This is a genomic window from Streptomyces sp. NPDC048370, from assembly GCF_043200825.1.
Classification (GTDB): Bacteria; Actinomycetota; Actinomycetes; order Streptomycetales; family Streptomycetaceae; genus Streptomyces.
Window position 1 is genome coordinate 756040 of sequence record NZ_JBICYI010000001.1, and the last position, 112604, is coordinate 868643.

General features: G+C 72.5%; 99 protein-coding genes, 1 tRNA gene and 3 pseudogenes. 46 read left to right on the forward strand and 57 right to left on the reverse strand.

Features of this window, described 5'->3' with window-relative positions:
• Positions 1 to 46: 46 nt before the first annotated feature.
• Entirely contained in the window at positions 47 to 751 is a 705-nt protein-coding gene (locus tag ACGFYP_RS03240; protein WP_393485777.1) for an endonuclease V, read from the reverse strand.
• Positions 752 to 836: 85 nt separating this feature from the next.
• Between ACGFYP_RS03240 and ACGFYP_RS03245 the strand changes: the two genes are divergently transcribed.
• Positions 837 to 1136 (forward strand): YciI family protein, encoded by a 300-nt coding sequence (locus tag ACGFYP_RS03245; protein WP_393485779.1) that lies wholly within the window; start codon positions 837 to 839, stop codon positions 1134 to 1136.
• Positions 1137 to 1225: 89 nt separating this feature from the next.
• Here the strand turns inward: ACGFYP_RS03245 and ACGFYP_RS03250 are convergent, their stop codons facing one another.
• The gene (locus tag ACGFYP_RS03250) at positions 1226 to 2404 is read right to left on the reverse strand and encodes a WD40/YVTN/BNR-like repeat-containing protein (RefSeq protein ID WP_393485781.1); all 1179 of its coding nucleotides are present in this window, start codon (positions 2402 to 2404) and stop codon (positions 1226 to 1228) included.
• A 179-nt stretch (positions 2405 to 2583) separates the two neighbouring features.
• On the opposite strand from ACGFYP_RS03250, the gene ACGFYP_RS03255 reads away from it, so the two are divergent.
• From ACGFYP_RS03255 to ACGFYP_RS03275, 5 genes and pseudogenes are all read left to right on the forward strand, one after another.
• Positions 2584 to 2994, forward strand: a complete 411-nt coding sequence (locus tag ACGFYP_RS03255) for an SsgA family sporulation/cell division regulator (protein WP_393485783.1) — start codon at positions 2584 to 2586, stop codon at positions 2992 to 2994.
• Between the two features lie 361 nt (positions 2995 to 3355).
• The gene (locus tag ACGFYP_RS03260; RefSeq protein ID WP_393485785.1) at positions 3356 to 4990 is read left to right on the forward strand and encodes an ABC-F family ATP-binding cassette domain-containing protein; all 1635 of its coding nucleotides are present in this window, start codon (positions 3356 to 3358) and stop codon (positions 4988 to 4990) included.
• A gap of 227 nt (positions 4991 to 5217) precedes the next feature.
• Positions 5218 to 5310: pseudogene (locus ACGFYP_RS03265) on the forward strand (transcriptional regulator); the annotation flags it as partial.
• Between the two features lie 88 nt (positions 5311 to 5398).
• On the forward strand, positions 5399 to 5611 hold the full coding sequence (locus ACGFYP_RS03270) for a hypothetical protein (protein WP_393485788.1): 213 nt from the start codon (positions 5399 to 5401) through the stop codon (positions 5609 to 5611).
• 207 nt (positions 5612 to 5818) lie between these two features.
• On the forward strand, positions 5819 to 6793 hold the full coding sequence (locus ACGFYP_RS03275) for an acyl-ACP desaturase (protein WP_393485790.1): 975 nt from the start codon (positions 5819 to 5821) through the stop codon (positions 6791 to 6793).
• Positions 6794 to 6877: 84 nt separating this feature from the next.
• Here ACGFYP_RS03275 and ACGFYP_RS03280 read toward each other — a convergent pair whose 3' ends face one another.
• The 3 genes from ACGFYP_RS03280 to ligD form a co-directional block, all read right to left on the reverse strand.
• Entirely contained in the window at positions 6878 to 7159 is a 282-nt protein-coding gene (locus ACGFYP_RS03280) for a WhiB family transcriptional regulator (RefSeq protein WP_393485793.1), read from the reverse strand.
• Positions 7160 to 7194: 35 nt separating this feature from the next.
• The gene (locus tag ACGFYP_RS03285; RefSeq protein ID WP_393485795.1) at positions 7195 to 7962 is read right to left on the reverse strand and encodes a class I SAM-dependent methyltransferase; all 768 of its coding nucleotides are present in this window, start codon (positions 7960 to 7962) and stop codon (positions 7195 to 7197) included.
• A 254-nt stretch (positions 7963 to 8216) separates the two neighbouring features.
• On the reverse strand, positions 8217 to 9236 hold the full coding sequence (ligD, locus tag ACGFYP_RS03290) for a non-homologous end-joining DNA ligase (RefSeq protein WP_393485797.1): 1020 nt from the start codon (positions 9234 to 9236) through the stop codon (positions 8217 to 8219).
• Positions 9237 to 9288: 52 nt separating this feature from the next.
• On the opposite strand from ligD, the gene ACGFYP_RS03295 reads away from it, so the two are divergent.
• The gene (locus tag ACGFYP_RS03295; protein ID WP_393485799.1) at positions 9289 to 10347 is read left to right on the forward strand and encodes an ATP-dependent DNA ligase; all 1059 of its coding nucleotides are present in this window, start codon (positions 9289 to 9291) and stop codon (positions 10345 to 10347) included.
• 39 nt (positions 10348 to 10386) lie between these two features.
• On the opposite strand, the gene ACGFYP_RS03300 is transcribed toward ACGFYP_RS03295, so the two are convergent.
• Positions 10387 to 12300, reverse strand: coding sequence for an AMP-dependent synthetase/ligase (locus tag ACGFYP_RS03300; protein WP_393485802.1), 1914 nt, complete (start codon positions 12298 to 12300; stop codon positions 10387 to 10389).
• 514 nt (positions 12301 to 12814) lie between these two features.
• Between ACGFYP_RS03300 and ACGFYP_RS03305 the strand changes: the two genes are divergently transcribed.
• The 3 genes from ACGFYP_RS03305 (at position 12815) to ACGFYP_RS03315 (ending at position 16685) form a co-directional block, all read left to right on the forward strand.
• Positions 12815 to 13012 (forward strand): hypothetical protein, encoded by a 198-nt coding sequence (locus ACGFYP_RS03305; RefSeq protein ID WP_393486026.1) that lies wholly within the window; start codon positions 12815 to 12817, stop codon positions 13010 to 13012.
• Positions 13013 to 13175: 163 nt separating this feature from the next.
• The gene (locus tag ACGFYP_RS03310; RefSeq protein ID WP_393485804.1) at positions 13176 to 14408 is read left to right on the forward strand and encodes an NAD(P)/FAD-dependent oxidoreductase; all 1233 of its coding nucleotides are present in this window, start codon (positions 13176 to 13178) and stop codon (positions 14406 to 14408) included.
• 189 nt (positions 14409 to 14597) lie between these two features.
• Entirely contained in the window at positions 14598 to 16685 is a 2088-nt protein-coding gene (locus ACGFYP_RS03315; protein WP_393485806.1) for an MDR family MFS transporter, read from the forward strand.
• A gap of 57 nt (positions 16686 to 16742) precedes the next feature.
• Here the strand turns inward: ACGFYP_RS03315 and ACGFYP_RS03320 are convergent, their stop codons facing one another.
• Positions 16743 to 17225 (reverse strand): YchJ family protein, encoded by a 483-nt coding sequence (locus ACGFYP_RS03320; RefSeq protein WP_393485808.1) that lies wholly within the window; start codon positions 17223 to 17225, stop codon positions 16743 to 16745.
• Positions 17226 to 17374: 149 nt separating this feature from the next.
• Between ACGFYP_RS03320 and ACGFYP_RS03325 the strand changes: the two genes are divergently transcribed.
• Positions 17375 to 19171 (forward strand): FAD-dependent oxidoreductase, encoded by a 1797-nt coding sequence (locus ACGFYP_RS03325; RefSeq protein ID WP_393485810.1) that lies wholly within the window; start codon positions 17375 to 17377, stop codon positions 19169 to 19171.
• 13 nt (positions 19172 to 19184) lie between these two features.
• Here the strand turns inward: ACGFYP_RS03325 and ACGFYP_RS03330 are convergent, their stop codons facing one another.
• Positions 19185 to 19571, reverse strand: coding sequence for a VOC family protein (locus ACGFYP_RS03330; RefSeq protein WP_393485812.1), 387 nt, complete (start codon positions 19569 to 19571; stop codon positions 19185 to 19187).
• A gap of 17 nt (positions 19572 to 19588) precedes the next feature.
• Between ACGFYP_RS03330 and ACGFYP_RS03335 the strand changes: the two genes are divergently transcribed.
• Positions 19589 to 20932 carry a 6-phospho-beta-glucosidase gene (locus tag ACGFYP_RS03335; protein WP_393485814.1) on the forward strand — a complete coding sequence of 448 codons (1344 nt, stop codon included), beginning with the start codon at positions 19589 to 19591 and terminating at the stop codon, positions 20930 to 20932.
• Between the two features lie 69 nt (positions 20933 to 21001).
• Positions 21002 to 22906 (forward strand): M64 family metallopeptidase, encoded by a 1905-nt coding sequence (locus ACGFYP_RS03340; protein ID WP_393485816.1) that lies wholly within the window; start codon positions 21002 to 21004, stop codon positions 22904 to 22906.
• A 75-nt stretch (positions 22907 to 22981) separates the two neighbouring features.
• Here ACGFYP_RS03340 and ACGFYP_RS03345 read toward each other — a convergent pair whose 3' ends face one another.
• The 3 genes from ACGFYP_RS03345 to ACGFYP_RS03355 all read right to left on the reverse strand — a co-directional run bounded on the left by ACGFYP_RS03345 (position 22982) and on the right by ACGFYP_RS03355 (position 24975).
• Entirely contained in the window at positions 22982 to 23788 is an 807-nt protein-coding gene (locus ACGFYP_RS03345) for an SAM-dependent methyltransferase (protein WP_393485818.1), read from the reverse strand.
• A gap of 77 nt (positions 23789 to 23865) precedes the next feature.
• The gene (locus ACGFYP_RS03350) at positions 23866 to 24102 is read right to left on the reverse strand and encodes a DUF397 domain-containing protein (protein WP_137992288.1); all 237 of its coding nucleotides are present in this window, start codon (positions 24100 to 24102) and stop codon (positions 23866 to 23868) included.
• Entirely contained in the window at positions 24103 to 24975 is an 873-nt protein-coding gene (locus ACGFYP_RS03355; RefSeq protein WP_393485820.1) for a helix-turn-helix domain-containing protein, read from the reverse strand.
• Between the two features lie 207 nt (positions 24976 to 25182).
• On the opposite strand from ACGFYP_RS03355, the gene ACGFYP_RS03360 reads away from it, so the two are divergent.
• From ACGFYP_RS03360 to ACGFYP_RS03370, 3 genes are read left to right on the forward strand one after another with little or no spacing between them, the layout of a single operon-like run.
• Positions 25183 to 25668 carry an ATP-binding protein gene (locus ACGFYP_RS03360; protein WP_393485822.1) on the forward strand — a complete coding sequence of 162 codons (486 nt, stop codon included), beginning with the start codon at positions 25183 to 25185 and terminating at the stop codon, positions 25666 to 25668.
• Positions 25669 to 25673: 5 nt separating this feature from the next.
• Entirely contained in the window at positions 25674 to 26165 is a 492-nt protein-coding gene (locus ACGFYP_RS03365) for a hypothetical protein (RefSeq protein ID WP_393485824.1), read from the forward strand.
• On the forward strand, positions 26134 to 26844 hold the full coding sequence (locus tag ACGFYP_RS03370; RefSeq protein ID WP_393485826.1) for a class I SAM-dependent methyltransferase: 711 nt from the start codon (positions 26134 to 26136) through the stop codon (positions 26842 to 26844). The genes ACGFYP_RS03365 and ACGFYP_RS03370 overlap by 32 nt, the downstream gene beginning before the upstream one ends.
• A gap of 106 nt (positions 26845 to 26950) precedes the next feature.
• On the opposite strand, the gene ACGFYP_RS03375 is transcribed toward ACGFYP_RS03370, so the two are convergent.
• Positions 26951 to 27035: transfer RNA gene (locus tag ACGFYP_RS03375), tRNA-Leu, on the reverse strand.
• A 256-nt stretch (positions 27036 to 27291) separates the two neighbouring features.
• Here ACGFYP_RS03375 and ACGFYP_RS03380 point away from each other — a divergent pair.
• The gene (locus ACGFYP_RS03380) at positions 27292 to 28560 is read left to right on the forward strand and encodes a DUF2254 domain-containing protein (protein WP_361963030.1); all 1269 of its coding nucleotides are present in this window, start codon (positions 27292 to 27294) and stop codon (positions 28558 to 28560) included.
• Positions 28561 to 28601: 41 nt separating this feature from the next.
• On the opposite strand, the gene ACGFYP_RS03385 is transcribed toward ACGFYP_RS03380, so the two are convergent.
• From ACGFYP_RS03385 to sucC, 3 genes are all read right to left on the reverse strand, one after another.
• Positions 28602 to 30143: an aldehyde dehydrogenase family protein gene (locus ACGFYP_RS03385; protein ID WP_393485828.1), complete on the reverse strand. Its 1542-nt coding sequence runs from the start codon at positions 30141 to 30143 to the stop codon at positions 28602 to 28604.
• Positions 30144 to 30316: 173 nt separating this feature from the next.
• Complete coding sequence (gene sucD, locus ACGFYP_RS03390; protein WP_393485830.1) at positions 30317 to 31219, reverse strand: succinate--CoA ligase subunit alpha; 903 nt, start codon at positions 31217 to 31219, stop codon at positions 30317 to 30319.
• Positions 31220 to 31275: 56 nt separating this feature from the next.
• The gene (gene sucC / locus ACGFYP_RS03395) at positions 31276 to 32412 is read right to left on the reverse strand and encodes an ADP-forming succinate--CoA ligase subunit beta (protein WP_393485832.1); all 1137 of its coding nucleotides are present in this window, start codon (positions 32410 to 32412) and stop codon (positions 31276 to 31278) included.
• A 145-nt stretch (positions 32413 to 32557) separates the two neighbouring features.
• Here sucC and ACGFYP_RS03400 point away from each other — a divergent pair, with 145 nt between their 5' ends.
• From ACGFYP_RS03400 to ACGFYP_RS03415, 4 genes are all read left to right on the forward strand, one after another.
• Positions 32558 to 34255 (forward strand): thiamine pyrophosphate-binding protein, encoded by a 1698-nt coding sequence (locus ACGFYP_RS03400; RefSeq protein ID WP_393486028.1) that lies wholly within the window; start codon positions 32558 to 32560, stop codon positions 34253 to 34255.
• A gap of 16 nt (positions 34256 to 34271) precedes the next feature.
• A complete protein-coding gene (gene frc, locus ACGFYP_RS03405; protein ID WP_393485835.1) occupies positions 34272 to 35531 on the forward strand; it encodes a formyl-CoA transferase in 1260 nt (419 codons plus the stop codon).
• A gap of 75 nt (positions 35532 to 35606) precedes the next feature.
• Positions 35607 to 37724, forward strand: a complete 2118-nt coding sequence (locus ACGFYP_RS03410; RefSeq protein ID WP_393486030.1) for an acetate--CoA ligase family protein — start codon at positions 35607 to 35609, stop codon at positions 37722 to 37724.
• A 119-nt stretch (positions 37725 to 37843) separates the two neighbouring features.
• The gene (locus ACGFYP_RS03415) at positions 37844 to 39229 is read left to right on the forward strand and encodes an OFA family MFS transporter (RefSeq protein WP_393485837.1); all 1386 of its coding nucleotides are present in this window, start codon (positions 37844 to 37846) and stop codon (positions 39227 to 39229) included.
• A gap of 21 nt (positions 39230 to 39250) precedes the next feature.
• Here the strand turns inward: ACGFYP_RS03415 and ACGFYP_RS03420 are convergent, their stop codons facing one another.
• The 19 genes from ACGFYP_RS03420 to ACGFYP_RS03510 form a co-directional block, all read right to left on the reverse strand.
• A complete protein-coding gene (locus ACGFYP_RS03420) occupies positions 39251 to 40354 on the reverse strand; it encodes a sugar phosphate isomerase/epimerase family protein (RefSeq protein WP_393485839.1) in 1104 nt (367 codons plus the stop codon).
• A gap of 49 nt (positions 40355 to 40403) precedes the next feature.
• A complete protein-coding gene (locus ACGFYP_RS03425; protein WP_393485841.1) occupies positions 40404 to 41801 on the reverse strand; it encodes an alkaline phosphatase family protein in 1398 nt (465 codons plus the stop codon).
• Positions 41798 to 42967, reverse strand: a complete 1170-nt coding sequence (gene eboE, locus ACGFYP_RS03430) for a metabolite traffic protein EboE (protein WP_393485843.1) — start codon at positions 42965 to 42967, stop codon at positions 41798 to 41800. The genes ACGFYP_RS03425 and eboE overlap by 4 nt, the downstream gene beginning before the upstream one ends.
• Positions 42968 to 42980: 13 nt before the next feature.
• Positions 42981 to 43832: a TatD family hydrolase gene (locus ACGFYP_RS03435; RefSeq protein ID WP_361962824.1), complete on the reverse strand. Its 852-nt coding sequence runs from the start codon at positions 43830 to 43832 to the stop codon at positions 42981 to 42983.
• Positions 43832 to 44395, reverse strand: coding sequence for an EboA domain-containing protein (locus ACGFYP_RS03440; RefSeq protein WP_393485846.1), 564 nt, complete (start codon positions 44393 to 44395; stop codon positions 43832 to 43834). Before ACGFYP_RS03440 ends, ACGFYP_RS03435 begins: the two co-directional genes overlap by 1 nt.
• Positions 44389 to 45354: a sugar phosphate isomerase/epimerase family protein gene (locus ACGFYP_RS03445; protein ID WP_393485848.1), complete on the reverse strand. Its 966-nt coding sequence runs from the start codon at positions 45352 to 45354 to the stop codon at positions 44389 to 44391. The genes ACGFYP_RS03440 and ACGFYP_RS03445 overlap by 7 nt, the downstream gene beginning before the upstream one ends.
• Positions 45351 to 46346, reverse strand: coding sequence for an SCO3242 family prenyltransferase (locus ACGFYP_RS03450; RefSeq protein ID WP_393485850.1), 996 nt, complete (start codon positions 46344 to 46346; stop codon positions 45351 to 45353). Before ACGFYP_RS03450 ends, ACGFYP_RS03445 begins: the two co-directional genes overlap by 4 nt.
• Positions 46343 to 47473 carry an inositol-3-phosphate synthase gene (locus tag ACGFYP_RS03455; RefSeq protein WP_393485853.1) on the reverse strand — a complete coding sequence of 377 codons (1131 nt, stop codon included), beginning with the start codon at positions 47471 to 47473 and terminating at the stop codon, positions 46343 to 46345. Before ACGFYP_RS03455 ends, ACGFYP_RS03450 begins: the two co-directional genes overlap by 4 nt.
• A gap of 83 nt (positions 47474 to 47556) precedes the next feature.
• Positions 47557 to 51249 (reverse strand): ThuA domain-containing protein, encoded by a 3693-nt coding sequence (locus ACGFYP_RS03460; RefSeq protein ID WP_393485856.1) that lies wholly within the window; start codon positions 51247 to 51249, stop codon positions 47557 to 47559.
• 273 nt (positions 51250 to 51522) lie between these two features.
• Complete coding sequence (locus ACGFYP_RS03465; RefSeq protein WP_393485858.1) at positions 51523 to 52527, reverse strand: sugar phosphate isomerase/epimerase family protein; 1005 nt, start codon at positions 52525 to 52527, stop codon at positions 51523 to 51525.
• A gap of 13 nt (positions 52528 to 52540) precedes the next feature.
• Entirely contained in the window at positions 52541 to 53692 is a 1152-nt protein-coding gene (locus tag ACGFYP_RS03470) for a Gfo/Idh/MocA family protein (RefSeq protein ID WP_393486032.1), read from the reverse strand.
• A 185-nt stretch (positions 53693 to 53877) separates the two neighbouring features.
• Complete coding sequence (locus tag ACGFYP_RS03475) at positions 53878 to 54915, reverse strand: substrate-binding domain-containing protein (protein WP_393485860.1); 1038 nt, start codon at positions 54913 to 54915, stop codon at positions 53878 to 53880.
• A 71-nt stretch (positions 54916 to 54986) separates the two neighbouring features.
• Entirely contained in the window at positions 54987 to 55997 is a 1011-nt protein-coding gene (locus ACGFYP_RS03480; protein ID WP_393485862.1) for an ABC transporter permease, read from the reverse strand.
• Positions 55994 to 57523, reverse strand: a complete 1530-nt coding sequence (locus ACGFYP_RS03485) for a sugar ABC transporter ATP-binding protein (RefSeq protein ID WP_393485864.1) — start codon at positions 57521 to 57523, stop codon at positions 55994 to 55996. Before ACGFYP_RS03485 ends, ACGFYP_RS03480 begins: the two co-directional genes overlap by 4 nt.
• 116 nt (positions 57524 to 57639) lie before the next feature.
• Positions 57640 to 58821, reverse strand: a complete 1182-nt coding sequence (locus ACGFYP_RS03490; RefSeq protein WP_393485866.1) for an ROK family protein — start codon at positions 58819 to 58821, stop codon at positions 57640 to 57642.
• A 267-nt stretch (positions 58822 to 59088) separates the two neighbouring features.
• Positions 59089 to 59736 carry a class F sortase gene (locus tag ACGFYP_RS03495; protein ID WP_393486034.1) on the reverse strand — a complete coding sequence of 216 codons (648 nt, stop codon included), beginning with the start codon at positions 59734 to 59736 and terminating at the stop codon, positions 59089 to 59091.
• Between the two features lie 77 nt (positions 59737 to 59813).
• Positions 59814 to 60509, reverse strand: a complete 696-nt coding sequence (locus ACGFYP_RS03500; RefSeq protein WP_393485868.1) for a hypothetical protein — start codon at positions 60507 to 60509, stop codon at positions 59814 to 59816.
• Between the two features lie 155 nt (positions 60510 to 60664).
• A complete protein-coding gene (locus tag ACGFYP_RS03505; protein ID WP_393485870.1) occupies positions 60665 to 61342 on the reverse strand; it encodes a GntR family transcriptional regulator in 678 nt (225 codons plus the stop codon).
• Positions 61343 to 61499: 157 nt separating this feature from the next.
• Positions 61500 to 62447, reverse strand: a complete 948-nt coding sequence (locus tag ACGFYP_RS03510; protein WP_393485872.1) for a beta-ketoacyl-ACP synthase III — start codon at positions 62445 to 62447, stop codon at positions 61500 to 61502.
• Between the two features lie 220 nt (positions 62448 to 62667).
• Here ACGFYP_RS03510 and ACGFYP_RS03515 point away from each other — a divergent pair, with 220 nt between their 5' ends.
• From ACGFYP_RS03515 to fdhD, 5 genes are read left to right on the forward strand one after another with little or no spacing between them, the layout of a single operon-like run.
• On the forward strand, positions 62668 to 63654 hold the full coding sequence (locus ACGFYP_RS03515; protein ID WP_361962854.1) for a 2-dehydropantoate 2-reductase: 987 nt from the start codon (positions 62668 to 62670) through the stop codon (positions 63652 to 63654).
• Positions 63651 to 65606: a molybdopterin oxidoreductase family protein gene (locus tag ACGFYP_RS03520; RefSeq protein WP_393485875.1), complete on the forward strand. Its 1956-nt coding sequence runs from the start codon at positions 63651 to 63653 to the stop codon at positions 65604 to 65606. Before ACGFYP_RS03515 ends, ACGFYP_RS03520 begins: the two co-directional genes overlap by 4 nt.
• Positions 65587 to 67581, forward strand: a complete 1995-nt coding sequence (locus ACGFYP_RS03525) for an NADH-ubiquinone oxidoreductase-F iron-sulfur binding region domain-containing protein (protein ID WP_393485877.1) — start codon at positions 65587 to 65589, stop codon at positions 67579 to 67581. Before ACGFYP_RS03520 ends, ACGFYP_RS03525 begins: the two co-directional genes overlap by 20 nt.
• Complete coding sequence (locus ACGFYP_RS03530; protein WP_393485879.1) at positions 67578 to 68438, forward strand: 2Fe-2S iron-sulfur cluster-binding protein; 861 nt, start codon at positions 67578 to 67580, stop codon at positions 68436 to 68438. The genes ACGFYP_RS03525 and ACGFYP_RS03530 overlap by 4 nt, the downstream gene beginning before the upstream one ends.
• Before the next feature lie 4 nt (positions 68439 to 68442).
• Entirely contained in the window at positions 68443 to 69291 is an 849-nt protein-coding gene (fdhD, locus tag ACGFYP_RS03535; RefSeq protein WP_393485881.1) for a formate dehydrogenase accessory sulfurtransferase FdhD, read from the forward strand.
• A 157-nt stretch (positions 69292 to 69448) separates the two neighbouring features.
• On the opposite strand, the gene ACGFYP_RS03540 is transcribed toward fdhD, so the two are convergent.
• The 3 genes and pseudogenes from ACGFYP_RS03540 to ACGFYP_RS03550 form a co-directional block, all read right to left on the reverse strand.
• A complete protein-coding gene (locus ACGFYP_RS03540) occupies positions 69449 to 69859 on the reverse strand; it encodes a (2Fe-2S) ferredoxin domain-containing protein (RefSeq protein ID WP_393485883.1) in 411 nt (136 codons plus the stop codon).
• 26 nt (positions 69860 to 69885) lie between these two features.
• Positions 69886 to 70095 (reverse strand): annotated as a pseudogene (locus ACGFYP_RS03545) (isochorismatase family protein); the annotation flags it as partial.
• 79 nt (positions 70096 to 70174) lie between these two features.
• The gene (locus ACGFYP_RS03550; RefSeq protein WP_393485885.1) at positions 70175 to 71236 is read right to left on the reverse strand and encodes a bile acid:sodium symporter family protein; all 1062 of its coding nucleotides are present in this window, start codon (positions 71234 to 71236) and stop codon (positions 70175 to 70177) included.
• 126 nt (positions 71237 to 71362) lie between these two features.
• Here ACGFYP_RS03550 and ACGFYP_RS03555 point away from each other — a divergent pair, with 126 nt between their 5' ends.
• The 7 genes from ACGFYP_RS03555 to ACGFYP_RS03585 all read left to right on the forward strand — a co-directional run bounded on the left by ACGFYP_RS03555 (position 71363) and on the right by ACGFYP_RS03585 (position 80925).
• On the forward strand, positions 71363 to 72229 hold the full coding sequence (locus ACGFYP_RS03555) for a LysR substrate-binding domain-containing protein (protein ID WP_393485887.1): 867 nt from the start codon (positions 71363 to 71365) through the stop codon (positions 72227 to 72229).
• Positions 72230 to 72637: 408 nt separating this feature from the next.
• Positions 72638 to 74467, forward strand: a complete 1830-nt coding sequence (locus ACGFYP_RS03560) for an AMP-dependent synthetase/ligase (protein ID WP_393485889.1) — start codon at positions 72638 to 72640, stop codon at positions 74465 to 74467.
• Positions 74468 to 74577: 110 nt separating this feature from the next.
• Positions 74578 to 75828 carry an ABC transporter substrate-binding protein gene (locus ACGFYP_RS03565; RefSeq protein WP_393485891.1) on the forward strand — a complete coding sequence of 417 codons (1251 nt, stop codon included), beginning with the start codon at positions 74578 to 74580 and terminating at the stop codon, positions 75826 to 75828.
• Between the two features lie 13 nt (positions 75829 to 75841).
• Complete coding sequence (locus ACGFYP_RS03570) at positions 75842 to 78601, forward strand: ATP-binding cassette domain-containing protein (protein ID WP_393485893.1); 2760 nt, start codon at positions 75842 to 75844, stop codon at positions 78599 to 78601.
• The gene (locus tag ACGFYP_RS03575; RefSeq protein ID WP_393485896.1) at positions 78598 to 79425 is read left to right on the forward strand and encodes an ABC transporter ATP-binding protein; all 828 of its coding nucleotides are present in this window, start codon (positions 78598 to 78600) and stop codon (positions 79423 to 79425) included. The genes ACGFYP_RS03570 and ACGFYP_RS03575 overlap by 4 nt, the downstream gene beginning before the upstream one ends.
• A gap of 114 nt (positions 79426 to 79539) precedes the next feature.
• The gene (locus tag ACGFYP_RS03580) at positions 79540 to 80334 is read left to right on the forward strand and encodes an aldo/keto reductase (RefSeq protein ID WP_393486036.1); all 795 of its coding nucleotides are present in this window, start codon (positions 79540 to 79542) and stop codon (positions 80332 to 80334) included.
• A gap of 126 nt (positions 80335 to 80460) precedes the next feature.
• Positions 80461 to 80925 carry an RICIN domain-containing protein gene (locus ACGFYP_RS03585; protein WP_361962887.1) on the forward strand — a complete coding sequence of 155 codons (465 nt, stop codon included), beginning with the start codon at positions 80461 to 80463 and terminating at the stop codon, positions 80923 to 80925.
• Positions 80926 to 80951: 26 nt separating this feature from the next.
• Here ACGFYP_RS03585 and ACGFYP_RS03590 read toward each other — a convergent pair whose 3' ends face one another.
• Together ACGFYP_RS03590 and ACGFYP_RS03595 are read right to left on the reverse strand one after the other, a co-directional pair.
• Positions 80952 to 81848 (reverse strand): class I SAM-dependent methyltransferase, encoded by an 897-nt coding sequence (locus ACGFYP_RS03590; RefSeq protein WP_393485899.1) that lies wholly within the window; start codon positions 81846 to 81848, stop codon positions 80952 to 80954.
• A 62-nt stretch (positions 81849 to 81910) separates the two neighbouring features.
• The gene (locus tag ACGFYP_RS03595) at positions 81911 to 82843 is read right to left on the reverse strand and encodes a cupin domain-containing protein (RefSeq protein WP_393485901.1); all 933 of its coding nucleotides are present in this window, start codon (positions 82841 to 82843) and stop codon (positions 81911 to 81913) included.
• 147 nt (positions 82844 to 82990) lie between these two features.
• Between ACGFYP_RS03595 and ACGFYP_RS03600 the strand changes: the two genes are divergently transcribed.
• On the forward strand, positions 82991 to 83836 hold the full coding sequence (locus tag ACGFYP_RS03600) for an NmrA family transcriptional regulator (protein ID WP_393485903.1): 846 nt from the start codon (positions 82991 to 82993) through the stop codon (positions 83834 to 83836).
• Here ACGFYP_RS03600 and ACGFYP_RS03605 read toward each other — a convergent pair.
• Positions 83793 to 84788, reverse strand: coding sequence for a helix-turn-helix transcriptional regulator (locus tag ACGFYP_RS03605; RefSeq protein WP_393485905.1), 996 nt, complete (start codon positions 84786 to 84788; stop codon positions 83793 to 83795). The genes ACGFYP_RS03600 and ACGFYP_RS03605 overlap by 44 nt on opposite strands.
• Positions 84789 to 84827: 39 nt before the next feature.
• On the opposite strand from ACGFYP_RS03605, the gene ACGFYP_RS03610 reads away from it, so the two are divergent.
• Both ACGFYP_RS03610 and ACGFYP_RS03615 read left to right on the forward strand, forming a co-directional pair.
• On the forward strand, positions 84828 to 85307 hold the full coding sequence (locus ACGFYP_RS03610) for a hypothetical protein (protein WP_393485908.1): 480 nt from the start codon (positions 84828 to 84830) through the stop codon (positions 85305 to 85307).
• Positions 85304 to 85762 carry a hypothetical protein gene (locus ACGFYP_RS03615; RefSeq protein ID WP_393485910.1) on the forward strand — a complete coding sequence of 153 codons (459 nt, stop codon included), beginning with the start codon at positions 85304 to 85306 and terminating at the stop codon, positions 85760 to 85762. Before ACGFYP_RS03610 ends, ACGFYP_RS03615 begins: the two co-directional genes overlap by 4 nt.
• Here the strand turns inward: ACGFYP_RS03615 and ACGFYP_RS03620 are convergent.
• Positions 85749 to 86504, reverse strand: coding sequence for a methyltransferase domain-containing protein (locus ACGFYP_RS03620; protein ID WP_393486039.1), 756 nt, complete (start codon positions 86502 to 86504; stop codon positions 85749 to 85751). The genes ACGFYP_RS03615 and ACGFYP_RS03620 overlap by 14 nt on opposite strands.
• A 30-nt stretch (positions 86505 to 86534) precedes the next feature.
• On the reverse strand, positions 86535 to 86840 hold the full coding sequence (locus tag ACGFYP_RS03625; protein WP_393485912.1) for a 4a-hydroxytetrahydrobiopterin dehydratase: 306 nt from the start codon (positions 86838 to 86840) through the stop codon (positions 86535 to 86537).
• 91 nt (positions 86841 to 86931) lie between these two features.
• On the opposite strand from ACGFYP_RS03625, the gene ACGFYP_RS03630 reads away from it, so the two are divergent.
• Positions 86932 to 87741 carry a helix-turn-helix domain-containing protein gene (locus ACGFYP_RS03630; RefSeq protein ID WP_393485914.1) on the forward strand — a complete coding sequence of 270 codons (810 nt, stop codon included), beginning with the start codon at positions 86932 to 86934 and terminating at the stop codon, positions 87739 to 87741.
• Here the strand turns inward: ACGFYP_RS03630 and ACGFYP_RS03635 are convergent.
• The gene (locus ACGFYP_RS03635) at positions 87731 to 88150 is read right to left on the reverse strand and encodes a hypothetical protein (protein WP_393485916.1); all 420 of its coding nucleotides are present in this window, start codon (positions 88148 to 88150) and stop codon (positions 87731 to 87733) included. The genes ACGFYP_RS03630 and ACGFYP_RS03635 overlap by 11 nt on opposite strands.
• Before the next feature lie 291 nt (positions 88151 to 88441).
• Here ACGFYP_RS03635 and ACGFYP_RS03640 point away from each other — a divergent pair, with 291 nt between their 5' ends.
• The 3 genes from ACGFYP_RS03640 (at position 88442) to ACGFYP_RS03650 (ending at position 91590) form a co-directional block, all read left to right on the forward strand.
• A complete protein-coding gene (locus tag ACGFYP_RS03640; RefSeq protein ID WP_361962907.1) occupies positions 88442 to 89521 on the forward strand; it encodes a mechanosensitive ion channel domain-containing protein in 1080 nt (359 codons plus the stop codon).
• A 94-nt stretch (positions 89522 to 89615) separates the two neighbouring features.
• The gene (locus ACGFYP_RS03645) at positions 89616 to 90293 is read left to right on the forward strand and encodes a beta-glucanase (RefSeq protein WP_393485919.1); all 678 of its coding nucleotides are present in this window, start codon (positions 89616 to 89618) and stop codon (positions 90291 to 90293) included.
• A gap of 91 nt (positions 90294 to 90384) precedes the next feature.
• Positions 90385 to 91590 carry a low temperature requirement protein A gene (locus tag ACGFYP_RS03650; RefSeq protein ID WP_393485921.1) on the forward strand — a complete coding sequence of 402 codons (1206 nt, stop codon included), beginning with the start codon at positions 90385 to 90387 and terminating at the stop codon, positions 91588 to 91590.
• Between the two features lie 43 nt (positions 91591 to 91633).
• Here ACGFYP_RS03650 and ACGFYP_RS03655 read toward each other — a convergent pair whose 3' ends face one another.
• The 6 genes from ACGFYP_RS03655 to ACGFYP_RS03680 form a co-directional block, all read right to left on the reverse strand.
• Positions 91634 to 93487 carry an alpha/beta hydrolase gene (locus ACGFYP_RS03655; RefSeq protein WP_393485923.1) on the reverse strand — a complete coding sequence of 618 codons (1854 nt, stop codon included), beginning with the start codon at positions 93485 to 93487 and terminating at the stop codon, positions 91634 to 91636.
• A 226-nt stretch (positions 93488 to 93713) separates the two neighbouring features.
• Positions 93714 to 93866, reverse strand: coding sequence for a hypothetical protein (locus ACGFYP_RS03660; RefSeq protein WP_361962915.1), 153 nt, complete (start codon positions 93864 to 93866; stop codon positions 93714 to 93716).
• Between the two features lie 50 nt (positions 93867 to 93916).
• Positions 93917 to 94282, reverse strand: coding sequence for a hypothetical protein (locus ACGFYP_RS03665; RefSeq protein ID WP_393485926.1), 366 nt, complete (start codon positions 94280 to 94282; stop codon positions 93917 to 93919).
• Positions 94283 to 94348: 66 nt separating this feature from the next.
• Positions 94349 to 95806 carry an amino acid permease gene (locus ACGFYP_RS03670; protein WP_393485928.1) on the reverse strand — a complete coding sequence of 486 codons (1458 nt, stop codon included), beginning with the start codon at positions 95804 to 95806 and terminating at the stop codon, positions 94349 to 94351.
• Positions 95807 to 95872: 66 nt separating this feature from the next.
• Complete coding sequence (locus ACGFYP_RS03675) at positions 95873 to 98080, reverse strand: phage holin family protein (RefSeq protein ID WP_393485930.1); 2208 nt, start codon at positions 98078 to 98080, stop codon at positions 95873 to 95875.
• 92 nt (positions 98081 to 98172) lie between these two features.
• Positions 98173 to 98577, reverse strand: a complete 405-nt coding sequence (locus tag ACGFYP_RS03680; protein WP_393485933.1) for a hypothetical protein — start codon at positions 98575 to 98577, stop codon at positions 98173 to 98175.
• A 327-nt stretch (positions 98578 to 98904) separates the two neighbouring features.
• Here ACGFYP_RS03680 and ACGFYP_RS03685 point away from each other — a divergent pair, with 327 nt between their 5' ends.
• On the forward strand, positions 98905 to 99678 hold the full coding sequence (locus tag ACGFYP_RS03685) for an MBL fold metallo-hydrolase (RefSeq protein WP_393486041.1): 774 nt from the start codon (positions 98905 to 98907) through the stop codon (positions 99676 to 99678).
• An 11-nt stretch (positions 99679 to 99689) separates the two neighbouring features.
• The gene (locus ACGFYP_RS03690; RefSeq protein WP_393486043.1) at positions 99690 to 100343 is read left to right on the forward strand and encodes a DedA family protein; all 654 of its coding nucleotides are present in this window, start codon (positions 99690 to 99692) and stop codon (positions 100341 to 100343) included.
• On the opposite strand, the gene ACGFYP_RS03695 is transcribed toward ACGFYP_RS03690, so the two are convergent.
• From ACGFYP_RS03695 to ACGFYP_RS03710, 4 genes are all read right to left on the reverse strand, one after another.
• Complete coding sequence (locus ACGFYP_RS03695; RefSeq protein ID WP_393485935.1) at positions 100323 to 101390, reverse strand: MBL fold metallo-hydrolase; 1068 nt, start codon at positions 101388 to 101390, stop codon at positions 100323 to 100325. The two genes, ACGFYP_RS03690 and ACGFYP_RS03695, sit on opposite strands and share 21 nt — an antisense overlap.
• Positions 101391 to 101527: 137 nt before the next feature.
• Positions 101528 to 102760 (reverse strand): aminotransferase class I/II-fold pyridoxal phosphate-dependent enzyme, encoded by a 1233-nt coding sequence (locus ACGFYP_RS03700; RefSeq protein ID WP_393485937.1) that lies wholly within the window; start codon positions 102758 to 102760, stop codon positions 101528 to 101530.
• Positions 102761 to 102818: 58 nt separating this feature from the next.
• Positions 102819 to 104054 (reverse strand): sulfite oxidase, encoded by a 1236-nt coding sequence (locus ACGFYP_RS03705; RefSeq protein WP_393485939.1) that lies wholly within the window; start codon positions 104052 to 104054, stop codon positions 102819 to 102821.
• 165 nt (positions 104055 to 104219) lie between these two features.
• Positions 104220 to 106070 carry a transketolase gene (locus tag ACGFYP_RS03710; protein ID WP_393485941.1) on the reverse strand — a complete coding sequence of 617 codons (1851 nt, stop codon included), beginning with the start codon at positions 106068 to 106070 and terminating at the stop codon, positions 104220 to 104222.
• Between the two features lie 234 nt (positions 106071 to 106304).
• Here ACGFYP_RS03710 and ACGFYP_RS03715 point away from each other — a divergent pair, with 234 nt between their 5' ends.
• The 3 genes from ACGFYP_RS03715 (at position 106305) to ACGFYP_RS03725 (ending at position 108125) form a co-directional block, all read left to right on the forward strand.
• The gene (locus ACGFYP_RS03715) at positions 106305 to 106829 is read left to right on the forward strand and encodes a GNAT family N-acetyltransferase (RefSeq protein ID WP_393485943.1); all 525 of its coding nucleotides are present in this window, start codon (positions 106305 to 106307) and stop codon (positions 106827 to 106829) included.
• Positions 106830 to 106919: 90 nt separating this feature from the next.
• On the forward strand, positions 106920 to 107756 hold the full coding sequence (locus ACGFYP_RS03720; RefSeq protein ID WP_393485946.1) for a methyltransferase domain-containing protein: 837 nt from the start codon (positions 106920 to 106922) through the stop codon (positions 107754 to 107756).
• 21 nt (positions 107757 to 107777) lie between these two features.
• Positions 107778 to 108125, forward strand: a complete 348-nt coding sequence (locus ACGFYP_RS03725; protein WP_393485948.1) for a VOC family protein — start codon at positions 107778 to 107780, stop codon at positions 108123 to 108125.
• A gap of 8 nt (positions 108126 to 108133) precedes the next feature.
• Here the strand turns inward: ACGFYP_RS03725 and ACGFYP_RS03730 are convergent.
• The 4 genes and pseudogenes from ACGFYP_RS03730 to ACGFYP_RS03745 all read right to left on the reverse strand — a co-directional run bounded on the left by ACGFYP_RS03730 (position 108134) and on the right by ACGFYP_RS03745 (position 112074).
• A pseudogene (locus tag ACGFYP_RS03730) lies at positions 108134 to 108692 on the reverse strand (Clp protease N-terminal domain-containing protein).
• Entirely contained in the window at positions 108692 to 108901 is a 210-nt protein-coding gene (locus tag ACGFYP_RS03735; protein WP_361962939.1) for a helix-turn-helix domain-containing protein, read from the reverse strand. Before ACGFYP_RS03735 ends, ACGFYP_RS03730 begins: the two are co-directional and overlap by 1 nt.
• A 265-nt stretch (positions 108902 to 109166) precedes the next feature.
• Entirely contained in the window at positions 109167 to 111128 is a 1962-nt protein-coding gene (locus ACGFYP_RS03740) for a DUF5107 domain-containing protein (RefSeq protein WP_393485950.1), read from the reverse strand.
• A 40-nt stretch (positions 111129 to 111168) separates the two neighbouring features.
• Positions 111169 to 112074, reverse strand: coding sequence for an arginase family protein (locus ACGFYP_RS03745; RefSeq protein WP_361962945.1), 906 nt, complete (start codon positions 112072 to 112074; stop codon positions 111169 to 111171).
• Between the two features lie 68 nt (positions 112075 to 112142).
• Here ACGFYP_RS03745 and ACGFYP_RS03750 point away from each other — a divergent pair, with 68 nt between their 5' ends.
• Positions 112143 to 112475, forward strand: a complete 333-nt coding sequence (locus ACGFYP_RS03750) for a DUF6204 family protein (protein ID WP_393485954.1) — start codon at positions 112143 to 112145, stop codon at positions 112473 to 112475.
• Positions 112476 to 112604 lie beyond the last annotated feature (129 nt).

Here is a 112604-nt window from a genome sequence, read left to right on the forward strand (position 1 = left end):
GCACCAGACCCCGCTCCCTGATCCGGCCTGATCCAAACGAAAGACCCTAGGCCGCACGGAGAGCCCGGCGGCAGAGGGAGTCGGCGTGCCGGGTCGTCTCCGGGATGCGGTAGCGCGGGGCGAGCACCAGAGTGTGGGCGCAGGCGTTGTCCAGGGAGACCCGGTGGCCGACGGAGACGAAGACGGGCTTCACCCCGGCCTGGGTGCGCAGGGCCCGACCGACCTCCTCCGTACCGGACGTACCGGACGCACCGGACGCCAGGAGGGGGCTGAAGTCGCCCCGGTTCGGGCCTGGTTGGTCGTGGTCGAAGACGAAGGGGTTCTTCGCGACGCCGATCGACGGGCGTCCGGTCAGGACGCCCAGGTGGCTCGCGAGGCCGAAGCGGCGGGGGTGGGCGAGGCCGTAGCCGTCGCAGACGAGCAGCCCGGGGTCGGCGGTCAGTCCGGCGAGCACGGCGAGGACCGTGGGTATCTCGCGGAAGGCGAGCAGCCCGGGGACGTACGGGAACGACACCCGGCCGACCGCGGTCGACTCCTCCACCACGTCGAGCGTGCGGGCGTCCAGGACGACGGCCGCGGCGGCGACGAGGTCGCGCTCGTCGTCGTAGGCCACGTCGAGGCCCGTGACATGGCCCGTACCGGGCGCGGGTCCCGGCTCGTCGAGGACGAGCCGCCCCCTCAGCTCCTCCTGGACGGCGCGGGCCGTCGTCTCGTCGGTGGGCCAGCCCTCGGGAACGTCGATGATCGTCATGATGACGGCCACCCTACGGCGCCCCTCCGTCCGACAGGCGAACGGTTTTCCCGCCGCCGACCGGCCGCCGGGTAGCCTGCCGATCATGTTCGTACTGGAATTGACCTACACGGCCCCGGTCGAGCGGGCCGACGCGCTGCTCGACGCGCACGTCGCGTGGCTCGACGCGCAGTACGCCGCCGGCGTCTTCATCGCCTCCGGGCGGAAGAACCCCCGCGACGGCGGCATCGTCCTGGCCGCCGGGGTCGGCCGCGCGGAGATCGAGAAGATCGTGGCGGCCGACCCGTTCACCGTCGAGGGCGTGTGCGCGTACCGGATCACGGAGTTCTACGCGACCAAGACGGCCGAGGCGCTCGCCCCGTACCGCGAGCGGCTCCCTTCCTAGGGCGTGTTTCGAAAGTCCCGCCTGCCTTCCGGGCAGACGGCGCTACTTTCGAAACACGCCCTAGCCCTTTCCGCGAGAGCCCTGGCCCTTCATCGTCCGCCGAGGCGGGCGATCCGGCCCTTCTCGCCCGAGGCCCAGCAGGCCCCGTCCCGCGTGCAGTCGACCGTGTCGTACGAGCCGGTGTCGACGGTCCGCCAGGTGCGGCCGCCGTCCGTCGTCAGGTCCGTGCCGGTCGGGCCGACCGCGAGCGCGGCCATGGGGGCACCTCCCATGCCGTCAAGGCTGTGGGGGAGGGAGTGCGGGAGCCAGGCGACGCCCGAGCGGTACGCGGGCGGCGGGGCGGAGGCGGCGTTCCAGCGGCGCCCGCCGTCGCCGGTGACGGCCGCCGCGTGCGGCGAGGACTGGTCGGCGCGGTAGTCGCCGCCGACGGCGATCCCGTGGGTGCGGTCGCGGAAGGCGAGCGCGAAGACACCGCGCGCCGGATCGCCCGCCGGGATCGTGGATTCCGCGGCGGTCCAGGTCAGGCCCCGGTCGCGGGAGTGCAGCACGCGCGCGGTGGCGCCGCCGCCGGTGGCCAGCCAGACGTCCCTCGGCCCGGAGGAGACCAGGCACTGGCCGCTCGCGGCGAACCCGGCCTCTCCGGGCAGCGCGGCCGGCATCCCGGCGTCGGGCAGCACCGCCCAGGAGCGGCCGCCGTCGCGCGTCGACAGGATGCGGTACTTCCCGTCGACCGGGTCGCTCATGGCGAGGCCATGGCGCTGGTCGAAGAAGGTCATGCAGTCGTAGAAGGCCCGGGGGTCGGTGTTGCGGAAGGACTCCGTCCAGGTGGCTCCGCCGTCGTCGGTCCGCAGCACCCGCGAGGCCTCGCCCTCCCCGATGGCGAGGACCACGGCCCGCCGGGCGTCGAATGCCTCGACGTCGCGCAGCTCCAGCTCCCCGGCCCCGGGCGGCGATACGTTCCGCCAGCTCCGGCCGCCGTCCGTGGTGCGGAGCACCGTCCCCTTGGAGCCCGCGGCCCACGCGGTCCTGCGGTCGACGGCCGCGAGGCCCCGGAAGCGGGCCTGCGTACCGGTCTCCGTCAGCTGCCAACCGGCACCGTACGGCCCGATCTGCGACGCACCGCCGGACGCGGCCCCGGACGCGCTGCCCGAGGCGCCCTCCGACGCGCTCTCCGACGCGCCGTGCGCCGGGACCGTCAGGGCCGCCGCGAGGGCGACTCCGCTCAGCCCCACCGACATCATTCGTCTCGTCTTCCCCTTGGACGTCATGGCGCCGGAAGCTAGCCCACCCCGGTGACCCCGTCCAGACCGCCTCGCGCGGAGCCCGCGCCGTCGCGCGGCGGTGACACAGCTCACGTAACCCCCCAGTGCACGTTCCCGCCCTGTCGTTCGTCTTCCTCTGTGTCAGGGAGACGTCAGGAACCGAAGCCGCGCGACAGGAGCTGGCCTTGTCCACCGTCATCGAGCAGGCCGTTCAGGCCCGACTGGTCGCATCCGCGCCCCGGATGGAAACCGTCCCCGCCACACTGCGGTACGACCGCGAGGATCCCTACGCCGTGAGCATGGCGTTCCCCCCGCCCGCGACGCTGGAGGGCGTCGAGGTGTCCTGGGCGTTCTCGCGCGAGCTGCTCGCGCAGGGTGTCGACGGGCCGGCCGGGCTCGGGGACGTCCGGGTCCGCCCGTACGGGTACGACCGCACCGTCGTCGAGTTCCACGCGCCCGAGGGCGTGGCCGTGGTGCACGTGCTCACCGCCGAGCTGCGGCACTTCCTGCGGCGCTCGCAGCACTTGGTGCCCACCGGTCGCGAGCACCAGTACCTGGACTGGGACGAGGACCTGGCCCACCTCCTGGACGGCTGACGGCAGACGTCCACGCGCGTCTGAAGCTGACCGCGCGCCTCCACCCGCGTCTGAAGCTGACCGCACACCTCCACCCGCGTCTGCGCTCAAAGCCAACCCCGAGCACATCCACCCGCGTTTAAATCGGTTGCCGCCGCCCGGTGCCGGGCGTACCGTCCTGACCTGGCCCTGTTGTCGCCCGATCGGAGAAGGCCGTTGCTCGTCTGAGGATGCGAGACACCGTGCCGCGCGTGCCCCTTGCTGCTTCCACGCAGCGCCGCGTGTGCCGTCTTCGCCCTCGGCGTACGAGCATTCCCGCCTGCCCGCGCCCCGGTGTCTCACCCGTTGCCCCAGCCCGCGCCCATGCAACAGGGAGGCCCCCATGGCGACCCAACCCACCTTCATCACCTGCTCGTCCCTGTCCTTCTCGTGGCCGGACGGGACCGAGGTCCTGGACGACTTCCGGCTCGCGGTCGGCCCCGGCCGTACCGGCCTGATCGGCCTGAACGGCTCCGGGAAGTCGACGCTCCTCAAGCTCGTCGCCGGTGAGCTGACCCCGACCGACGGCACGATCCGTACCGTCGGCGAGGTCGGCTACCTCCCGCAGAACCTGGTCCTGGACACCGCGCTCCGGGTCGACCAGGCCCTCGGGATCGCCGGGATCCGGGCCGCGCTGCACGCCATCGAGGCGGGCGATCCCGCCGAGGAGCACTTCGCCGCGGTCGGCGACGACTGGGACGTCGAGGAGCGGGCCCGTGCCACGCTCGACCAGCTCGGCCTCGGGCACATCGGCCTCGACCGGACCATCGGCGAGGTGTCCGGAGGCGAGTCGGTGCTGCTGCGGCTCGCGGCGCTGCTGCTCGCCCGGCCGGACATCCTGCTGCTCGACGAGCCGACGAACAATCTCGACCTGCACGCCCGCAACCGGCTCTACGAGGCCGTGGACGCCTGGTCCGGAGTCCTCGTCGTGGTCAGCCACGACCGGCAACTCCTGGAGCGGGTCGACCAGATCGCCGATCTGCGCGACGGCGAGGTCACCTGGTACGGCGGCGCCTACTCCGCGTACGAGGAGGCGCTCGCCGCCGAACAGGAGGCGGCCGAGCGGATGGTACGGGTGGCCGAGGCCGACGTGCAGCGGCAGAAGCGCGAACTGTCCGAAGCCCAGATGAAGTTGGCGCGCCGCAAGCGCTACGGCCAGAAGAGCTTCGACAACAAGGTCGTGCCGAAGATCGTCGCCAACGGCCGCAAGGCGGCGGCGCAGGTGTCGGCGGGCAAGCACCGCACCCTGCACACCGAGCGCCTCGCCGAGGCCCGCGAGCGGCTCGACGTGGCGGAGGAGGCGGTACGGGACGACGACGAGATCAGGATCGAGCTGCCGCGCACCACGGTCCATCCGGGTCGCGGGGTGCTCACGCTGCGCCGACTGGAACTGCGGTACGGCGCACGGGTCGGCGGCGAGTTCGAGCTGCGAGGGCCGGAGCGGATCGCGCTCGTGGGCCGGAACGGAGCCGGCAAGACGACGCTGTTGCGCACGATCGCCGGGGAGCTGGAGCCGGTGGCGGGCGAGGTCGAGACCCATGTGCCACTGCGTTTCCTGCCGCAGCGACTCGACGTCCTCGACGACGGGTTGAGCGTGGTGGAGAACGTCACCCGGTTCGCGCCGGAGGCGACGGCCAACGCGATCAGGGCGCGGCTCGCCCGGTTCCTCTTCCGGGGCGCGCGGGCGGATCAGCCGGCCGGGACGCTGTCGGGAGGGGAGCGGTTCCGGGCGACGCTCGCGGCGCTGCTGCTCGCCGAACCGGCACCTCAGCTGCTGATGCTGGACGAGCCGACGAACAACCTGGACATGGCGTCGGTACGGAAGCTGACGGCGGCTCTCGAGGCGTACGAGGGGGCGTTGATCGTGGCCAGCCACGACGTACCGTTCCTGGAATCGCTGGGGATCACCCGCTGGCTGCTGCTCGACGGCGAGCTGCGGCCGACGAGCCCGGAGGAGGTCGGTTCAGCGGTTCACTAAGGCCCAGGACTTCGTACCGCCACCGGGCGTCAGCACCGGGGCGAGTCCCCGGCCCCCGCCGTGCGTGTCGACCGCCGCGGCCAGCAGCCACATGCTGCGGCTGCGGCGGTCGCGGCACTCCTCGGCCGACGGCGCAGGAGCGGGACCGCGGCTGGTGGGAGGAGCACCGCGGACTGCTGCCGCCCGGACTGATCGACATCGCCGAACTCGAGTTCCACGCCTCGGAGTTGCACACCGCCGTCACCACCCACATCCCCGGCCTCCTGCAGACGGAGGAGCACGCCCGGGCCGTCTTCGACACCGCCGACCCACCGCTCCCCGGCCCCGATCCGCAGGAGCGGGTGGCCCTGCGGCTGCGCCGCCAGGAGACCGCCGGCGGCTTTCCCGGCGCGGGGCAGTCGTTCACCTGTGTGGCGGCGCCCGTACCGCAGCTCGACACCGTGCAGCGAGGGCGCCAACTGCTTCCGCTTCGGCCTCGACGACGCGGGCCGCGCCTCCATCGGCTCGCCCCTCACGCCCGGCGCGTACGTGAGCGACTCGATCGAGGCGCTGCGCGCGCTGATCTCCGCCGTGAAGGCCGGGGAGGCCGGGGAGGCCGGGGAGGCCGACCATCTGCTCTGAGTAGCCATGATCGCGCCACACCCCGGCACGCCGGAGCCGTGACCTGCCTCTCCCCACACGGCCACCAGCAGCGCACATAACGGAAGGTAATCGGACATCGTTACGACGGGCTTGGCCGAGGCCTTACGGAGCCTTAACCTACGGTCTCGTAACCTACGAATCCGTAGGTAGTTCCGTAATGCCCTCTCTCCGTCCCCAGGAGTTCCCGTGACGCTCACCTCTCCCCACCTCGGCAGCTCGGCAGGGTGGACCGACGCGCGGCTGCTCTACGCGCTGGAAGAGGTGGTGGAGAAGGAGCTGAACCGGCACCTGAAGGTCACCAAGGACTGGATGCCGCACGAGTACGTCCCGTGGTCGGACGGCCGGAACTTCCCGGGCTTCTTCGAGGACGGCGAGGCCTGGGACCCGTCCCAGTCCAAGGTCACCGAGGTCGGCAAGATCGCTCTCGTGGTCAACCTGCTCACCGAGGACAACCTGCCCAGCTACCACCACGAGATCGCCTCGCTCTTCGGCCGCGACGGCGCCTGGGGCACCTGGGTGCACCGCTGGACCGCCGAGGAGGGCCGCCACGGCATCGTGATGCGGGACTATCTCCTGGCCTCGCGCGCGGTGGACCCGGACAAGCTGGAGCAGTTCCGGATGGCGCACATGAGCGAGGGCTTCGAGTCCGACAACCGGCACTCGATGCTGCACTCGGTCGCGTACGTCGCCTTCCAGGAGCTGGCCACCCGCATCTCGCACCGGAACACCGGCCACCAGTCGGGCGACCCGGTCTGCGACCGGATGCTGGCGCGCATCGCCACCGACGAGAACCTGCACATGGTCTTCTACCGCAACCTGCTGGGCGCGGCCTTCGAGATCGCCCCGGACCTGACCATGCAGGCCGTGCGGGACGTCGTCGTGAACTTCCGCATGCCGGGACACGGCATGCCGGGCTTCGAGCGTATGGCGGCGCAGATGGCGATCGGCGAGATCTACAACATGCGCATCCACCACGACGACGTGCTGCAGCCCGTACTGCGCTTCCTCAAGGTGCTCCAGATCGACGGTCTCGGCCCGGAGGGCCTGAAGGCCCAGGAGGAGCTGGGGATGTACATGAACGGTCTGGACAGCGAGGCGTCCAAGTTCGACGAGAAGCTGGCCGCGCGCAAGGCGCGGATGGCGGCGCGCAAGGCGGGCTGACCCTCCGGAGCATCGCTCGGTGACGGGTGCACGGGCCTCGACGGCCCGGGCACCCGTCTCTCATGTGCCGAGGCGGCGCCTGTCTCACCTGCCGAGCCCGCGGCGCCCGCCGTCCGTGCGCTTGAGCCGCCCCCGCTCCTTCTCCGAGAGACCGCCCCACACCCCGAACCGCTCATCGTTCTCCAGCGCGTACTGGAGGCAGGCCACCCGCCCCTCGCACGCCCCGCAGAGCTGCTTGGCCTCGCGGGTCGAGGAGCCGGGGGCCGGGAAGAAGAACTCGGGCCCGGCCTGGGCGCACAGGGCGTTCTCCTGCCAGGACATGTCGGGGGCGGCCGGGGCGGTCATCACGATGGTGTCGGTCTGCATGGCCGATACGTTGCCTGTCGGCCGTAAACGGTCCCTCAACGTTCGATCAATGCGGCGCGCCGCCCGTCGGGTCGATCGGGTCGGCGGAAGAGACCCGTCCAGAGGAACGCCTCGCCGAAGTGCGGGGAGTCGGCGGGCTCGTCCCGCATCCGGCGCAGTTCGACCTCCGTCAGGTCGGAGAAGATCCAGCGCAGGGACTCCGCCGTGTAGGCGAGCCCGCCGTGCAGACGCGAGTCGCGGTAGAACGCGGCGTCGGGCAGCTCCGAGCCCATCCCGCCGGACGCGAAGCAGGTCAGGGCGAGGTGCCCGCCGGGCGCGAGGAGCCGTTCGAGCAGGGCGAGGTAGCTGACCCGCCGGTGCGGCGGCAGATGGTGGAAGCAGCCCGAGTCGCAGATCAGGTCGTACGGGCCCGTCAGCTCGCTCCCGGCGAGCGCGAAGGCGTCCCCGTGGTGGAACCGCACCTCCGCACCGGCCTCCTCGGCCCGCTGCCGGGCCCAGCCGATCGCCTCGTCCGAGAGGTCCACCGCGTCCACCTCGAAGCCCAGGGACGCCAGATACAGGGCGTTGCGCCCGGGTCCGCAGCCCAGGTCGAGGGCCCGGCCGGGGGCGACCAGGCCGCGCTCGACGTACGAGACGAGGCTCCCGTCCGGCTTCGCGACGAAGAACGGCACCTCCTTGGAGCGGTCGCCGTAGAAACCGTTCCACCAACCGGCCGCGTCGGCGGTCCAGCGGTCGGCCTCCGGCGCGAAGAGCCCGTCGAGGAGCTTCAGCACGTCGTCGACGTCACGTATGTTCCGGTCCATCCGGCACCCCTTTCCCGATGTCTGAACGGTAGGGGAGATCACGACGAAAGCCCAGCTCAGGAGGGGTTTCACGGGGGCGACGCAAGGCTCTGTAGGGCCCTCGGCGGGCGGAGTGCGCGGGGGCCCGTCGGCACACCCGTGACCCCCCACGCGCGCGTGCCGACGCCCCCGCCGGAACCCGCCAGGGGGCCTTCCCGCCGGGCTCCGGGCCGGGTTTTCGGACGGGTCCCGGAAGGCTTTCCGGCCGGCCGTGGTCAGTCGGTCTTCTTCGCCCTGCTCGGCTGTACGCGCTTCGGTTCGCCCGGCATCTTCGGGTACTCCGGTGGGTACGGCAGGTCGCCGAGCCCGTGCTCGGCCTCGTCGCGGCGAGCCGTTTCGAGCAGAGCCTCCAGGCTGAACCGGTGGTCGTCCATGTCGGCGTGGACGTCGCCCACCTCCGCGTACCGGGCCGGCATGGTCTTGATGTCGAAGTCCCGGGGCGTGGCGTCGTCGATCTCGTCCCAGGTCAGCGGCGCGGAGACGGGGGCGTGCGAGCGGGGCCGTACGGAGTAGGCGGAGGCGATCGTACGGTCGCGGGCGGTCTGGTTGTAGTCGACGAAGATCCGCTCGCCGCGCTCCTCCTTCCACCACTTGATGGTCACGCGGTCCGGCATCCGGCGCTCCAGCTCGCGGCCGCAGGCGATGGCCGCGCGGCGGACCTGCGTGAAGGTCCACCTCGGCTCGATCGGCACGAAGACGTGCAGGCCGCGGCCGCCCGAGGTCTTGGGCCAGCCGCGCAGCCCGTGCTCGTCCAGGACGGCGCGCAGTTCGTGGGCGGCGCGCACGGCGTCGGCGTAGTCGGTCCCGGGCTGGGGGTCGAGGTCGATGCGCAGCTCGTCGGGGTGGTCGGTGTCCTCGCGCCGCACCGGCCAGGGATGGAAGGTGACCGCGCCGAGGTTGGCCGCCCACAGGACGGCGGCGGGCTCGGTCGGGCACATCTCGTCGGCGGAACGCCCGCTGGGGAAGGTGATGTGCGCGGTCGGGATCCAGTCCGGGAGGTACTTGGGGGCGCGCTTCTGGAAGAAGGACTCGCCGGTCACCCCGTCGGGGTAGCGCTCCAGGGTCGTGGGCCGGTTCCGTAGGGCGCGGGTGATGCCGTCGCCGACGGCCAGGTAGTAGCTGACCATGTCGAGCTTGGTGTAGCCGGGTTCGGGGAAGTACACCTTGTCCGGATTGGAGACGCGTACGGTCCGCTCTCCGACTTCCAGTTCCACCGCTGCCGTCTTGCTCGCCATGCGTGTCAGCGTAGGGCTCGCCGACATTCCTCGCATACCAGACAATCGGTCCATGGATCTGCCGGTGATGCCGCCCGTGAAGCCGATGCTGGCCAAGGCCGTGAAGAAGATTCCGCCGGGCATGCAGTACGAGGCCAAGTGGGACGGCTTCCGCGCCATCGTGCACCGCGACGGCCCGGAGCTGGTCATCGGCAGCCGTACGGGCAAGCCGCTGACCCGCTACTTCCCCGAGCTGGTCGAGGCGCTGCTCCCCCGGCTGCCGCGGCGGTGCGTGGTCGACGGCGAGATCGTGATCGAGCACGACGGACGGCTCGACTTCGACCGGCTCACCGAGCGCATCCACCCCGCGGACTCGCGGGTACGGATGCTGGCCGGGAAGACCCCGGCCCGGTTCATCGCCTTCGATCTGCTCGCCCTCGACGACGACTCGCTGCTCGACACCCCCCTGACCGACCGGAGGGCCGCCCTGGAGGAGGTCCTGCGCGGGGTCGACGCCCCGGTCCACCTGGCGCCCGCGACGACGGATCCGGGGGTGGCGGCGCGCTGGTTCGAGCAGTACGAGGGGGCGGGCCTGGACGGGGTCATCGCCAAGCCGCTGGATCTGCCGTACCGGCCGGACGCCCGGCTGATGTACAAGATCAAGCACGAGCGGACGGCCGATGTGGTGGTGGCCGGCTACCGCTTCCACAAGAGCGGTCCCGTGGTCGGTTCGCTGCTGCTCGGCCTGTACGACGACGGCGGCACCCTCCAGCACGTCGGCGTCTGCGCGGCCTTCACCGCCAAGCGCCGCGAGGAGCTGATCACCGAGCTGGAGCCGCTGCGGATGGACCCGCCCGACGGGCACCCCTGGGCGGCCTGGGCCGAGGAGGCCGCGCACGCGGGTGCGCGGCTGCCGGGCGCGCCGAGCCGCTGGTCGGGGAAGAAGGACCTGTCCTGGGTGGCGCTGCGGCCGGAGCGGGTCTGCGAGGTGGGGTACGACCACATGGAGGGCGACCGGTTCCGGCACACGGCCCAGTTCAAGCGGTGGCGGCCGGACCGGGCGCCGAAGTCCTGCGGGTACGGGCAGCTTGAGGAGCCGGTCTCCTACGACCTCTCCGAAGTGCTGACGTAGACCCTGTTGATGACGGTGTGTCAGCCATACAGCGTCGCATCAGTCGTACAGCGCGTCGATCTCCGCCCCGAACCCCGCGATGACCGCGTGCCGCTTCACCTTGAGGGACGGGGTGAGCATCCCGTTCTCCTCGCTGAACTCCCCCGGCACGATGCGGAATCGGCGGATCGACTCGGCGCGCGAGACGGCACGGTTGGCGTGGTCGACGGCCTTCTGGACGTCGGCGACCAGCTCCGGGTCCTCGGCCAGCGCGGCCACGGGGGTGTCCGCCGGCCTCTTCCGTACGGCCAGCCAGTGCTGGATCGCCTCCGGGTCGAGCGTCACGAGCGCCGCTATGTACGGGCGGTTGTCGCCGACGACCAGGCACTGACCGACCGGCGGACGGCTGCGCAGCCGGTCCTCCAGGACGGCGGGCGACACGTTCTTGCCGCCGGAGGTGACCAGGATGTCCTTCTTGCGGCCGGTGATGGTGAGGTAGCCGTCCTCGTCGAGGGCCCCGAGGTCGCCGGTGGCGAACCAGCCGTCCCGCAGCACCTCCTGGGTGGCCTCGGGGTTGTTCCAGTACGCGGTGAAGACGATGGGGCCCTTGAGGAGCACCTCTCCGTCGTCGGCGATCCGGACGGCGGTGCCCGGCACGGGACGGCCGACGGTGCCGGGCCGTGGGCGCAGGGGCGGGGTGACCGTGGCGGCGGCGCTCGTCTCGGTGAGGCCGTAGCCCTCGTAGACGAGGACCCCGGCGGCGTAGAAGAAGTGGCTGAGGCGGCTGTCGAGCGGGGAACCGCCGCTGATGGCGTACCGCAGGTTCCCGCCGAGCTCCTTGCGGATCCGCCGGTAGACGAGCAGGTCGTAGAGGGCGTGAGCGGCCGTGAGACCGGCGCCGGGGCGGGCTCCCGTGCCGAGGACATGGCGCAGGGACGCCTCGCCGTAGCGGACGGCTATGGCGTCGGCGCGGTCGAAGGAGGCGCCGCGGCCGAGCTTCTCGGCGGTGGCCCGGCCGGTGTCGTGGATCTTCTCGAAGAGATACGGCACGCCGACGACGAACGTCGGCCTGAACTTGCGTAGTTCGGGGCGGAGTTCGTCGGGCTTGATGCTGGGGAACTGGCCGATCTCGATGCGGGCCATCAGGCAGGCGAGCTGGATGACCCGTCCGAGGATGTGGGCCAGCGGCAGGAAGAGCAGGGTCGAGGCGGGTTGGCCCGTGACCGCCTTGAAGACCGGATGCAGCAGCTCGACCGTGGCGCGCGCCTCGGCGTGGAGGTTGCCGTGGGTGAGGGCGCAGCCCTTGGGGCGGCCGGTGGTGCCGGAGGTGTAGCAGAGTGTCGCCACGGTGTCCGGGGTGAGCGCGGCGCGGCGCCCGGCGGGTACCTCGTCGGCGATCTCGGCCCCCAGGGCGGCGAGTTCGGCCAGCCCACCGGAGTCGGTCTGCCAGGTCCTGACCGGGTCCGGGAGGGTGGCGGCGGCCTCGGCGACGGTGGCGGCGTGCTCGGCGCTCTCGGTGACGACGTGGCGGGTGCCGGAGTCGCGCAGGATCCAGGCGACCTGCTCGGCCGAGGACGTGGGATAGACGGGGACGGTCTGTCCACCGGCCGACCAGATGGCGAAGTCGAGCACGGCCCAGGCGTATCCGGTACGCGCCATCAGCCCGACCCGCCCGCCGGGTTCGACGCCCGCCGCGATCAACCCCTTCGCCACGGCCATGACGTCGCCGGCGAACTCGGCGGCGGTGACGGCTCGCCAGTTCCCGTGCTCCTGGCGGCGCATGACGATCGCGCCGGGGTCGGCGGTCGCGTGGCCGAAGGGGATGTCGGCGGGGGTCCCGGAGGGCGCGGGCCCAGCCGGCAGAGCCGTGTGCGCCTCCCGGACGACGCCGTCCTCCCGCACGAGCCGGACGGGAAAGCGGCCGACCAGATCCGGGCGCTTCCTGGCCTGCTTCAAGTCCTTGCGTACGCCCATGGCGGGGCTCCTGTTCGCGGCATGCGGACGGGGAACGAGCGGGACCTCCGGTTGACCTACCGCCAAGTCAACTTACTCACCCGTAACCAGATTTCAACCTTCCGCGCACGATCGGCCCCGGCGTGGATTCCGTCGGCGGGCCCGTGTCGCCAGGAGTGAGATGCTTCACATCGGCGTGCGGGTCCCCGAGTCCTCGTTCGACGAACAATCAAGCGACTCCGCGAGCCCCGCGCGGAGGAAGATCGGCCCACGCGGCGCGCACCTGCGGGAACACCGCGAGGTGTGGCACGGCGCGGTCCGGGGCCGGGCCCCTTCCATCCGTACACCCCGCCGAACCAGCGCCGGGCCGTTGCCCCACGGAGACAACCCCGTCTCCGAACCAGGAAGCCCATCCTGTACGTATGGATAGGGAAGACCCCGAACCCGTACCCATACCCGGACCCACAAGGACTGACACGTGATCACCTCGCCCTCGCCTCTCGTACCCGTCCCGATCCCCGACCGCGTGGCCGCGATGATCGGGTCCTGCCTGCCGCTGCACGTCCTGCAGGCGGAGGTCGACGCCGACTGCGCGGCGCGCGAGGTGCTGCGGTTCCGGGGACCGCTCTGCGCGGAGGACCGGGCGGACCGGGAGCACGCGCTGTCCGCGCTGGCCCGGGCGAACAAGATCCTGGCCCAGCACCACCCGCTGCTTCCGGTCCGCCCGCGCTAGCCGGTCGAGGCGACGGCGCGAACAAGCATCGGTCTGCCGAGACCAGGAAGCGAATCTGGTCTAGCGTGGAAGAGGGCAACCATGCTCTGCGGCGACGGCTGGGACACCCCGTTCGTCCGGCCCGCCGTTCTGTGGCGATGGGCCCGATCGGCAGGTGAGATCCATGACCGGCACAGCCGGCGGCGGAGCCCACGACCACGACGTGATCGTCGTCGGCGCACGCTGTGCGGGCGCCCCCACCGCGATGCTCCTCGCCCGGCAGGGCCACCGGGTCCTCCTGGTCGACCGGGCGACATTCCCGAGCGACACGATCTCCACGCATCTCGTCCATCCGCCCGGTCTGGCCGCGCTGGACCGCTGGGGGCTGCTGGAACGGGTCGTCGAGACCGGGTGTCCGCCCATCGACACCTACTCCTTCGACCTCGGACCGATCTCCATCGTCGGGTCCCCGGCCGGTGAGGGCTTCGAGGCCTCGTACGCACCGCGCCGCACCGTCCTGGACAAGATCCTCGTCGACGCCGCGTCCGAATCCGGCGCCGAGGTGCGCGAGGGCTTCAGCGTCGAGGAGATCCTGTTCGACGGGGAGACGGTGACCGGTATCAGGGGCCACGGCAAGGACGGAACGACCGCCGTCGCGCACGCGCGGATCGTCGTGGGCGCGGACGGACTCCACTCGTCCGTCGCCAGGGCGACGGGCGCCGTCGGCTACGCGGAGAAGCCGAAGATCAACGCCTACTACTACTCGTACTGGGCCGGGATGCCCATGCACGGGACGTTCGAGGCCTACGACCGCGGGGAACGCGCCTTCGCCGCATGGCCCACCAACGACGATCTGTCGCTGGTCATCTGCGGCTGGCCCATGCGGGACTTCGAGGCCAACCGGGACGACGTCGAAGGCAACTACCACGCCACGCTGGCCCTGGCGCCCGCCTTCGCCGAACGGATCGCCCGGGCGACACGGGCCGAGCGGTTCGTCGGCATGGCCATCCCCAACTACTTCCGCAAGCCCTACGGCCCGGGCTGGGTCCTGGTCGGCGACGCGGGATACCTGAAGGACCCCATCACCGCCCAGGGCATCCAGGACGCCTTCCGGGACGCGGAGCGATGCACCCGTGCGATCGACGACGTACTCGCCGGCCGCCGGCCGCTCGACGAGGCCATGCGCGCGGCGCAGGAGGAACGGGACGCCCAGGTCATGAGCATGTACGAGTTCACGGCCGACTTCGCGACGATGGAGCCGCCTCCCCCCGAGATGCAGCAACTGCTCCTCGCGGCGTCCGAGAGCCCTTCGGCACGGGACGAGTTCGCCCGGGTCACAGCGGGGGTGACGCCGCCCGAGGAGTTCTTCGGGCACATGCAGGAACGGATGAGCCACCAGACACCCCACGCGGCCTGACCCACGGCACGGCTCAGGGCCTGTCCGGCGGATCAGGGTCGCCCCGACCCTGATCCGGCCCTGATCCGGCCCTGATCCGGCCCTGATCCGAACGAAAGACCCTAGCCCGTTCGAGGCGCCGGCCCGGCACCGCACCGGTTCGGGTGTCCCCCACATGCGGGTGGCGCCACCCGGTGTGAGGCTGCGAACGTGACCACCACCAGCGAAGCCGCACCCGCGCCCCCGGCCGCCTCGCCGCCCGTGCTCGACAGCCGCCGCCGCAACATCGTCTTCGGCACGATCATGCTCGGTGTGCTGCTCGCGGCCCTCGACCAGACCATCGTCGGCACCGCCCTCCCGACGATCGTCTCGGACCTCGGCGGCGCCGCCCACATGTCCTGGGTGGTCACGTCCTACCTGCTGGCCGAGACGGTCGCCACCGTCCTCGTCGGCAAGTTCGGTGATCTGTTCGGCCGCAAGGTGATCTTCCAGATCTCCGCGATCGTCTTCATCACCGGTTCCTTCCTCTGCGGCCTCGCCACCAACATGACGCTGCTGATCGTCTGGCGCGGACTGCAGGGCATCGGCGCCGGCGGTCTCATGGTCACCTCGATGGCGCTCATCGCCGATGTGATCCCGCTGCGCGACCGCGGCAAGTACCAGGGCGCGATCGGTGCCGTCTTCGGCATCTCCACCGTCATCGGCCCGCTGCTCGGCGGGCTCTTCACCGACCATCTGAGCTGGCGCTGGGCGTTCTACGTCAACGTCCCCATCGCGATCCTCGTCGTCATCGCCGCCGCCCGCACCATCCCCTCCGTACGGTCCGCGAGCAAGCCGATCATCGACTACGCGGGCATCGCGCTCGTCGCCGCCGGGTCCAGCGCCCTGATCCTGGCGACCAGTTGGGGCGGGAACGAGTACGCCTGGGGCTCCGGCGTCATCATCGGGCTCTTCGTCGGCGGTCTGATCGCGCTCGCGCTGTTCTGCTGGGTGGAGACCCGCGCGGCCGAACCGATGCTGCCCATGCGGCTGTTCGCGAATCCGGTCTTCACCGTCTGCTCCGTGCTGAGCTTCGTCGTCGGCTTCGCGATGCTCGGCTCGATGACCTTCCTGCCGTCCTACCTCCAGTACGTCGACGGCGACTCCGCCACCATCTCGGGCATCCGGACCCTCCCCATGGTCATCGGTCTGCTGATCGCCTCGATCTACAGCGGCAACGTCGTCAGCAAGACCGGCACCTACCGGATCTTCCCCATCGTGGGCTGTCTGGTGATGGGCGTCGGCCTCTTCCTGCTGTCCCTGATGGACACGGGCACCAGCGCCTGGCTGGAGTCGCTGTACATGTTCGTGCTCGGTGCCGGCATCGGTCTGTGCATGCAGGTGCTCACCATCGCCGTGCAGAACACGGTCGAGTACGCCGACCTCGGCACCGCCACCTCGGGCGTCACCTTCTTCCGTACGCTCGGCAGCTCCTTCGGCACGGCGGTCTTCGGCACGATCTACGCCAACTCCCTGAAGCCCAACCTGGCCCAGGGCGTCGGCGAGGCGACGGCCGTCGCCGGGCCGACCCTGGAACCGTCCGCGATCGCCGAGGCCGCGCAGAACCCGGCCGGGCTCCACGGGCTGCCGGACGACGTGGCGGCGCCGATCGTCCAGGCGTACGCGGACACCCTGCACACGGTCTTCCTCTGGACGGTGCCGGTCGCGGCGATCGGCTTCGTCGTGGCGCTCTTCCTCAAGCAGGTACCGCTGCGGGACACCGCCCGCGCCTCGGCACCCGACATGGGCGAGGGCTTCGCGTCGCCCACCTCGTCGGGCAACTCGGCCAAGCTGCTCGAACTCTCCGTCGGACGGATCCTGCGGAAGACCGACCTGGACACCGCGCGCCGGATCGTCGCCGAATCCGACACCCGGCTCGACACGGCGGGCGCGTGGGCGGTGATGCAGGTCGAGCTCTTCACGCGGACGGTCGGGCACGCCAGCCTCGGCCTGATCTCCGCCGGACGGCGGGTCCCCCCGGAAGTCCTGCTGCCGGTCTTCCAGCGCATGGTCGACGAGGGGTTCCTGACCCGGGACGGCAACCTCCTGTCGCACACCCAGGCCGGCAAGCGGGAGGCCGAGGTGATCACCCACGCCTGGGGCGACTGGCTCAGCGACCGGGTCGAGCAGGAGACCGGCCGGCCCAGCGGCCCGGAGCTGAGGGCGGCGACGGACGCGATCACGAAGAAGCTGATCGCGGAGGACCTGGCGCAGGGGATGCCGCGCAGCCGACGCGAGCCGGTGGGCGTCACGTCCTGACGGGGCGGCCCCCAGCCCCCAGGGCTCAGGCTCAGGCTCAGGCTCAGGGCTCCGGGCTCAGAGCTCGTCGACGAAGTCGCCGTCGACGTACACCCACGCGCCCTCGTGGCGGCGGAAGCGGCTGCGCTCGTGGAGCGCGCCGGCCTCCCCGCCGTGGGTGTAGCGGGCGACGAAGGTGACGGTTCCGGACCGGTGGAACGCCGTGCCGTCGGTCGTCTCGCGGATCTCCAGGCCGGCCCAGCGCATCGACGGGTCGAGGTCGAGCTCGCCGGGGCGGGTCTCGGGGGCCCAGGTGCGCAGCAGGTACCCGGCGTCGCGGACGACGAAGGCGCTGTAGCGGGAGCGCATCAGCAGCTCGGCGGTGGGGGCGGTGACGGCGGGAGCGGCTGCCCAGGAAGCTGCTGCGGCGGCCGCCGCGTGGAAGCGTCCGCAGCACTCCGCGTACGGCGCGGGCAGGCCGCAGGGGCAGGGCGAGCTCGCGGTGACGGCGGGGACGGCGGCCGGGCGGACGGGGTTCTTGCGGGCATTACGGCGGGACATGGCCCCCATTGTGTCGTGCGCCGTGCGGGGGCGGGATCGCGCCATGTGTGCCGTGGGGGCTTGCACGGTGCTTCCGGGGACGGGTGGACACCCTTATGCTCCTGCGCCGGACGTGACCGTTACCGCCGGTAAGGCAAAGGGGCTGGGGCATGAACCGTACGGGCACCTCGCGACGCACCTTCGTGGGCACGGCCGCCGCCGTCACCGCGGCCGCCGCCACCGCCGGCGTCGGAGCCGTACCGGCCCACGCGGCCGCCACGACCGGCGCCGCCGAGCAGGCCGCACCCCCGGCCGTCGCCGTACTCGGCGGCGGCGTCGCGGGCCTGACCGCCGCGCACGAACTGGCCGAACGCGGCTTCCGCGTCACCGTCTACGAGCGCCGGGCGCTCGGCGGCAAGGCCCGTTCGATGGACGTGCCCGGAAGCGCCCGGGGCGGTCGGCGGGCGCTCCCCGCCGAGCACGGCTTCCGCTTCATCCCCGGGATCTACCACAACCTCCCCGACACGATGCGGCGCATTCCCTTCCCCGGGAACGCCAACGGCGTCTGGGACAACCTCGTCGCACCGGCCGAGATGGCCTTCACCCGCACCGGCCGTGAGGACCTGCGCATCCCGCTCCCCTGGCCCGGCCACCGGCCCGCCGAGCTCACTCTCGACGAGATCCGCCGCGCCCTGACCGCGCTCATGGAGACCGCCCGATCGATTCCGCTCCACGAGGCCGCGTACTTCGTGAACCGCTTCCTGGTCTTCCTCACGAGCTGCGACGAGCGGCGGAACGGGACCTGGGAGGCCACCCCCTGGTGGGACTTCCTGCGGGCCGACCGGATGAGCTACGACTACCAGCGCATCCTCGCCGTCGGCCTCACCCGCAACATCGTGGCCACCAAGGCCGAGGAGGCCAGCACCCGTACGGTCGCCACCCTCCTGGAGGCCTTCGCCTTCAACGCGCTCGGACGCGGCGCCGACGGACCGCTCGACCGGATCCTCGACCTGCCGACCAACGAGGCGTGGATCGACCCCTGGGTCAGCCATCTGACGTCCCTGGGCGTGGAGTTCCGGGTCGGCTGGACGGTACGGGAGATGGCGTACGACGCGGCGGCCCAGCGGATCTCGGCCGCCGTGATCGAGGACCCGGACGGCGTACGCCGATCGGTCACCGCCGACCACTACATCTCCGCCATGCCCGTGGAGCACGCCCGGCGGACCTGGGGCGCCGCCCTCCGCGCGGCCGACCCCCAACTGGCCCGGTGCGACAAGCTGGAGACGGACTGGATGACGGGCATCCAGTTCTATCTGACCGAGAAGGCGCCGCTGCTCGCCGGGCACGCCAACCTGATCGACTCCCCCTGGTCCCTGACCTGCATCCAGCAGGCACACCACTGGCCCACCCGGGACTTCCCCGCCGACTACGGCGACGGGTCGGTCGTGGACTGTCTGTCGGTGGACATCTCGGAGTGGGACCGGCCCGGGATCCTGTACGGCAAGACCGCCAAGCAGTGCACCCGTACGGAAGTGGCGCGCGAGGTGTGGGCGCAGCTGAAGGCCGGCTTCAACGACACGGGCCGTACGGTCCTGAAGGACGGCTCCCTGCACTCCTGGTTCCTGGACCCGGGCGTGGACGGCCTCGGCACCCCGAACCCGACCAACGACGACCAGCTCCTCATCCACCCGGTCGGCACCTTCCACAACCGCCCGCAGGCCGCCACGAGGGTCCCGAACTTCTATCTGGCCGGCGACTTCGTGGCCGTCGACATCGACCTGGCGACCATGGAGGGCGCCAACGCCTCCGCCCGGCAGGCCGTCAACGCGCTGCTCGACCGTACGGGCTCGACGGCCGCGCGCTGCACGGTCCAGCCGCTCTTCCGCGCCCCGGAGCTGGAGGCGCTCAAGCGGCACGACCGGCTGCGCTTCCGGATGGGCCTGCGCAACGCGCTCGACGTGGGGTGATCCGTCCGGCCGCTCAGGGGCTATAGCGCAAGGGGTGGTCCTCGGGGACCTCGACGACGACGATCTCCACGCCGTCGGGGTCCGCGATCCACATCTCGACCAGTCCCCAGGGCTCGGTCACCGGCTCCCGCAGGATCTCGACGCCCTGCTCGACGAGGACCCGGTGCACCGTCCGCACGTCCGCCACCTGGAGCCAGAGCCGCAGCCGTGGCGCGGGCTCGGCAGGGGCGGCGCGCCCGGAGACCTCCAGGAAGCCGCCGCCCAGGAAGTAGACGGTGCCCCGGTCGGGTCCTGTGCCGAACTCGCGGTACACCGTGAGGCCGAGCCGGTCTCCGTAGAACTGCCGGGAGCGGTCGGGGTCGGACGGCCGGAGCAGGATCCGGCTGCTCAGTACGTGCATCGCAGTAGCGTACGACCATGAAACTGACGATTCTCGGAGGCGGCGGATTCCGGGTCCCGCTCGTCTACGGCGCCCTGCTCGGCGACCACGCCGAGGGGCGGGTCACCCGGGTGACGCTGCACGACCTCGACGGCGAACGGCTCTCGGCGATCGCCCGGGTCCTCGCGGAGCAGGGCGCGGGTGTGCCGGACGCCCCGGAGGTGACGGCGACGACGGATCTGGACGAGGCGCTGCGCGGAGCGGACTTCGTCTTCTCGGCGATCCGGGTCGGCGGCCTCGACGGCCGGGCGGCCGACGAGCGGATCGCGCTCGCCGAGGGGGTCCTGGGTCAGGAGACGGTCGGCGCGGGCGGGATCGCCTACGGTCTGCGGACGGTGCCGGTCGCGGTGCACATCGCCCGGCGGATCGCCGCCCTCGCCCCGGACGCCTGGGTCATCAACTTCACCAACCCGGCGGGCCTGGTGACGGAGGCGATGTCCCGGGTGCTCGGCGACCGGGTCGTCGGCATCTGCGACTCCCCCGTCGGGCTCGGCCGGCGGGTCGCGCGGATCCTGGGCGCCGACCCGGCCGAGGCGTGGATCGACTACGTGGGCCTCAACCACCTCGGCTGGCTGCGGGGGTTGCGGGTCGGCGGACGGGACGAGCTGCCGAGGCTGCTCGCGGACGAGCAGGCCCTCGGCTCCTTCGAGGAGGGCCGGCTCTTCGGCCCCGAGTGGCTGCGCTCGCTGGGCGCGATCCCGAACGAGTACCTGCACTACTACTACTTCAACCGCGAGGCCGTCCACGCCTACCAGCAGGCGGAACGGACGCGCGGCGCCTACCTCCGCGACCAACAGGCCGGTTTCTACGCGGAGATGGGGAAGCCGGACACGCCTCCGCTGGCCGCCTGGCACCGCACGCTCGCCGACCGGGAGGCGACCTACATGGCCGCCAACCGGGAGGCGGCAGGGGTCGGGGAGCGGGACGAGGAGGACCTGGAGTCGGGCGGGTACGAGAAGGTGGCCCTGGCGCTGATGCGGGCGATCGCCCGCAACGAGAGGGCCACGCTCATCCTCAACGTCCGTAACGGCACGACCCTTTCGGTGCTCGACGCGGACGCGGTGATCGAGGTGCCCTGCTTCGTGGACGCGGCCGGCGCCCATCCGGTCTCCGTGGCACCGCTGCCGTACCACGCGGTGGGTCTGGTGACGGCGGTGAAGGCGGTGGAACGCGAGGTGCTCGCGGCGGCGGAGAGCGGGTCGCGGGCGACGGCGGTCATGGCGTTCGCGCTGCATCCTCTGGTCGACTCGGTGTCGGTGGCGCGGCGGCTGGTCGACGGCTACACGGCCGAGCATCCGGAACTGGCGTACCTGCGCCGCTGAATCGACGCACGGAGGGCTGTCCGGCGAACATCTTTACGCAACCGGGGGCGCGGCCTACGCTCGCGCCCCATGGACTCACCTGGCACACGCTTTCGACGGACGATCGTCCGTCTCACCACGGGCTGTCTGCTGACCGCCGGACTGGTGTACGCCGGACCGGCGGTCGCCGAGTCCGCCGCACCCACCGACCCCGCCCTCGCCGCCGCGCGCGTCGTCCCGGTCCAGCTCACCGGACCGGCCGACAAGCGCTTCAACCTGGTGGTGACGGGCGACGGCTACACCACGGAGGAGACGGCCGATTTCCGGGCGGACGTCGACAAACACCTGGGTGTGCTGTGGAGCATCGAGCCGTTCGCCTCGTACCGCTCGTACATCAACGTCTGGGCGGTGGAGGTCGATTCGCCGGAGTCGGGCGTGGACTGCGATCCGGGGCTCGACGCGCCCCGCCGCGACACCCCGCTGAACATGGGCTTCTGGGGCGGCTGCAACCCGGACAGCGTACAGCGGCTGCTGACCGTGGACAGTGCGAAGGCCGCCGCGCTCGCCGATCTCGTCCCGGGCACGCGCGCCGCCAACCGGCAGATCGTGGCCCTCGCGAACAGCGACACCTACGGTGGCGCGGGCGGCAGCTACGCGACCGCGTCCGGCGGCAACGCGCTCTCCTCGCTGATCACCCCGCACGAGATAGGCCACTCGCTCGGCGGACTCCAGGACGAGTACGACTACTACGCGCGGGGCGTCGCGGGCGGGGCGTACGAAGGGGCGGAGCCGTCGTCGGCGCACCACAGCCTGCTGACCGAGCGGCAGATGCGGGAGCAACGCGCCAAGTGGTGGCGCTGGTTGGGCGAACCGAGCGAGGCAGGCGGTGTCATCGGCCGGCACGAGGGCGGCCTGTACAGCACCACGGGCATATGGCGGCCGAGCCGGCACTCGATCATGAAGACGCTCGGCTACGCCTTCGACCAGGTCGAGCGCGAGGTGATGGTGCGGGCGATCTCGGCGAAGGTGAACCTCGTCCAGAGCCACACGCCCAACTCGACGCCGCTCGGGGCGGATCGGACGGTGTGGGTGGACACGCTGCACCCGCTGGGCGGTGAACTCGACGTGGTGTGGCGGCTGGACGGCCGGACGCTCGACACCCGCAACGCCCGTACGGTCGACCTGCGTTCACTGCGCCTCTCCCCCGGCTCGCACACCCTGACGGCGACGGCGAGCGACCCGACGCCCTTCGTCCGTGACCCGGCGGTACGCGGCTCGTCGGCGCTGACCCGTACGGTGAGCTGGACCGTGGACCCCGCCCTGAGCACCCCGGAGGACGCCGTCGCGGCGGCGTTCACGGGTCACACACCGACGACGGCACCGGTCGGCGCGCGGTCGGTGGTCCACGCGGACACCACCCATCCGACGCGCCGCTCCCTCTCCGTCCGGTGGTGGCTCGACGGCCGCCCGATGGCGAACCCGGGCAACGACCGTGATCTGGACCTGCGTTCGCTGCGCCTCTCCCCCGGCGCCCACACCCTCACCGCCCGAATCCCGGGCACGGGGGCGGAGTTGCGGTGGACGGTGGACGCCCGTCCGGCGACGGCGTCGTACGAACTGTCCGCACCGCTGCGTACGGTGAACCGACCGGGCCGGCCCGTCGAGTACGTCTACGACGGCCCGTTCACGATGAGCCTCTCGGCGCGGGACGACCAACCCGGTTCGGTGGTCCGCCAGTTCCGGGTGAACGGCGACGGCTGGTACACGTACTACGGCTGGCCGACCGACGCCGATGCGCCGTTCCGCTTCTCGCCGAGCGGCACGGTCATCGACGACCTCGTCCACGGGAAGCTGGGCCGCAGCCGCGCGGTGCCGTGGGACGACGCCACGCCGGACTACGGCACGCACACGGTCGAGTACCGCACGATCGACGCGGCGGGCAACGTGGGTCCGGCGAGCTCCTTCCTGGTGACGCTGGTCGAGCCGCGGGGCTGACGGAACGCACGAGGCCCGCGGACCGTGACGGGGTCCGCGGGCCTCGACGTGTGCTTACCGAGGGACGTCAGCCGCTCAGGCGATGCGGCCGACGGCGGCCCAGCCCGGGATCGGGTCGTCGCCCTGGACCGGGACGACCTCCCCGAGCTCCGGGTGCCACTCGGCGGTGAGCGAGACCCCGGGCTCGACGAGCTCCATGCCCTCGAAGAACGCGGCCAGCTCGTCGCGCGAGCGCGGCCGCAGGGTCAGTCCGCGTGCCTTGTACATCGCGACGGCCTTCTCGGCGCCCTCCGGGTCGAAGTCCCCGGTGACGTGCGAGAGAACGAGGTAGCTGCCCGGGGCCAGCTTGTCGACGAGCTTGCGGACCAGGTCGTACGCCCCGTCCTCGTCCCCGACGAAGTGCAGCAGGGCGAGCATCGACAGCGCGATGGGCTGGTCGAAGTCAAGGACCTTTCCGGCCCTTTCAAGGATGATCTCGGGGTCGCGGGCGTCCGCCTGGATGTACTCGGTGGCCCCTTCGGGGGTCGAGCGCAGCAGGGCGGCCGCGTGCGCGAGCACGATCGGGTCGTTGTCGCAGTAGACGATCCGGGACTCCGGCGCCGCCTGCTGGGCTATCTGGTGCAGGTTGGGCTCGGTCGGGATGCCGGTGCCGATGTCCAGGTACTGGCGTACGCCGTTGGCGCTGAGCCAGCGGATGGCGCGGTGCATGAAGGCCCGGTTGACCCGGGCCATGTCGCGGCCCCGGGCGTCGAGGGTGAGGAGCTGCTTGGCCATCTCCTCGTCGACCGGGTAGTTGTCCTTGCCGCCCAGGAACCAGTCGTACATCCGCGCGGGGTGCGGCTTGCTGGTGTCGATCCGTACGGCTGCGGGTTCCTGGGTCATCGGGGCTCCTGGTCCGGGAGTGGAACTACTGGCACTGCAGCAAGAGTTACGCGACGGTAGGGGTGTGACGGAAGGGGTCAGGTGAGCAGAAAGTCGGCCTGACCGGATTTCGCTCCCTGGATGAACGCGGCGATCTCGCCGTGGGTGTAGATGAGCGCGGGTCCCTCAGGGTCTGCGGACTGTCGCACGGCGACTCTGCCGTCGGCCAGCTTCATGGCCTCCACGCAGTTGCCCCCGTTCCCGCCGCTCCACGGCTTGTGCCAGCCTTCGGCACCGAGATCCGCGGCGGGCATGCCGTTGTATATGCGATCCATTCACAGCTCCTCGCGGAGACCCCGGAGGATCTCCTTCGTGCGTTGTGCAGTCGCGGCCTGGGCCGCCATCCGGTCCATGACCTCGAGGTGGGAGGCCACCTCCGGGCGCGCGTCGAGATAGACGGCTCCCGTGAGGTACTCGCTGTAGACCATGTCCGGGAGTTCGGGCACGGCGAAGCGGAACAGGACGAACGGTCCGTAGGTGCCGGGATGATGGCCGGACGCGAACTCCGCGATCTGCAGGGTGACGTTCGGCAGCTCGGACGCTTCGAGCAGCCGATCGAGCTGGTCGCGCATCACTTCGGGCCCGTCGCCGACCGGTCGGCGGAAGACCGTCTCGTCCATGATCACCCAGAACTTCGGGGCGTCTTCCCTGGTCAGCAGGGACTGGCGCTCCATCCGCAGGGCTACATGACGTTCGGTCTCCTCAGTGTCCTCGGCGTTTCTACCACCGACCGCCCCGCTGCGCAGAATGGCGCGGGCGTACCCCTCGGTCTGCAGCAGACCGGGGACGAATTGGGGTTCGTACGCGCGGATGAGGCCGGCGGCCCCCTCCAGGCTGACGTACATGGAGAACCAGCCGGGCAGCACGTCGTGGAACCGCTGCCACCAGCCGGGAAGGTTGGCCTCCTCGGTGAGGGCGACGAACGCCTCGGCCTCGGAGTCGTTGATGCCGTACGCCTGGAGCAGGAGCTGTACGTACGGAATCTTCAGCGCGACTTCCGCGGTCTCCATGCGGCGGATGGTGGCCGGGGCGACGCGGAGGACCTTGGCGGCCTCCTCCCGCTTCAGACCGGCCCGCTCCCGCAGATCCTGCAGTCTCCTGCCGAGAACGACCTGTCCCACCGTGGGGGCGGACCGCGGCTCGCTCACTCTCAGACCTCCCCGACGCGCTGTTTCGCTTGAGTGTGCCACGAACACGGCCAGAGAGAACACAGCACTCTGCAATTTTCAGAGTGCCACTTGCCAAGTGTCCGCGTCGGGAGCAAAGTATTCCGGTGAACCAGTACGCGCTGCTGCCGCGCGCCGCCTCGGGGGCGACACACGGCACTGCTTACCCACTGTTGTGAGGAACCGGTCGTGGCTTCTGGTAACGCGCTCCCCTCAGGGCTCAAGAGCCCCCGCGTCATGCACCAGCGCCCACGCACCGATGACCTCCGCCACGACGTCCGCCGGTTCACCTTCGAGCTCCCCGCCCGCACCGCCTCGGTCTCGCGGGCCCGCAGACTGGCGGAGGAGCGGCTCATCCTCTGGGGCTGCGCCCCTGACATACGCGACACGGTCACCCTCATCGTCTCCGAACTGGTCACCAACGCGGTGGTGCACACGGCGAGCAGCCATGTCGTCTGCGAACTGCGCGAGGGGGAAGAGCAGTTGCGGATAGCGGTACGGGACGAGGGCGGCGCGGCGGATCCGCGGATCAGGGACTGCGGCGAGGAGGAACGCGGCCGCGGGCTGCTGCTCGTGGAGGGGCTGTCGAGCGCCTGGGGGTCGGACAGTACGGGCCACGGCACGGCGAGGGTGGTCTGGGCCGAGCTGGCCCACGGCATGGGGCACACGTGCTGAGGTCGATGGCGACCCTCCTGACGCCGAGGTCCCGCAGGGTTCCGGAGCGGGGCGACCCCGCCCGGGCGGCCGGCGCGGCCGCGCCGACGGGCGACGGCTCGACGCGGCTGATCGTCCCGCCGGGATTCCGCACCGCCCTGGGCTGCGACGCGGTCGGCGTCCCGGCGCGCTACGGCTTCCGCATCCTCTCCCGGCTGCCGTCGAAGGGCTGTGTCTACGCGGACACGGACTGGTGGTGGTGGCTGGTCCCGACCGGCTCGGACCTGGACCTGCTCTGGCCGCTGCCGGCCTGCTACGCCCGGGGCGCGGAGATCCCCGACCGCCGCCCCCGCCTGATCCACCACCCTGACGGAACCTCTCCGTACACCCCGCCGATCCCCCTCTATCTCCTCTGCTGCCAGCTGACGGGCACCGCTCCTTCCTGGAGCTTGATCCCCACGCAGGGCAACGGCGTACTGTCGGAGCATGTTCACCCCTCAGGGCCCGACCGCCCGTGAGCTGACCGTCCAGGCGCTCTCGTCGGTGGAGCACGGGTACGACCTGCTGGCAAGGAAGTTCGACGCGACGCCGTTCCGCACGCCGGACCCCATCCTGTCGGCGGTGACGGACGCCCTTCGCCCGCTCGGCCCGTTCGACGCGGGCCTGGACCTCTGCTGCGGCACGGGAGCGGGCCTCTCCGTGCTTCGCTCCCTGTGCGCGGGCCGGGTCACGGGCGTCGACTTCAGCGCGGGGATGCTGGCGGAGGCCCGCCGCGCCGACCCGACGGCCACCCTGATCCGCGCGGACGCCCTGGCACTCCCCTTCACCCCGTCCTTCGACCTGGCGGTCAGCTTCGGCGCCTTCGGCCACTTCCTCCCGAAGGACCAGCTCACCCTCTTCCGCCAGATCCACCGCTCCCTCCGCCCGGGCGGCCTCCTCACCTTCCCCCTCCCGGCCCCGCCCCCCGTCGGCTCCCGCGCGTACTGGACGCTGCTCGGCTTCGACGCGGTGATGCGCGTACGGAACGCGGTGTGGCGCCCACCCTTCGTCATGTACTACCGGACGTTCCGCCTGGCCGACGTCCGCGACCGCCTGACGCGGACGGGCTTCACGGTGGAGACCCGACCGATCACCTCACTGGGCCGCCAGGAGAACGGAAGCCCGAGGTTCCGACTGGTACTGGCACGAAAGCCCTGATCCCCGCTCGGCGCTCAGGGCGTCCTCCGCCGGGGGCTCCGGGGCCGCATCCACGAGCCGGAAACGCGAAAACGGCCCCAGATGAACTGGGGCCGTTCTCGATCTGTGTCCGAGGGGGGACTTGAACCCCCACGCCCGATAAAGGGCACTAGCACCTCAAGCTAGCGCGTCTGCCATTCCGCCACCCGGACTAGGTGTTGTGTCGTTTTGGGGTGTTCCCCGCGGCGACATGGATAACTCTACCAGGGGTTCGAGGTGCCTTTCACCCACGTTTCCCGTGGTCAGTGGGGTGCGGCGACCTCTGAGTCCTTGATCGGCGGCGGGTGGGGCGAAGAGGTGCACCGAGTGTCGTCGTGCGCATACGTGGCGTAGCGGTCGGCGGCGCCTAGCCTGCGCTGGGTGAGCTACCTCTTCGCGCGCAGCGGGTCCACGTACCGCAGGCCCCGGATGCTGTCGCCACTCCGGGAGCATCTGCGGGACACCTTCTGGTTCGCCCCGATCGCGACCCTGGCGGCCGTCTTCGTGCTGTGGCTGGTCGCCTCCGAGGTGGACGAGGCCATCATCCGGTTCCTGCAGGACGAGCAGGACTACGACGCGGTCACCGAGCTGATCGGGATCGTCGAGGACGCCAAGACGATCGTGACCACGATCAGCTCGGCGATGATGACCTTCATCGGTGTCGTCTTCTCCATCTCGCTCGTCGCCGTACAGATGGCCAGCGGGCAGTTCAGCCCCCGCGTCGTGCGGATCTTCATCCGGAGCCGGATCACCAAGGCGACCTTCTCCGTCTTCCTCGCCACCTTCCTGCTCTCCCTGCTCGTCCTCACCTCGTACGACAGCGAGACCGATCCCCAGCGCGTGTCCACCGTCCCCCTGGTGCAGTCGGTACTGACAGTCCTCATGGTGGGGCTGAGCCTGCTGCTCTTCGTGGCGTACGTGAACTCGACGCTGCGGCTGATGCGGGTGGGACACGTGGTGGACCGGATCACCTGGGAGGCGTTCGGCGTCCTGGCGAAGATGCCGCAGTACGAGGGGGAGCTCGGCGATCTGGGGGAGACGACCGCGTACGTGCTGCACCGGGGGCGCGCCGGGGTGCTGCGGGATGTGAACGTCGCTCTGCTCGTGCGCCTCGCCCGGCGCCACGGGGTGGTGCTGCGGCTGCTGCCCCGGATCGGGGACTTCGTCGTGCCGGGGACACCGATCCTCGCGGTGCACGGAGGCCAGGTGCCCCGCAGGATCGGGGCCGCCGTGTCGGTGGGGGTGGAGCGGACCTTCCACCAGGACCTCGGCTTCGGGCTGCGGCAGCTCGCGGACATCGGACTGCGGGCCCTCTCCCCCGCCGTCAACGACCCGACGACCGCCGTGCAGGCGCTGGACCGGATCACGCAGTTCCTGGCCGCGGTGGCGAACCGCCCGCTGGGGGCCGTGCACCACCGCGACGGGAAGGGCGCGGTCCGGCTCGTGCAGGACGTACCGGGGTGGACGGATCTGGTGGATCTCGGCATCACCGAGATCCGGGGGTGCGCGCCGGGCAACCCCCAGGTGTCGCGGCGGATGCTGGCGGGTCTTGACGACCTGTTGTCCCTGGTGCCGGCCGAGCGCCGGGAGCCCCTGATCCGGCACCGCACGCTGTTGACGCAGCTGGTCGAGCGTACGGCGCCGGAGGCGGCCGACCGCGCGTTCGCGCTGGAAGGCGACCGTCAGGGGATCGGGTGACCGATGGAGGACGGGTGCGGGGGTTACGACGGGTGCGGGGGTTACGGCATCAGGTGGTGGTCCGGGAAGTTGCCCGGGAGCCGCTCCCCCTCCGGGCCATCGGTGACGGCCTTGACCAGCAGGTCGCCGCCGACGAACGCGCCGCGCCAGGACGCGCCGAATCCCCCGAACAGCTCGTCACGGTCGCCGCGCGAGCGGGGCTTGCCATGGCCGGTCTTGAAGGCCCGGATCTGCGGGGCGAGCCGCGCGTACGTCTCCGGGTCGTCGGTGGCGAGCGTCGCGACGAGGGCGCCGTTGGAGGCGTTCATCGCGGCGAGGAGCTCGGCCTCGGTGTCGACGAGGACGATCGTGTCGACCGGGCCGAAGGGTTCGGCGTGGTGGAGCGGTGAGGACGGGGGCGGGTTCAGGAGCGTGACGGGCGGGAGGTACGCCGAGGTGTCCTGGCCCGGCAGGAAACGGCCGTCGGCGAGGGAGCCCCGGTGGAGCGGGATCGCGCCCCGGTCGATGGCCTCGGCGACGTGGTCGCCGAGCTCCTTGGCCTTGGCCGCGTTGATGAGCGGGCCGAAGTCGAGGTCGGGAAGCGGGTCCTTCGGGTGCTCGACGGCGAGCGGGTGTCCGAAGCGGAGGTCGCGGACGGGGGGCAGGTAGGCGGCGAGGAAGTCGGCGAACAGGGTGCGTTCGACGACGAAGCGGGGGTAGGCGGTGCAGCGCTGCTTGCCGTAGTCGAAGAGCTTGGGGATCACGGCGGTGAGGGCCGGCCAGTCGCTGTGCTTCCAGACGCCCCAGGTGTTGAGGCCCTCCTGTTCGAGGATGTGGCGTTTGCCCAGGTCGGCGACCTCGGTGGCGATGCGCGCGCCGGTGTCGCGACCGCCCACGAACGAGACGCAGCCGATCTCCGGGGCGCGGACCAGGGCCTCGGAGAGCTCGCCCCCGCTGCCGCTGACGAGGGTGATCGGGATGCCCTCGCGGGCGGCGAGCGCGGCGGCGAGGGTGAGACAGGCGAGGCCGCCGTCGGTCGGGGTCTTGGCGATGACCGCGTTCCCTGCCAGGGCCTGTACGAGCAGGGCGTGGACGAGGACGGACATCGGGTAGTTCCAGCTGGCGATGTTGGAGACGGGGCCGGGCAGCGGGGCGCGGCCGACCAGCATGGTGTCGATGCCGTCGACGTACCAGCGCACGCCGTCGATCGCGCGGTCGACGTCGGCCTGGGCGAGCCGCCAGGGCTTGCCGATCTCCCAGACGAGGAGGAGGGCGAGCAGCTCGCGGTGGGCGGTGAGGGCGTCGAGGGTGGCGGAGACGCGGGCGCGGCGCTCGGCCGGCGGGAGGTGCCGCCAGGCCCGGTGCTGGTCGAGCGAGGCGCGTACGGCCTGGTGGGCGGTGGGGGCGTCGAGGCGGGGCGGGCCGGCGATGGGGCTGCCGTCCACGGGGCTGGTGGCGGGCAGCGGCCGTCCGTCGGGCTGCCAGGTGCCGGCCCAGAGGTTGAGGACGGTGTCGCCGCGGAACGCCTCGGGGGCGACGGTCAGGCAGCGCTGCCAGGCGTCGTCCCAGGCGGTGCCGGGCTTGAGGGTGAGGATGGGAGCCATGAGGTGTTCTCCGCTCTCGGTGCACGGTCGGGCGGGAGCAAGGGCGGGAGGTGCGGTGGCGGGGGTGCGATGACGCGGGTCCGATGACGGGTGGCGCGATGGCGCGGGCGGTGCGACGGCGGGAAGCGCGATGGCGCGGGAGGTGCGATGGCGCGGGAGGTGCGATGGCCGCGTCAATTCTGGGTGCGGGGGTCGGGGGCCGCCAGCCGGGCGACGACGAGGGAGGCGGTCTCGGTGGGCGTGGAGCCGACCTGGACCCCGGCCGCCTCCAGGGCCTTCCTCTTCCCCTCGGCCGTACCGGACGATCCGGAGACGATGGCTCCGGCGTGGCCCATGGTCCTGCCCTCGGGGGCGGTGAAGCCGGCGACGTAGGCGATGACGGGTTTGGTGATGTGCGCGGCGATGTGGTCGGCGGCGCGTTCCTCGGCGTCGCCGCCGATCTCGCCGATCATCACGATCAGATCGGTTTCGGGGTCGGCCTCGAAGGCGCTGAGACAGTCGATGTGGGTGGTGCCGACGACCGGGTCGCCTCCGATGCCGACGGCGGAGGAGAAGCCGTACTCCCGCAACTCGTACATGAGTTGGTAGGTGAGCGTGCCGGACTTGGAGACGAGTCCGATCCGGCCGGGCTCGGGGGCGATGTCGGCCGGGATGATGCCCGCGTTGGACCGGCCGGGGCTGATCAGGCCGGGGCAGTTGGGGCCGATGATCCGGGTGCCGTGGGCGCGGGCGTACGCCTGGAAGGCCACGGTGTCGTGGACGGGGACGCCCTCGGTGATGACGACGGCGAGGCCGATGCGGGCGTCGACGGCTTCGAGGACGGCCGCCTTGGCGAATGCCGGCGGGACGAAGACGACAGTGACGTCCGCCCCGGTGGCGGCGACGGCCTCGCGGACGGAGCCGAAGACGGGGATCCGGCGGCCGTCGAGGTCGACGGTGGTGCCGGCCTTGCGGGGGTTGACTCCGCCGACGACGTCGGTGCCGGCGGCGAGCATACGGCGGGTGTGCTTCATGCCCTCGGCGCCCGTCATGCCCTGGACGAGGACCTTGCTCTGCTGGGTCAGGAAGATGGCCATGGGTTCACATCCCTTCAGCGGGTGGTGCGCGTGGTTCAGCGGGTGGTGCGCGTGGTTCAGCGGGTGGCGAGTTCGGCGGCGCGGGCGGCGGCGCCGTCCATCGTGGTGGCCTGTTCGACCAGGGGGTGGGCGCGGGCGTCGAGGATGGCCCGGCCGCGCGCGGCGTTGTTGCCGTCGAGGCGGACGACGAGCGGCTGGGTCAGATGGACGGTTTCCAGGGCCCGGACGATGCCTTCGGCGACGGCGTCGCAGGCGGTGATGCCGCCGAAGACGTTGACGAGGACGGCCTTGACGTCGGGGTCGGAGAGGATGACGTCGAGGCCGTCGGCCATGACCTGCGCGGAGGCGCCGCCGCCGATGTCGAGGAAGTTGGCGGGTCGGGCGCCCCGGCCTGCGACGACGTCGAGGGTGGACATGACGAGGCCGGCTCCGTTGCCGATCACGCCGACCTCTCCGTCGAGCTTGACGTAGGTGAGGCCCCTGGCCGCCGCGGCGACCTCCAGCGGGTCGCCGTCGGGGTCGCGCGCCTCTGACCGCTCGCCCCAACGTGCCTGACGGAAGCGGGCGTTGTCGTCCACGGTGACCTTGCCGTCGAGGGCGAGGATCGCGCCGTCGGTGGTACGGACGAGGGGGTTCACCTCGACGAGCAGGGCGTCCTCCCCGACGAGGACCTGCCAGAGGCGGGCCAGGACATCGGCGGTCTCCGCCGGGAGCCCCGCCGCCGCGGCGATCTCGGCGGCCTTGGCCTCGGTGACCCCCTCGGCCGGGTCGATCGGGATCCGCGCGACGGCCTCGGGGCGGGCGGCGGCGACCGCCTCGATGTCCATGCCGCCCTCGGCCGAGGCGATGGCCAGGAACGTGCCGGCCGCCCGGTCGAGGACGTAACTGACGTAGTACTCCTCCTGGATGTCGACCGATTGGGCGAGCATGACTCGGCGGACCGTGTGCCCCTTGATGTCCATACCGAGGATCTGCCGGGCGGTGAGCTCGGCGGCCGCGGGGTCGGCCGCGAGTTTGACGCCGCCGGCCTTGCCCCGGCCACCGGTCTTCACCTGCGCCTTGACCACGACACGCCCGCCGAGGAGTTCGGCGGCGTGGCGGGCCTCGCGGGGGTGGTCGACGACGGCCGCGTCGGGGACCGCGATGCCGTAGCCCTTGAAGACTTCCCTTGCCTGGTGCTCGTACAGGTCCATCTCGGCTCCCTCACTCGAAAGTGCCGCACACCCCCTGGACACCATCCGGGCGATGCGGGATAACAAGCTTCATACAGTATTCGTCGACTGTATGCAATCGACCGCGATCACCCTCAACTCCCCTACGAAGGGACAGGACTTCGCCATGCCCGACGACAGCCAGCAGCAGCCCCAGCAGGAACGCATCTCCGGTGGACATCTGGTCGCCAAGGCCCTCAAGGCGGAGGGCGTCGAGGTCATCTACACGCTCTGCGGCGGCCACATCATCGACATCTACGACGGCTGTGTCGACGAGGGCATCGAAGTCGTCGACGTACGCCATGAGCAGGTGGCCGCGCACGCCGCCGACGGATACGCCCGGATCACCGGAAAGCCCGGCTGCGCCGTGGTCACCGCAGGTCCCGGCACCACCGACGCGGTCACCGGGGTCGCCAACGCCTTCCGCGCCGAGTCCCCCATGCTCCTGATCGGCGGTCAGGGAGCCCACACCCAGCACAAGATGGGCTCCCTGCAGGACCTGCCGCACGTCGACATGATGACCCCGATCACCAAGTTCGCCGCCACAGTCCCGGACACGGCCCGCGCGGCCGACATGGTCTCCATGGCCTTCCGCGAGTGCTACCACGGCGCGCCGGGGCCCTCCTTCCTGGAGATCCCTCGGGACGTCCTGGACGCCACCGTCCCGGTGGAGAAGGCACGCGTGCCGAAGGCCGGGCAGTACCGGGCCTCCACCCGCAGCGCCGGCGACCCCGAGGCGGTCGAGCGGCTCGCCGACCTGCTGGTGCACGCCGAGAAGCCGGCCGTGCTGCTGGGCAGCCAGGTCTGGACGACCCGGGCCACGGACGCGGCCGTCGAGCTCGTCCGCACCCTCAACGTCCCCGCGTACATGAACGGGGCGGGGCGCGGCACGCTGCCTCCCGGCGACCCGCACCACTTCCAGCTCTCCCGCCGCTACGCCTTCGCCAACGCGGACGTCATCGTCATCGTCGGCACGCCCTTCGACTTCCGGATGGGCTACGGCAAGCGGCTCTCCCCGGACGCCACCGTCGTCCAGATCGACCTCGACTACCGGACCGTCGGCAAGAACCGGGACATCGACCTCGGGATCGTCGGCGACGCGGGGCTGATCCTGAAGTCGGTCACGGAGGCGGCGACCGGCCGGCTCAACGGCGGGGCCATCAAGCGCAAGGCCTGGCTGGAGGAGCTGCGCACCGCCGAGCAGACCGCGCTGGACAAGCGGCTGCCGCAGCTGCGCTCGGACGCCTCGCCGATCCATCCGTACCGGCTGGTCAGCGAGATCAACGACTTCCTCACCGAGGACTCGATCTACATCGGCGACGGCGGGGACATCGTCACCTTCTCCGGTCAGGTCGTTCAGCCCAAGTCACCCGGGCACTGGATGGACCCGGGCCCGCTCGGCACGCTCGGTGTCGGCATCCCCTTCGTCCTGGCCGCCAAGCAGGCGCGGCCGGACAAGGAGGTGGTGGCGCTCTTCGGTGACGGCGCGTTCTCCCTCACCGGCTGGGACTTCGAGACGCTCGTCCGCTACAACCTCCCCTTCGTCGGCATCGTCGGCAACAACTCCTCGATGAACCAGATCCGTTACGGCCAGGCGCAGAAGTACGGCCTGGAGCGCGAGCGGGTCGGCAACACCCTCGGCGACGTGCACTACGACAAGTTCGCCCAGATGCTGGGCGGTTACGGGGAGGAGGTGCGGGACCCCGCCGACATCGCCCCGGCGCTGCGGCGCGCCCGCGAGTCCGGACTGCCGTCGCTGATCAACGTCTGGGTCGACCCCGACGCGTACGCCCCCGGAACCATGAACCAGACCATGTACAAGTGAGAGGCCGGTCTCCGTCGTGACCAAGACACAGGACACCCAGGCACAGAGCACCAAGGCGCTCGAAGGCGTTCGCGTCCTCGACATGACGCATGTGCAGTCCGGTCCCTCCGCCACGCAGCTGCTCGCCTGGCTCGGCGCGGACGTGGTGAAGCTGGAGGCTCCTTCGGGTGACATCACCCGCAAGCAGCTGCGGGACATCCCGGACGTCGACTCGCTCTACTTCACGATGCTCAACTGCAACAAGCGGAGCATCACCCTCAACACGAAGACCGAGCGCGGCAAGGAGCTCCTGACCGCGCTGATCCGGCGCAGTGACGTCATGGTCGAGAACTTCGGCCCGGGGGCCGTCGACCGGATGGGCTTCACCTGGGATCGCATCCAGGAGATCAATCCACGAATCGTCTATGCCTCCATCAAGGGGTTCGGGGACGGCCCGTACACCAACTTCAAGGCGTACGAGGTCGTCGCTCAGGCCATGGGCGGCTCGATGGCCACCACCGGGTTCGAGGACGGTCCGCCGCTGGCGACGGGCGCCCAGATCGGGGACTCCGGCACCGGCATCCATGCCGTGGCGGGAATCCTGGCGGCGCTCTTCCAGCGCGAGAACACCGGGCGGGGGCAGCGGGTGAACGTCGCGATGCAGCACGCGGTGCTGAATCTCTGCCGGGTGAAGCTGCGGGATCAGCAGAGGCTTTCGCACGGTCCGCTCTCCGAGTATCCCAACGAAGATTTCGGCGAGGAAGTCCCTCGTTCGGGTAATGCTTCCGGCGGCGGTCAGCCGGGCTGGGCCGTGCGGTGTGCGCCGGGCGGGCCCAACGACTACGTGTACGTCATCGTCCAGCCCGTCGGCTGGGCACCGGTCTCGGAGCTCATCGGCCGGCCCGAACTCGCCGAGGACCCGGAGTGGTCGACGCCGGAGGCACGGCTGCCCAAGCTCCCCAAGATGTTCCAGCTGATCGAGGAGTGGTCCTCGACGCTGCCCAAGTGGGAGGTCCTTGAGCGGCTCAACGCCCGGGGCATCCCGTGCGGTCCGATCCTCTCCACCAAGGAGATCATCGAGGACGCCTCGCTGGTCGCCAACGAGATGGTGGTCGAGGTCCCCCACCCCGAGCGCGGCAGCTTCACGACGGTCGGCTCCCCGCTCAAGCTCTCGGACTCCCCCGTGGAGGTCGTCAGCTCTCCCCTGCTCGGTGAGCACAACGAAGAGGTCTACGTCGGCGAGCTGGGGCTCGGCGACGAGGAACTGCGGCTGCTGAAGACGAGCGGGGTGATCTAGGTGACGGCGCACAGCACGGCGCGCGACGCGACCCACAGCACGGCGCACAGCTTCGACCGGAGGGCCGTACGCGAACTGCTCGATGTCGTACGGGCGGAGGGGCGTACCGCGCTCACCGCGCCCGAGGGGAAGACGATCGCCGACGCGTACGGGATCGCCGTTCCGGGTGAGGCCCTCGCGCGGGACGTGGACGAGGCGGTGGCGCAGGCCGACCGGCTCGGCGGGAAGGTCGTTCTGAAGATCGTCTCCCCCGACATCCTGCACAAGACCGACGCGGGCGGTGTGGTCGTCGGGGTGGAGGGGGCGGCGCAGGTCCGTGAGGCGTTCTGTCGGATCGTCGACAACGCCCGGGCCTACGCCCCCGACGCGCGGATCGACGGCGTACAGGTGCAGCAGCAACTGCCGCCGGGGCAGGAGGTCATCGTCGGCGCCGTCGCCGACCCTGCCTTCGGCAAGGTCGTCGCCTTCGGCCTCGGCGGGGTGCTCGTGGAGGTGCTGAAGGACGTCACCTTCCGGCTGGCGCCGGTGACCGCGGACGAGGCGGTGTCGATGCTGGACTCGATCCGCGCGGCGGAGATCCTGCGCGGGGTGCGCGGGGCGCCGGCCGTGGACCGTTGGGCGCTGGCGGAGCAGATCCGGCGCGTGTCCCACCTGGTCACCGACTTCCCCGAGATCGCCGAGGTCGACCTCAATCCGGTGATCGCCACCCCCGAGGGGGCCATGGCGGCCGACATCCGGATCATCCTCGCCTCCGAAGTACCGGTTCCGCGACGGACGTTCACCCGCGAGGAGATCCTCCGCTCGATGCGGCGACTGATGGAGCCGCGCGCGGTGGCCGTGATCGGGGCCTCCAACGAGCGGGGGAAGATCGGCAATTCGGTGATGCGCAACCTCGTCGACGGCGGATTCCCCGGTGAGATCCATCCGGTGAATCCCCGGGCCGATGACATCCTCGGCCGCAAGGCGTACAAGAGTGTCACGGACGTTCCCGGTGAGGTGGATGTGGCGGTCTTCGCGATCCCCGCTCCGTTCGTGGCATCGGCGCTGGAGGAGGTGGGTCGCAAGGGCATTCCGAACGCGGTGCTGATCCCGTCCGGCTTCGCCGAGACCGGGGAGCACGCGCTGCAGGACGAGATCGTCGCGGTGGCGGAGCGGTACGGCATCCGGCTCCTGGGCCCGAACATCTACGGGTACTACTCGACCTGGCAGGACCTGTGCGCCACCTTCTGCACGCCGTACGACGTCAAGGGCGGCGTGGCGCTGACCTCGCAGTCGGGCGGGATCGGGATGGCGATCCTTGGCTTCGCCCGGACCACGCGGACGGGTGTGTCGGCGATCGTCGGGCTCGGCAACAAGTCGGACATCGACGAGGACGACCTGCTGACCTGGTTCGGTGAGGATCCCCGTACCGACTGCATCGCGATGCACCTGGAGGACCTCAAGGACGGGCGGGCCTTCGTCGAGGCGGCCCGGCTGACCGTGCCGAAGAAGCCGGTGGTCGTCCTCAAGGCCGGGCGCACCAGTGCCGGCGCGCGGGCGGCCGGCTCGCACACGGGCGCGCTCGCGGGTGACGACGCGGTGTACGACGACATCCTGCGGCAGGCGGGTGTCATCCGGGCGCCGGGGCTGAGCGACATGCTGGAGTACGCGCGGGCCCTGCCCGTGCTGCCGGCGCCGCGCGGGGACAACGTCGTCGTCATCACCGGGGCGGGTGGCTCGGGGGTGCTGCTGTCGGACGCGATCGTGGACAACGGGCTGCGGCTGATGGAGATCCCTGAGGACCTGGACGCCGCCTTCAAGGCGTTCATCCCGCCCTTCGGGGCGTCGGGCAATCCGATCGACATCACGGGCGGCGAGCCGCCGTCGACGTACGAGGCCACCATCAGGCTCGGTATGGAGGATCCGCGGATCCACGCGCTCGTCCTCGGCTACTGGCACACCATCGTCACTCCCCCGATGGTCTTCGCCGAGCTCACCGCGCGCGTGGTGGCGGAGTTCCGCGAGCGGGGCGTCGAGAAGCCGGTCGTGGCGTCGCTCGCGGGCGACGTCGAGGTCGAGGAGGCCTGCCAGTACCTGTTCGAGCGGGGTGTCGTCGCCTACCCGTACACGACGGAGCGGCCGGTCGCGGTGCTCGGCGCGAAGTACCGGTGGGCGCGGGCGGCGGGGCTCCTGGGCGGTGATGCGGTGAGCTGAGCGACAGCTCGAACCACGGGGCTCGCGGCGGCCGTATCCCGCCCGCCGCGGGCCCCGGTGCGAAGGGAACGGACAGGGGGCGCTGGCCAGACTTCTTCCACGCGAGGGGTTCGATCTCCATGACGACAACCGACATCACCACCACCCTCCCTTACAGGGAGGTGACGGACGCCAACGGCCGCACGTACCGGCTCGGTGAGACCGACGTCGACCTGATGGGCCGCACACGCAAGTGGATGGTCATCCTGCCCTGGGTGGGCATGATGGGCATCAGTTCGGCGGAGTACGCGTTCGCGTCCGCCGAGGACACCCTGCACACCGCGCACAGCTGGAGCAGTGCGCACATCTTCTGGATGCTCGGCGTCTGGGTCTTCTTCCAGGCCGCGGTGGCCTTCCCGGCCGGAAAGCTGCGCGAGAGCGGGCGGTTGCCTGCCCGCTGGGCGATGATGCTGGGCGCGCTCGGCACGCTGCTCGGCTATGTCTCGCTCGCCTTCGCGCCGCATGTGATCGTCGCCTATGTCGGCTTCGGCATGTTCAGCGGTATGGGCGCGGGCATGGTCTACGCGACCTGCGTGAACATGGTCGGCAAGTGGTATCCCGAGCGCAAGGGCGGCAAGACGGGCTTCGTGAACGGCGGCTTCGCCTACGGCTCGGTGCCGTTCGTCTTCATCTTCACCGGCTACATGGACCTGACGAACTTCCGCTGGGTGCTGGTCGCCGTCGGGATCTTCCTGGCCGCGATGGTCGCGGTGGCCGGGTACTTCTTCCAGGACCCGCCGAAGAACTGGTGGCCGGCCCAGGTGGATCCGCTGAAGAAGCCGGACGACCCGCGCGCGCGGCGGGCGATGGAGAAGAACCCGCCGGCGGTGAAGCAGTACACGCCGATCGAGGCCTGGCGGACCGGGCGGGTCGCGCTGATGTGGTTCTGTCTGCTCTGCACCTCGGGCGTCAACATCTTCGGCATCGCCTTCCAGGTGCCGTTCGGCGACGAGGCGGGCTTCGCGGGCGGGATCGTGGCGACGGCGATGTCGCTGAAGGCCATCGTGAACGGCACCGGACGCGGCGTGATCGGCTGGCTCTCCGACCGGTACGGCCGCAAGCAGTGCCTGATCTTCGTCTGCATCGTCCTGGGGCTCGCGCAGTACGGCATCCTCTGGTCGGGCAACATCCACAACCTGCCGCTGTTCCTGGTGTTCTCCAGCATCTCCGGTTTCGGCGGCGGCGCGATCTTCCCGATGTTCGCGGCGATGACGGCGGACTACTTCGGGGAGAACAACAACGCCTCCAACTACGGCCTGGTCTACAGCTCCAAGCTGGTGTCGGGTCTGCTCGGCTCCGGGATGGGCGCGGTCGTGGTCTCGGCCTGGGACTACTCGGGCGCGTTCGTGCTCGCCGGGTCGATCTCGCTGTTCGCCGGGTTCGTGGCGCTGTTCCTGCATCCGCCGGGGCGGCCGCGGGCCCGCCGGATACCGGCGAACCCGCGGCCGATCAGCCGGGACGTGTGAACGTGACGGCCTTCCGGCAGCTCAGCGGTGCTTCTCGCGCAGGGAGTGCAGGTGCGCGCTGGACTTGCGGGCGAACGCGAAGGACTCGACCGGGTTGTCGTGTTCGGCCTGCCAGTGGTGGGAGCGGTATCCGTGGTGGGTGCGGTTCACCGCCGAGATGAAGCGCCGGTAGTCGATGTCTCCGTCCCCGACGTCCGCCATGCGGTAGCCGTCGCGGACGGAGTCGTCGCGTTCGCCGTCCTTCACGTGGAAGAGCGGGTAGCGGTGGGGCTGGTCGAGGACGTAGCGCAGCGGGTCGAAGGGGGCGGGGGTGCCGTCGGCGCGGCGGGAGAAGCGGAACTGGGCCGCGTACGCCCAGTAGACGTCCATCTCGAGGTGGACGAGATCGGGGTCGGTCTCGGCGAGCAGGACGTCGTAGAGCCGGACGTTCGGCCGGTCGGTGGCGAAGGAGAACTCCTCGGCGTGGTTGTGCTGGTAGAACTTCATGCCGCGCTTCTTCGCCGCCGCGCCGTACTGGTTGAACTCCTCGGCGCAGCGCTTCCAGCCGTCGACGGTGGCGCCGTAGCGCCAGGGTCCTGAGGCGGTGCCGATGTGCGGGAGGCCGAGGGCCTGGGCGTCGTCGAGGACCTTGTCGAGGTTCTGCGCGAAGGTGTAGGCGTTCGGGTCGCCGTCGTTGTAGTAGCCGACGTGGCTGCCGATGCCGCGCAGTCCGTTCTCGCGGGTCAGCTTCTTGAGTTCGGCGAGGGTGATCGGGCCGGCGGAGCCCTGGCTGTAGCCGGCGAACTCGACCTCGTCGTAGCCGTACTTGCTCAGTTCGGCGAAGACGGCGGCGAAGCCGAGGGTGGCGACCTTGTCGCGGAGTGAGTAGAGCTGGATGCCGAGGCGGCCGGGCGGAAGGACGGGGCGGCCCTTGCCGTGACCGTCTCCGCCTTGGCCGTCGCCTTGGCCGGCTCCGGGGCCGTGGGTGCTGTCGGTCGCTTCCGCGGCGGCGGCCTGGGGTGCGGTCGCTCCGAGCAGGGCCGCGGCGGTGGCGCCTGCGGCGACGCCGAGCATGTTCCGTCTGCTGAGCTTCTGGGTCAGTTCCGGGTCGGGGGTGGCGGGCGAGATGCGGCGGGCGCGGGTCATCTGTGGATAACTCCTCGTTGTCGGTGGGCTCTGCTTCACTGGAGTCCGGTCAAGAAAGACCGGCCAGTCGGAGCAAGAGGGACTTCACATCGGTGGCCGCTACGCGGCCGCTCACAGCGCGGGGGGTGGAGCACAGAATGAGCGGACCTTCGTCATCGCTCGTGGGGAGGCGGCCATGGCTGCCGCGAATAGGTGAGGGATCGAGGGGTACGACCGCGAGCCGGTAGCGCATGCCGAGCTTCTTGCGGGCGATCGCCTTCGCCGCCTTGACCCGTACGTAGGGATCGAGCGGGTCCATGAAGAGTTCGGCGGGGTCGTAGCCGGGTTTCCGGTGGATCTCGACGAGCTGGGCGAAGTCGGGCGCGTCCGCGTCGTCGAGCCAGTAGTAGTACGTGAACCACGCGTCGGGCTCGGCGAGGGCGACTAGCTCGCCCGAGCGGGGGTGGTCGAGGCCGTGCTCCTTCTTGCCCTCGTCGTCCAGGAGTCGCTCGACGCCGGGGAGCCCGCTGAGGGTCTCGCGGACGGTGTCGAGGTCCTCGGGGCGGCGGACGTAGACGTGGGCGAGCTGGTGGTCGGAGACCGCGAAGGCGCGGGAGGTCATCGGGTCCAGGTACTCCATGCCGTCCTGGGTGTGGACCTCCAGGAGGCCGGCGCGGCGCAGGGCCCGGTTGATGTCGACGGGCCGGTTCACCCGGGTGATGCCGTACTCGGAGAGGGCGACGACCGTGCGGCCTTCGGCTCGGGCGTCGTCGAGGAGGGGGGCGAGCGCGGCGTCCAGGTCGGCCGCGGCGCGGAAGGCGCGCGGGTCGTCGGGGCCGTACCGCTGGAGGTCGTAGTCCAGGTGCGGGACGTAGGCGAGGGCCAGGTCGGGGTGGCGGGTGCGGAGGATGTGGCGGGTGGCGTCGATGATCCACCGGCTGGAGACCAGGTCGGCGCCCGGGCCCCAGAAGTGGAAGAGGGGGAAGGTGCCGAGTTTCTCGGTGAGTTCGTCGTGGAGGGCCGGGGGCCGGGTGTAGCAGTCGGGCTCCTTGCGGCCGTCCGCGTAGTAGACGGGACGGGGGGTGACGGTGATGTCGGTGTCGGCGCCCATGGCGTACCACCAGCAGATGTTGGCGACGGTGTAGCCGGGGTGGGCCCGGCGGGCGGCGTCCCAGAGTCTGTCGCCGGAGACGAGGCCGTTGTGTTGGCGCCAGAGGAGGACGTCGCCGAGTTCGCGGAAGTACCAGCCATTGGCGACGATGCCGTGCTCGGAGGGGAGGGTGCCGGTGAGGAAGGTGGTCTGGGCGGTGCAGGTGACGGCCGGCAGGACGGTGGAGAGCGGGGCCTGTGAGCCCGCCGCGCCGAGGGCGCGCAGGCGGGGCATGTGCTCCAGGAGGCGAGGGGTCAGACCGACGACGTCGAGGACGAGGAGGGGGGTGGGCCGGGTGTCGCTCCGGGGGCTGGTCATGGGAGTTCCTTGAGGCCGAGGTCGGTCAGCAGGTCGCGGGCCAGGGTGAGTTCGGCGGCGATGCCGTCGGCGAGGCGGGCGCGGTTGCGGGGGCGCCGGTCGGCCGGGAGCGCCTGCCAGGTGTAGGTCTCGACCTCCAGGTGGTGGGTACGCGGACGCGGGCCGCCGAGGAGGAGGGCGAGGGTGGAGCGGAGGACCGGAAGGGTGGAGGTGAGCGGAGGCTCGGGCGGGGCGTGCAGGGGGACGTGGAAGTGGGAGCGCCAGGGGGCTCCGTCGGGCAGGGCCCGGCCGGAGACCGCTTCGGGCAGGTCGTCGGTGCCGCGCAGTCCGGCGGCGGTCCGGGTGCGGGTCTGGTGGAGGAAGCGGGGTTCGGCGAAGGCGGCGAGCGCGGCGCGGACCTCCGGGAGATGGGGGTGCTCGGCGTGCAGGGCGGCGGAGAGCTGGGCCTTGACGACGGGGATGCCGGCGGTGCCGAGGGCGCCCAGGGCGGTCGGCGGATCTTCGAAGGAGGTGGCGAGATGACAGGTGTCGAGGCAGATGCCGACGCGGGGGGTTGAGAGGGCGGTGAGCGGGGCGATCGCGTCGGCGGTGGTCTCGACGGTGCAGCCAGGTTCCGGTTCGAGTCCGATCCGGATGCTCTTCCCGGTGAGTTCCTCCAGGGCGTCGAGGCGTTCGGCGAGGGTGGTCAGGGCGGCGAGGGCGGCGTCCTCGGCGCGGGAGTCGAAGGGGGTGCGCCAGGCGAGCGGCAGGGTGGAGACGGAGCCCTCGGTGACGTCGTCGGGGAGGAGGGCGGCGAGGAGCCGGGCCAGGTCGGAGGTGTGGGCGAGGCGTTCGGGGCGGGTCCAGTCCGGTTGGTAGACGCGGTACTTGACCTCTGCGGCGCCGAACCCCTCGTACGGGAAGCCGTTGAGGGTGACGACCTCCAGGCCGCGGCGGTCGATCTCGGCGCGCAGCGCGCGGAGCGAGCCGGGGTCGGTGATCAGGGCGTGGGCTGCGTCCCGGGCGAGCCAGAGGCCGATGCCGAGGCGGTCGCGGCCCAGGCGCCGGCGGACGGGTTCGCAATGGTCCCGGAGTTGGGCGAGGACGCCGTCGAGGGTCTCGGCGGGGTGGACGTTGGTGCAGTAGGCGAGGTGGACGGTGGAGCCGTCAGGGTGGCGGAAGCGCATCGGCCGGCCCGCCTCATTCCCCGCCGCGGAGGACGGAGTTGCCCTGATGCGTGGGGGTGTCGGTGGAAGGGGGGTCGAGACGGAGGCGGCCGCTGAGGCCGTAGAAGGCGACGGGGTTGCGCCAGAGCACCCGGTCGACGTCGTCGTCGGAGAATCCGGCGGCGAGCATGGCGTCGCCGACCTTGCGGGTCTTCAGCGGGTCGCTGTTGCCCCAGTCGGCGGCCGAGTTCACCAGGACGCGGTCCGGGCCGTGGTCCTTGAGCACGGCGACCATGCGGTCCTCGTCCATCTTGGTGTCGGGGTAGACGGAGAAGCCCAGCCAGGCGCCGCTGTCGGCGGCCTCCTTGACGGTGGTCTCGTTGAGGTGGTCGAGGAGGACCCGTTCGGGGGCGAGCGCGGACTCGCGGACGACGTCGAGGGTCCTGCGCAGTCCGGCGAGCTTGTCGCGGTGCGGGGTGTGGACGAGGGCGGGCAGGCCGTGGTCGGCGGCCAGCTGGAGCTGTGCGGCGAGGGCGGTGTCCTCGGCGGGGGTCATGGAGTCGTAGCCGATCTCGCCGACGGCGACGACGTTGTCCTTGACGAGATAGCGGGGCAGGAGGTCGAGAACGGGGGTGCAGCGGGGGTCGTTGGCCTCCTTGGGGTTGAGGGCGAGGGTGCAGTGGTGGGCGATGCCGTACTGGGCGGCGCGGAAGGGTTCCCAGCCGAGGAGGGAGTCGAAGTAGTCGACGAAGGAGGCGGGTGAGGTGCGGGGCTGGCCGAGCCAGAAGGCGGGCTCGACCAGGGCGCGGACTCCGGCGTCGTACATCGCGCGGTAGTCGTCCGTAGTGCGCGAGGACATGTGGATGTGGGGGTCGAAGATGCGCATCAGGACTCCTCGGTGACGGCCGTGGGGGAGGTGAGGGCGAGAACGCGGTGGAGGTCGGTGGGGACGGGGCGGCCGGCGGCGGTGCGTTCGGCGGCGTAGTCGGTGAGCATCCGGGCGAGTTCGCTGTCGCCCCCGGCGCGTTCGTGGAGGCCGGCGACGGTGTCGACGGGGACGCCGGTGAAGAGGCACTTGAGGACGGCCTGGCGCCAGGGGTGGGGGGCGAGGTGGGAGGCGGCGTAGGGACCGAGGGCGGCGGCGATCAGGTGGGTGTCGTGGGTGCGTAGGGCGTCCTCGACGAGGGGCAGGGCCTCGTGGCCCGCGACGAGGGAGGGGAGGGCGATGAGGACGGCGCGGCGCTCGGGGGCTGAGCCGTGGTGGTAGAGCCGGGTGAGGACGGCCGGCTCGGCGCGGGCCGCTCGGAGCAGGGCGACGCGGACGGAGTCGGCGTGTTCCTGGCCGCAGTGCCGGCCGGCGGAGGCGAAGCGCAGCTCCCAGAGGGCGGTGCGGTCGGTGGCGGCGGTGAGGGCCTCGTCGAACCAGGTCCGGGCGGTCGGGGTCAGCATGTCGGCTCCCTCGGTGGGGTGGTGTGGCCCACGTGACCGCGGAGGAACGCGAGGGAGGAGCGGGCGAGTTCCGGGCCTGCGTGGGAGTGGCGGGGCAGTTCGACGACCGTCAGGCCCGGGTAGCCCGCGGCGGTGAGCTCGGCGAGGGCGGCGAGGACGGGTGGGAAGTCGATCTCGCCCTCGCCGAACGGGAGGTGCTCGTGGACCCCTCGGCGCATGTCCTCGATCTGGACGTGGTGCAGCCAGGGTGCGGCGGCGCGGACGCAGTCGGCGGGGGACGCGGTCTCCAAGCACTGGCAGTGGCCGATGTCGAGGGTGAGGCCGAGGTGGCGGGGGTCCGGATCGCCGAGGAGGGAACGGAGGGTGTGGAAGTCGTCGAGGGTGGCGAGGAGGTGACCTGGTTCGGGTTCGACGGCGAGGGGGACGCGGGCGGCGGCCGCGGCTTCGATGACGGGGACGAGGGATTCCGCGAGACGCTTCCAGGCGGTCTCGTCGGTGGTCCCCTGCGGGGTGATGCCGCTGAAGCAGTGCACGGCGTGGGCACCGAGGTCGGAGGCGACGCGGACCGCGCGGAGCAGGAGGTGGACGCGGGCGGCACGGGCCTCGGGGTCCGGGTCGAGGAGTGACGGGCCGTGCTTGCGGCGGGGGTCGAGGACGTAGCGGGCGCCGGTCTCGACGGTCACGCCGAGCCCGAGGGCGTCCAGGCGTCGGGCCACCTGGGCGGTGCGGGCGGGGAGATCGGGGGCGAGGGGGTCCAGGTGCATGTGGTCGAGGGTGAGGCCGACGCCGTCGTGGCCGAGGTCGGCGAGGAGGGCGAGAGCGTCGTCGAGCCGGAGGTCGGTGAGGCCGTTGGTGCCGTAACCGAAGCGGATGGCGGGCGGGCTGGGGGTGGGGCTCGGGCTGAAGCCGCCGCCGGGACTCGGGCTCGTACTCGGGCTCGTACGGGGGTTCGGGCTCATGTCGGGCTCACCTTCCGGGCGAGGGCGCGGGCGAGGGGGGCGAGGCCGAGCACCAGGAGCGCGGTGCCGGGCGCGCCGGACCGGGCGGCGAGGGTGGCCTGGAGCGGGATCAGGGCACGGATCCCGGCGCCGACGGAGCGCTGGGTGAGGGGTGGTGACGGGTTGAGGGCCGCGTGGAGGAGGGGGGTGGCCGGGGTGCGGGCGTAGGAGGCGGCGAGGGCGGCCGTGACGAGGGGGCCCACCGCGGCGGCCGTGGCGGACGGGCCGCCCGGCGAGGAGACGCCTCGGACCGTGGGCCGGGCTGTGGACCGGGCTGTGGGCCGGGCTGTGGACCGGGCCGTCAACGCCGTCAGGGTCAGGGTGGTGACGAGGGCGAGGAGCGGGGTGCGCGTCGAGCCGCCCTGGGTCTCGTGGCGGGAGACCGCGGTGACCGCGTAGGTGTGGGCGCCGACGACAGCGGCCGCTTGGAGCGCGGCCGGACGCGGCCGGGTCCGGTGGGGATCCGTGGCAGCCGGGCCGCTCGATGTGGCGACGGTGCCGAGGAGGAGGTCCAGGGCGCGGGCGGTGGCCATCGTGGCGGGGGCCGCGGGGGTGTGCTTGAGGTGCAGGTCGTAGGACCAGACCGTCGCCGCGAGGGCGGTGGCCGTCGCCAGGGCGGGGCGCCCCGCGCGGGCCGCGAGCGCGAGTCCCGCGGCCGTCAGGGCGGCGGAGGCCACGAGGGCGGCGCGGGGGGTGACGCGGCCCGAGGGGATGGGGCGGTGGGGGCGGTCGACGGCGTCCTCGGCGCGGTCGGCCCAGTCGTTGAGCGCCATGCCCGCCTCGTACAGACAGAGGGAGGAGCCGATGGCGAGCAGGGTGGAGCGGTTGGGGCGGAGGCCGGCCGCCGCCGCGCCCGCCAGGGCGTCGCCCGGCACGGTGGCAAGCGCGGAGACCCGCAGCAGTTCCGCCCAGGCCGTGACGCGCCCGCGCGCCCGGCTCACGGCCCGGCTCACCGGGCCTCCCCCAGGCGGGCCGCGAAGGCCACGAGGCGCGCGTACTGGTCGGCGAGGCCCGCCGGGGCCTCGCCCTCCGGGTCCTTGAAGTAGAAGGCGAGGTCGTCGAGGGGCCCCGAGAGAGCCGTCTCGTGGGCGCGGGCCGTCAGGCGGGCGAGGTCCAGGACGAGGGGCGCCGCCAGGGCCGAGTCGCAGCCCTGCCAGGTGGTCTGCAGGACCATCCGGGAGCCGAGGAAGCCGTCGAAGGCGATGTGGTCCCAGGCCGTCTTCCACTCTCCGAGCGCGGGGACGTCGTCGATGTGGACCTCGCCCTCCGGGGCGTGGCCGAAGACGTCGGCGAGGACCCGTTCCTTGCCCGCGTTCTTGGCGGCCGCCGCGGCCGGGTCGGCGAGGGCGGCCCCGTCTCCGCCGCCCAGCAGGTTGGTGCCCGACCAGGCCCGTACGGTCAGGGCGCGCTGGAGGAACATCGGGGCGAGGACGGAGCGCAGGAGGGTCTGGCCGGTCTTCCCGTCGCGGCCCGCGTGGGGCAGGCCGCTCGCCGCGGCGGTGTCGGCGAGTGCGGGGTGGCGCAGTCCGGTCGAGGGGGTGAAGTTGACGTACGGGCAGCCGGACCGGAGCGCGGCGGCCGCGTAGAGGGAGCTGGGTGGGAGCTCGGCGCCCCCCGACGCCGGCTCCGTGGAGGCCACATTGACCACGACGACCCGGTCCAGTTCCAGCCGGATCCGGAAGTCCGTCAGGTCGGCGGCGAAGGAGGCGATCAGTTCCTCCTCCGTACGGGTGTCGCCGGGCAGGGGTCCGCCGGGCCTGATCTCCGCGTCGGCTGCGCGCAGTTCGGCCGCGACGGCGGCGGTGAGGCCGTGCGGGATGACACCCGCGACGGTGAGCCCCTCGGCCCGTTTGGGCAGCGGACACGTCGCCGTGTCGTGTCCGCCGAAGACGAGGGAGGCGAGCGGTGGGAGGCCCGCCCCGGCGAAGGGGGCGGTCTCGGTCACCATGCCGGTCGGTGGGTGCAGGCCCGCCGTGGCGGCGGCGCAGCCGGCCACCGCCGTGGTGGCGACGGAGCCGCGCGCTCCGACGAGCCAGACTCCCGTACGCCCGACGGCTTCCGTGTGTGTTCCTGTGGTCACGACCCTGCCTCCCTGGACTGTGGTGGAGGCGGCGGGCGGGGGGTACGGCGCCTCCCCGCCCGCCGCCGGCTGGGCAGGGGGCTCTACGAGGGGAGCTCCCTGAGCTTGATGGCGCGGAAGGACACCTGGTCGCCGGCTCCGTGGTTCTGGATGCCGATGTGGCCGTCCTTGAGGCTCCGCGCCGGATCGGTGTTGGTGAAGTCGTTGATCTTCACGCCGTTGAGGAACACCTGGAGCCGTTCGCCCTGGACGCGGATCTCGTAGCTGTTCCACTGGCCCGGCGGCCGCAGCACGGCGTCGCGCGCCGCGAGGTTGGCGGACTTGAAGCCGTAGACGGCTCCGGTGGTCCGGTCGGCGGCGTCGGTGGCGTCGATCTGGATCTCGTACCCCTTGTTCACGGCGGACCAGGGGTCGTCGGAGGCGGGGAAGCCGACGAAGATGCCGGAGTTGTCGTCGCCCGCCGCCTTCCAGTCGAGCGTGAGCGAGTAGGAGGAGAACTCCTTGGCCTGGTACCAGAGCATGCCCATGCCGCCCACCGAGCGCAGTTCGCCGTCGACGACGTCGAAGCTGCCGGGTCCGGCCTGCTTCCAGCCCTCCCGGGTCTCTCCGTTGAAGAGCTCGCGGTAGCCGGTCCGCGGCCGGCAGTCGGCCGCGGTCTGGCCGGTGGCGTACCGGAGCCCGCCGAGGAGGTGCTGGCGGAAGGCCGGCTCGGCGTAGGACTCCTTGGTGTGGCCGCCGCCGGTGTAGAAGGAGCGCCCGCCGCCGTAGGACTTGCACCAGGCGATCGGGTGGTCGCCCTTCATGGTGCCGCCCTCGTAGCTGGTCTCGTCGAGGGTGGCGAGGATCCGGGCCTGGCCGCGCGGGTTGGTGCGGTAGTTGTACCACTCGTCGGTGCGCTGCCAGGGGCCGTCGAGGTGCTCGGTGGCCGGGTGGTCGTGGTCCTCGACCCGTACGGTCGCGGGCTGGATGTGCGGGTGGGAGGCGAAGTGGGCGCCGACGAGCCCGCCGTAGAACTCCCAGTCGTACTCGGTGTCGGCGGCGGCGTGGACGCCCATGTAGCCGCCGCCGGTGGAGACGTAGTGCTCGAAGGCGGTCTGCTGCTCGGCGTTGAGCACGTCACCGGTCGTCGAGAGGAAGACGACGGCGTCGTAGCGGGCGAGGTTGTTGGTGGTGAACTGGCGGGGTTCCTCGGTCGCGTCGACGGTGATGCCGCTCTGGGCGCCGAGTTCCTTCAGCGCCGTGATGCCGGTGCCGATCGAGTCGTGCCGGAATCCGGCGGTGCGGGAGAAGACGAGGACGCGCTTGGCGTTCCGGTCGGCGGGGGTGTTGGAGATCGTGAAGTCGTCCACGTCGTAGAGCGCGCCCGCGCCGCCCTTGAAGACGAGGAAGAGTTCGGTGGTCCGGCGGGGCACGTTCCGCAGGGGTACGTCGATGTCCTGGAAGGTCTCCCAGCCGCCGGTGACGGGGACGGGCGCGGAGCCGTGCAGGGGGCCGGTGGGCGAGCCGGTGCGGACTTCGAGGAAGCCGCCGACGCCGCCGGAGGAGACGCGGGCGGTGAGCTTGGTGGCCCCGGTCAGGTTGTAGGGCTTGAGGGAGATCCAGTCTCCGTCGTGGATGTCGCCGACGGTCCGGCCGCCGTTCGCCTCGGTCTTGTCGAAGACGTTGACGCCGTTCTGGGCGTCGAAGTGCTCGGCCTGGCGATGGCGCGGCTGGAGCTTGGCCTGGTCGTGGGTGGTGAGGGCGGCCTGGCCGCCGCCTCCGCCGTCGGTGTACTCGGCGTCGAAGACGGCGAAGATGTTGGCGTCGTCGTCGTGGCCGCCGTCGGCGGAGGTCTTGATGGTTCCGGAGCATCCGTTGGCCGAGGTGACGGGGTGGCCGTGGCTGTCGTGGCCGAGGACGTAGGTGACCTTGACCTTGGCGCAGTCGATCGCGCCGTCCTCCGGGTCGGTGACCTTCACCGTGAAGGGGATCTCGTCGCCGAAGGCGAAGAGGGCTCCCTCCGCGGGGAGTTCGAGGGTGACCTTGGGCGCGGTGTTGCCGACGACGACGTGGACGGAGGCCGATCCTGTGCGGCCGGTCGCGTCCTTCGCGGTCACGGTCGCCGTGTACGTGCCGTTCTTCCGGTACGTGTACGTGGGGTTGGCGGCCGTCGACGTACCGCCGTCGCCGAACTCCCAGCTGTAGGTGAGGGCGTCGCCGTCACCGTCGGTGGTGCCGGCGGAGGAGAAGGCGACCTTCAGGGGTGCCACACCTGACGTCTTGTTCGCGCTCGCCTCGGCGACCGGGGAGCGTCCGCCGGTGGCGTTCTCGATGCGGTAGAGCCCGGAGTTGTGGTCGCCGCCGAACCAGGCGGTGCCGTAGTCGAGGACGTACAGCGCGCCGTCCGGGCCGAAGGCCATGTCCATCACCTGTGTGCCGGTCCACGGCACGGGGTTGATGGACTGGACGGTGCCGTCGGCGCCCTGCTCGATGCGCTTGATCCAGCGCCGGCCGAACTCTCCGGCGAAGAAGTCTCCGTCGTACGCCTCGGGGAACTTGACCGGGGAGGTGGAGGCCGCGTCGTAGCGGTAGACGGGTCCACCCATCGGGGACTCGGATCCGGTGCCGAACTCCGGTACGGAGCCGCCGTCGTACGGGAGCCAGGCCGGCTCGGCCGGCGGGAGGTCGACGAGTCCGGTGTTGTACGGCGAGTCGTTCTTCGGCGCGCCGCAGCCGAAGGCGGCGCCGGACTGCTTGGTCGCGAAGTCGTAGTCGATGTACGCGTCGTTCTTGCCGGTGCAGAACGGCCAGCCGAAGTTGCCGGGCTTGGTGACCCGGGCGAACTCGACCTGTCCCGCGGGTCCGCGCTTCGGGTCGGCGGCGCCGGCGTCGGGGCCGTAGTCGCCGACGTAGAGGACGCCGGTCGCCTTGTCGACGCTGAAGCGGAAGGGGTTGCGGAAGCCCATCGCGTAGATCTCGGGGCGGGTCTTCGCGGTGCCGGCGGCGAAGAGGTTGCCGTCGGGGACGGTGTACGAGCCGTCCTCGGCGACCTTGATGCGGAGGATCTTGCCGCGCAGGTCGTTGGTGTTGCCGGAGGTCCGCCGGGCGTCGAACGCCGGGTTGCGGCCGGGGCGTTCGTCGATGGGGGTGAAGCCGTCGGAGGCGAAGGGGTTGGAGTCGTCGCCGGTCGACAGGTAGAGGTTGCCCTGCGCGTCGAAGTCGATGTCGCCGCCGACGTGGCAGCAGATGCCCCGGGTGGCGGGGATGTCGATGACCTTCTTCTCGCTGGCGTTGTCGAGGGTGCCGTCGGCCTTCAGCGTGAAGCGGGAGAGGCGGTTGACGCCGTCGTACTTGGCGAAGTCGGCCGCCGTGCCGTTCTCGGGGGCATCACCGGCGGGGGTGTCCAACGGCGGGGCGTAGTAGAGGTAGATGGCCTTGTTCCGGGCGAAGTCCGGGTCGAGGCCGATGCCTTGGAGACCTTCCTCGTCGTGGGAGTAGACGGGGACGGTGCCGATGACCTCGGTGTTGCCGGCGGCGTCGGTGCGGCGCAGCTCGCCGTTGCGCGAGGTGTGCAGGACGCTGCGGTCGGGGAGCACGGCCAGCGACATCGGCTCGCCGACCTCCTCACCGCCCTTGGCGAGGGTGACCTGCTGGAACTCCTCGGCGGCCGAGGCCGCGGGCGCCGCGGGCGGGGCTTCCGGTTCGGCCGCGAGGGCCTGTTGGCCGCCGAGGGCGAGGAGTGCGGCGGCGAGGAGGGCGAGTGGCTTTCTGGCTCGGGGGCGTTTCTTGCTGTGCACGGATGTCCTCCGGAGTAGGGCCGGGTGAGTGCGGGTGTCCGGGGACCGGCGCGCGCCGTCACGCTGGTCGCAACCATCGAGCTACGTCATGTACACATCAGGGGATACATCTGGGACCGTAGCGGGGTTCGTCCGGGGCGGAAAGGCCTTGCGCACTGCCCCTGTCGAACTTTTCACCGCGACAGGACAAAGCCGTCCGAGGGCACGGCGGAGCTGCCCGGGTGACGTCACCGCCACCCGGGCGTCCGCCTGTGCGCACCGGCCGACCTCAGCTCAGTCGCGGCCTCCGAAAGCCGCGTCGAAGGAGGCCGACGGCGGGTCGAAGTCGAACCGCTTGAGATGGGCAAGCGCTTCCGGAGCGCCGGTGAGACGGTCCATCCCGGCGTCCTCCCATTCGACCGAGATCGGCCCCGCGTATCCGATCGAGCGGAGCATCCGGAAGACGTCCTCCCACGGCACGTCACCGTGCCCGGCCGAGACGAAGTCCCAGCCGCGCCGGGGATCGCCCCACGGCAGGTGCGAGCCGAGCCGCCCGTTGCGCCCGTCGAGGCGCTTGCGGGCCTCCTTGCAGTCCACGTGGTAGATCCGGTCGCGGAAGTCCCAGAGGAAGCCGACCGGGTCCAGGTCCTGCCAGACGAAGTGGCTCGGGTCGAAGTTGAGGCCGAAGGCGGGACGGCGGTCCACCGCGTCGAGCGCCCGCTGCGTGGTCCAGTAGTCGTACGCGATCTCGCTCGGATGGACCTCGTGCGCGAAGCGCACGCCCTCGGCGTCGAAGACGTCCAGGATCGGGTTCCAGCGGTCCGCGAAGTCCTCGAAGCCGCGATCGACCATGCGCTCGGGGACCGGTGGGAACATCGCCACCAGATGCCAGATCGACGACCCCGTGAAGCCGATGACGGTGTCGACGCCGAGCGCGCCGGCGGCCCTGGCGGTGTCGGCCAACTCGCGCGCCGCCCGCCGCCGTACGCCTTCCGGCTCCCCGTCGCCCCAGATCCGGGCCGGCACGATCGCCTGGTGGCGCTCGTCGATGGGGTGGTCGCAGACCGCCTGGCCCACCAGATGGTTGGAGATCGCCCAGCACTCCAGGCCGTACTTCTCCAGGAGCGCGCGGCGGCCGTCGACGTAGGACGGGTCCGCAAGGGCCTTGTCGACCTCGAAGTGGTCGCCCCAGCAGGCGAGTTCGAGGCCGTCGTAGCCGAAGTCGCGGGCGAGCCGGCAGACCTCCTCCAGCGGCAGGTCGGCCCACTGGCCGGTGAAGAGGGTGAAGGGACGGGACACGGTCAACGGCCTCCTAGAGCGGTACGGGGGTGTAGACGGCGTTCTTCTCCGCGCTCTCCTCCACGGCGGCGAGGACCCGCTGGACCTGGAGGCCGTCGGCGAAGGACGGGGCGGGACCGGTCCCGGTCGCGACGGCGAGGACCAGGTCGCGGGCCTGGTGGACGAAGGTGTGCTCGTAGCCGAGCGCGTGACCGGGCGGCCACCAGCCCTCCAGGTACGGATGGTCCGGCTCGGTCACCAGGATCCGGCGGAAGCCCGCGGCGGCGGCCGGCTCGGTGTGGTCGTGGAAGGAGAGTTCGTTGAGCCGCTCCAGGTCGAAGGCGAGCGAACCCTTCTCGCCGTTGATCTCCAGACGCAGCGCGTTCTTGCGCCCCGCGGCCATCCGGGTCGCCTCGAAGGAGGCGAGCGCCCCGGACGCGAGCCGGCCGGTGAACAGCGCGGCATCGTCCACCGTCACCGCCCCGTACGCCCCGCCCGTGGCCGCCCCGGAGAGCCCGGCCGACACGCCCGCGAGCAGCGGCCGTTCCCGTACGAAGGTCTCGGTGAGCGCCGAGACCCCGACCAGGAGCTCCCCCGCGAGGTACTGGGCGAGGTCGACGGCGTGCGCACCGAGGTCGCCGAGGGCCCCGGACCCCGCGTGCGCGCGCTCCAGGCGCCAGGTCAGCGGGAAGCCGGGGTCGACGAGCCAGTCCTGCAGATACGTGACCCGTACGTGCCGCAGCGCCCCGAGCCTGCCCTCGGCGACAAGCCTGCGGGCGTACGCGATGGCCGGCACGCGCCGGTAGTTGAAGCCGACCATGGCGACCTGGCCACGGGCGGCCGCCGCCTCGGCCGCGGCGACCATGGCCTCGGCCTCGGCGACGGAGTTGGCGAGCGGCTTCTCGCACAGGACGTGCTTGCCCGCCTCCAGGGCGGCGACGGCGATCTCCGCGTGGCTGTCGCCCGGGGTGCAGACGTCCACGAGCTGCACGTCGTCGCGGGCGACGAGCGCCCGCCAGTCGGTCTCGGCGGCGGCCCAGCCGTGCTTGGCCGCCGCCGCCCGCACCGCGACCGGGTCACGTCCCGCGACGGCGGCGAGGACGGGCCGTAGCGGCAGGTCGAAGGCGCGCCCCGCGGTGCGCCACGCCTGGGAGTGGGCGGCGCCCATGAAGGCGTAGCCGACCATGCCGATGCCGAGCGTCGGCGCCGCGTCCGTGACCGCCGCGATCGACGCGGCCCCGGTCGTCGGCGTGGTCGTCGCCGTGGCCGGGTCGACCTCGTCGGCCTCGCTCTCCCGCTGTTCCATACGGTTCCTCCTCGTCGGTTGCACGGTGGGGGGTGCCGGGCTCGGGGCCGGCGGCCGGAGCCCGGTCAGCTGAAGCCGGTGGGCAGGTACTCGTCGACGTTCTCCTTGGTCACGACGGCCGAGTAGAGGGTGAGGGAGGCCGGGATCTCCAGCTCGGACAAGCCGCCGACGCCCTTCTTCTGGCCCAGCGCACGGGCCAGGTCGATGGCGGAGGCGGCCATGGTCGGCGGGTAGAGGACGGTGGCCTTGAGCACGCCGTCGTCGGCCTTGATGGCGTCCATCGCGGACTTGGCGCCCGCTCCGCCCACCATCAGGAAGTCCTTGCGGCCGGCCTGGGCGATGGCCCGCAGCGCGCCCACGCCCTGGTCGTCGTCGTGGTTCCACAGGGCGTCGAACTTCGGCTGCGCCTGCAGGAGTTGGGCCATCTTGGCCTGGCCGGACTCGACGGTGAAGTCGGCCGCCTGGCGGGCCACCTTGCGGATGTTGGGGTAGTTCTTGAGGGCGTCGTCGAAGCCCTGGCTGCGCTGCTTGGTCAGCTCCAGGCTGTCCATGCCGGCGAGTTCGATCACCGTGGCGTTCGGCTTGTCCTTGAGTTGCTCGCCGATGTAGCGGCCGGCGTTGAGCCCCATGCCGTAGTTGTCGCCGCCGATCCAGCAGCGGTACGCCTGCGGGGAGGCGAAGACGCGGTCCAGGTTGATGACGGGGATGCCGGCCTTCATGGCCTGCAGGCCGACCTGCGTGAGCGCCTTGCCGTCGGCGGGCAGGATGACCAGGACGTCGACCTTCTTGTTGATGAGGGTCTGGATCTGGCCGATCTGGACGGCGGTGTCGTTGGAGCCCTCGGTGATCTCCAGGGTGACCTCGGAGTACTTCTTCGCCCGCTCCTTGGCGTTCTGGTTGATGGCGTTGAGCCAGCCGTGGTCGGCCTGGGGGCCGGCGAAGCCGATGGTGACGGGGGTGCCGGGCTTGTCGTCGGCGGCGGGCACGTTGCTCGCGACCGGGGCCGCGTTCTTGGGCTCGTTGCTGGTACAGGCGGTGAGGAGGGCTCCCGCGGAGACGGCGGCGGTGCCGAACAGCAGTCCTCTACGGCTGGTTTCTGGCATGGCGATGGATCCCTTCGGGGGGTCAGGGAGATTCGGGCCGGGGGGATGGAGCGGTGGGGTGGGGCGCGGGGTCAGGTGGCCTCGCCGTGGCGGGCCGTGCGGTGCTGGACCAGGACGGCGGCGACGATGATCGCGCCCTTGGCGATCTGCTGGACGTCGCTCTGCAGGTTGTTGAGGGCGAAGATGTTGGTGATCGTGGTGAAGACGAGGACACCGAGGACGGAGCCGACGATGGTGCCCCGGCCCCCGCTGAGGAGGGTCCCGCCGATGATCGCGGCGGCGATGGCGTCGAGTTCGTAGAGGTTGCCGTTGGTGTTCTGGCCGGAGCCGGACAGGATGATCAGCAGGAAGGCGGCGATGCCGCAGCACAGACCGGAGAGCAGGTAGAGGTAGAGGCGCTGGCGGCGGACGTCGATACCGGCGAGTCGGGCGGCCTCCGCGTTGCCGCCGACGGCGATCGTGCGGCGGCCGAAGGTGGTGCGGTTGAGAACCAGCCAGCCGAGGACCGTGACGGCGGCGAAGACGAGGACCAGCGGCGGGATCCCCAGGATGTAGGCGTCGGGGATGCCGAGGTCGAGGACGGAGTCGACGGTGACGATCTGCGTCCGGCCGTCGGTGATCTGCAGGGCTAGACCGCGGGCCGAGGCGAGCATGGCGAGGGTCGCGATGAACGGCACCATCCCGCCGTACGCCACGAGCAGCCCGTTCACCAGGCCGCAGCCCACGCCCACGACGACGGCCGTGAAGAGGATGCCGGCGAATCCGTACTCCTGTGTCGCCAGCGTCGTCGCCCACACGGAGGCGAGGGCGACGATCGCGCCGACCGAGAGGTCGATGCCGCCACTGGTGATGACGAAGGTCATGCCGACGGTGACGACACCGATGACGGAGGCCTGGGTGAGCACGAGTTGGAGGTTGGAGACGGCGAGGAACTCGTCGGGGCGGGTGAGGCCGCCGACCGCGATCAGTACGGCGAGCACGCCGAGCAGGGAGAGGTTGCGGACGTCGGCCCGCAGACCGAGCGGGCGCCGGCCGCCGTCCTGCGCGGACGCCTCGGTGGTCTTGGCGGTGGACAGCGTCATGAGCGGGGGCTCCCTTCCAACACGAGGTCGAGTACGCGGTGTTCGTCGAGCTCGCGGGCGGGTGCCGTGTGGACGACACGGCCCTCCCTGAGCACCAGGACACGGTCGGCCAGGCCCAGGACCTCGGGCACTTCGCTCGACACGAGGAGGACGGCGAGGCCGTCGTCGGCGAGGCGGCGGATGACGGCGTACAGCTCGGCGCGGGCGCCGACGTCGACGCCCCGGGTCGGCTCGTCCAGGAGCAGCACGCGGCAGCCGCGCAGCAGCCAGCGGGCCAGGACGGCCTTCTGCTGGTTGCCGCCGGAGAGGGTACGGATCGGGGCGTCGGGGTTATCGGGCCTGAGCGACAGCTCCCGGGTGGCGGCCCGGGCGGCCTCGCGTTCGTCGTCACGGTCGATCCAGCCGGCGCGCGCGAAGCGGGCGAGCGTGGAGACCGAGACGTTGCGGGTGACGGACTCCAGCATCAGCAGGCCCTGGGCCTTGCGTTCCTCGGGGGCGAGACCGAGCCCGGCGCGGACGGCTGCCCGGACGCTGCCGGGGCGCAGCGCGCGGCCGTCGACGAGGACCCGGCCCGCGGTGGCCTTCCGGGCGCCGTAGATCGTCTCCAGGATCTCGGAACGGCCCGAGCCGACGAGCCCGGCGAGGCCGACGATCTCCCCGGGCCGCAGTTCGAGGTCGACGGGGGCGAACTCGCCCTCCCTGGCGAGGCCTTGGACCTGGAGCACGGGTACGGCGGCGGGCGGTTCGGCGGGGCGCGGCGGGAAGACGTACTCGACGTTCCGGCCGGTCATCAAGGCAACGATGTCACGCGTCGGGGTCGAGGCCGCGGGCAGTCCGCCGGCGACGGCACGGCCGTCCTTGAGGACGGTGACCCGGTCGCCGATCCGGCGGATCTCCTCCAGGCGGTGGGAGATGTAGACGACGGCGACGCCTTCGGCGGTGAGGTCGGCGACGATACGGAAGAGGTTGTCGACCTCGTCCGGGTCGAGGGCGGCGGACGGCTCGTCCATGACGATGAGCCGGACGTCGTGGGAGAGGGCGCGGGCCATCGAGACGATCTGCTGCTGCGCGGCGGAGAGTTGGCCGACGCGGCGGGCGGGGTCGATCTCGGGGTGGCCGAGCCGGCGGAGCAGCGCGGCCGTGGTCGTCCGGGCGGCGCGGCCCCGGACGACGAATCCCGCCGTGGTGGGTTCGTGGCCGAGGTGGACGTTCTCGGCGACGGAGAGCCCTTCGACCAGGTCGAGTTCCTGGTAGATGGTGGCGATGCCGAGGCGCATGGCGGCGATCGGGGAGCGGAGCTGGACGGGTTCGCCGCGCCAGGTGATCCGGCCGCCGTCGGGCTGGTGGGCGCCGGCGAGGACCTTGATGAGGGTGGACTTCCCGGCGCCGTTCTGGCCGAGGAGGCAGTGGACCTCGCCGGGGGCGACCTCCAGGTCGACGCCGTCGAGGGCGCGGACGCCGGGGAAGGACTTGGTGATGCCGGACATGGTGAGCAGGGGTGGGGGCGCTTGAGGCTCTTGAGGCATGGGTGAGGTCCCCTCGGCGGAATGCGGGTGTGCGCCTGAGCGGGTGCTGACTGACGTGGTGCGGGTGGAGCGGGGCCCGTGGGAGCGGGCCGGTGGGCACGGACCGCCGGCGGGGGCTACGCCGGGGAGAAGAGGTGGTCGCTGATGAGGCGGGCCGCGCCGGTCACTCCGGCGGTCTGGCCCAACTCACCGAGGACGATGGGGAGGTTGCCGGTGGCCAGCGGGAGGGACTGCCGGTAGACCTGGGTGCGGACACTGGCGAGGAGGTTGTGACCGAGGCCGGTGACCCCGCCGCCGATCACCACCAGACCGGGATTGAAGAAGCTGACGAGTCCGGCGATGACCTGCCCGACCCGGTTGCCGCCCTCACGGATGAGCGCGAGCGATGTGGCGTCCCCCGCGGCGGCCGCCGCGGCGACGTCGACCGCCGTGAGCCTGCCGGCCGCCGCGAGGCGTCCGGCGAGCTCCTCCGACCGGCCCGCGCGCGCCGCGTCCTCGGCGTCACGGGCCAGGGCGGCGCCGCTGAAGTGGGCTTCCAGGCAGCCCTTGTTGCCGCACGCGCAGGAGCGGCCGTCGGGTTCCACCTGGATGTGCCCGATGTCGCCCGCGCTGCCCGTCGTACCGCGGTAGACGTCCCCGCCCACGACGATGCCGCAGCCGATGCCGGTACCGATCTTGACGCAGAGGAAGTCGCCGACCGAGCGGGCGACGCCCGCGTGCTGCTCGCCCATGGCCATGAGGTTCACGTCGTTGTCGACCATGACCGGGCAGCCGAGTTCCTGGCTGAGCGCCTCCCGTACGGGGAAGCCGTCCCAGCCGGGCATGATCGGCGGCGCGACCGGAATGCCCTCGGGGAAGCGGACCGGTCCTGGGACGCCGACGCCGGCGCCGTCGAACCCTTCGGCGAGGCCGGAGGCGCGCAACTTGGCGGCCATGGCGAGGGCTTGCTCGAAGACGGCGACGGGGCCCTCACGGACGTCCATGGGGTGGTTGAGATGTCCGAGCACCTCCAACTCGGCGTTGGTGACGGCCACGTCGATGGACGTGGCGCCGATGTCGACGCCGAGGAAGCGGAGTTCGGGGGCGAGCCGGATGTTGTGCGAACGGCGACCGCCGCGCGAGGCGGCGAGGCCGTCCGCGACGACGAGGCCGGTGTCGAGGAGCCGGTCCACCTCGACGGCGAGCCTGGAGCGGGACAGGTCGATCTGATCGCCCAGCTGCGCACGGGAGTTGGGGCCTCCGTCGCGCAGCAGACGGAGCAGTCGCGCCTGGTGCGCGTTGGCGGGTCGTGCGGTCATGCGTCTCACGCGCCCCTCCCCTAGCGAGTCGGCGAAGCCCGTCGGTCGGCTCTCCGCCGGGCTTTCGAGGGGAACGTAGCAGTGGTGTCCGGGAGTGGGAAGAAGTCGCGCAAGGATCCGTGCAGACTTTTTCCCGGGGAAGGACAAAGCCCGGGTGGGGACGGCGGATGCCTGTCGACCGGCCAGGAGCGACCGGCCAGGGTCGGCGGTGGGGATCGGGCGTGGGGGTCAACCTTGGGGGTCGGCGGTGGGGATCGGGCGTGTGGGTCAGCGCACTTCGACCAGGCGGGCGGAGACGACGACGTTGCCGTCGTACCCCCGCTGCCGGGAGAAACCTCCGCCGCAGGTGAGGACGCGCAGCTCGGGGTAGGGCGTCGCCCGGTAGATCCGCTCGGCAGGGAAGCCCTCCTTGGGGACGACCTCGATGCCGTACACGGAGAAGACGGCGGTCCTGCCGTCCTGGCGGACGACCTCGACGCGGTGGCCCTTGGCCAGCGCCCCGACGTCGTAGAAGACGGCCCGTCCGTCCGGGGTGTCGACATGGCCGACGACGACCGCCGTGCCCTTCTCCCCCGGTGTGACGGCACCGGTGAACCAGCCGGCGAGGTTCGTCTCGTACGCGGGCGGTGTGTCGATCCATCCCTCGGCGTCGAGTCCGACGGCCGTGACGGGCGCGTCGATGCGGACGGCGGGCATGCGCACCCGGGCGGGTCGTGAGGCGGGCAGCGGGTCGGGGACGTTGACGGGGGCGACGGCGACGGCGTGGTCCGGGGCCGCGGCGGCGAGTGGCTGGGGCGGGCCTCCGGCGGGCCACTCCTCCGTACCGCCACGGACGAGATGGACGCCGACGAGCAGGACGACGATGACGACGCCCCACGCGCCGCGCCTGGACGTCCTGTTCGGCCCCTGCACGATGTGCGCTCCCGGTTCCCGCTGTACGTGATGGCGCTCCTCCGCCCCGGACCTCGTCACCCCAGGGCGGAGGAGCCGTTTCAGGCGCGGTCGTCGGCGCGGCGGCGGCGCAGCAGGACGCCGCCCGCGCCGAGCGCGCCCGCGATCAGCGCGGTGCCCGTGACGACCTCGGGAGTGCCCATGGCGTCTGCCCCGCCGCCGAAGCCGGCCTTGACGCCCTTGTGCGCGCCGGTGTCGGTGCCGCCGCTGTCGCGGCCGCCCGTCTCGTGGCCACCTGTCTCGTGGCCGCCCGTCTCGTGGCCGCCCGTGGAGCCGCCGGCGATGGTGAGGGGGGTGGTGCCCTTCTCGCCCTTGCAGTCGAAGGTCACCTGGTACTCGGCGCCGACCTTGGCGTCGGCATCGACCTTGGCGGTGCCCGCCCGCCCCTCGTTGAGCGTGACGGGGTCGAAGACCCCGGAGGTGACGGTCACGGAGGGGACCTCGCAACCGTCGGACTTCAGCGTGACCGTGCCGCCCGGGGCGACCGTCGAGGGCGAGACGGAGAATCCGAAGGAGGTGATGTCGTGGCCGGTGCCCTCGCCGGTGACGTCACCGCTGCCCGGACCACTCCCCGGACCGCTGCCCGTGGCGTTGCCCGCGGCCTCGCCCCACGGGCCCGCGCCGTCGCCCGCAACGTCGCCCCACGGGTCCTCGTCGGCCGCCCCGGCCGTCGGCGCGGCCAGGCAGAGGGCTGCGGTGGCGAGCAGGGCCGTGGCGGCACCACGTATCGCGCGCATGGCGACCGATCCTCCCGATCACGCGAGGGGCGCGCGGCGGACGGTTCCGCGTACGGCACGAGAGACCCTCGACCCGTCCGAAGCTAGGGCGGGCCCGGGGCCCCCGCCACCGGGCTCCGCCGAACGGGTGGAAGCGGCGGCGCAGGCCGCGCACTTCAGCCCTGACTGTGCTCCCGGTACGTCGTGCGGGTGTGTTCCGTGTGGGCGCGCATGACCGTCGTCGCGAGGGACTCGTCGCGGGCCGCGATCGCGGCGATCAGCTGCCGGTGCTCCTTCCAGGACTGCTCGCCGCGCTGCCGGGCGACCGGCGTGTAGTACCAGCGGACGCGGCGGTCGACCTGGCCGGCCAGTTCGGAGAGCACGAGGTTTCCGGCCAGTTCCATGACCTTGGCGTGGAAGGCCGCGTTCGTCGCCACGGCCAGGTCGACGTCGTCGTCCGCCACGGCCTGCTCGCCCCGCGCGCAGAGCTCCTCGAGCGCGGCGATCCCGGCCGAGCCGGAGTTGGCGGCGGCGAGCCGGGCGGCTTCGGCCTCCAGGAGCGTACGGACGGAGAGCAGCTGGTCGGCCTCCTCGTCGGTCGGCTCGTGGACGAAGGCCCCCTGCGCGGGGCGCAGATCGACCCAGCCCTCGGTGTTCAGCCGCTGGAGCGCCTCGCGGACCGGCTGGCGGGAGACACCGAGGTGCCCGGCGAGTTCGCTCTCGACCAGGTGCTGACCGGGACGCAGGGCACGGGTCGTGATCAGTTCGAGCAGCGCTTCGTAGACCCGGTCGCGCAGCGGCCCCGGCCGCTCCAGCCGGGGCACGGCCCCTTGCGGCAGTCCTGCGGACAACATCGCAGCCCCCTCGTACGCCGTAGGCGATCACCATGAATTGGCTATCGTCTACAGTCTACCGACGCACAAGTCCAGGCATGCGGCCCTCCGCGATCTCGGCCGAAACGCCCCCTGCCGCGCTGAAAACGCCCCCTGCGAACGCCCCCTGCCCCGTGGACTACGGGACCCGGACGACCTGGCCCGCGTACGAGAGGTTGCCGCCGAAGCCGAAGAGCAGGGTCGGCGCCCCGGACGGGAGCTCCCCGCGCTCGACCAGCTTGGCGAGGGCGAGCGGGATCGAGGCGGCCGAGGTGTTGCCGGACTCGACGACGTCCCGGGCCACCACCGCGTTGACCGCGCCGATCTTCGCGGCGAGCGGCTCGATGATCCGCAGGTTGGCCTGGTGCAGCACGACGCCGGCGAGGTCCTCGGGCGCGATCCCCGAGCGCTCGCACGCCTGGCGGGCGAGGGCGGGCAGCTGCTGGGTGGCCCAGCGGTAGACGGACTGGCCCTCCTGCGCGAAGCGCGGCGGGGTGCCCTCGATCCGGACGGCGTGGCCCATCTCCGGGACGGACCCCCACAGCACCGGGCCGATGCAGGGCTCGGCGTCGTCCGCCACGGCCTCGACGATCGCCGCGCCCGCGCCGTCGCCGACGAGGACGCAGGTCGTGCGGTCGGTCCAGTCGGTGATCTCGGTCATCTTGTCGGCGCCGATGACCATGGCGCGGCGGGCGCCCCCGGCACGGATCGCGTGGTCGGCGGTGGCGAGGGCGTGCGTGAAGCCCGCGCAGACCACGTTGAGATCCATGGTGGCGGGCGAGGCCATGCCGAGCCGGGCGGCGACGCGGGCCGCGGTGTTGGGCGAGCGGTCGATCGCCGTGGAGGTCGCGACGAGGACCAGGTCGATGTCGGCGGGGCCGAGGCCCGCGGCGGCGAGCGCCTTGCCGGCGGCGTGCGCGGCGAGTTCGTCGACCGGTTCGTCGGGTCCTGCCATGTGGCGGGTCCTGATGCCGACGCGGCTGGTGATCCACTCGTCGCTGGTGTCGACGAGCGCGGCCAGGTCGCTGTTGGTGAGCACCTTGGCGGGCTGATAGTGCCCGAGCGCGGCGATACGAGTGCCCGTCATGCTCGGGACCCCCTTGGGTTCAAGTGGAAGCAGGACCTCCCATCCTGACCAGCGACTGATCGGTAACCAGGCACGTAAACCACCAAGATTCGCCCGTAGGTGTTGGGAGACCGTGACAACGGACGTTTCCGCGCCCCTTGTCGACCCCACCTCCATACTGTAGACAATATTTCGTCTACACCTCCTTTTCCGGTTCTCTCGACCGAACGGAGATCCGCACGTGAAGGTCGCAGTCCTCGGCGCCGGTGCGATCGGCGCCTATGTCGGAGCCGCGCTCGACCGCGCCGGCGCCGATGTCCATCTGATCGCCCGTGGACCGCATCTCGCGGCCATGAGACAGCACGGCGTGCGGGTCGAGAGCCCGCGCGGCGATTTCACCGCCCGGGTGCACGCCACCGACGACCCGGCCGACATCGGCCCCGTCGACTACGTCTTCCTGGGCCTGAAGGCCCACGCGTACGCGGCGTGCGGGCCGCTCGTCGCACCGCTCCTGCACGACACCACGGCGGTCGTCGCCGCCCAGAACGGCATCCCCTGGTGGTACTTCCACCGGCACGGCGGCCCGCACGACGGCCATCGCGTCGAGAGCGTCGACCCGGGCGGCGCGGTCTCGGCCGTCCTCGCCCCCGAACGGGCCATCGGCTGCGTCGTCTACGCGGCCACCGAGCTGAGCGGCCCCGGCGTCGTCCGTCATCTGGAGGGCACCAGGTTCTCCATCGGGGAGCCCGACCGGACGGCGTCCGAGCGGTGCGGGACGTTCGCGGAGGCGATGCGCGCCGGGGGTCTGAAGTGCCCCGTCGAGGCGGAACTGCGCCACGACATCTGGATCAAGCTGCTCGGCAACATCTCCTTCAACCCCATCAGCGCGCTCGCCCGGGCGACGATGCGCCAGATGTGCCGGCACGGCGGTACGCGGCAGGTGATCGAGCAGATGATGCACGAGACCCTGGCCGTCGCCGCCGCCCTCGGCTGCCGCCCCGACATCTCCGTCGAGCGCCGCCTCGCCGGGGCGGAGCGGGTCGGCGACCACCGCACCTCCACCCTCCAGGACCTGGAGGCGGGCAAGCCCCTGGAGTTGGACGTGCTCCTCGCGGCCGTGGTGGAGCTCGCGGCCGTCACCGACGTACCGGTGCCGACGCTCCGTACCGTCCACGCCCTGTCGGACCTGCTCGCCGACCCGACCAGCCAGTCCAGGAGCACGGCATGAAGAACACGAGGAAGCGGAACCGCGACCCGAAGACGTACACCCGGCTGACCCACCCGCTCGTACGGGACGAGAAGGGCGGGCCGCTGCGGCGGGCGAGCTGGGACGAGGCCCTTGAGCGCGCGGCGGCCGGATTCCGGGCGGCGCGGGGCGCGTTCGGGATGTTCTCCTGCGCGCGGGCGACCAACGAGATGAACTACGTGGCGCAGAAGTTCGCGCGGGTGGTGATGGGCACGAACGACGTCGACTCCTGCAACCGGACGTGTCACGCGCCGAGCGTCGCCGGGCTCTCGGCGGTCTTCGGCTCGGGCGGCGGCACGTCCTCGTACGAGGAGATCGAGCACACCGACGTCATCGTGATGTGGGGCTCCAACGCCCGCTTCGCGCACCCGATCTTCTTCCAGCACGTGCTGAAGGGGATCCGGAACGGAGCGCGGATGTATGCGGTCGATCCGCGCCGCACCTCGACCGCCGAGTGGGCCGAGAGCTGGCTCGGGCTCGACGTCGGCACCGACATCCCGCTCGCCCACGCCGTCGGCCGCGAGATCATCCACGCGGGCCTGTACAACCGGGCGTTCGTGGAGCGGGCGACGAGCGGCTTCGAGGAGTACCGCGAGCTCGTCGAGCCGTGGACGCTCACGGCGGCCTCGAAGCTGACGGGCGTACCGGCCGCCGCGATACGGGAGTTGGCGCACGCCTTCGCCCGGGCCGAGCGGGCCCAGCTGTGCTGGACGCTCGGCATCACCGAGCACCACAACGGCACCGACAACGTCCGGGCGTTGATCAACCTGGCGCTGCTGACCGGGCACGTGGGGCGGTACGGCTCCGGGGTGCAGCCGCTGCGCGGCCAGAACAACGTGCAGGGCGGCGGGGACATGGGCGCCATCCCGAACCGGCTGCCCGGCTTCCAGGACATCCTGGACGCGGGGGTGCGGGCGAAGTTCGAGTCCTTCTGGGGCACGGAGATCCAGCCCCGGTACGGGCGGACGCTGACCGAGATGTTCGAGGCGATGGAGAGCGGCGAGCTGCGGGCCGTGTACTGCGTCGGCGAGAACCCGGCGCAGTCGGAGGCGGACAGCGCGCAGGCGATGGCACGGCTCGCGAAGCTGGACTGCCTGGTGGTGCAGGACATCTTCCTGACGAGGACCGCCGAGTTCGCGGACGTGGTCCTGCCGGCGACGGCGGCCTGGTGCGAGACGGACGGCACGACGACCAACAGCGAGCGGCGCGTGCAGCGGGTCCGGAAGGCGGTACGGCCGCCGGGCGAGGCCCGCGAGGACATCGACATCATCTGCGAGCTGGCGCGGCGGCTCGGCCACGAGGAGTGGGCGTACTCGGACGCCGAGACCGTCTGGAACGAGCTGCGGGCGCTGTCGCCGGACCACTGGGGCATGACGTACGACCGCCTGGAGCAGCACCAGGGCATCCAGTGGCCGTGCCCCGACCTGGAGCGGCTCGAACCGTCCTTCCTGCACGGCAGGTTGTGGGAGTCGGACCCCGAACGCCGGGGCGCGCGCGCCCCGTTCGGGCTGGTGCGCCACGATCCGCCGGTCGATCTGACGGACGAGCGGTATCCGATCCGGCTGACGACCGGACGGCGGCTCGACTCGTACAACACCGGGGTGCAGAGCGGGAGTTTCGCCTCGCCGCTGCGGCGCGGGGAGTACGTGGAGCTGTGCCCGGAGGACGCGGAGCGGTACGGGGTCGCGGTGGGCCAGGAGGTCCGGGTGATCTCGCGGCGCGGCTCGGTGGTGGCGCCGGTGTGGGTGGACCCCGCGCTGCGGCCGGGGCTCGCGTTCATGACGATGCACTTTCCGGACGAGGTCGACACCAACCAGCTGACGATCGAGGCGAACTGTCCGATCGCGGGCACGGCCGAGTTCAAGGCATCGGCGATACGGATCGAGAAGCCGGCGGACGAGAGGGTGGGCTCCGATGGATCTGCGCTTCGGTGACGGCAAGCCGTCGGACGAGGAACGGGAGGCCGTGGACGCGGTCCTCGGCCCGCCGGAGTCGGCCTGGGAGGGCGCGGACGACCGCTCGGCCGCAGACCTGCGGTGGGCGCGCGGCGGGCGGGAGGCCCGGGAGCGCAGGGACCTGCTGCTGCCGGGGCTGCACGCGCTCAACGACCGGGTGGGGTGGATCAGCGAAGGGGGCCTGGCCTATCTGTGCCGGCGCCTGACGGTGCCGCCGGCGGAGGCGTACGGGGTGGCCACGTTCTACGCGATGTTCGCGGTACGCCCGCGTCCGGCGCAGGTCCTCCACGTCTGCACGGACCTGGCGTGCGCGGCCCGCGGATCGGCGGCCCTGACGGAAGGCCTCACGGCCGAGGGCGTTCCCTTTGAGGCCAGCCCGTGCCTGGGCTTGTGCGAGCGGGCCCCGGCGGCGCTGGTGGTGCGGGCGGGGGTGGGGGCGCCGGTGTGCGCGCCTGCGGCGGGCTCTTTCCCCACCCCGCCCCTTCCCGAACTGGGGGCAAGCCCCCAGCCCCCCGTACGGCCTGCGGCCGTGTCCTCAAACGCCGGACGGGCTGATTTTTCAGCCTCGCCGGCGTTTGAGGCGCGGGGTCTGGGGCGGAGCCCCAGTTCGGGAAGGGGCGGGGTGGGGGAAGACCGACACGCCACCGCCGTCGTCGCGCCCGCGACCCCCGGCGCCGTCTCGGCCGCCGCCCGCGCGCCGCACGACGCGCCGCCCGAGCCCGGCGCCGCGGACGCCGTGCCGCAGGCCGGGCAGGACGGGCTCGTACTCCTTCGGCGCGTCGGGGTCGTCGACCCGTACAGCGTGGACGACTACCGGGCCCACGGAGGGTACGTCGCGCTGCGGCGGGCGTTCGCGCTCGGGCCCGCCGGGGTGATCCGGGAGGTCACCGAGTCCGGGCTCGTCGGGCGGGGCGGGGCCGCGTTCCCCACGGGGCGGAAGTGGCAGGCGACGGCCGCCCAGCCCGACGGCCCCCACTACGTCGTGTGCAACGCCGACGAGTCGGAGCCGGGGACCTTCAAGGACCGGGTCGTCATGGAGGGCGACCCCTACGCGCTCGTCGAGGCGATGACCGTCGCCGGGTACGCCGTCGGCGCGCACCGGGGCTACCTCTACCTCCGGGGTGAGTACCCCCGTGCGTACGAGAGGCTCACCCACGCCCTCGACGAGGCCCGCGCCCGCGGTCTCCTCGGCGACGACGTCCTCGGCAGCGGTTTCGCCTTCGACATCGAGATCCGGCGCGGTGCGGGCGCGTACATCTGCGGCGAGGAGACCGCCCTCTTCAACTCGATCGAGGGCTACCGGGGCGAGCCCCGCTCCAAGCCGCCGTTCCCCGTCGAGAAGGGCCTCTTCGGCAAGCCCACCGCCGCCAACAACGTCGAGACGCTCGTGAACGTGCTCCCGATCCTGACCCGGGGCGCCGAGGCCTTCCGGGCGGGCGAGACCAAGCTCTTCTGCGTCTCGGGCAACGTCGCGCGCCCGGGCGTGTACGAGCTCCCGTTCGGCGCCACCCTCGGCGAACTCCTCGACCTGGCCGGTCCGCCCGACACCCTGCGCGCGGTCCTCCTCGGCGGTGCGGCGGGCGGCTTCGTCCGCCCGGACGAGCTGGACATCCCGCTCACCTTCGAGGGCACCCGCGCCGCCGGCACCACCCTCGGCTCGGGGGTGGTCCTCGTCCTGGACGAGTCCGTGGACCTGCCGCGGATCCTGCTGCGCATCGCCGAGTTCTTCCGCGACGAGTCCTGCGGCCAGTGCGTGCCCTGCCGGGTCGGCACGGTCCGCCAGGAGGAGGCGCTGCACCGCGTCAAGGACCGTACGGGCGCCGCCGCGGGCGCCGACATCGCCCTGCTGCGCGAGGTCGGACAGACCCTGCGCGACGCCTCGATCTGCGGTCTCGGCCAGACCGCGTGGAACGCCGTCGAGTCCGCCATCGACCGTCTGGGGGTCTACAAGTGACCACGGTTCCCCTCGCACCGCCCCGCCGCCTCCTGGAGTTCACGCTCGACGGCGCCCCCGTCCGCGTCCCCGAGGGCGCCACGATCCTCGACGCCTGCCGCGCGGCCGGTACGGACGTGCCGACGCTCTGCCACGGCGACACGCTCACCCCGAAGAACGCCTGCAGGCTGTGCGTGGTCGAGGTCGAGGGGGCAAGGACGCTCGCCCCGGCCTGCTCGCGCCGCGCCGAGCCCGGGATGGTCGTACGCACCGACACCGATCGCACCCGCCACAGCCGCAAGGTCGTCCTGGAGCTGCTCGCCTCCTCGGTGGACCTCTCCACCACGCCGGGCGCCGCCGAGTGGATCAAGGAGTACGGTGCGGAGCCCGACCGCTTCGGGCCGGAGGCTCGCCGCCTCGGGGAGGAGCCGCGCGTCGACAACGACCTCTACGTCCGCGAGTACGACAAGTGCGTCCTCTGCTACAAGTGCGTCGACGCCTGTGGCGAGCAGTGGCAGAACTCGTTCGCGATCTCCGTCACCGGCCGCGGCTTCGACGCCAGGATCGCGGTGGAGCACGACGGGCCGCTCACCGAGTCCGCGTGCGTGTACTGCGGCAACTGCGTCGAGGTCTGTCCGACGGGCGCGCTGAGCTTCAAGCGGGAGTTCGACATGCGCGCGGAGGGCACCTGGGACGAGGCGGCGCAGACGGAGACGACGACGGTCTGCGCGTACTGCGGGGTGGGTTGCAACCTCACCCTGCATGTTCAGGACAACGAGATCGTGAAGGTCACCTCACCGCACGACAACCCGGTGACCCATGGCAACCTCTGTATCAAGGGCCGTTTCGGCTTCCAGCACGTACAGAATCGGGTGTAACCACATGGGACGGGTCACCGAACGACGGCGCGTCATCCGGATCCGGGGCGCGGCCGTCAACGAGCGCCCGGACACGCTGGTGGCCGAGGAGCCGCTGGAGATCCGGCTGAACGGCCGGCCGCTCGCGATCACGATGCGCACGCCCGGCGACGACTTCGCCCTCGCCGCCGGGTTCCTGGTCAGCGAGGGGGTGCTCGGCGCCGCATCCGACGTACGGAACATCGTGTACTGCGCGGGCGCCAAGGACGACGGCACGAACACGTACAACGTGGTGGACGTCCAGCTGGCGCCCGGGGTCCCCGTCCCGGACATCACCCTCGAGCGGAACGTGTACACGACGTCCTCGTGCGGGCTGTGCGGCAAGGCCAGCCTCGACGCGGTCCGCACCACGGCACGCTTCCCGATCGCCGACGCTCCCCCGGTCCGGCTGACGCCCGAGCTCCTGGCCCGCCTCCCCGACCGGCTGAGGGCCGCGCAGCGGGTCTTCGACCGGACCGGGGGGCTGCACGCGGCAGCGCTGTTCTCGGAGGAGGGCGAGCTGCTCGACGTACGGGAGGACGTGGGCCGGCACAACGCGGTGGACAAGCTGGTGGGCCGGGCCCTGACCGACGGTCGGCTGCCGCTGTCCCGGGCGGTCCTGCTGGTCTCGGGCCGGGCCTCGTTCGAGCTGGCCCAGAAGGCGGTGATGGCGGGCATCCCGGTGCTCGCCGCGGTCTCGGCGCCGTCCTCGCTGGCCGTGGACCTGGCCGCGGAGACGGGCCTCACGCTGATCGGCTTCCTGCGCGGGCAGGACATGAACGTGTACGCGGGCGAGCACCGGATCGCCCTCGGGGCCGCGGCCGCGCACGGCTGACCGGGCGCCGCCCGCCGCACGGGTCGGGCCATCGGCCGGCGGGGAGCGCCCCCTGCGCCGGCCGGTCCCGCACCCTCCCACCGGGTGATCAGTACCCCGCCGGGGTGAGGCGAGCCCCCGACGGGCCGTACTCCCATGGGGCCCGGCCCGCTCGGCCTCAGCGACGGCGTCGGGGCGTGGAGGCCTCCACGGCGGGCGGGTCGATCATCTGCAGCGCGAGCGTGGCCGGCGGTTCGGCGATGCCGGGGCCGCCCGCGGCCGTCCAGGCCAGGATGTCGTCGAGGCAGTCGTCGTCCGTGGCGAACCCGATCCAGGCGGCGCGCCCGCCCCTGCGGCGGCCCTCGGTGGAGGGCTGGACGACGACGATGTTGGCCTGTGCGCACGGGCCGAGGCAGTCGCTGGTACGGACCGACAGCCGGCCCCCGGACTCCGCGGCCGCGTGGCGGAGCCGGGCGAGCTGGCCCGCGTGGTCGACGCCCGGGTTCTTGCCCGCGTCCCCGCAGCAGCAGCCGCGGCAGACGACGAGGGAGCAGGGGCGGGCGCCGTACCGTATCGGGACGGGGGTCACTCGGGTCCGTCCAGGGTGATCGCGTCGAGGTCGCTGCCGGGCGGCTGGGTCTCGACGTTCGGCCGCTCGACCCTGATGTGGACGACGGGCGCTCCGGCGGCGCGGAAGGTCTCGGCGAGCCGGGTCGCGGCGGTGACGACGTCGGTTCCGGGGCGGGGGGCGAGGGGCAGCGCGACGATGCGTTCCATCAGGTCGACGAGGACGAGTGCGCTGCGGCCGGGATCGAGTGCGGGCATGGGAGCACGGTAGCGGGCCCGTTGATCTTCACGGCGGGGGCGGGGGCCTGATCCCGCCACCCCCGCGTGCGCGTCGCGGTCAGCCCCGGCTCGCCACGGCTTCCGGCTCCGGCTTCGTCTCCGGCTCCGACACCGAATCCGACTGGGGCTTCGGTTCCGGCTGGACCTCCGGGTCGCGGGCGCGGCGCTTCGCGATCACCGCGCAGACCATCAGCTGCATCTGGTGGAAGAGCATCAGCGGCAGGACCGCGAGCGCGGCCTGCGGCCCGAAGAGCACGCTCGCCATCGGGAGCCCGGCAGCCAGGCTCTTCTTCGAGCCCGCGAACTGGATCGCGATCCGGTCCCCCCGGTCGAAGCCGAGCCGCCGCGCGCCGAACCAGGTCAGCGACAGCATCACGGCGAGCAGGACCGCCTCGACCACGATGAGGAGCCCCAGCCGCGCGGGAGTGACCTGGTGCCAGATGCCGGCGACCATGCCGTGGCTGAACGCCGTGTAGACGACGAGCAGGATCGAGCCCCGGTCCACGTACCCCAGCATCTTCTTGTTCCGCAGGACGAACCCGCCGACCCAGCGCCGCAGCAGCTGCCCCGCCAGGAACGGCACGAGCAGCTGGAGCACGATCTCCGTCAGCGAGTCGGCGGAGAAGCCGCCGGCCGTGGAGCCCAGCAGCAGCGCGGCGAGCAGCGGGGTGAGCACGACACCGGCGAGGGAGGAGAAGGAGCCCGCGCAGATCGCGGCCGGAACGTTGCCCCGGGCCATCGAGGTGAACGCGATCGAGGACTGGACGGTGGACGGCACCAGGCAGAGGAAGAGCAGGCCGCTGTAGAGCGGAGGCGTGAGAACGGCCGGTACGAGACCCTTCGCCGCGAGCCCGAGGAGGGGGAAGACGACGAAGGTGGCCGCGAGGACGGTGACGTGGAGCCTCCAGTGCCGGAGCCCGTCCAGCGCCTCGCGGGTGGAGAGCCGGGCGCCGTAGAGGAAGAAGAGCAGGGCGATGGCCGTCGTCGAGGCGCCGTCGGCGACCGTCGCGGCGCCGCCCGAGGCGGGCAGCAGGGCCGCGAGGCCCACCGTTCCGAGGATCGCCAGGATGTACGGCTCGATCGGCAACCAGGACGGGAGGAGGGTCGTACGGCGGCTCATGTGCTCCACTGCTCTCGGACGAAAGATCCTGCCTCCCCATCCTGCTCCGCGCGGCGGCGATCGGGAATCCCGTACAGCGCTCTGACTGTCATCACGGAACGCGATGACCCGCGATAGCCTGGCCGTGTGTACGATCCGGCGCAGCTCCGCACCTTCCTCGCAGTCACCGAGACCCTGAGCTTCACCCGGGCCGCCCGCCGGCTCGGCGTCCGGCAGTCGACCGTGAGCCAGCACGTGCGGCGCCTGGAGGACGCCACCGGGCGTCCGCTCTTCACGCGGGACACCCACAGCGTGGAGCTGACGGAGGACGGCGAGGCGATGCTCGGCTTCGCCCGGACGATCCTGAGCGCCCACGAGCGGGCCGCCGCCTTCTTCACCGGGACCCGGCTGCGCGGTCGGCTGCGCTTCGGCGCCTCGGAGGACTTCGTGGTGACCCGGCTGCCGGAGATCCTGGAGTCTTTCCGGCGCGAGCACCCCGAGGTGGACCTGGAGCTGACCGTCGAGCTGTCCGGGACGCTCAACAGCCGCCTGGAGGCCGGGCGGCTCGACCTGATCCTGGCGAAGCGGCGGGCCGAGGAGAGCGGGGGCGAGCTGGTCTGGCGGGACTCGCTGATCTGGATCGGCGCGCCGCGGCTACGGCTCGACCCGGACCGCCCCGTGCCGCTGATCGTCTTCCCGTCGCCGGGCATCACCCGGGCCCGGGCGCTCGAAGCCCTGGAGGCGCACGGCCGGGCGTGGCGGATCGCGTGCACGAGCAGCAGCCTGAGCGCCAACATCGCGGCGGCCCGGGCCGGGCTCGGGGTGATGGCGCACACCCGCGGGCTCGTGCCGCCCGGTCTGACGCGGCTGCCCGCCCGGGCGGGCCTTCCGGACCTGGGCGACGTCGACTTCGTGCTGCGCACGGGCCGGCGGCCCGGTTCGGCCCAGGAGGCGGCCGACGCGCTGGCCGCCGCGATCCTGGCGGGCGGCGTCCGGCTGCACCGGCCCGACTGACCGGCCGCCGAGCGCCGCCACCCCGGTCACGCGGTCCGTCGGGCCGCCGGTCTCGGGTCGTACGTCGCGGACCGTACGTCGCGGACCGCCCGTCGCGGACCGCCCGTCGCGGGCCGCCCGTCGCAGGCGTCCGTCGCGGCCGCCCGTCAGGCCGTCCGTCGCAGGCCGTTCCTCGGGCGCGTGAACGTGAGCGGCCGGTACAGATTCCGTGGAGATTGCGCCCCGCCCTACTTACTCCACGGTCAGTAACCACCCCCGGCGGCCCGTCACTTGCCCCCTCCCCCTCCCCTGACCTGTGACAACACCCAATGTCCCGGCTTGGTGAAGGCCCTCCCGCCCGCCAGTCGGGTGGGGTACCGTCACCCGCGCCGTACGGAGCGCGACAGCGAGCGTTCGAGGAGCAGGTCATTGCGCGAGTTCACCGTGCCGCCCATCGAGGCGGCGCCTCAGGTCGGCGGTCTGGCGGACGCCGTGTTCGACCGTGCCGAGCAGACCCCCGACCATGTCGCGCTCGGCCGCAAGGACGCCACCGGGCAGTGGCGTGACGTGACGTCGGCGCAGTTCCGGGACGAGGTGCTCGCGCTCGCGAAGGGCCTGATCGCGCACGGCGTACGGTTCGGCGACCGGGTCGCCATCATGGCCAGGACCCGCTACGAATGGACCCTGTTCGACTTCGCGCTCTGGGCGCTCGGCGCCCAGCCGGTGCCGATCTACCCGACCTCATCGGCCGAGCAGGTCTACTGGATGCTGCACGACGCCGAGGTCACCGCCTGCGTGGTGGAGTCCGAGGACCACGCGATGACGATCGGTTCGGTGATCGACCGGCTGCCCCGGCTCCAGCGGCTCTGGCAGCTGGACGCGGGCGACGGCGCGGTCGCCGAACTGACGGCGGCGGGCAGGGAGATCGACGAGGACATCGTGCAGCGGCACCGCCGGGCGGTGACGCCCGAGTCCGTGGCGACGATCATCTACACCTCGGGCACCACGGGCCGCCCCAAGGGCTGTGTCATCACGCACTCCAACTTCATGTTCGAGACGGACATGCTGACCGGCCGTTGGGAGCCGGTCTTCCACTCCAAGCCGGGCGACGAGGCCTCGACGCTGCTCTTCCTGCCGCTCGCCCACGTCTTCGGGCGGATGGTGGAGGTGGCGGCGATCCAGAGCGGGGTGAAGCTGGGCCACCAGCCCGTCCTGCAGGCGGCCGCGCTCCTGCCGGACCTGGCGGCCTTCCGGCCCACGTTCATCCTGGCCGTCCCTTACGTCTTCGAGAAGGTCTTCCACGCCGCCCGCCGCCGGGCGGAGAGCGAGGGGAAGGCGGGGCCCTTCGACAAGGCGGTCGACGTGGCGGTCAAGTACGCGGAGGCGGCGGAGCACAAGGCCTTCGGGCTCGGCCCGGGTCCTTCGGCCGCGCTGCGGATGCAGCACCAGTTCTTCGAGAAGGTCGTGTACGGGAAGGTCCGCGAGGCCATGGGCGGGCGGGTCCGGCACGCGATGTCGGGCGGCTCGGGCATGGACCGGCGGCTCGGGCTCTTCTTCGAGGGCGCGGGGGTGACCGTCTTCGAGGGGTACGGCCTCACCGAGTCCTCGGCGGCGGCCACCGCCAATCCGCCCGAGCGGGTCAGGTACGGGACGGTCGGGCAGCCCGTGCCGGGGACGACGGTGCACATCGCCGAGGACGGGGAGGTGTGGCTGTACGGCGGCCAGATCTTCTCGGGGTACCTCAACAATCCGCAGGCGACCGCCGCCGTCCTCAACGACGGCTGGCTGGCGACCGGGGACCTGGGCGCCCTCGACGAGGACGGCTATCTGACGATCACCGGACGGAAGAAGGAGATCCTGGTGACCTCCGGCGGAAAGAGCGTCTCGCCGGCGGGACTCGAGGAGCGGGTACGGGCGCATCCGTTGATCGCCCAGTGCATCGTGGTGGGCAACGACCGGCCGTACATCGCCGCTCTGGTGACGATGGATCAGGAGGCGGTGGAGCACTGGCTGGCGATGCAGGGGCGCGCGCCGCTGCCACCGGCCGAGTTGGTGCGCGATCCGAGCCTGGAGATGGAGATCCGGCGGGCCGTTGTCGCGGCCAACACCCTTGTCTCACAGGCGGAGTCCATCCGGACGTTCCGGATACTGGCCCATCCCTTCAGCGAGGAGCACGGCTTGCTCACACCCTCGCTGAAGCTGAAGCGGAAGGCCATCGAGCAGGCCTACGCGACGGAGGTCGAGGCGCTGTACGGCTGACCGGGGCGACGGCCAAACACTTCTGACGCATCATCAATTGACGCTGCATCAGTTATTGACGGTTCATCAGCACGGTCACAGAATGCGGTCACCCGACGGAGGGATCGCCCGTGCCTCGACCGTTGCGCACCATCGCAGCCACCTTCACGTTGCTTCTCGTCACCGCCTGCAACTCCGCCTCAAGTGGCGGTACGACCACCTCCTCCTCGGTACGCGGAGTCACCGCCGACACGATCAAGGTCGGCGGCATCGTCTCCATGACCACCGCGAGCGGCTACTCCAAGAAGGACACCGACCTCGGTGCCCGGGCCCGCTACGACCGGGCCAACGCCGAGGGCGGGATCAACGGCCGGAAGATCGACTACCTCGGCGCGGAGGACGACGGCCAGGACCCGGCCAAGAACCTCGCCGCGGCCCGCAAACTCGTCCAGCAGGACAAGGTCTTCGCCGTCTCCCCCATGAGCTCCGTGACCTTCGCGGGAGCGGACTTCCTCAACGGCCAGAAAGTCCCGACCGTGGGCTGGGGCACGCTCCCTTCGTTCTGCGGCCCCGAGTACATCTACGGCTTCAACGGCTGCCTCGTCCCCACCCCCGGCGGCACCCTCAACCAGACCTGGCCCGAGGGCCTCGCCGCCGTCCTCGGCGGCGCGCGCGGCAAGTCGGTCGCGCTGATCGCGGGCGACAACGACGCCGGCAAGTTCGGCATCCGTACCTTCACCCAGGGCTTCAAGGCGGCCGGTTTCCAGGTCCCGTACGCCAAGGCCGTGGTGCCCGCGACCTCGATGCCCAGCGACTGGTCGGCGTACACCAAGGAGATCCTGCGCTCGGGCCCCGGCGGCGGCGCGCCCGACGCCGTCGTCTCGGTGATGCAGACGCCGTACAACATCGGCCTGTTCACCGCGCTCAAGCGCTCCGGCTACAAGGGCGTGATCTCCGACCCGACGGACTACGACCCCGGGCTGCTCGCCAAGGACGCGACGAAGCAGGCGCTCGACGGGGTGCACGTGCTGCTGCAGTTCCAGCCGTTCGAGGCGGACAGCCCCGCGATGCGGCAGTTCAAGGCGGACATCAGGAAGGCCGCGGGCGGCAAGGACATCCCCCTGAACATGCATATGCTCACGGGCTACATGTCGGCCGATCTCTTCCTCTCCATCGCCGCGAAGGCGGGCAAGGAGCTCTCCGTCGAGTCCTTCCAGAAGGCCGCCGCCGGGTTCTCCGACACCGGGACGCTCGTCGGCGACCGCGCCGAGCCCAAGGGGCAGAAGGAGAGCTTCGGCTGCGGGGCGCTCGTCCGGCTGAAGAACGGACGGTACGAGGTGGTCGTGCCGTTCAAGTGCTACCCGCCGATCCCGTTCGGCTGAGGGGCGCGTTCGCGTGGGTGACCTGCTGGGCTTCGTCCTGAGCGGGCTGGTCTCGGGCGCGCTGTACGCGCTGCTCGCGACCGGGCTCGTGCTCTCGTACTCCGCCTCCGGACTCTTCAACTTCGCGCACGGCGCCACCGCGTACCTCTGCGCGCTGGCGTTCTACGAGCTCCACTCCGGCTTCGGCTGGCCGGCCGTGCCCACCGCCCTGCTGCTCGTGTGCGTGGTCGCGCCGGGCCTCGGCCGGGGGCTCGACCGGCTGATGTTCCGGAAGCTGGCGGGCGTCGGCGAGACGGCGCAGATCGTCGCGACGATCGGTCTGCTCGTCGCCCTGCCCGCGGCCGGGCTGTGGGCGGTCGAGCTCCTGGAGCGGGCCGGGGCGCCGGTCCTGCCGGCCGAGAACCAGTTCGGGCTGCCGGGGGTCGGGCCGAGCCCCGCGGAGTCCTGGCAGCTCCTCGACGGCGTCGGCATCGACTCCGACCAGCTCATCACCTGGGTCGCGACGGCGCTCGCGGCCGCCGGTCTTTGGGTGCTCATGCGGCACACCCGGCTCGGGCTGCTGCTGCGCGCGGCCGTCGACAACCGCTCGCTGACCGAGCTGCGCGGCATCAGCGCCGACCGGCTGTCCTCGATCGCCTGGATGCTGTCCTCGGGCCTCGCCGGGCTCGCCGGAGTCCTCGCGACCCCGCTCCTCGGCCTCTCGGCCCACGACTACACCCTCTTCCTGTTCGTCTCGGCGACGGCGGCGGTCCTCGGACGCTTCGCCTCGGTGCCCCTCGCGTTCGCGGGCGGCCTCGGGCTGGGGGTCCTGCAGAACCTGGTCGCCGGGTACTCCTCGTTCGCCGAGGACATCACCGGCTTCCGTACCGCCGTGCCCTTCCTCATCCTCTTCGCCGGGCTCGTCGTGCTCGCGCAGCGGCGGCGCGCGGCGGGCACGGCGGCGGCGGACCCGCCACCGGTCGACTACCTGGCCGGGAAGGGCTGGGGCAGGCGTTGGGGCGCGTGGGTGGTGGCCGGCGTGCTGCTGGGGACGGCCTTCTACACCGTCACCACCCCCTTCTGGAGCGGGATCCTGGCGCAGGGGCTCGCCATCGGGCTCGTGTTCATGTCGTTCACGGTGCTCACCGGGCTCGGGGCGATGGTGTCGCTGGCCCAGGCGACGTTCGTGACCGGCGCCGCCCTGGTCGCCGGCCTTCTGATGAGCCACGGCTGGCCGTTCGTGGCGGCGGCGGCCGTCGGCACGGTCGCGGCGGCGCTGCTCGGCGCGGTGGTGGCGCTGCCCGCGCTGCGGCTCGGCGGGCGGTCCCTGGCGCTCGCCACGCTCGCCCTCGCCTTCCTGGCGGACCAGGTCCTCTTCCAGCTGGGGTGGCTGCGCAACGGCGACACCGGCTGGGAGATCCCCCGGCCGGTCGTCGGCCCGGTGGACCTGGGCGACGACCGGGCACTCGGGCTCGCACTGGTCCTGCTCTGCGGGGCGGTCGTGGCGCTGCTGACGTGGCTGCGCGGCTCCCGGTGGGGCCGGGCGATCCTGGCGGTGCGGTCGGCGCCGGAGGCCGCCGCCGCGTCGGGCGTGTCGGTGGTCCGGACGAAGCTCCTGCTCTTCACGGTGTCGGCGGGGCTCGCGGGGTTCGGGGGCGTGCTCCTCGCCTCGTACAGCACGCGGATCACGGCGACGGACTTCACGGCGATGACGGGTCTGGTGTGGCTGGCCGTCGTCGTCGCCGCGGGCGTGCGACGCCCGCAGTTCGCGGTGGTGGCGGGGCTCGTCTTCGCGGTGGTCCCGCACCTGATGGCGACGTACGTGACGGAGTCGGCGCATCTACCGGTGATCCTCTTCGGTCTGGCGGGCCTCGCGCTGGCCAACGACCCGGACGGGTACTGCGCGGCCTGGCCGTCCCGGCGGGCGGCGCGGGCGCGTGCGCGGGCCGGCTCACCGGCGCCGGTGGCTCCGGCGGCTTCGACGGCCGCTGCCCCGGCTCCGCCTGCGGCCGCGGCGATCCCGGCCCAAGTGCCGTTGTCGGTACGGGAGGGGGCGCGGGGTCCCGAGGCGGGCGCGGGGCGGCCGTCCGACGGCGTGCCCGCGCTCGAACTGCGGGGCGTACGGGCCGGGTACGGCGGCGCGGCCGTGCTGCACGGGGTGGACCTCGCGGTGCGCGGGGGCGAGGTCCTCGTGCTGCTCGGGCCCAACGGGGCAGGGAAGTCCACCCTGTGCCGCGTGGCCGCGGGCCTGCTGCGGCCCGCCGAGGGTCTGGTACGGGTACGGGGCGAGGACGCGACCCGGGACGCGGCGGTCGCACGGGCGCGGCGCGGGGTGCGGCTCGCGCCCGAGGGGCGGGGGATCTTCGCCGGGCTCTCGATCGAGGAGAACCTGGCCCTGCACCTGCCGGCGGCCGAGGACCGGGACGCCGTCTACGCCCGCTTCCCGGTGCTCGCCGCCCGCCGCGGCGTCGCCGCCGGGTCCCTGTCGGGCGGGGAGCAGCAGCTGCTCGCGCTCGCCCCACTCCTCCAGCACCCGCCGGAGGTCCTCGTCGCCGACGAGCCCTCCCTCGGCCTCGCGCCCCGTGTCGTGGACGAGGTCTTCCGGCTCCTCACCGAGCTCCGCACGCAGGGGACCGCGCTGCTCCTGGTCGAGGAGAAGGCGGCCGAAGTGCTCGGCATCGCCGACACCGTCGCGTACCTCGCACAGGGCGAGACGGCCTGGTCGGGGCCGAGGTCCGAGGTGGATCCCGACCGGCTCGCCGAGGCCTATCTGGGGACGGGAGTCCGCCGATGACCGCTGCCATGCTCCGTGCGACCGGGGTCGACGTCCGCTTCGGCGGTGTCCACGCCCTGCGCGACGTGACGATCGACGTGCGGCCCGGCGAGGTCTGCGGCCTGATCGGGCCCAACGGCGCGGGCAAGACGACGCTCTTCGACGTCCTGTCCGGGATCCGCAGGCCGGACGCGGGCTCCGTCGCGTACGCGGGGGCGGACATCACCCGCCGCTCCCCCGTCTGGCGGGCCCGCCACGGCATCCGCCGGACCTTCCAGCGGCAGCAGCTCTTCGGGCAGCTGACGGTGGCCGACAACCTGGTCGTGGCCCAGGACTGGCGGGGCGGGCCGCGCCGGGCCGCGCGCCACCGGGAGCGGGCGGCCGCCGTGCTCCACGAGTGCGGGCTCGACGCGCTGGCCGGTTCCTACGCGGGCGCGCTGCCCGTCGGGCAGGCCCGCATGGTCGAACTCGCCCGGGCCCTCGCCGACCCGCCCCGGGTCCTGCTGCTCGACGAGCCGGCGTCCGGTACGACGGCCGAAGAACGCCGTCAACTGGCCGCCGTCGTCCGGCACATGGCGGACGAGGAGAACTGCGCGGTGCTGCTGGTCGAGCACAACGTGGCCTTCGTGATGGAGCTGTGCTCGCGGGTCGTGGTGCTCGACCTCGGCCGGGTCCTGGCCGAGGGGACGGCCGCCGAGGTCCGGGCGGACCCGGCGGTCAGGGAGGCATACCTCGGCTCGGCCTCCGGCGGCCCGGGGGGACCTGGCAGCCCGGGCGGCCCCGGCAGCCCTCGCGGACCTGGCGCCGAGGAAGGTGCGCGGACCGATTCCGGCCGACGGGAATGAGATCGTCCCCGCGGGTGTTGCCGCAGGGAGTACCACCCCCCGAGATGTAAGGATCGACCGCACGTGAGCACGGACAGCAAGGTCCCCTCCCTCACCCTCAACAACGGCGTGGAGATGCCGCAGCTCGGCTTCGGCGTCTGGCAGGTGCCGGACGACGAGGCGACCCGGGCGGTGGCGACCGCCCTGGAGGCCGGTTACCGCTCGATCGACACCGCCGCGATCTACGCGAACGAGACGGGCACCGGCCGGGCGATCGCCGCGTCCGGCCTCCCTCGCGAGGAACTGTTCGTCACCACCAAGCTGTGGAACAGCGAGCAGGGCCACGACTCGACGCTGCGGGCCTTCGACGAATCGCTCGCCAAGCTGGGCCTGGACCACGTGGATCTGTACCTCATCCACTGGCCGGTGCCGACGAAGGACGCCTACGTCGACACGTACCGGGCCTTCGAGAAGATCCTCGCCGACGGCCGGGCGAAGGCGATCGGTGTCTCCAACTTCCTCCCGGAGCACCTGGAGCGGCTGATCGGCGAGACCTCTGTCGTCCCCGCCGTCAACCAGATCGAGCTGCACCCGCACCTGCAGCAGCAGGCCTCGCGCGAGGCGCACGCCCGGTACGGCATCGCGACCGAGGCCTGGTCGCCGCTGGGTCAGGGCAAGGGTCTGCTCGACGTCCCGGCGATCGTCGCCGTGGCGCAGAAGCACGGCCGCACCCCGGCGCAGGTGGTGCTCCGCTGGCACCTGCAGACGGGGAACGTGGTCATCCCGAAGTCGGTGACCCCGTCCCGTATCCGCGAGAACATCGACGTGTTCGGCTTCGCGCTGGACGACGAGGACATGGCCGCGATCGCCGTCCTCGACGAGAACCGGCGCCTCGGCCCGAACCCGGCCGAGTTCCACGTCGGCGCCTGAGCGCCACGAGCGCCTGAACGCACGAGCCGAGGGTGGGTGCCGGTCTTCCGGCGCCCACCCCGCCCGTATGCGCGGCGGATCCGTCGGTCAGGAGGAAGTCACGGTCATGGAAAAGGAGTTCGCCCAGTGAGCGGTTCGCCCACGCCGGTCGACGAGGGTCTCTACCGGGTACGGAACGTGGCCAGCGGGCTGCTCCTCGAGGTGTACCAGGGGTCGAGCCGCAGCGGCGCCAACGTGCAGCAGGGCAAGGAGAACGGCACGCCCGGCCAGCACTGGCACATCGTTCCGGTGGAGAACGGCGGCGGCCTTCATCACCTGGTGAACGCGGCGAGCGGCAAGCGGCTCGACGTGGCGAACGCCTCGACGGAGAACGGCGCCAACATCCAGCAGTGGAAGGCGAACAACTTCGGCGCGCAGGAGTGGATCATCGAGCAGGACCTCCAGTCGCCTGGCACGGTCGCGCTGGTGAGCTTCATCAGCGGGCTGCTCCTGGAGGTCGAGGACGGGTCGATGGACGACGGCGGGAACGTACGGCAGTGGGAGGACACCGACTCCCCCTCCCAGTGGTGGCAGTTGGAGCCGGTGACCTGATCCGCCGTCGGGCGCCGGGGTGACGCTCAGCCCTTGCGGGCGGTGTGGACGGTGGAGGCGGAGAGCATGAAGAGGTCCGTCCGCCGGTGCACGGAGAGCGGGTCAGCCGGGTCGAGCAGCCGGTCGAAGGTCGCCCGGTCCTCCGCGTCGAGCCGCTCGGAGAGCGGCTCACGCAGCCGCGTGAAGTGGGCGACGATCTGTTCCCGGTGGACGGCGGGCACGGGCGCCGGGACGTCGGTGAGGAAGGTCCGGGTGCCGCTGGGGGTGAGCCCCGCGTCCGCGAGCAGCGCCCGCCAGTCGTCCACCTCGTCCTTGCTGTCCGGGAGTCCGGCCCGCATCTCGGCGAACAGGTCGGCGTGCGCGGCCTCGATCCTGGTCTCCAGGCCGGGTCGGCCGAAGCCGATGTTCGCGGGCAGGTGGCGGGCCTGGAGCCCGCCCTCGACGAGGGCGATCAGTCCGCCGGGCCTCAGGAGTCCGGCGAAGGAGGCGAGGGCGGCTCGCTGGTCGCCGATGTGGTGGGTGGAGTTGCCCGCCCAGATCAGGTCGGCCTCGCCCAAGGCGTCGAAATCCGCAGGGAGTTCGGCGTGCAGGGTGGTGACGCGGCCGGCCATGCCCTGGGCATCGGCGCGCTCGCGCGCCCGCTCCAGGAGCTCCGGAGTCGCGTCCACGGCGACCACGTCGGCGTACGGGAAGGCCTCGGCGAGCAGGGTGGAGATCACCCCGGGGCCGCTGCCGACGTCGAGGGCCCGGCGGACGCCGACGGCCGGGACGAGCTCGCCGAGCCAGGCGGCGGCCCGGGTGTAGAGGGGGCTGTGCAGTTCGGCCTGGCGCTCCAGGAGCGGCGCCATCGCGGCCCAGTCGAGGTGGTCGGCGTGGTCGTGGTCGTGGCCGTGGTGGTGGCCGCGCTCGTGGTCGTGAGTCATGGCGCCAGCCTGCGGGCGACGCGCGAGAAACGCGAGATTTCTTGCCGTTCCGGCAACAGGGTTCACTCCCGTCGCCGGAACTCCTGCGGGCTGACCCCCCGGACCCGCTTGAACGCGGCGCTCAGCGCGAAGGCGCTGCTGTAGCCGACCTGTCCGGCCACGGACTCGACCGTCGCGTCCGTCTGGCGCAGCAGATCGGCGGCGCGGGCGAGCCGCCAGCCGGTGAGGTACGTCATCGGCGGTTCACCGACGAGCTCGGCGAACCGGCGGGCGAGCCCGGCGCGGGAGACGCCCGCCTTCGCCGCGAGCGAGGAGACCGTCCAGGGGTGGGCCGGATCGTTCTGCAGGAGGCGCAGGGCGCGGCCGACGACGGGGTCGGCCATGGCGCGGTACCAGGCGGGGGCCTGCGCGCCGGGCCGGGAGAACCAGGCCCGTACGGCGGCGATGAGGAGCAGGTCGAGGACCCGGTCGAGGACGACGCTCTGCCCTGGTTCGTCGCGGGAGATCTCCTCGTCGAGGAAGGGCATCAGCGGGCAGTTCCACATGTCGGCGGGCAGGTGGAGCAGGGGCGGCAGCGCGTCGAGGAGACGGCGGCTGACCTCGCCGCCCATCTGGTAGGTGCCGACGAGGACGGTGTTCGCGCCGTCGAGGGCGTTGCCCCAGGTCCGTACTCCCAGCTGCATGGACCGGGCGAGCGGCTCCCCGCTCAGGGTGGTGCAGACGCCGCCGGGGCCGATCCTGGCGCGCGGCGGAGCGTCGGGCGCGTCCGCGACGGTGTACGGCTCCGGGCCGCGCGCGATCGCGATGTCGCCGGGGCGCAGCAGGACGGGGGCTCCCCGGTCGGGGACGATCCACGCCTCGCCCTCCGTGACGCACATCAGGCAGAGCGGCGCGTGGTCCTCGATCCGTACGGACCACGGCGACTCCATGATCATCCGGAGCAGGAAGGCCCCTTTGGCCCGTGGTCCGTCGAGGAGTCCGGCGAGAGCGTCCATAGGCCGCAAGGTTAGACGGGCGGTGGAGGGACCGCGGAGGCGCCGGGCGCGTGGGCGTATCCGTAGCGGGAGGAGTGTGGACGCACACGTATGGGAGTGAGTCCGTGGAGCATGGGAAGCGGGCCCGGATCCCGCGAGTCTTGAGCCATGACGACGAACACGAACAACACGCAGACGATCCTGGTGACCGGCGCGAACGGCAAGACGGGCCGGCGGGTGGCCGAGCGGCTGACGGCCCGGGGCGCGACCGTCCGGGCGGGCTCCCGCTCCGGTACGACCCGCTTCGACTGGGAGTCCGTGGCCACCTGGGCCCCGGCGCTCCGGGGCGCGGACGCCGCGTACGTGAACTACTACCCGGACCTCGCCGCACCCGGCGCGGTCGAGGCGATGCGGACCTTCGGCGAGCTGGCCGCGGCGAACGGTGTGCGGCGGCTGACGCTGCTGTCGGGGCGCGGCGAGCCGGACGCGGTCCGCGCGGAGGAGGCGCTGCGCACGGCGCTCGGCTCCTCGGGCGCCGAACTGACCGTCGTACGGGCCTCGTTCTTCGCGCAGAACTTCAACGAAGGAGCCCTGGCGGACGGCGTCGCGGCGGGGACGCTCGCCTTCCCCGCGGCCGGGACGGCCGAGCCGTTCATCGACGCCGACGACCTGGCGGACGTGGTCGTGGAGACACTGACCCAGGACGGCCACGCGGGACTCGTGCACGAACTGACGGGTCCCCGCCTCGTGACCTTCGCGGAGGCGGCGGCGGTGCTGTCGGCCGCCTCGGGCCACGAGGTGACGTACGTCCCGATGAGCGAGGGTGAATACGCCTCCCTGCTCCAGGAGTTCGGCGTCCCCGCGCCGGACGCGCAGTGGCTCTCCGCCCTCTTCGCGATGCTGCTCGACGGCCACAACGCCTTCGTGACGGACGGGGTGAAGCGGGTCCTGGGCCGCGAGCCGCGCGACTTCACGGCCTTCGCGACGGAGGCGTGGGCGGCGACCCGGGCGTGACTCCGTAACGGGTCGCAAGGCGGGAGACGGTCTCGGTGAGGAGGTCTCGGAGCTCCACCGGCTCCAGGACCTCCACCTCCGCGCCCAGGCCGAGGAAGGTGTGGTGGGCGTGCGCGAGGGACTCGATCGGGAGGGTGGCGCGGATCCGGCCGTCCGGCTCGGGGACGCGGGTGGCGGCGAACGCCCGCGCCGCGTCGCCCGTGAGGCGCTTCGCCCCCTCCGGGGTGATCAGGACGACGGCGTCCCCGCCGTGGAGCCGGGTGCGGAAGGCGAGCTGGTGCGCGGACCAGTAGTCGGTCAGCGAGAAGTCCTCGGGGATGTCGAACTCCTCGTCCGTGACGTCGAGTTCGAGGATCTGGTCGACACGGTACGTACGCGGCCCCGGCCCCGCGACCAGGTACCAGCGGCCGGCCTTGAGCACCAGACCGTACGGTTCGAGGCGTCGGTCGACGTCGGTGGGTTCCTTCCAGCGGCGGTAGCGCGCGGCGAGGACGCGGCCCGCGCGCACGGCCTCGGCGACCTGCGCCAGGAAGGGCGCGTCGGTGTCCTCCGCGTACCACCCGGGCGCGTCGATGTGGAACCGGGCCCGCAGCCGGTCGACATGGTCGCGCAGCGGCGTCGGCAGGGAGGCGCGCAGTTTCAGCTGGGCGTCGACGAAGTGTGCGCCGAGCCCGAGTTCGGCGGCCGCGCCGGGGATCCCGGCGAGGAACAGCGCCTCCGCCTCCCCGGTGTACAGGTCGGTCAGCCGGGAGAAGCGGTGGCCGGCGAGGAGCCGGTAGCCGCCGGAGTGGCCCGCGTCGCCGTAGAGCGGGACACCGGCCGCGTGCAGGGACTCGACGTCGCGGTAGACCGTCCGTACCGACACCTCCAGCTCGTCGGCGAGCTGGGCGGCGGTCATCCGGCCCCGGGTCTGGAGCAGGAGAAGGATCGAGATGAGTCGGCTGGACTTCACTGACACAAGGTGTCAGTGAAGCGCTCCTACAGTCCAGCCATGGCTTTCGCAGAGAAGTTGCTCTTCGTGCCGCCGCCGATCGAGGTGGCCGGCAGGCTCGTCAAGCGCTACCACGTCACGCACGACCCGGCGGGCATCGCGCCGGAGGTGGAGAAGGCGGCGTACGCGATGCTGCCGGAGATCCTCCCCGAGCCCGACGGCACGCCGCCCGCGACCTTCGTCGTGCTGCACAGGGGCGGCGACAGCGGCGCGTACCTGAACGCGTACAGCTGGGTCTGGGACAACGTGATCCACTTCGCCGGCGCGGCGGCCGGCCAGCCGGTCCTCGGCTGCCCGGACACGGACCCGACCCACTTCGTGAAGACCGCGCTGCCCTGGATCGGGTGTGTGTGGGAGCTGCCGCCGATCGACCACGAACGGAACGCCTGGGTACGGCACATCCTGAAGCCCGACTCCCCCGACCTCGACGGCTACGTCCTCGACTCCCTTCCCGCAGGCACCACAGGAGAGCGCGCATGACCACCGCAGACGGCTTCGACTTCCTCGACGGGCGCTGGAGCGTCCACAACCGTCGCCTCGCGGACTTCCTCGATCCCGACAGCGGCTGGGAGGAGTTCTCCGGCCACACCACCGGCCGGCTCTTCTGGAGCGGCCGGGCCCATGTCGACGAGATCGTCTTCCCGTCCAAGGGGTTCAGCGGCCTGACGCTGCGGCTGTACGAGCCGGAGACGGGCGAGTGGACCTTGAACTGGTCCAACAGCCGTACCGGCCGCCTCGACCCGCCGGTCAGGGGCCGGTGGGCCGAGGACGGAACAGGAGAGTTCCACGGCGAGGACCGCTACGCGGGCAAGGACGTGCGGGTGCGGTTCCGCTGGTCGGGCGTCTCTGCCGACACCGCCCGCTGGGAGCAGGCGTTCGCGCCGGCCGGCGGGGAGTGGGTGACGAACTGGGTGATGGAGTTCAGTCGCGGTTGACGGGGCGGTCGACGGGGCGATGGAAGGACACCAGCCGGTACGCGGGGTCGGCGCGGGGGCGATCCTGGTCCGGGAGGGCGGCGAGGTCGGCGGTGAGCGCGACCGTCGTTCCCGGGGAGCCGTCGAACCAGGAGGCGTAGTAGCCGCGTCGCAGGTTCTCCGCCGTGCGGCGCGGGGTGGTGCCCTGGCCATGGCCGGTGAAGCGGGTGGCGCCCGCCGGGACGAGGCCGTGGGCGGTGGCGGTGGCCGCGATCAGGTCGCCCCGGTCGGAGGCCCGCTCGTGGGAGCGGTACGGGGCGAGGACGCGGTCGATGTCGCTGCCGACGTCGTGGGCCGCGTCCTTGTCGACCGTGGCGACGAACACGCCACCGGGGCGCAGCACCCGGGCCGCCTCTGCGACGATCGCGGCCGAGAACGGCACCAGGTGCAGCAGCCAGACGGCGCTGACGGCGTCGACGGAACCGTCCGGCAGGGGCAGCGCGCGGGCGTCGGCGAGGACGACCCCGCCCCGGACGCGCCGGACCGCCTTGCGGGCCATGCCGGGCGCCGCGTCCGCGCCGTGGACCCGCAGGCCCGGTCGGGTCAGCCGCTCGGTGACGAGGCCGGTGCCGCAGGCGAGATCGAGGAGCGTACGGGCGCCGGGCGGGACGAGGCGCAGGACGGCCTCGGCCGCCGCCTCGGCGCGCGGCACACCCCCACGCGTCTCGTCGTAGCGATCCGCCTCGGCGTCGTAGTCCAGCACGGTCTCCCCCATGGGGGAGAGCCTAGGTCGTCAGCTCGCGCCGTGTCCCGGGGCGATGTTCTCGACGCGGGTGGCCAGTTCGAAGTCCTTCTCGGTGACCGCGGGTCCGGCGGAGTGGGTGTTCACGGAGACCGCGACGGTGTTGTAACCGAGCGTCAGATCCGAGTGGTGGTCCAGTTCCTGCTGGATCCGCGCGACGTGGACGACCAGGGCGGTGGCCGCGAAGTGGTCGCCGAGACGGTAGGTCCGGGTGATCCGGTCGTCCGCGAGGGACCAGCCGGGGAGCTCACGCAGCCGGTCCTCGATCTCCTTCTGCGACAGCGGCTCTGTGGCCATGTCCGTACTCCCTCGGGTCGTGGTTGCTGACGGCGACGATACGGTCCCCTGGACTCGATACCCGAGCCGACACCTGGGATAGCGTCGGAGCATGACTTCTCTCGCGACGGACTCCGGGGTGGGGCCGCTGCTGCGCGGCTGGCGCGAGCAACGGCGGCTGAGCCAGTTGGAGCTGGCGCTGCGGGCGGATTCCTCGGCCCGGCACATCTCCTTCATCGAGACGGGCCGGTCCCGGCCGAGCGAGCAGATGGTCCTGCGTCTCGCCGAGCACCTGGACGTGCCGGTGCGGGACCGGAACGCGCTGCTCCTTGCGGCCGGTTACGCGCCCCGGTACCAGGAGTCGACGCTCGACGACCCGCGCCTGGAGACGCTCCGCGCGGGCATCGAGCAGCTGCTGCGCGGGTACGACCCGTATCCGGCGCTCGTCGTGGACGGCACGTACACGGTGGTGGCGGCGAACGACAGCATCGGGCTGCTGCTCGCCGGGCTGCCGGAGCACCTGCTCACCCCGCCGCTGAACGCGATGCGGATCACGCTCCACCCGGAGGGGCTCGCGCCACGGATCCGGAACCTGCGGGAGTGGCGGGGTCATCTGCTGGCCCAGATGGAGCGCCAGATCGCCCTGTCCCGCTCGCAGCCCCTACGGGATCTGTACGAGGAGGTGGCGGCGTACCCGCTGCCGGAGGGCACCTCGGACCCGGACGACCGGGAGGACCCGGAGCCGTACCCGTACTTCGCGCTGCCCCTGCGGATCGAGCACGACGGCCGGGTGCTGTCGTTCGTGTCGTCGATCTCGACGTTCAACACCCCGATGGACGTGACCGTCGCCGAGCTGGCCATCGAGACGCTGCTCCCGGCCGACCCGGAGACGGTCACGTATCTGCGGTCGCTCAGGAGGTAGCGGACGCCCGCAGGGCGGACCACTGGAGGCCGGCGAACCCGGCGACGGTGGCGGCCTGGACGAGGGTCCACACCACCCCGGCGGTGGTGGGCTCCAGCCAGGCGACGAGCGCGACGACGCTGAGCACGGTCCAGAGGATGTTGATGTCGACGACGGCCTTCACGCCGAGGACCGGCGGCTCGACGCGGCTCGCCACCCAGGCGACGCCGGCGGCGTACACGGCGAGGACGATGCCGAGTTCGAGGAGCAGGGCCCGGTCGATGCCGAGCAGCTCACCGAGCGGCCCGGAGGCGGCGACGTAGGCGAGCGCGTTGGCCCCGGTGACGAGGGCGTCGAGCGCGAGGAACCGACGCACCATGGACTGCGGCCTGGTGGTACGGGAGAGTCCGGCGAGCAGGGCCTGGGACATGGCGAATCAGCCTCCATCGGTGAGGTATGCGCTGCTGGTGGTCCCGAAGCTCGGCCGGAGTGCGCCGGCCGAGTCCCGGTACGCACCACGATGCCGCCGCGCCCGACGCGGGTCGATTACGTGCGAGGTAATGCGAAGCCGGGGGTTTGGCGGGCGGTTCGGTGGTGAGGCGAGGAGGACGATCCCGTGGACGTCCCGTGCGTCCGGACTTCGAGACTTCCGGACGTCCAGAAGTCCAGGCGTCCGGACGTCCAGGCGTCCACGACTCATCGACCACTCGACTGGGGAGCCATGGAGAGCCTTCTTCGGCTTGCGCTGGTGCTCGGCGGTTCGGCGCTCGTGACCTTCGCCGCCGGCCGCACGGCCGACCTGATCCTGCGGCACGCGGACGCCCGCCATCCCGAGACCCCGCTCTGGGGGTTGCTGCGCCGGTGCCGCACACCGCTGTACGTCGTCCTGCTGACCGCCCTCCTTGGGTGGACCCACCGCGCGTCGGACTGGGGGCCGTTGCGCGAGCACCGGGCGGGGGTCGGCCATGTCCTGCTGCTGTGTCTGATCGGCGGCGGCGCCTGGCTGGCCGTGCGGGTCGCGGCGGCGGTCGTCGAGTCCTCGTACGCGCGGTACGCCGGGCGGTCCAACGATCCGGCCCGGGTGCGCCGGGTCCGTACCCAGGTCACGCTCATCATGCGCGTGGTGGCCGTCGCCGTCGGCGTGATCGCCACGGCCGTGGCCCTGGTGACCTTCCCCTCCTTCCGCACGCTCGGCACGTCGCTGCTCGCCTCGGCCGGGATCATCGGCATCGTCGCCGGTGTCGCGGCGCAGTCGACGCTGGGGAACCTCTTCGCCGGGTTCCAGATCGCCTTCGGCGACATGGTGCGCCTGGGCGACACGGTCGTCGTCGACGGCGAGTGGGGACTCGTGGAGGAGGTGACGCTGACCTTCCTCACCGTACGGACCTGGGACGAACGCCGGGTCACGCTGCCCGTCTCGTACTTCACCTCCCGTCCCTTCGAGAACTGGTCGCGGGGCGGTGCGGAGATGACCGGCACGGTCTTCGTCCACTGCGACCATTCCACGCCCGTCGCGTTGATGCGCGCGCACCTCCGGGAGTTCCTGGAGACCTGCCCCACCTGGGACCGCCGGGGCTGGGACCTGGCCGTCACGGACACCTCCCCGACCGGGATAACGGTCCGCGCGCTGGTGACCGCGAAGGACTCCGACGACGTGTGGACCACCCGCTGCGCCGTGCGTGAGGAGCTCGTCGGCTGGCTCGCCCGCGAGCACCCCGCCGCGCTCCCGCGCCTCGTCACCGGGCCGGCGCCCGGGACGTCGCCGAAGGATCCCCGGGACGACCTCCCCCACCCGTCGTGACGAGTTCTCGACAGGGAGTGAGCGCTTCCGCATGGGGGCGGCGCCTGCGGGCAGATATCGGGTGGCACGACACCGCCCGTCCGAGGAGCCGCCCATGCCGCCGCCCTTGTCTCCGGCCTCCGAGCCGGTGTTCACCGCGGACTTCAGCTCACGGGAGCAGTGGACCGCCGGCCGTTCGTGGGCGTATCCGGACGGCGGGCCGGTCAACCGGGGGGACAACAAGCTGGACCACCTGGTGGAGGACCCGTCCTACAGCCGGTCCGGGGTCTTTCGCGCGACCCGTCGGCGCGACGGGCTGTGGGACTCCGGGCTGCTGACGACGGAGGGCAGTCCTGAGGGGTTCGAGGTGCGGGCCGGGGACGTGCTTGAGGCGCGGGTGCGGCTGCCCGAGGAGACCGGGGCCTGGCCGGCGATCTGGACCTGGCGCGACGGCGGGCAGGAGGTCGACGTCTTCGAGTACCACCCCGACAACCCCGACCTGCTCGAACTGTCGAACCGCGTGCGGGGCACCCACCTCTACCACCGCTCTCCCTCGGTGCGGCCCGGCGGCTGGATTCGGCTGCGGACCGAGTTCGGGGCGCGCTCGGTGGTGTGGTGGCTCGACGACGAGGAGGTCTTCGCCGACGGGCGCGGGGTCGGCCCCTCCTGGCACGCCTGTCTGATCGTCAACCTCTCGGTCTGCGCGGGCCGTTATCACCCCGCGCCGGATCCGGAGACGCGCGAGATGTCCTTCGAGGTGCGTGACCTGCGCGTGTTCCGGCCGGGTGCGTGAGCGGAGCCGCCCGGCCGGACGCGTGACCCGCGCGTGGGTATTGTTCGCGCCGTGGCGGCGGGGGCCGCCGCCGGGACGCGGGGAGACGCACATGGCGTGGCGCAGGGACCGGGCGCGGATGGTGGCGGCCGGGGACGAGCATCGGGTGACGCCCGCCGAGCTCTTCTTCGACCTGGTGTTCGTGTACGCGATCACCCAGGTGACCGCTCTGATGGCGGCCGATCCGTCGCCGGTGCGGGTGGGCGGGGCGATGATCGTGCTCGCGCTGCTGTGGTGGTGCTGGTGCTGTTTCGCCTGGCTGGGCAATGTCGTGCGGGCCGACTCCGGCGCGCTGTTCGCGGTGCTCGTCGTCGTGATGGCGGTCGTCTTCATCGTGTCGCTCGTGGTGCCCGAGGTGTTCGCCGACAGGCCCGGTGGGCTCTCGGCCCCGCTGCTCTTCGTGCTCTGCTACGGAGCCGTGCGCACGCTCCATCTGGTCTCGTACTGGCTCTCCAGCCCCGACGACGCGGCCCTGCGGGCCACTCTGCGGCGTACGGCGCTGCTCTCCGTGGCACCACCGATGGTGCTGCTGCTGATCGGCTCCGCGTACACGGGCAAGGTCCAACTCCTGCTGTGGCTGGGCGCGGTGGTCATCGACTACGGCGGCATCTACGTGACGGGGGCATCCGGCTGGCGGGTCAACTCCCCCGGGCACTTCTCCGAGCGGCACGGGCTGATCGTCATCATCGCGCTCGGCGAGTCGATCGTGGCGATGGGCGTGGGGGTGTCGGGCTTCCCCGTCACGGTCGCCGTCCTTGGCGCGGCGGCCGCCGGGCTGCTGCTGTCGGCCGCGCTGTGGGCGCTGTACTTCCGGCGGCTCGCGGAGGGCGCCGAGCAGCGGCTCGCCGCCCTCGAGGGCGACGGGCGGACGCGGTTCGCGCGGGACGTGTACACCTTCCTGCACCTGCCGCTCGTCGCGGGTGTGGTGCTGTGCGCGCTCGGTATGAAGAAGGTCCTCCAACAGGTCGCCGACCCCGGCCACTACGACCTCGCCGAGCCGCTGCACGGAGTCGTGGCCTGGTCGCTGACCGGCGGCGTCGGGGTCTTCCTGCTCGGCGGCGCGGCGATCGTGCTGCGCTCCTCCGGCCGCCGTCCGACGGTCCTCGCCGTGGGCGGGGTGTGCGCGCTCGCGTCCGGCGCGCTCGTCGGTCTCGTCCCCGCCCTCGTGGCGCTGGTGGTCCTGGCCGCCGGGATCACCACGCTCGTCGCCCTGCACGGCCGGGGATCCGCAGCGCCGAGCGGCCACGCAGCCGACTGACACGGTCCTGACCGCGGTCGCGGTCCGATCCCCTGGCTGTGCGTCAGTACGCGGCGTCGCGGTGCTGGATGTAGGCGCGCAGTCTGGTCGTGTCGGCGGCCGTCCAGCCCTCCGGCGGGGCCACCGCCGCCCAGCCGTCCACGGCCCCGGCTCCGTAGCGGTGGCCGTGCGGTGCCTGCACTCCGTACGAGACGGCCATGTCGATCGAGGTCTGCCAGAAGGCGACGAAGGGGAACCAGTCGACCTCGGGGGTGATGTCCGGGCCGAGCGGGTCCGCCAGCCACTCGGGCCGCTCCAGGAGCAGGTCCGGCGACCACCAGACGACGGGGTCGGAGGCGTTCTGCAGATAGACCGCGCGCGGGAACTGCCAGCGGGCCGGCGGCCGGGCGAGGTCGGCCGCGGGGAACTGGGCGAAGCGCACCCGCGCGCCGCCCTCGTACTGCGGGCGCCACACGGGGCTGCCGGGGTCCCGGTCGCGCCGGATCTCCTGGGACGTCGGGGAGAAGTTCGGGGTACCGAGCAGCAGGGCCCCGTCCGTGCGGGCGAGCAGGTCGTCGGGGCCGTCGAAGGAGGCCTCCACCGCGTAGGCCCCGAGGCTCTCGCCGGTGACCAGGAACGTGGGCCGCCGCTCGGCGGGGAGGGCGTCGATCCGGGCGCGTACGGCCTGGACGAGGGCACGGGTGGCCTGGCCGGCCTTCTCCTTGTCGACGAGGAAGGAGACCCAGCTCGGCAGGTACGAGTACTGGACGGCCACGATCGCGGTGTCGCCGCCGTACATGAACTCCAGCGGCTCGGCCACGTTCGGGTTGACCCAGCCGGTGCCGGTGGTCCCTGCGACGACGAGCACCTGGCGGTCGAAGGCGCCGGTGCGCTCCAGTTCGCGGACGGCGAGCCGGGCCTGGGCGGCGAAGGGGCGCTCGTCCGTGAAGGCGGCGGGGAGCGCCGAGGGTATGTAGACGCGGACCGGGTCCATGGCCGGGCCGCCGCTCACGGCGGTCACGCGGGCGCGGGTGGGGACGGAGCCGGTGAAGTTGCGGCCCTGGTAGCCGAGGTCCTGCCAGGGGATGAGGGAGCCGGGGCCGCCGGAGACGTACCGCGAGACGGGCCGGTGGATCCCGTCCTTCGTACCGCCGTTGGTCGCCTCGGCGATCCGGTCGGCGACGTCGACGATCCCCCGGTCGAAGACCACGTCCCTGACGCCGACGAGGACGGCGAGCGTGGAGAGCAGCGCCCCGACGGCGAAGGCGACGGGCCGGGGCAGGAGTCGGCCGAGGAGCCGGATCAGCCTGACGGAGCCGAGCCGCACGGCCCGGGCGACGAGGAGGAGCGTCAGCAGGAGCGCGATCGCCATCAGCGCGATCATCGGCGTGTGCCAGGTGAGCCCTGGCGGCAGGCCCTGCAGGACCCGGAGCTGACGCTGCATCCGGGCGCTCTCGGAGATGAGCCAGACCGAGAGGACCGGGGCGATCACCCAGTACGCCTGCCAGCACCGGGCCCGTACGCGCGCGCCTGGTCGCCGGGCCACGAGCGCCCGGAACAGCCAGGCGGCCGAGGAGCCGAGCGCGTAGCCGATGGCGGCCGTGATGCCGCCGACGACGCCCTGGAGGTACCAGGGGCGCGGGACGAGCGACGGGGTGAGGGAGGCCCAGAAGAAGAGCGTGGCGGCGCAGAGCGCGGTGAGGTCGGGCCAACGGCGGATCAGGTACGCGGGGTCGGGGCGGTCCCAGTAGGGCCGGCGGGCGAGCGCCAGGAGCCGTTCGCCGAGCGTCCGGAGACGGTGAGCGAGTGTCGTCCGAAGACGACCGGCGAGCGCTCGGTGGCGGTCGGCGAGGGCTCGGTGGTGGTCGGCGGGGCCGGTGGACCGATCGGGGGTGGGGTGCCGGTCGGTCGAGGTCATCGGGTCAGCCTCGTGCACCGTGCACCGTTCCGCAACCGGCCCACCGGCGCCTGCGGGCGGTCCCCTAGGGCCTCTCGTTTGGATCATGCCGGGCTCGCGGGCCCTGGTACCGCGCCTCGCCGCGTTGTCGTCGGTTGCCATGGCTCCGCCATGACGCCCTCCTCCGCCTTGCGATGCACGGCACCAGACCCCGCTCCCTGACCCGGCCTGATCCAAACGAAAGACCCTAGCGGGTGGGACGCTCCTCCCGGGCCGGGCGGGAGGCGGGTTCGGCCGCGCGGGCCGAGGACCGTTCCGGTTCGGCGGGCGCGCCTCGTTCGGCGCGTGCGGCCTCGGCGCGCAGCAGGGCGCGCAGGACGGCGAAGGGGTCGACGGGCATGGCGGAGCTCCTTGCGGTGGGGGGTGAGGTGCACGAGAGGGACGGGCCTCTCAGCAGCGCATCACCACGCACCGCAGGACGTCGCCGTGCGGACGGGGTACGGGTACGGATCCGAGGGCGGCGGCGGACGCGGTGCCTGCCCGGGGCCTGCGCGCGTCCCGGGGGCGGACGCCCCGGCGCCGGGAGCGGAGCCGCCCGGGGGCCGTGGCCGCGGTCTCGGTGAGTTCCTGCGTCTCGGCGCCCGGGTCGGGCGACTGGCTCGTGGCCGGGGGCCTGGCCTCCGCGCAGGCCGGTCCACCCGCACCGGCGCCCACCCCGAACAGGGCGGCGAGAACGAGCGCCAGGACGAGCACGGCACGCCGCGCCGCGCCCGCCGGAGCGGCGGGTGCGGGGTGGGGCGTGGTGCCGGGGCTCATGGAGATGCGTACTGCCCCGGGGCGGGCCCGACGTGCCGGGAAGGGCGGCGGATCCGCCCGGGCGGCCTACGCCGACGCGCCCGAATTCACGCGCTCGGCCGCGCCGTCGGTGTCGGTGTCGGTGTCGGACGCTGCCACTCCGTCCGTGACCGGTCCTGTCGCCGCGCCCCGTGTCTCCCGCCGTGCCTTGCGGGCCGCCATCCACGCGTAGACGAGCACGCCGGCGAAGAGGAACAGGACGCCCTGGTATACCGCCGCGTATCCGGAGCCCGCCACCAGCCACATGGAGAAGCCGAACGCGGCGGCGGCCAGGACGCCGTCGCGGATCAGGCGGGCCCGGTCGACGCGCTCGGAGCGGCCGGAGAGCAGGAAGTAGATCTGCGCGGCGGTGGACAGCAGGTACGGCACGGTGGCGGTGAAGGTGGTGACGAGGACCAGGATCTCGAAGACGCCCTCGGTGCCGACCGTGTAGTTGTAGACCGTCAGGAGCGAGGCCAGGACGACGGTCACGAGGACGCCGACCGTCGGGACGCCGCGCCGCTTGCGGGTGAAGACCTGCGGGAAGAGCCCGTCGCGGGCGGCGGCGTACGGGGTCTGGGCGCTGAGGAGCGTCCAGCCGTTGAGCGCGCCGAGCATGGAGACCAGCGCCATGCAGGCGATGGCGGTACCGCCCCACGAGCCGCCGAACATGACGTTCACGGCGTCCGAGAAGGGGGCGGTGGAGTCGACGAGCCGGTCGTGGGCGACCGTGCCGAAGACGGCGACCGTGCCGAGGAGGTAGACCGTGGCGGCGCCCAGGGTGCCGAGGACGGTCGCGCGGCCGACGTTGCGCCGGGGGTCGCGGACCTCGCCGGCGCTGACGGCGGCCGACTCGACGCCCAGGTAGCTGAAGAGCAGGATCGCGGCGGAGGCGGAGACCGCGCCGAGCGCGCCGTCGCCGCCCGCCTGGAACGGCCCGAGGTTGGCGCTGTCGAAGAAGAAAAGACCGCCGACGGCGACCAGGAGCAGCGGGACGAACTTGAGGACGGTCGCGATCAGCTGCACCGCCCCGACGTAGCGGGTGCCCGCGAGGTTGGCGAGGGCCGGCAGCCACTGGAGCGTCAGCGCGGCTGCGATGGTGGCGGCCTTCGACTCGTGGACCGGGATCAGGACGTCGAGGTAGCCGACGGCCGCCACGGCGAGCGCCGCGTTGGAGACCCAGGCGGTGATCCAGTACGACCAGGCGGCGAGGAAGCCGGCGAAGTCTCCGAAGGCCGCGCGGGCGTAGACGTACGGGCCGCCGGTCTGCGGGTGGCGGTGGGCGAGCCGGCCGAAGACGAGGGCGAGGGCGATCGCGCCGAGTGTGAGGATGCCGAAGGCGACGAGGCTGATCGTGCCGAACGGGGCGACGGAGGCGGGGAGCAGGAAGATTCCGCCGCCGATGATGTTGCCCATGACCAGGGCCGTGGCGATCGGGAGTCCGAACCGCCGGGCGTGCCTGGTCTCTTCTGCGGACGCGGACTGTTCGGGTATGGCCGTGCTCATGGGGGGTGGTGCGCCTCTCGTCGTGCAAACCCGACCATGGTCCGGGAGGTGAGACGCCCCGCCAAATCAGTTGTTTTTCTCCGGTACGACCGGCCGATCAACCGGAAGAAATGCTTCCGCATCGCTCGTGGGCGGGGAAATCTCCAGCGGCACCTGCGGGCCCGCGCACTCCCACAGCCAGCGGCGCAGCACCTGGTGCACCTGCTCCGCGCCCACCAGTTCGGCCCCCTCCGTGACGTCAGGGGCGTCCGGGACCGGCTCCGAGAGCTCCACGGGCGACAGCAGGAAGGGGTGCGCCTGCTCGCCGCCGAGGCCGCCGTGCGAGCCGATCTGTTCCTCGAAGGCGTGCACGGTCCCGGTCGCCGGGTCGTACATCGAGTTGACCATGATGTCGGCGACGTGCGGGAAGCCGTCCGTGCGCCGGACCGCGTCCGCCGCGCCCCGCCCGAAGACCGCGAGCGGACCGTCGTCGGCGAGCGCGGCGACCGGCACCTCCGCCCCGTCGGGACCCAGCACGACCGAACCGTGCTCGGCGCTCGCCACCAGCAGGAAGCCGATGCCCGGGTGGTTGGCGAGCGTGCGCAGCAGCGCGGGGTGACGGCGGTCGATCTCCTCGCGGGTCATCCGGTGCGGAACCCCGGGGAAGGAGACAAGACCCAGGTTCCCCGAGGCGAGCACCACGGGCTCGGACTTCTCCCCCACCAGCTCGTCCGGCTGCTCGCCGTCCTCCTCCACCGGCCGGTGGAGCGCGCTGCGCAGCGCGTCGCGGGCCTCCGAGCCTCCCCCGGACTCCGTCTGGGGGTGCCCCCAGCGGGTCCGCCGGACCCTGCGCGGTACGGGCAGCCCGCAGCCGGCGCGTACGAGATCCCGCAGGGTCAGCCCGTAGGCGCCCTCGAAGGTCTCGCCGGGGCTCTGGCCGTGGTCGGAGAGGAGCACGATCCGGTACGGCCGTGGCGCGTGCTCGGCGACCTTGGCGATCAGCGCGATCGACCGGTCGAGCCGGGCGAGCACCCGGTCGGTGTCGTGGCCGTGCGGCCCCGAGTGGTGCGCCACCTCGTCGTACGCGACGAGGTCGGCGTAGACGGCGGTCCGCCCGGCCAGCATGTCGCCGATGACCGACGCCACGACCACGTCCCGCTCGACGACGGTGGCGAAGGCCCGTACGAAGGGATAGGTGCCGCCCCGCGAGACCCTCGGCGTCTCCTTGCGCAGCCGCGCCCGGGTCGACTGGGCCACCTCCCGGACGGTCTCGGCGACGAAGGAGCCCGCCGTACGGACGGCGTTGGCGGGGTCGGAGAAGTACGCGAAGTACCCGGCGCGGGAGCGGTTGCTCCGGCCCCTGCGGGCGGCCATCGACAGGACCAGGGCGAGCTGGTCCGCGCCGCCGCTGAACAGATTGCCGCGCGAGGCCCCGTCGACGGTGAGCAGCCCGCCGTCGCCGGTGCGGGCGATGGCGCGCCGCTGGAGCTCGACGGCGCTCGCGGGCCGGTTGGAGACCATCAGCCGGCCGGTGTCCTTCTCGTACCAGCGGAAGGCGGGCACGTCCTCGTTGGAGCCGTGCAGGATGCCGAGCTGGCTGGCGCCGGTCTGGCTGGACCAGTCGGTGCGCCACGGGGTGAGCCGGTGGCTGGTGTCGAGCCACTCGGCGACGGTGGGCATCAGTCCGTCGGCGACCGCGTCGCGGAGCACCCGGTGGCCGACGCCGTCGAGTTGCAGGAAGAGCGTCCCCGGCGCGGTCTCCGGGCCTGCCCCACCGGGACCCCCCGTCACGGCCCGGGGCCGCTTGCGGTCGGCGAGCCGGTAGAGGCGGCGGCGGTAGGCGTCGTCGTCGCGGACCGCGAGGGCGGTGGAGGTGGCGGAGGCGACGGCCGACATGACGGCGGCGACCACGACGGCCGTCTCGGGGTCGGCGGCGCCGCGCCCGTCGGGGACCAGCCAGAGCGCGATGAGCAGCAGGGAGCCGTTGAGGAAGAACACCAACAGGCCGAGGACCAGGGCCGGTACGAGCAGCAGCGCGCGGACGACGACGGGCCAGACGATCGCGGTGAGCAGACCGAAGGCGCCCGCGCCCCACACGGCGGTGAGCGCGGTGCGGGTGATGCTGTCGCCGTCGGAGGACTGGAGTTGGAAGTCGGGGAGCAGCCCGGCCAGGGCGAGCATGGTCAGGGTGGACACCGCCCAGACCACGACCACCCGCACCAGGGCGCTCCCCGCGCTCCGCCAGCGGCCGGCGGTACGTGATCGCCCGGCGGTACGCCATCGCCCGTCACCCACGCCTGGTTCACCTTTCACCCGTTACCTGCCTCAAGCGTGGCACATCACCCACGTGGTGCGGGGCAGGGCGGTCTCCGGCGACAGGACCGGGGTCAGCAACCGTCGTAGCCGGCTGTGGGCATGGAGAGCCTGCGGTGGACGTCGGCCTTGCGGGCGGAGTCGTAGGACGGCTCGTCGAGACCCGCGGTCTCCAGTCGTACGCCGCGCCGATCGCACTCGGCGAGGAAGCCGGGCACATCGGTCAACGCCCGCGCGAGGACCCGTTCGTTGGGGGCGACGAAGAGGTCGACCTGCCCGGCGTCCACGTCCACCCAGAGCGCGGCGTGGTCGGGCCTGATCCCGTAGAAGAGCAGTTGTCTGGTCACGACGTAGCCCTTGTCCAGGGCCCAGCGGGCGCACATGGCGTGCTGGCTGCGCGTGTCGACCAGGAAGGGGTCGCTGTCGAGTTCCTCGAGCGGGGTGAGGCTGGCGATCGCCGCCACCCGAACGTCGTCCATGGGCCGACCCTACTCCGAACCAGGGCAGCCGAGGAGGCCACGTCCTGGCGGCGGGACCGGGCCTCATGGCGGCGAGGAGTAGCCACAGGTGTGGCAGATCTTCCAGCCGTCCTGGGTGACGGCCAGGACGCCCCCGCAGCGCGGACACTGCGCCGAATTGCAGGTCGTCCCCATCGTGCTCACCGCGACTCCCATCCCCTTGCCGACGGATGGCTACCCCCGCTTCCCACCGTAGACGCCCGGCGTCACCCGCTTCGGACATTTACCCTCGTGACAAAGGGAACGACCGGACGAGTGGGAACGACCGAGCGGAAGGGCGGCGGGCCGGTGGAGGTCACCTGGTGGGGTCATGCCACCTGCACGGTCGAGGACTCGGGGGTCCGGTTCCTCACCGATCCGCTCTTCGCCCGCAGGCTGGCGCACCTGCGGCGGCGCCGCGGGGCCACGCCACCGCCCGAGGCCGCGCGCGCCGAGGCGGTGCTCGTCTCCCATCTGCACGCCGACCATCTGCACCTGCCCTCGCTCGCCCGGCTCGCGCCCGGCACCCTGCTCGTGGTGCCGCGCGGCGCGCCCGGAGCCGTACCGGGGCTGCGCGGGCTCGACACGCGGGGGCTGCGGCTGACCGAGGTGGGGCCCGGCGACACGGTGACGGTGGAGGGCGTGACGGTACGGGCCGTCCCCGCGCTGCACGACGGGCGGCGGCTGCCGGTGGGGCCGCACCGCTCCCCCGCGCTCGGGTACGTCGTCGAGGGCGAGGCGCGGACGTACTTCGCCGGGGACACCGGCCTCTTCGACGGGATGGCGGAGGCGGTCGGCCCGGTGGACGTGGCGCTGCTTCCGGTGGGCGGCTGGGGGCCGTATCTGGGGCACGGGCATCTGGACGCGGGCCGGGCGGCGCAGGCGCTCGCGGCGCTCTGCCCGGCGGCGGCGGTGCCGGTGCACTTCGGCACGTACTGGCCGATCGGCCTGGACGCGGTGCGGCCGCACGAGTTCCACGCGCCGGGCGAGGAGTTCGTCCGGCAGGCGGCCCGGCTCGCGCCGAAGGTGACGGTGCACCTGCTCGGCCACGGAGCGCGGGTGCGGCCCGAGGTCGCCCGGTGATCGACGGCCTGATGAGGGCGGCCGGCGACCTGCCGCCGGAGTCGACGCAGCAGGCGGTCGGCTACCCCTCGCTGTTCCTGCTGGTGGCCCTCGGCTCGCTGGTGCCGGTGGTGCCGACCGGGGCGATCGTCAGCTCGGCGGCCGTGGTCGCCTTCCACCAGACCTCGCCGCTCGCCCTGCTCTTCGTCTTCCTGGTGGCCGCCTTCGCCGCGCTCCTGGGGGATGTCGCGCTGTACTGGCTGGGGCAGCGCGGGGTCCGGTCGAAGAACGGCTCGCGGTGGCTGGCCGCGCTGGAGGGCCGGGTCACCCCGGACCGGCTCGCGCAGGCACAGGAGAAGCTCGCCACGCACCAGGTGTCGGTGCTCGTCCTGTCGCGCCTGGTGCCGGCCGGGCGGATCCCGGTGATGCTGGCGTGCCTGCTCTCGCAGGTGCCGCTGCGGCGGTTCGTGCGCGGGGACGTGCCGGCGTGCCTGGCCTGGGCGGCGACGTACCAGTTGATCGGGATCCTGGGCGGCTCGCTCTTCCCGGAGCCGTGGCAGGGCGTGGTGGCGGCGGTGGGTCTGACGGTGCTGATCAGCGGGGCCCCGGCGCTGTGGCGGCGGGTACGGGGAACGGGCCACGGGAAGCCGGGGGCGGGCAGCAGGTCAGGGAGCGAGCACGCGTGAGGCGCCGACCGGGAGGTCCCAGAGGTCTTCCCTGGGCAGTCCCGCCCGGTCCCAGGCGGCCCTGACCCGGGTGAGCGGTTCGAGGACGGGCTCGGAGGAGAGCACGAAGGTCGCCCAGTGCATGGGGGCCATGCGTCGCGCGCCGAGGTCCTGGAAGGCGCGGACGGCCTCCTCGGGGTCGGTGTGGACGTCGCTGAGCCACCAGCGCGGTGCGTAGGCACCGATGGGGAGCAGGGCCAGGTCGATGCCGGGGTGGCGGGCGCCGATCTCGGCGAACCAGTGGCCGTAGCCGGTGTCTCCGGCGAAGTACACCTGGCGACCGGTTCGGCCCGCGCTGTCGGTTCTGTGGGCTCGGTCGGTGAGGACCCAGCCGCCCCAGAGTGAGCGGCAGGTGTCGAGGAGGGTCCGCTTGGACCAGTGGTGGGAGGGGACGAACTCGAAGCGTACGCCGTCGAGTTCGGCCGCCTCCCACCAGTCGAGTTCGGTGACGCGGCTGAACCTGCGGCGGGTGAACCAGCGCCCGAGACCGGCGGGGACGAAGACCGGGGTGTCCTTCGGCAGCCGCTTGAGCGTGGGGGCGTCGAGGTGGTCGAAGTGGTTGTGACTGATGACGACGGCGTCCACCGGCGGCAGGTCCTCCCAGCGGACCCCGACCGGCGTGATCCGGGCGGGGGTCCCGAAGATGCGGCGGGACCAGACGGGGTCGGTGAGGACGGTGAGGCCGCCGACGCGCAGGATCCAGCTGGCGTGGCCCGCCCAGGTGACGGCGAGGGTGTCGGGTCCGGCCTCGGGCAGCGGGCCGGGGGCGAAGGGCAGCAGCGGAATGTCGCGCAGGCCGTCGGCGCCGGGGCGCACGGCGCCCTCGCGGGCGAGCCGGGCCATGGCGCGGACGCCGGGGAGCGGGGCGGTGAGGCGGTCGGCGAAGGAGCGGGGCCAGTCGGTCCTGGTCCGGCCGAGGGGCTGGAGGACGGGCGACGGGGCGGGGGCGGTCCGGCCGTCGCGTACGGAAGGCGGGGCCTGCGTCGGCCGTGCCGTCTGTTCCGTCATCTGCGGGCTCCGTTTCTACGCGGTTCGTCGGGACGGTCTCGATGGCGTGCGTACGTACGGGAGGGTCCGCGGGCGGACCCGCGGTCCGATCCCCGGGCTCTCGTGTCGGTCTGCGCACGGCCGAAGTGCCCCAGCGGTCACCGGAGTTCCTCCAGGGCGGCTCCGAACTCGCTCAACGCACGGGCCACGTGCGGCAATTCCACCGGGTTCGTGGACATGAGGGACTCCAGCCGTTCCTCCTCGCCGCCTCCCAGGAAGGCGCCGGTGTCGAACCGCACGCGCAGGGCGCCGAGTTCGTCGCCGAAGCGGTGGCCGCCGGGGGCGGCCGTGCCGAGCCGCCGGCCGAGGTGGTTCTCCAGCTCCATCGAGTCGGTGACGCCCCGCGCGGCGAGTCCCGCGCGCAGCGGGCCGAGGTCCGCGTAGAGGTGGCGGCCCGCCTGGGGCGGCCGGGCGAGCGCGCCCGCGGAGAGGACCGCGCGATGGACGGCGGCGGCCACGCGCCCGTGCAGGGCGGCGGCGAGTGCGGCCCGTACGGTGACGTCCTCCGGTTCGTCGAGGGCGTGTGCGGCGACGGGGGCGACGGGCCCCGCGACGAAGGCCCCGAGCGCGGTGAGGACGTCGAGGGTGCGGGCGCGCGGGTCGGTGTAGCGGTCGGCCCGGTCCCGTCCGGTGGGTGGGAAGCGGGCCACGGCGCAGGGCCAGGCCGGCGGGGTGAGCGCACCCACCAGGTCGTACAGGACGGTGACGTCGTCGGGGCACATCTCGGCGGGGCTCAGGAGCACGGTGTCGTCGCGCCGGTGCAGGGTGTCGCGCCAGGTCTCGTCGCTGACGATGTGCAGGCCCTCGGCGACGGCGGCCTCGCACGCCTCGCGCACCAGTTCGGGCGGGGCGACGGTGCCGGTGGGGTCGTCGGCGACGGAGAGCAGCAGCAGCCGGGGCCTGCCGCCCTCGGCACGGACCCGGCGGACGGTTTCGAGCAGGGCGTACGGGTCGGGCACGCCGCCGCACTCGGCGGGGGTGGGCACGTGGTAGGCGGGGCGGCCGAGGAGCCGGGCCTGCGGGGTCCACCAGGCCGGGCAGGGCCGCGGCAGCAGGACGTCGCCTCCGTGGGCGGCGATGAGGGCGAGCATCAGGGGGCGGGCGCCGGACGCGGCGACCACGTCCTCGGCATGGGTACGCAGGCCGCGCCGCCACCAATAGCCACTGGCGGCCTCACGGAGTACGGGCCCTCCGCCGGGTGGCTCGACCTCGGTGCGCCCCGCGGCGGCGGCGAGGATCGCGGCAAGGCCGGGGAGCACGGGCAGACCGGGCTCCGGGGCGGGTGGTCCGTAGCTCACCGGGCTGCGCCCTTCCGGCGCCGTCTGCCCCATCCTCCGCACCTCCTGCGCACAAGCACCGGGTGGCGCCCGCGCGGCGCCCCCAGTGCCTTTATACGAAGGTTCGGGGCGGTTCGCCGTCTCGGACGACGACGACCGGGTGGCGCACGACCGCGTTGAAGAGGTAGCCCTGCGTGTTGTGGACGGCCCGCTCGGGCTGGATGTTCCCGGCCGCGTCGGTGGTGCGGGAGAGCAGGGTCGCAGGGCCGGTGCGGCGCGGGCGCCACGGCACGGTCCAGCGGACCCAGCCGTCACGGCGGGGAGCGTCGAGGAGCCGGGCGGGGCGCCACAGGGCGCCGCCGTCGGTGGAGACCTCCACCCCGCGCACGGGCGCGAGCGCGGACCAGGCGCGACCGGTGAGGCGGTGGACGCGGCCGGCCTCCAGCGTGGTGCCGAAGGGGAGCTCGTACCCGGACTTGAGGGTCTGGCGGGTGATCGGCGCGCTGCCCCCGGGAGGGTGCGCGGCGCCGAAGAGCCGGTAGTGGTCGGTGGACCAGGGCGAGGAGAGCGGGGTGGTGGAGACCTCGATGTCACCGAGCCACTTGACGGAGGCGATGCCGACCCAGGACGGCACGACGACCCGGACCGGGTAGCCGTGGTCGTACGGGAGCGGCTCGCCGTTCATCTCGTACGCGAGGATCACGTCGTCGAGCGCCTTGGCCACCGGCAGCGGCCGGCGGACCCGGCCGAGGTTCACTCCCCCGGTGACGTACTCGTCGTCCAGGCCGCGCGGCTGGACGTCCACGGCGTCCGCGGCGATCCCGGCGCGCCGCAGCACGTCGGAGAGGCGGGCTCCGCGCCAGCGGGCCGCGCCGACCGCGCCGAGGGTCCAAGCGGTGCCGCTGACGGTCTCGCCCTGCTGGGTGGCGTAGAGGCTGCGGCCGTTTCCGGCGCACTCGACCAGGGCCGTACGGGTGACGGAGGGGAGGTCCCGCAGCTGTCCGTAGGTGAGGTGGACGGGGCCGCGGCCGTGCAGTCCGTCGCCCCAGAGGGTGAGCCGCCAGGTGGCGGCGTCGAGGACGGGGGTGGAGGTGTGGTTGCGGACGAAGAACCGGTCCGTGGGGGTGAGGAGGCCGGTGCTCCGGAAGGCGTCGAAGCGGGACTCGGCGTTGGTGCCGCGGATCGTGAACAGCTCGGGCGGCGTCGGCTTGACGATGCCGGGCACCGTGGCGGCCGTCGCGGCCGTGGCGGGGGCCGCGGTGGCAAGTCCGCCGAGCGCGGAGGCCGCGGGGGCGGCGGCGAGCAGCTTCAGCAGGGACCGGCGGGCCGGCACGGACTCGTGGGGCACGTTTCTCCTCGGTGCGACGGCGGGCGCGGGGGGCTGGGGGCCCGTTGCTGGGGCGGTGGCTGGGGGGGGCGGCGGCCCCGATGTTAGGCGCGCGAAGAGCCCGCGAACGGTCTGTTCACGGGCTCGTCATGTTTCGCCATATGACGAGCCGTCAGGTCCGCCGGCTCAGCGGACCAGGACCCGCTCCAGCATCAGTTCGACCGCCGAGACGATCGCGTCCGCGTCGATCCCGGCCTCGTGGAGCTGTTCCTCCGGGGTCGCCGAGGACGGCATCGAGCGGACGGCGAGCCGGGCGAGGCGCGGCACGCCGCCGTGGCCGTTGGCGAACGCCTCGGCGACCGCGTCGCCGATCCCGCCCTCGGGGCGGTGGTCCTCCACGGTCAGGACGCAGCCGGTCGTCCCGGCCGCGCGGTCGAGCGTGGCGGTGTCGACGGGCTTGACCGAGTAGAGGTCGATCACCCGGACCGGCAGCCCCTCCTCCGCAAGGCGATCGGCGGCCCGCAGGGCCTCGTGCACGGTCACCCCGGCGGCGACGATCGTCGCCCGGTCGTCCTCGCCATGGTCACGGAGGACCTTGCTCCCGCCGACCGGGAACTCCTCCTCGGGCCCGTACAGGACGGGCGTCGGGCCGCGCGTGGTGCGCAGGTAGCGGACCCCGTCCAGGTCGGCCATGGTCACGACGAGCCGCGCCGTCTGGTGGGCGTCGCACGGGTACAGGACGGTGGAGCCGTGCACCGCCCGCATCATCGCCAGGTCCTCGAGGCCCATCTGGCTCGGCCCGTCCTGGCCGATCGAGACACCGGCGTGCGACCCGACGAGGTTGATCCCGGCCCGGCCGACCGCCGCCATCCGGATGAAGTCGTGGGCGCGCGTGAGGAACGCGGCGAAGGTCGAGGCGTAGGGGACGTAGCCGCGCGCCTGGAGCCCGACGGCCGCGCCGACGAGCTGCTGCTCCGCGATCCAGCACTCGAAGTAGCGCTCGGGGTGCGCCTGGGCGAAGCGGTCGGTACGGGTCGAGTCGCCGACCTCGCCGTCGAGGGCGACGACGTCGCCGCGCGTCCCGCCGAGGGCCGCGAGGGCGTCGCCGTAGGCGTCCCGGGTGGCGACCTTCTCGCCCCGGTCGTACCTGGGCAGCGAGGGCGCGACGCCCACCACGGGGCGCGGCACGAGGGCGGCGGGCGGGTCGGTGACCTGGATCCGCAGGTCGCTGAGGCCGCCGAGTTCGGCGATGGCGGCCTCGGCGTCCGGGAGGGGTTTGCCGTGCATGCCCTCGCGGTTCTCGACGGCCGCCACGCCCCGGCCCTTGCGGGTGGCGGCGAGCACGGCCGTGGGCCGGTGGAGGGTCGCGCGAGCCTCGCGCAGGGCCGCGTCGACGGCCTCGACGTCGTGGCCGTCGATCCGTACGGTGTGCCAGCCGAAGGCCTCGAGGCGCTCGGCGTAGGCGCCCAGGTCGTGCTGGTGGCGGGTGGGGCCGCGCTGGCCGAGCCGGTTGACGTCGACGATCAGGGTGAGGTTGTCGAGGCGGCAGTACGAGGCGTGCTCGACGGCCTCCCAGACGGACCCCTCGGCCATCTCGCTGTCCCCGCCTACCACCCACACCTGGTACGGGACGCGGTCGAGGAACTTCCCGGCGAGCGCCATGCCGACGCCGACGGGCAGTCCCTGGCCGAGCGATCCGGTGGCGACGTCGACCCAGGGCAGCCGGGGCGTGGGGTGGCCTTCGAGGAGGCTGCCCGCGCGGCGGAAGGTGAGCAGCTCCCGCTCGCCGACGACCCCCGCGGCCCGGTACATGGCGTAGAGCAGCGGCGAGGCGTGGCCCTTGGAGAGGACGAGCCGGTCGTTGCCGGGGTGGTCGGGGCGGTCGAAGTCGTAGCGGAGGTGGCGGGCGAGGAGGACGGCGCCGATCTCGGCGGCCGACATGGCGGAGGTGGGATGGCCGGAACCGGCTGCGTCGGTGGCGCGTACGGCATCGACGCGGAGCTGCTGCGCGAGCGAGGACATCGTTTCGTACCGCATCGGGATCCTTCCTCCACGTGCCCGTACGACGGCCGGTGTCGGTGCGACGGCACAGGACCTCTGCACGTCACGTCGGCTCCACAACGCCCGGGTACCCAGGGCGTCGGCCCGTATGCCCGGTCTCACCGTCGAGTCGGGGGAACGGGGGCGTGATCCGGTGGTGCGAACCGGTGGGGTGGCCCGGTCTCGAAACCGGGTCGCTCCCGTCCGGGCGCGGCGCGGAGAATGCGGTGCATGCCGATCCGAGCAGCGCTTCCCCGGGACGCGGCGGCGATCGCCGCCGTCCACGTCCGGTCCTGGCAGGCCGCCTACCGCGACCTGCTCCCCCGCCCGTACCTCGACGGCCTGGACGTCGACGAGCGGGCCGCCGTCTGGGCGGCGCGGCTCGCGGAGCCGCGGCCGCCGGGTGTGCTCCTGGCGACGGAGGCCGGGCCGTCCGAGCGGGTCGTGGGCTTCTGCGGCTTCCGGGCCTGGCCGGACGACGAGCTGGATCCGGCGACGACCGGGGAGATCTCCGCGCTCTACGCGGTGCCGGAGGCGTGGGGCACGGGCGTGGGCCGGGGGCTGCTGGCCGCTGCGGAGGAGGCACTCGCGGCGGAGGGTTTCCGTGACGCGGCGCTGTGGGTCCTCGCGGACAACGCCCGGGGCCGGCGCTTCTACGAGGCGGCGGGCTGGCGGCCGGACGGCACCGTCGTCCAGGACACGACGGCGGGCCGGACGCTCGACGAACTCCGCTACCGGCGGCGCCTGTTCGTCTGACCGGTTGTCCACATCGCGAGATGTGTATCTCATCATGCGGGTGATGCGCGTACCGTTGCCGTACCCACCCACCCAGAGGGAGTCCGGTCGATGACGCATGCCTCCGAAGAGTCCAGGCCGCATGAGACCGCCGTCTACACCCATGGACATCACGAGTCGGTGCTGCGCTCGCACAGTTGGCGCACCGCCGCGAATTCCGCGGCCTATCTGCTGCCCGAGCTGAAGCCCGGCCTGGACGTCCTGGACGTGGGCTGCGGTCCCGGCACGATCACCGCCGATCTGGCCGCGCTGGTCGCGCCGGGCCGGGTCACCGCGGTCGACGCCGCCGAGGACGTCCTGGACAAGGCGCGGGCGGTCGCCGCCGAACGCGGCGTGGAGAACGTGGAGTTCGCGGTCGCCGACGTCCACGCCCTGGACTTCCCCGACGACTCCTTCGACGTGGTCCACGCCCACCAGGTGCTGCAGCACGTGGGCGACCCGGTACGGGCGCTGGGCGAGATGCGGCGGGTCTGCCGTCCGGGCGGGGTGGTCGCCGCCCGGGACAGCGACTACGGCGCGTTCACCTGGTATCCGGCCTCGCCCGCCCTGGACCGCTGGCTGGAGCTGTACCGGCGGGTCGCGCGCGGCAACGGCGGCGAACCGGACGCGGGGCGACGGCTGTTCGCCTGGGCGCGGCAGGCCGGGTTCACGGACGTCACGACGACGGCGGGCACCTGGTGCTTCGCGACGCCGGACGAGCGGGCGTGGTGGAGCGGGCTGTGGGCGGACCGGACGACGGAGTCGGTCTACGCGAAGCTGGCGGTGGACGGCGGGTACGCGACGCCGCAGGCGCTGGTCGAGATCGCGCGGGCCTGGCGGGAGTGGGGCGGGCAGGAGGACGGCTGGTTCATGGTCCCGCACGGGGAGATCCTCTGCCGCGTCCAGTGATCCTCAACTAGGCTCGCCCACATGGTGATTATGGGGACCACGCTGCGTATCTGCGTCGACGACCTCGAACCCGCCGTGGCGTTCTACGAGCGGCTCACCGGCGCTCCGGCCCAGCGTTTCGAGCGCGGCGGGGTGTCGGTCGCGGCCGTCGACTGCTTCCTCCTCATGAGCGGTCCGGAGTCGGAGCTTGAGGTCCTGCGCAAGGTCGCCGCGACCATCTCCGTCGAGGATGTGGACGCGGCGTTCACCGCGCTGACCGAGGCCGGCGCCAAGGTACTGGCCGGCCCGGTCCCCACGCCGGTGGGCCGCAATCTGATCGCGGTCCACCCGGACGGTTCGGTCTTCGAGTACGTCGACCGGCGCTCCTGAGCCTCTCCTCAGGCGGCGGACGCGCCCTGGCCGAGGGTGCGTTCGACGGCCTCGTAGGTGATGCCGTGGTCGGCGAGCGCCTCGGCGACGACGCCCGGTCGGGCGGTCAGGGCAAGGAGCAGGTGTTCGTCGCCGATGGCCTTCTCGCGGCGGCCGAGACAGATCCGCAGGGAGCGCTCCAGGACGCTCGCAGCCTCCCGACTGAACGTGGGCCTCCCGAAAACGCCGGGAACCCCCGTCGCGGTCGTCGGCGAGGGCTCCGGGCCCGTGTGCCTCCTCGACGCGGGCGACGATCTCCGGCACGTCGATGCCGAGACCCGCGAGCGCCTCCATGTCGGCCTTCGACAGGCCGCCCCGCCGATGGGCGTCGGAGAGTTCCGCCTCCAGCGAGGGCCGCCGGTCGGTCGCACCGAGGGCCCGCAGCACGAAGGACGCCTTGGTCCCCTCCGCGTCGAGCAGCGCGAGCAGCAGGTGCTCTTCGGTGACCACGGCGGCCCGGTCACGCCGGGCCCGCTCCACGGCCTCGATCACCGCGGCCCGCGCCCCTGCCGTGAATCGCTCGAACATCAATGCCTCCCGTACTTCTTGTGCACGGCCTGACGGCTCACGCCCAGCTCCGCCGCGATCTCCTGCCACGACCAGCCCTGGGCTCGGGCGCTGCGCACCTGGACGGCCTCCAACTGCTCAAGGAGCCGCCGCAGGGCCGTCACGGCCCGGAGGCCGACCCGGGGATCACGGTCCCCGGCCCGCGCGGCGAGATCGGTTGCATCGGTCATGGTGTCAACTTACGTTGACACCCCCCTTTCCTGTCAACCATGGTTGACAGGAAAGGGGTGGTGACGCGTCTTCTACGGCGCGAGGAGCCGGCCCGCGGCGACCGCCGAAGCGACCGTCCCGCCGACCACCACCGCCGACGCCGCGACCACGGGAACCCGCAGACTCCATCTGCGCAGCCGGAAGTCACCAACTCGACCGCAAGAGTTCAGCATGCGCACGCACCGGTGCCGGGTTCCCTCCGGGGCCGCCCCGGAGGGAACCTCCCTACGGCCGCATCCGGAACTCGTAGACGTCCGGCAGTGGCTCGTCGGTGAGGGCCGCCCAGACCTCGCCGAGGGTCTCCGCGCCCTCGCGCAGGTCCGCGACCTCGAAGCCCGCGTCGAAGACGGCCCGGGCCTCGGCGTTCCGCCCCTCGGCGAGGAGGAGGCGGGCCTCCAGGAGGCGGAAGGCGCCACGCGCGCGTGCCTCGTCCGGCAGCCGGTCCAGGAGTGCGCGGGCCTGCGGGAAGCAGCCGGCCGCCAGGAGCGCGGTGACGGCCTCCCGGCCGAGCGCGCCCGTCACCACGGGGTCGTCGCCGGGCAGGGTCTCGAAGGCCTCGGCGTACCGCTCGGCTGCGCGGGCCGGGTGGCCGCCCTCCTGGTCGGCGACGGCCAGGCAGTACAGCAGCGGCCAGCGCGTGCCCTCCTGCCGGAGCCCGCGCTCCCAGCTCCGTACCGCCTGCGCGAGGTCGCCCGCGTGCCACTGCGCGATCCCGAGGTGGTACTCCGTCAGCGACTCGGCCGGCGCGGTCTCCAGCATGTCCCGCCAGTGGTCCGCCACCAGCGACGGGCCGGGCGGGGCGCCCTCGGCAAGCGGCGGCAGGACGCCCGTGCGGAGCAGGTCGAGCCAGGGCTTCTGCTCCTCCCCCAGGGTCGACGCGGCAAACGGGGTCCCGGGCAGCTCGTGCCGCTGGGCCAGGACTTCGAGGGCGCCCCAGCCGGAGCCGGTCGCGAGGACGGTGACCGGTTCGGCGTCGGCCGCGGCGGCCCGCCAGGTCGCGTACGCGGCGTCGACGGCGGCGCGCGGCAGGGCCGTCTCCAGGGCCCGTTCCACGGCGGCGCGGGCGGCCGCCCAGTCCTCGCCGTGCACGGTCCCGGCCTCGGCCGCCAGCGGCCCGTACGTCTCCAGCCAGCTGAACTCCGCGCCGCCCTCCAGCTTCAGGTGCTCCAGCTGGGTCCGGGCGAGGCCGGCCTGGATCTCGGCGTACCCGGGGGCGCCGGGGGCGGTGAGCCACTCCTGCCAGCGGCGGCCGCCGCGCGCGGTGCCCCAGAGGAAGAGCTTGCGTCCGCGCAGCAGGTCGGTCGAGGTCTGCACGAGTCCCGCGCCGGTCCCGTCGAGGGCGGCGATCCAGCGTCGGCCCGCGTCCGGGACGTCGTAGAAGTAGTCGGCGGGCAGGGTGCTGCGCAGCGGATACGTACGGTCCTCGGCCTTCCCCGTCGAGTCCTCGGCGACCGGGACGGGGACGCGGCGCAGGGCGTGCTCGTAGCCGTAGTGCCAGGCGGTGTCGGCGGGGGCGAGGATCCTGCGGTCCTCGGGGACGGCGGTGTTGGACCACCAGTAGACGGGGACGGTCCGCTCGTGGGGATTGCGGATCCGTACGCCGACGTGGAGGAAGTCGCTGCCCTCCGGGAGCCACAGATCGACCTGGTAGGGGAGGTCTCGCAGCCGTTCCCACTCCCACAGGCGCAGCATCTCGCCGCCGCCGGGCGCCGGCACGATCGCCGCGTGCACCGGGGAGCAGGAGAGGGTGGTGTGGCCGGTGGCGCCGATGTTCCACTCGATGCCGCCGGCGAACCAGGCGCCGTTGAGCGCGAAGGCCGCGGGCTGGAACACCGGGTTGCGGTGGACGAGTTCGCGACCGGTGGGCTTGTGGTGCAGGGAATGCACGCGCCCGCCGAGGCCGGGCAGCACGGTGGCCCGTACCCGGTCGTTCTCGATGACGATCGCGTCGAGGTCGGTGGGCACGCGCTCGCGTCCGTAGCCGTCGCGCACCGGGACGGGCAGGACGGTGCGCAGGGGCGCGTACCCGAGCTGCCGGGCCATGTCGCGCGGCAGCTCTTCGGCGGCACGTCCGTCGACCGTCGGAGTCCCGTCGAGGACCGCCAGGGCGGGCAGCGGGTTGTCCGGGCCCAACGGAGCCGCGGGCAGGGTCAGTACGGCACGTCGTACGGTCGTCATGGCGCCCATCGAACACGGCGGACGCGCGACTGACCAGGGGGTCTGTCCGTCAGTCTTCGGCAAAGGCGGCGACGACGAGGTCCGTGAGAAGGGCTCCGGCCGTGCCGTCCGGGTCGAGATCGGGGTCGTAGATCGTGACGTTGAGACCGACGCAGCGCTCGGAGCGGACCAAGGTCCGCAGCAGGGGGACGAGTTCGTCGGGCAGCAGCCCGTCGGGGTCGGGGCTGTCGACGGCCGGCATCACGGACGGGTCGAGGACGTCGGCGTCCAGGTGGACCCAGAAGCCGTCGAGCGCCGGGGTCCCGAAGGCGGTGACCGTGGCCGCGGCGAGCTCGGCCGGGCCCCAGGCGCGCAGGTCGGCGACGGTGACGACGGGGACCTTCAGGGCGCGCAGCTCGACGAGTTCGGGATCGTCGTGGTACGCGTCGCGGATGCCGAAGAGCCGGACGTCCTCCTCGCGGAGGTAGGGGCCGAGGCCGTCCAGATCGGTGAGGTCCCGCTGGCCGCGGCCGGTGGCGATGGCCAGCTCCTCGCCGCCGGCGGCGCCGACCCGGTCGGAGTTGCCGGGATGACGGAAGTCCGGAGAGGCGTCGACGGCGGCGAGTCCGTAGCGGCCGATACGGCGCAGGGCGAGGGAGGCGCCGAGCTGGATCGAGCAGTCGCCGCCGAGGACCAAGGGGAAGTCCCCGGCCCGTACGTGGTGTTCGATCCGGTCGGCGAGGGTGCGGGTGTACGTCGCGAGGGCGGCCGCGTTGAAGACGCCGTCGCCCTCCTGCCAGTCACCGAGGTCGTAGCGGGGCGGGACGACGACCCCGCCCTCCAGGGCGCCGAGCCGGGCCACGATCCGGTTCTCGCGGAGGGCTCCGGCGAGCTTGTGGCAGCCGGGCACGGTACCGGGGACCGGCGGGCGCAGGCCGAGGTTGGAGGGGGCGTCGAGGGCCACGATATTCCGCATGCGCTTCATCCTCGCCGCCGTAGTCTGGATCTTCAACGCTTTCGGTGAACGACGTGAGGACCAGGGGAATGAGCACCCAGCACACCTACCGGGTGATCGTGCGCGGCACGTTCGACGGCCTGTCGGAGGAGAGCCGGACCCGGCTGCTCGCCGAGGTCGACGCGCACGGGATCGGTGCGATGCGGTTCACCGAGGAGGGCTCGCTCACCTACGACAGGTCCCTGAAGCACTTCTCGTACCGCTTGGCCGTCGTCTCGGACGCGGCGGACGGCGAGGAGATGGCCGGGGCGATCGCCGAGGACCGGGTGGAGACGGCGCTCGCGGGGCTGGGGCACGCCCACGGGGAGTTGAAGTCGACCGTGACCGACATGGACACGATGAAGATCAACTACAAGCGCTGAGCGCCGCCGCGACGCGTCGACGTCGAGGCGCGGGCGGTGGGCGGCGGGCGGTGGACGGACACGCGGTGATCACCCCGTGTCCGCCCGGCGTTGCCCGGCGTTGCCCGGCGTTGCCCGGCTTGCTCGGCG

Bases quoted from the DNA above. Each gene is read 5' to 3' on its own strand.
- ACGFYP_RS03280 (WP_393485793.1), bottom strand. From the start codon at position 7,159: ATGCAGACCGACACCATCGTGATGACCGCCCCGGCCGCCCCCGACATG.
- ACGFYP_RS03490 (WP_393485866.1), bottom strand. From the start codon at position 58,821: ATGACCGCACGACCCGCCAACGCGCACCAGGCGCGACTGCTCCGTCTG.
- ACGFYP_RS03600 (WP_393485903.1), top strand. From the start codon at position 82,991: ATGACGACGAACACGAACAACACGCAGACGATCCTGGTGACCGGCGCG.
- ACGFYP_RS03500 (WP_393485868.1), bottom strand. From the start codon at position 60,509: ATGCGCGCGATACGTGGTGCCGCCACGGCCCTGCTCGCCACCGCAGCC.
- ACGFYP_RS03580 (WP_393486036.1), top strand. From the start codon at position 79,540: ATGCCGCAGCTCGGCTTCGGCGTCTGGCAGGTGCCGGACGACGAGGCG.
- ACGFYP_RS03690 (WP_393486043.1), top strand. From the start codon at position 99,690: ATGAGGGCGGCCGGCGACCTGCCGCCGGAGTCGACGCAGCAGGCGGTC.
- ACGFYP_RS03720 (WP_393485946.1), top strand. From the start codon at position 106,920: ATGACGCATGCCTCCGAAGAGTCCAGGCCGCATGAGACCGCCGTCTAC.
- ACGFYP_RS03365 (WP_393485824.1), top strand. From the start codon at position 25,674: ATGGCGACCCTCCTGACGCCGAGGTCCCGCAGGGTTCCGGAGCGGGGC.
- ACGFYP_RS03645 (WP_393485919.1), top strand. From the start codon at position 89,616: ATGCCGCCGCCCTTGTCTCCGGCCTCCGAGCCGGTGTTCACCGCGGAC.
- ACGFYP_RS03575 (WP_393485896.1), top strand. From the start codon at position 78,598: ATGACCGCTGCCATGCTCCGTGCGACCGGGGTCGACGTCCGCTTCGGC.
- ACGFYP_RS03590 (WP_393485899.1), bottom strand. From the start codon at position 81,848: ATGACTCACGACCACGAGCGCGGCCACCACCACGGCCACGACCACGAC.
- sucC (WP_393485832.1), bottom strand. From the start codon at position 32,412: ATGGACCTGTACGAGCACCAGGCAAGGGAAGTCTTCAAGGGCTACGGC.
- ACGFYP_RS03320 (WP_393485808.1), bottom strand. From the start codon at position 17,225: ATGTCCCGCCGTAATGCCCGCAAGAACCCCGTCCGCCCGGCCGCCGTC.
- ACGFYP_RS03285 (WP_393485795.1), bottom strand. From the start codon at position 7,962: ATGGACCGGAACATACGTGACGTCGACGACGTGCTGAAGCTCCTCGAC.
- ACGFYP_RS03305 (WP_393486026.1), top strand. From the start codon at position 12,815: ATGATCGGGTCCTGCCTGCCGCTGCACGTCCTGCAGGCGGAGGTCGAC.
- ACGFYP_RS03340 (WP_393485816.1), top strand. From the start codon at position 21,002: ATGGACTCACCTGGCACACGCTTTCGACGGACGATCGTCCGTCTCACC.
- ACGFYP_RS03300 (WP_393485802.1), bottom strand. From the start codon at position 12,300: ATGGGCGTACGCAAGGACTTGAAGCAGGCCAGGAAGCGCCCGGATCTG.
- ACGFYP_RS03400 (WP_393486028.1), top strand. From the start codon at position 32,558: ATGCCCGACGACAGCCAGCAGCAGCCCCAGCAGGAACGCATCTCCGGT.
- ACGFYP_RS03485 (WP_393485864.1), bottom strand. From the start codon at position 57,523: ATGCCTCAAGAGCCTCAAGCGCCCCCACCCCTGCTCACCATGTCCGGC.
- ACGFYP_RS03550 (WP_393485885.1), bottom strand. From the start codon at position 71,236: ATGAGCCGCCGTACGACCCTCCTCCCGTCCTGGTTGCCGATCGAGCCG.
- ACGFYP_RS03680 (WP_393485933.1), bottom strand. From the start codon at position 98,577: ATGGACGACGTTCGGGTGGCGGCGATCGCCAGCCTCACCCCGCTCGAG.
- ACGFYP_RS03660 (WP_361962915.1), bottom strand. From the start codon at position 93,866: ATGCCCGTCGACCCCTTCGCCGTCCTGCGCGCCCTGCTGCGCGCCGAG.
- ACGFYP_RS03630 (WP_393485914.1), top strand. From the start codon at position 86,932: ATGACTTCTCTCGCGACGGACTCCGGGGTGGGGCCGCTGCTGCGCGGC.
- ACGFYP_RS03635 (WP_393485916.1), bottom strand. From the start codon at position 88,150: ATGTCCCAGGCCCTGCTCGCCGGACTCTCCCGTACCACCAGGCCGCAG.
- ACGFYP_RS03310 (WP_393485804.1), top strand. From the start codon at position 13,176: ATGACCGGCACAGCCGGCGGCGGAGCCCACGACCACGACGTGATCGTC.
- ACGFYP_RS03480 (WP_393485862.1), bottom strand. From the start codon at position 55,997: ATGACGCTGTCCACCGCCAAGACCACCGAGGCGTCCGCGCAGGACGGC.
- ACGFYP_RS03695 (WP_393485935.1), bottom strand. From the start codon at position 101,390: ATGACGGAACAGACGGCACGGCCGACGCAGGCCCCGCCTTCCGTACGC.
- ligD (WP_393485797.1), bottom strand. From the start codon at position 9,236: ATGGCGAGCAAGACGGCAGCGGTGGAACTGGAAGTCGGAGAGCGGACC.
- ACGFYP_RS03240 (WP_393485777.1), bottom strand. From the start codon at position 751: ATGACGATCATCGACGTTCCCGAGGGCTGGCCCACCGACGAGACGACG.
- fdhD (WP_393485881.1), top strand. From the start codon at position 68,443: ATGGGACGGGTCACCGAACGACGGCGCGTCATCCGGATCCGGGGCGCG.
- ACGFYP_RS03510 (WP_393485872.1), bottom strand. From the start codon at position 62,447: ATGACGGGCACTCGTATCGCCGCGCTCGGGCACTATCAGCCCGCCAAG.
- ACGFYP_RS03335 (WP_393485814.1), top strand. From the start codon at position 19,589: ATGAAACTGACGATTCTCGGAGGCGGCGGATTCCGGGTCCCGCTCGTC.
- ACGFYP_RS03425 (WP_393485841.1), bottom strand. From the start codon at position 41,801: ATGACCAGCCCCCGGAGCGACACCCGGCCCACCCCCCTCCTCGTCCTC.
- ACGFYP_RS03250 (WP_393485781.1), bottom strand. From the start codon at position 2,404: ATGACGTCCAAGGGGAAGACGAGACGAATGATGTCGGTGGGGCTGAGC.
- ACGFYP_RS03595 (WP_393485901.1), bottom strand. From the start codon at position 82,843: ATGGACGCTCTCGCCGGACTCCTCGACGGACCACGGGCCAAAGGGGCC.
- ACGFYP_RS03725 (WP_393485948.1), top strand. From the start codon at position 107,778: ATGGTGATTATGGGGACCACGCTGCGTATCTGCGTCGACGACCTCGAA.
- ACGFYP_RS03670 (WP_393485928.1), bottom strand. From the start codon at position 95,806: ATGAGCACGGCCATACCCGAACAGTCCGCGTCCGCAGAAGAGACCAGG.
- ACGFYP_RS03330 (WP_393485812.1), bottom strand. From the start codon at position 19,571: ATGCACGTACTGAGCAGCCGGATCCTGCTCCGGCCGTCCGACCCCGAC.
- ACGFYP_RS03745 (WP_361962945.1), bottom strand. From the start codon at position 112,074: ATGCGGAATATCGTGGCCCTCGACGCCCCCTCCAACCTCGGCCTGCGC.
- ACGFYP_RS03380 (WP_361963030.1), top strand. From the start codon at position 27,292: ATGCTGTCGCCACTCCGGGAGCATCTGCGGGACACCTTCTGGTTCGCC.
- ACGFYP_RS03610 (WP_393485908.1), top strand. From the start codon at position 84,828: ATGGCTTTCGCAGAGAAGTTGCTCTTCGTGCCGCCGCCGATCGAGGTG.
- ACGFYP_RS03640 (WP_361962907.1), top strand. From the start codon at position 88,442: ATGGAGAGCCTTCTTCGGCTTGCGCTGGTGCTCGGCGGTTCGGCGCTC.
- ACGFYP_RS03435 (WP_361962824.1), bottom strand. From the start codon at position 43,832: ATGCGCATCTTCGACCCCCACATCCACATGTCCTCGCGCACTACGGAC.
- eboE (WP_393485843.1), bottom strand. From the start codon at position 42,967: ATGCGCTTCCGCCACCCTGACGGCTCCACCGTCCACCTCGCCTACTGC.
- ACGFYP_RS03625 (WP_393485912.1), bottom strand. From the start codon at position 86,840: ATGGCCACAGAGCCGCTGTCGCAGAAGGAGATCGAGGACCGGCTGCGT.
- ACGFYP_RS03350 (WP_137992288.1), bottom strand. From the start codon at position 24,102: ATGGATCGCATATACAACGGCATGCCCGCCGCGGATCTCGGTGCCGAA.
- ACGFYP_RS03735 (WP_361962939.1), bottom strand. From the start codon at position 108,901: ATGACCGATGCAACCGATCTCGCCGCGCGGGCCGGGGACCGTGATCCC.
- ACGFYP_RS03505 (WP_393485870.1), bottom strand. From the start codon at position 61,342: ATGTTGTCCGCAGGACTGCCGCAAGGGGCCGTGCCCCGGCTGGAGCGG.
- ACGFYP_RS03345 (WP_393485818.1), bottom strand. From the start codon at position 23,788: ATGACCCAGGAACCCGCAGCCGTACGGATCGACACCAGCAAGCCGCAC.
- ACGFYP_RS03420 (WP_393485839.1), bottom strand. From the start codon at position 40,354: ATGACCCGCGCCCGCCGCATCTCGCCCGCCACCCCCGACCCGGAACTG.
- ACGFYP_RS03370 (WP_393485826.1), top strand. From the start codon at position 26,134: ATGTTCACCCCTCAGGGCCCGACCGCCCGTGAGCTGACCGTCCAGGCG.
- sucD (WP_393485830.1), bottom strand. From the start codon at position 31,219: ATGGCCATCTTCCTGACCCAGCAGAGCAAGGTCCTCGTCCAGGGCATG.
- ACGFYP_RS03445 (WP_393485848.1), bottom strand. From the start codon at position 45,354: ATGAGCCCGAACCCCCGTACGAGCCCGAGTACGAGCCCGAGTCCCGGC.
- ACGFYP_RS03615 (WP_393485910.1), top strand. From the start codon at position 85,304: ATGACCACCGCAGACGGCTTCGACTTCCTCGACGGGCGCTGGAGCGTC.
- ACGFYP_RS03750 (WP_393485954.1), top strand. From the start codon at position 112,143: ATGAGCACCCAGCACACCTACCGGGTGATCGTGCGCGGCACGTTCGAC.
- ACGFYP_RS03740 (WP_393485950.1), bottom strand. From the start codon at position 111,128: ATGGGCGCCATGACGACCGTACGACGTGCCGTACTGACCCTGCCCGCG.
- ACGFYP_RS03650 (WP_393485921.1), top strand. From the start codon at position 90,385: ATGGCGTGGCGCAGGGACCGGGCGCGGATGGTGGCGGCCGGGGACGAG.
- ACGFYP_RS03325 (WP_393485810.1), top strand. From the start codon at position 17,375: ATGAACCGTACGGGCACCTCGCGACGCACCTTCGTGGGCACGGCCGCC.
- ACGFYP_RS03245 (WP_393485779.1), top strand. From the start codon at position 837: ATGTTCGTACTGGAATTGACCTACACGGCCCCGGTCGAGCGGGCCGAC.
- ACGFYP_RS03520 (WP_393485875.1), top strand. From the start codon at position 63,651: ATGAAGAACACGAGGAAGCGGAACCGCGACCCGAAGACGTACACCCGG.
- ACGFYP_RS03470 (WP_393486032.1), bottom strand. From the start codon at position 53,692: ATGGTCGGCTACGCCTTCATGGGCGCCGCCCACTCCCAGGCGTGGCGC.
- ACGFYP_RS03525 (WP_393485877.1), top strand. From the start codon at position 65,587: ATGGATCTGCGCTTCGGTGACGGCAAGCCGTCGGACGAGGAACGGGAG.
- ACGFYP_RS03440 (WP_393485846.1), bottom strand. From the start codon at position 44,395: ATGCTGACCCCGACCGCCCGGACCTGGTTCGACGAGGCCCTCACCGCC.
- ACGFYP_RS03710 (WP_393485941.1), bottom strand. From the start codon at position 106,070: ATGCGGTACGAAACGATGTCCTCGCTCGCGCAGCAGCTCCGCGTCGAT.
- ACGFYP_RS03385 (WP_393485828.1), bottom strand. From the start codon at position 30,143: ATGGCTCCCATCCTCACCCTCAAGCCCGGCACCGCCTGGGACGACGCC.
- ACGFYP_RS03475 (WP_393485860.1), bottom strand. From the start codon at position 54,915: ATGCCAGAAACCAGCCGTAGAGGACTGCTGTTCGGCACCGCCGCCGTC.
- ACGFYP_RS03655 (WP_393485923.1), bottom strand. From the start codon at position 93,487: ATGACCTCGACCGACCGGCACCCCACCCCCGATCGGTCCACCGGCCCC.
- ACGFYP_RS03665 (WP_393485926.1), bottom strand. From the start codon at position 94,282: ATGAGCCCCGGCACCACGCCCCACCCCGCACCCGCCGCTCCGGCGGGC.
- ACGFYP_RS03715 (WP_393485943.1), top strand. From the start codon at position 106,305: ATGCCGATCCGAGCAGCGCTTCCCCGGGACGCGGCGGCGATCGCCGCC.
- ACGFYP_RS03700 (WP_393485937.1), bottom strand. From the start codon at position 102,760: ATGGGGCAGACGGCGCCGGAAGGGCGCAGCCCGGTGAGCTACGGACCA.
- ACGFYP_RS03260 (WP_393485785.1), top strand. From the start codon at position 3,356: ATGGCGACCCAACCCACCTTCATCACCTGCTCGTCCCTGTCCTTCTCG.
- ACGFYP_RS03415 (WP_393485837.1), top strand. From the start codon at position 37,844: ATGACGACAACCGACATCACCACCACCCTCCCTTACAGGGAGGTGACG.
- ACGFYP_RS03295 (WP_393485799.1), top strand. From the start codon at position 9,289: ATGGATCTGCCGGTGATGCCGCCCGTGAAGCCGATGCTGGCCAAGGCC.